This window comes from Achromobacter sp. RW408, assembly GCF_003184165.1.
Taxonomy (GTDB): domain Bacteria; phylum Pseudomonadota; class Gammaproteobacteria; order Burkholderiales; family Burkholderiaceae_B; genus Achromobacter; species Achromobacter xylosoxidans.
On sequence record NZ_QHHO01000049.1, the window covers coordinates 796,497 to 880,927 of the forward strand.

Here is an 84,431-nt window from a genome sequence, read left to right on the forward strand (position 1 = left end):
AGGCGCTGAAGACGGCGAACATCAACAGCGCGATCATGCCGCGCACCTGCAATACCCGTTCGGTCGCCAGCAGCGTGAACAGCGAACGCAGCAGCGCGCCATAGCGCAGGTTGGCCGTCGGCAACGCGCGGCGCGGCAGCCACAGGTTCAGCGCCAGCGCCAGCGCCGCCGCCAGGCCGGCGGACACCAGGTAGACCGCGCGCCAGCCCCACAGGTCGGCCACGGCGCCGGCCAGCGTGCGCGCCAGCAGCAGGCCGATCACCACCCCGCCCTGCGCCGCGCCCACCACGCGCCCGCGTTCGGCCGGGGCCGCCAGCGCCGCCGACAGGGCCAGCAGGCCCTGCGTCATGGCGGTGCCGAGCAGGCCCAGCCCCAGCATGCCGGCCAACAGCCAGGGCGCGGCGGACGCCGCCGCCACCACCACCAGCGCCATGACCAGCAGCCCCAACTGCGCCAGCATCAGGCGGCGGCGGTCCAGCAGGTCGCCCAGCGGCACCACCAGCAACAGCGCCAGCGCGCTGCCGAGCTGGGTGGCGGTGACGATGATGCCCACCGCGGCCTCGTCCAGGCCGAACTCGCGCCCCATGGCGTCGAGCAGGGGCTGCGCGTAGTACACGTTGGCCACGCTCACCGCGCAGGCCACGGCCAGCAGCAGCACCACGGCGGTGGGCAGGGGCGCGGCGGATTCGGTTGGAGCAATGGCGGCGGCAGGCGCCGCGGATGAATCGGATCGGTCAGGCATGACGGCCTCAAATGGTTTTATAACGAAACCAGAATGCTAGGCGCACAGGTTTTATAATGCAACCAAAAATTCGCAATTCCCCCCGCCGCGAACGTCGGCAAAGGTCAGGACGATATGGTCAAACGCACCAGTCTCGAAGGCGCCGCCTGCCCGGTGGCGCGCGCGCTGGACGCCATCGGCGACTGGTGGTCGCTATTGATCGTGCGCGACGCGTTCGACGGCGTGCGCCGCTTCGGTGAATTCCAGAAAAGCCTCGGCGTGGCCAAGAACATCCTCAGCGACCGCCTGCGCACCCTGGTGGCGCACGACATCCTGGCGGCCGTGCCGGCGTCCGACGGCAGCGCCTATCAGGAATACGTGCTGACGCAAAAGGGCCAGGCGCTGTTTCCCGTCATCGTCGGCCTGCGCCAGTGGGGCGAAGACCACTACTACGGCCCCGCCGAGCCGCACTCCACGCTCATCGACCGCAAGCGCGGGCAAGCGGTGCAACGCCTGGAAATCCGGGCGCAGGACGGCCGCGTGCTGGCGCCGGACGACACGGTCGTGCGCCGCGTCGGCGGCGACCGCGCCTAGCCCGGCGCCCTATGGCGCGCCTGGGCGCGGCGTCTTTGAATGCCGCTTCGTCCTAGGAACGCCCCTGCCCCGAAGCGCCCGGCCATTGCCCCGTGGCCAGCGCGGTCGGCGCATAGTTGCCGAAGCGCCAGCGCAGGGCCAGCGCCCCCGGCCGCGACCGCACCCGCCGCACGTGCACCCGCCACAGGCGTTCGGCCCCGGCGAACGTCTCGATCTCCGGGCTGTCCAGCACCACTTCGGCGCGGCCCGACACCTGCAGCACGTCGCCGCGCTCGAAGTCGATGAACAGCAGCCCCGCGCGCGGATTGAGCACCATGTTGCCGAGCGTGTTGAAAAAGCGGTTGCCGGAAAAATCCGGGATCGTCAGCGTGTCGCCGTCGATGCGCACGAACCCCGGCATGCCGCCCCGGTGCGAGACGTCGACGCGACGCCCGGCCACGTCCGTGTCGGCGTACGTCGCCACGAACAGCGTATCGGCGCGCGCGATCAACGCCCTGTCGGCCTCGCCCAGTCCCGTGCGCTCGCGCGGCGGCCCGGGAAAACGCAACGCCGGCGATCGCGAAAAATGGAAGTCGCGCGCCTGGATGTACTGCGGACAGTTGCCGAACGATTCCGCCACCACCACGTCGAAACGCTTGCCATCCCAGGCGGCGATGCGTCCGTTCATGCGGTTGCGCCGGCGCGTGTGCAGTTCGATTCCCAGCAGGCCCAGCGGCCGGTCCGGCCCCAGGCCATCGGCCAGCGGATCGTCGGCGTCCGGCATGGCGGCCACGCGCAGCGTCACGGGGTCCGGCGACAGGGCGAAACCGGGTTCGCCTTCCAGCGCCCCGGCCCAGGGATCGCCGCGCCCGTCGACGGCGCCGACCACCAGGAACGGCAGTTGCGCGAAAAAGAGGCGATGCTGGTCCGGCATGTAGTCGCGGATCACCTTGGCGCCGACCTGCGCCATGCGCTCGGCCATGCCGATGTGCGCCTGCAACTGGCGTTCGCCCGCGTGCCAGGGCGCGGCCGGGGCCGCGGGGGTGTCGAGAGGGGGAAGGCTCATGGCCGGCTCCTTGCGCAGCGTGGCGCCGCGGGCATTCAGGCGGCGCGCAGGCCGACCGGCGACTGGACCATCGGCACGAAGCGCGGCCAGGCCTCGATCCGTGCCAGCCATTCGCGCACTTGCGGATACGCCGCCAGCGACACATTGCCCTCGGGCGCGTGCGCCACGTAGGTGTAGCAGGCCACGTCGGCGATGGTCGGCGCCGCGCCGGCCAGGTAAGCGGTGGCGGCCAGTTCGCGCTCCATCACCGCCAGCAGGGCATGGGCGCGCGCCAGCGTGGCGGGCACGTCGTACGGAGCGCCGAACAGCGTCACCAGCCGCGCCGCGGCCGGGCCGCCGGCCAGCGGACCGGACGCGGCCGACAGCCAGCGCTGCACCGCCGCCGCGCCAACCGCGTCCTCGGGCAGCCAGGCCTGGCCACCGTAACGCTTGCACAGGTACACCAGGATGGCGGTCGAGTCGGCCACCACCACGCCGTTGTCGTCGATGACGGGCACCTGGCCGAAGGCGTTCAGCGCCAGGAATTCAGGCCGCTTCTGCGCGCCGCCGCGCAGGTCGACCTCGACATGGCGGTGCGGCACGTCCAGCAGGGACAGCATCAGGGCCACGCGGTGCGAATGGCCGGACAGGGGAAAACCGTAGAACGTCAGGGGAGCGGCGGACATGGCGGCATCTCGGAAGCGGAAACAGGCCCTCATGTTGGACCCTCGCCGCGCGCCCGTGAACAGCCACGCCGCGCAAGACACCATTGCCGCCGGTGAAAGAATTCACGCCGGCAGCGCGGCCAGGTCGCGGCGCAGCGCCTGGACGCAGAAATCGACGAAGCTGCGCACCTTGGCCGAGCTTTTGCGCCCCTCCGGAAACACCACGTGCACCGGCAGCGGCGGGGTTTCATAGTCGCGCAGCACCACCCGCAGGGCGCCGCTGGCCAGGTCGCGCGCCACCTGGTACGACACCACCTGGGTCAGGCCCCAGCCTTCGCACGCCGCCGCCACCGCGGCCTGGAACGACGTCACGGTCAATTGCGATTCCAGCGGCAGGCGCCGCAACTGGCCGTCCTGCAGGAAACGCCATTGGGAGCCGCGCCCCTCCATCGCCGCGGTGATGGTGCAAAAACGGGCCAGGGCGTCAGGGTTGTCGGGCGTGCCGTGGCGCCGCAGGAACTCGGGCGAGGCGCACACCACGCGCCGCACCTGCCCCACCGGCACCGCCGTCAGCGTGGAATCGGGCAGCGCGCCGATGCGCACCGCCACGTCCACGCCTTCGTCCAGCAGGTTCACCACGCGGTCCACCAGCAAGGCGCGCACCGACACCTCGCGATGCTGGCGCAGGTAGCCCAGCACCGCCGGCATCACATGCAGTTCACCAAAGCGCGCCGGCGCGGTAATGTGCAGCGACCCGCGCGGCGCGGCCATCGCGCCGGCGGCGGCATCATCGGCCTGCTCCACGGCCTCGAGGATGCGGCGGCAATCGGCCGCGTAGCGCTCGCCGGCTTCGGTCAGGCGCAGGCTGCGGGTGGTGCGCACCAGCAGCAGCGTGCCCAGCCGCCGCTCCAGCGCCGCGACGCTGCGCGTCACCGTGGGGGCCGACATCGCCAGCCTGCGGGCGGCGGCGGCAAACCCTTGCGCCTCGGCCACCGCCAGGAAAACGCTCATTTCATGGAACCGGTTCACGATGCGCGTCCCTCCGTGTCGCGTATGCCCGCCACGCTCTTCCACATGTCGATACCCCCTATTTGAATTCCTGCCGCAGCCATGCCAGGAACGCCTTGACCGGAGGATGGCGCTCGCGCCCCGGCGCGCACAGGGCAGTGTAGGCCGCGCCCGCCACGCTGACCTCGGGGCGCAGCGGCACCAGCGTGCCGGCCGCGACGCTGTCGGAGACCATCACGGAGCTGGCCAGCACCAGCCCCTGCCCCGCGATGGCCGCCTGCAAGGCGTAGTGTTCTTCCGCATAGGCGTGCACCGCCGCCGGCTTGCGCCAGGCCGGCAACGCGGCCGCCGCGCACCACTGCTGCCAGCCCTCGTCGTAGAGCGCCGAATCGCGCCAGCGCACGGTCACCAGCGCGGGCCGGGCGCGCCGCGCCTGCGCCACCACGGCGGGCGCCCCGTAGACGCCGAAACGCTCGTGCAGGGTGCAGGCCGCGTGCAGCATGGGATAGCGCTGGCGGCTGTAGCGGATCGCCACGTCGACGCTGGCGTCCTGCAACAGGTCGATCGTCTCGGCCTGCGCCTGCAGGCGCAACTGGTACTGCGGATACGCCTGGTAGAAGCGGCCGAGCCGCGGCACCAGCCACAGCGCCGCGAAGGAATGGGTGGTGGACAGGGTCAGGGCCCCGGCCGCGCTGGCCGGCCGCAACGCGTCCAGCGTCTGGGCGATGTCGAGCAAGGCGCCGTGCGCGCTGGCGAACAGCCGGGCGCCGGCGTCGGTCAGGCGCACGCCCTGCGGCACGCGATCGAACAGCGCCACGCCGGCGTGGCGCTCCAGCGCCTTGATCTGGTGCGAAACGGCGGTCGGCGTCACCGACAGTTCGGCCGCGGCCGCCTTGAAGCTGCGCAAGCGCGCGGCAGCCTCGAAGGCGCGCAAGGCGGTAACCGGCAGGGAGGCGAACATGGCAGGCCATCCAGATGAATTGAACTCATCTTAGCCAAGAAATCATCGTTTGTCCCGATGCCTATGGGTGCGTAAATTTTCCTTTGTTCGTTCCACATATTCCACCCACCGAGGCATCCATACATGAATTCAGATCATCAATCCAAGCGCCTGCTGATCCTGGCCGGCAGCCCCCGCCGCGACGGCAACAGCGCCGCGCTCGGCGCGGCGGCCCAACGCGGCGCGCAGGCCGCCGGCAGCAACGCCACCCTGCTGTTCCTGGACGACTACATCAAGGGATTCCTGCCCGACCTGCGCCATGCGTCCGCGCCGGACGACCGCTACGCCGAGCTGTTCCTGGAACACTTCCTGCCGGCCGACGGCGTGCTGTTCTGCACCCCGCTCTACTGGTACGGCATGTCGGCGCAGACCAAGGCGTTCTTCGATCGCTCGTTCACGCATTACGCCGGCAGCGGCCCCGAGCCCGAGGCGGTCAAGGCCCGCATGGCCGGCAAGCGGCTGGCCCTGGCCGTGGCCTCCGAAGAAACCTATCCCGGCGCGATCCTGGGCGTGGTGCACCAGGTGCAGGAATTCGCCCGCTACACCCACGCCGATTTCGTCGGCGTGGTCCATGGCGCCGGCAACAGCCGCGGCGAAATCGCGGCGGATCCGCGCAACCCGCTGCGGGCGGCCGAGACGCTGGGCGCCGAGTTCTTCACGCGGAAATACTCGGACTATCGGCTAGAGACGCCACGCAGTCACAACGTATGGGCGTCGCCCCCGCCAGACGATGCTCGCCGCGACTGAGCCAGCCCAGCGCGATCGGCCACAGCGTGTCGCGAAAACGCTCGTGGAAAAAAGCGAAGTGGCCGATCCCGTCCAATCCCAGCGCAGCCGGCGCCAGGCGCAGATGGGTGCGGGCGCTGCCGGTGAAGTACGCCAGCAGCCGGCCGACCGCGGCCTCGGTGCCGAATTCGTCATCGGTGACGCTGAGCGCCAGGATCGGCGCCGTCACCGCCGCCATGGCGGCCACGCGGTGATCCGGCCCGCCCCGGCCCTCGAAGCGCGGGCCCATGAAGCTCCAGTCGCGCACCACGCCGCGCGGCGTGTCTTCCAGCCACCCCAGCCGGCGCCCCGGAAAATAACCCAGGCACGCCGCCAGCAGCGGCATCACGACATGCCATTTGGCCAGCATGCGCAGGCGCTGCCCGGCGGCGTAGTCGCGCCAGTAGGCGTATTGGGCGCCCATGGTGAAAATGCGGCGCAGCCCGCGCGCCGAGGGCGCCAGGCCGGTGACGAAACCGCCGATGCTGTGCGCCACCACGTCCACCGGCTGGCCGGGGAAATGGCTGCGCACATAACCCAGCACCGCCTCGAAGTCCTTTTCTCCCCAGTCCATCCACGATGCCTGGAAACCGCGCAGGGACGCGGGACGCGATTCGCCGATGCCACGGTAGTCGTAGGTCAGCACGTCGAAGCCGTGCTGGTGCAGGTAGGCCGCGAAACGCGCGTAGTAGCGGCAGCGCACCGACGTGGCGGCGTTGATGACCACCACGGGCCGCGGCCCGGCCGGATCGGGAGCGGCGTGCCGCCATGCATATCCCCCCAGCGCCACCCCGTCCGCGGCGCGCAGCGCGATGCGTTGCGAATCCATTTCACATTCCTCCCAATCAATCAACATGGCGCGAACAGCCACCGCATGAGTCGATTAAATCCCGCCAAATCGGCCGATTCAACCGATCATTCATCGCCCATTACATGATCCATAGGAATGTCATTGCGCCCGCTTGCGGGCCGCGGACCGGCGCAGCACGCCGGGCGGGCTGCCATACACCTGCTTGAATACCCGCGTCAGGTGGGCCTGGTCGGCAAAGCCCACGGCCAGCGCCGCCTCGGCCAGCGGCAGGCCGCCGCGCAGCAGCGCGCGGGCGCGCGCCACCCGCCAGTTGCGCAGCCACGCCTGCGGCGGCAGGCCATAGCGGCGCGCGAACTGCTTGACCAGCGTGCTGCGATGGCGGCCATCGGCCCGCGCCAGCGCCTCAAGATCAGGCGCGCAGGCCGGATCGGCGCGCATGCGCTGCAGCAACAGCTCGCAGACGTCGGCAACGGCCCGGGCCGGCGGGGCCGCGGGATCGGAGCCGCTCGAGCGGGCCGGCATCGGCCCGGCATCATCGGCTGCTTCGGCCGCCCCGCCCGCCGGCGCGCCATGCGCCGCCAGCAGCCGGAACAGGGCCGCCGACAACTGGGCGCGGCGCACCGCATCATCGGTGTCGTCGGGGGCCAGCGCCGCCAGCCATTGCGCGCACAAGGCCGCGTCGCCGATGACCGGCCCTGGCAGGCCCAGCCCGTCCTCGCGCAGGGCCCGCGCATGCTGCTGGAACCAGGCCGGCTCGATATATGCCATGCGGTAGGCGAGCAGGCCGGCCGAGGTGCCGCCGGTGTGCACCTGACCCGGGGCGATCACCACCAGGTCGCCCTCTCCCGCCTCGAACGGACGGCCGTGCACCGTGAAGGCGCAGCGCCCGCGCGCGATCGCGCCGATCGACCAGGCGTCGTGGAAATGCGCGTCGTACCGGTAGGCGCGCAGGTCGGCGATCAGCACGTCGCCGGGCAGCTCCGCGCCGCAATGCCAGATATGTTGGGAAACCGCCATGGAAAAACCGCCCGTCCGGAACGCTCGGGGTGCCGCCTCGGCACGCCCGGCCAATACGACAGGCTACCCGAAATACTCGCCGTCCGCGGCCAGCGAGCGCGCCAGCAACCAGGCGTTGCGTGGATTTTCGCCCACGCGGCGGACCGCGTAGGGCCACCAGTCGGCCCCGAACGGCAGGTACACCCTGACCGCGTAGCCCAGGCGCCGCAGCGCCAGCTGCCAATCGGGCCGCACGCCGTAAAGCATCTCGAATTCGAACTCATCGGGGGCCCAACCCTGCTCGCGCGCCAGCGCCATCACGGCACCGGCCAGGCGGTCGTCATGGGTGCCGAACACCGGCAGGAAGCCGGCGTCGCGCGCCCGCGGCGTCAGCATGAGGGTGGCCGCGTCCAGGTAGGCCTGGTCGATACGGGCCCGGCCCGCGTGATCCAGCGCGCGTTCCGGGAACGCCCCCTTGACCAGCCGCAACGAGGTGCGCTGGCCGACGACCTGGGCCAGGTCGACCAGGGTGCGGCGGCGGCGCGCCTGTAGCGTCAGGCCGGCCGGCAGCCCGTCCCGCAGCAGTTCGGCGTGCAGCGCGCAGGTGCGCTCGCGCAGGCCCGAATCCTCCATGTCCAGCACCACCCAGTCACGCCCGCCGCCCGCGGCCTGGCGCGCCGCCGCCGCGATGCGCCGGGCGTTCTCGCGCCCCAGCGCATCGTCGCGCATGTAGCCGATGGCGGTAGGGTCGATCGAGACATGCACGTCCAGCCCCGCGCCGCCCAGCGCGGCGCAGGCCTGCATCGCCTGCCGCGTGTTGTGCTCGATGGCCTCGGGGTCCGCCACGTACTCGCCCAGGTAGAACAGCGACGCGCGGATGCCGTGGACCTCGCGCAGCCGGGTGGCGGTGCGCACCGCCTCGGCGATATCCGCGCCGCCGACGAAGCGGCGCGCCAGCGAGCTGCGCGTGGCCAGGGCGCGCATGGCGCGGCCCGCGCCCGGACTGCGCGCCAGCGCAATGGCGGTTTTCTGGAAAAGGCTCATGGGCTCTCCGGTCAAAGAGAGCCACTATGCGGCGCCGCCCCCGCCCCGTCTTGAACGGGAGTGAACCGCGCCGGCGCCCGTCACGCCTTGCCGCAGGCCTGCGCGGCGGCGCGGCCCTGGCCGAACAGCGGCCGCTGCACCGTCTGCGCCAACAGCACGCCCGCCAGTGTCACGGCGCCGCCCAGCAGGTGATACGAACGCAGCTGCTCGCGCAGCAGCACGAACGCGGCCAGCGCGGTGAACAGCGGCAGCAGGTTGATGAAGATGCTGCAGCGGTTCGGCCCCAGGCGATGCACGCCCTCGATCCACAGGAACGACAGCAGCACCGACGAAAAAATGCCGGCGTACAGGATCAGCGGAATCGTCTTCATGTCCAGCGCCGCCTGCGCGGCCGGCACCCGCAGGTACAACGGCAGCATGTACAGCAGCGCGAAGATCGACTGCACGAAGGTCGATTGCCAGGCCGGCACCGGCACCTTCCAGTGGCGCAGCAGCACGCCATAGAGCGCATAGGAGAAGGCTGCCATCAGCATCAGGCCGTCGCCGACGTGGATGCCATGCTGGAAGACGCTCAGCATGTCGCCCTGCCCCACCAGATACAGCAGGCCCAGGAACGACAGCGCGCCGCCGGCCGCCATGCCCAGGGTCAGCGGATCGCGCAGGATGACCACGCTCAGCAGCATGCTGAGCAGCGGGATCAGCGCGGTCAGGATGGCCATGTTGGTGGCGGTGGTGGTTTCGGCGGCGCGGTACGACAGCGCCTGGAACACCGCCGACGACAGGGCGCCATACAGCGCCAGCTTGGGCCAGTGGCGCAGGATGGTCTTGCGGTTGCGCCACACCGGCACGGCCGTGAACAGCCCCATGATCGCCAGCGCCAGGATCAGGCGGTAGAACGTGATGGCGGTGGGCGAGATGGCGCTGGCCGCCATCTTGGAAACGATGACATTGCCCGCCCAGAACAGAATGGCGAACAATGGAAACAGGTAGGACATGATGGGGTCACTCGCGGAAATGGGAATCGGCCACCGCCCGCGCGCGGGGCGCAGGGGCGGATGGCCGATATCCTATTGAGCGGTGAAGCGCCCGTCTGCCGATGAATAGGCAGCAACCATCGCAAAAGGGACAGCCCGCGATCAGGGCCGGAAGGGCAGCGCGTCCAGCGGCGCCTCCAGCCCGTCCATCTGCGCGGTCAGGAGCGCGGCGCTGCCGCAGGCCAGCGTGAATCCCAGCGCGCCCTGGCCGATATTGAGCCACAGGTTGTCGGCCGCCGGGCTGCGCCCGATCAGCGGCTTGCCGGTGGGCGTGGCCGGGCGCAGTCCGGCCCAGGGAATGGCCTGCTCCAGGTCCAGCGCCGGAAAGGCCTCGCGCACCTGGCGCTTGAGCAGCGCGATGCGGGCCGGATCGATCTGCGCGCCTTCGCTGCCGATGTCCACCATGGCGGCAATGCGCAATACGCCGCCGACCCGCGCGTAGACGATGCGGCGTTCGTAGTCGGTGACGCTGATGCGCGGCGCCACGGCATCGTCATCGGCCAGCGGCACGGTCAGGCTGTAGCCCTTGAGCGGATAGAGCGGCACATCGTGTCCCAGCGGCCGCAGCAGCGCGCGCGTGCCGATGCCGGTGGCCAGCACCACGGCGTCGGCGCCGATATCGCCCTCTTGCGTGCGCACGGCGACGATGCGGCGGCCTTCGCGTTGCAGGCCGGCGACGGGGTTGGACATGGCGCACTGCACGTTGGACAGGCCGCGCAGCCGCTCGAACAGCGCCAGCGTGAACTGGCGGCAGTCGCCCGCCTCTTCGCTGGGGGTGTAGATGGCGCCGGCCAGGCTGGCGCCCATGCCGGCCAGCGCCGGCTCGCGCGCCAGCGTCTGGGCGGCGTCCAGCACCTGTTGTTCGGCGCCATGGGCGGCCTGGTACGCCACCAGCGCGCGCGCCTTGTCCAGCAAGGCCGGGCTGCGGTAGGCGATCAGCTTGCCGTTCCTGAGATGGCCGAATTCCAGGCTTTCCTGCTCCAGCAACGCATGCATGGCATCGCGGCTGAGGAACGACAGCGCCTGCAATTGCGCGGTGGACTCGCGCGCCACCGATGCGCGGCAGGCCAGCGCGAAACTCAGGCACCAGCGCCACTGGTGGGGATCGAGCCGCGGCCGGAAGCGCAGCGGCGAATCCTCGCGCAGCAGCCAGCCTGGCACGCTGGGCAGCACGCCCGGCCCGGCCAGCGGCGCGACATAGCTGTAGCTGAGCTGGCCGCCATTGGCGTAGCTGGACACCTCGGCCGGATGGGCGTGGCTGTCGACCAGCACGACGTCATGGCCCTGGCGCGCCAGGAAGTACGCGGAGGTGACGCCCACGACTCCGGCACCGATTACGCAAACGCGCATACCCTGCATCCAAATAAGAAAATGGCAACGGTCTTATTCTGAGGCGGGGGACGGATGATCGCAAATCACCAAAGGCCCAGCACCCATAACCCGCCCTCATGGTCCGGCGTCATGGCCCCGACCCTCGGGGGCTGGCGTCACGGCCGGGCTACGCCGGCCGGCGCCGCAGTCGGCGCGGCCATCAGGCGGCGCGGTGCAGCTTGATGATGGCGGCGGCGGTCGGATCGCGCACCAGGTCGGCCAGGGAATAGCCGTTGAGCGCCTCGTAGAACGCCTGCAGGGTCTGCGCCAGCACCCCCGACAGGCGGCAGGCGCCGTCCAGCGCACAGGGCGGTTCGCGGCAGTCGATCAGCGGCCCCTGCTGCTCCAGTTCACGCACCAGGTCGCCCAGGCGGTAATCAGCGGCCGGGCGCGCCAGCGCCAGCCCGCCGCCCTTGCCGCGCGCCGTGCTGACCCAGCCGCGCTGCGACATGAAGTGCACCACCTTGACCAGGTGGTTGCGCGACAGGTCGAAGCGCGCGGCGATCTCCGGGATGGTGACCGCCGCGGGCCGGTCGCGGCACTGCGTCAGGTACATCAGTACCCGCAGGCCGAAGTCGGTGAATCGGGTCAGTTGCATGGCCGCCAGGATACACCGGTCAGGCCGGCGCGCCGCCGCTGCCGAAGGCCTCGGCGTGGATCCGCTCGGGCGCCACGCCCAGCGCCAGCAGCGTTTCGCGCTGGGCCCGCATGAAGCCCGACGGGCCGCACAGGTAGTAGTCGGCGCCCGGCACGATGGCCTCGTCGCGGATGGCGTTCAGGTCGACGCGGCCGCTGTGGTCGTAATCGTGGCCCTTGCGGTCGCCGCTGCCGACCTCTTCGTAGAACACCGCCTTGCGCACGTTGCCGCGGCTCGCGGCGATGGTGTTGACGTGGTCTTTCATGGCGTGCACCGCGTTGTTGCGACAGCCGTGCACGAAGCGGATCTGGCGGGGATCGTCGGTTGCCACCAGGTGGTTCAGGATGGAAACCATGGGGGTCAGCCCCACTCCGCCGCTGAGCAGCACCACGGGCGCGTCACTGTCCTCGCGCAGGTGGAAATCGCCCTGCGGCGGCGCCACGTCCAGCACCCCGCCTTCCTGCAGATGGTCGTGCAGCGCGTTGGACACGCGCCCGGCCGGGTTCTGCGCGCCGCCCGCCTCGCGCTTGACGGAAATCCGCAGCCGGCCCTGGCCGGGCGCGTCCGACAGGCTGTACTGGCGCGGCTGCATCAGGCCCAGTTCGGGCACGTAGACCCGCACCGACACATATTGGCCGGGGCGATACGCCGGGACCTCGCCGCCGTCGGCGGGCGCCAGGTAGAACGAGGTGATCTCGGCGCTTTCGGGCTGCTTGCCGACCACGCGAAAGGCGCGCCAGCCGGTCCAGCCACCCGGCTTGGTAGCCGAGTCCACATACAGGCGCGCCTCTTCGGCGATCAACATGTCGGCCAGCTGTCCATAAGCGGCGGCCCAGGCGTCGACCAGCTCATCGGTGGCGGCCTCGCCCAGCACCTCGCGGATCGACGCCAGCAGGTGCTTGCCCACGATCGGGTAGTGTTCGGGCCGGATGCCCAGGCTGACATGCTTGTGGACGATGCGCGTCACCACCGGCGCCAGCACCGAGGGATCGTCGATGTGCTCGGCGTAGGCCGCGACCGCGCCGGCCAGCGCCTGCTGCTGCTCGCCGCCCGCCTGGTGGCCCTGGTTGAAGACGTGCTTGAGTTCCGGATTGTGCTGGAACATGCGGGCATAGAAATGGCGGGTCAGCGCCACGCCATGGGTTTTCAGGACCGGGGCCGTGGCTTTGACCAGGGCGCGGATTTGCGGGCTCAACATCGACTGCTCCTTGCGCTGCGGATGGCGCCGAAGCCATCCTTTTTTAAACATGCATTAATAATACATATTTAAGTGCGGCGCACAAAATCCGCCCGTGCGCTCAAGCGCCGCGCCCCGCCCAGCGGCCCAATTCGCGCCGTTCGGGCCATGCGCAGGAGAGCGCCGCGCGCCACTCGATGCGCGTCGCCCCGCCGCTGTCGGCGCGCCACACGGCCGCCGCCATCCAGTCGGCGCCCAACCGCCAGGCCGCCGCGTTCCAGTGGCCGGGCGGGGGCCGCAGCTCCACCTGCCCCGACGCGTCCGGCGCCAGGCCGGCAGCGGCCATGTCCGCCGGAAAATCCAGGCCGGCCGCTTTCACAAAGGCTTCCTTGAGGGTCCACAACAGGTAGAAGCGCTCGAGCCGGACGGCGCCGTCCGCCTGCCGCAACCAGGCCCGTTCGGGCTCGTCGCAGATCCAGTCGGCCAGGGCGGCCGTGGCGCGCGGCCGCATCCGTTCCAGGTCGACCCCCACGGCCCAGTCCGCCGGCGCCCGCGCGCACAGGGCGCGGCCGCCGCTGTGGCTGAGCGACAGCGTATGCGGCGCCGGCATCGCCTCCCGCACGCACTGCAGCAATGCGCGGCTGACCCGCCAGTCGCGGGTTGCCTTGGGCGAGCGTATGGCCGCGGCGCGCGCGGCATCCTCGGGCGACAGGGCCTGGGGCCGATACGCGCCGGCCGCGCCTTCGTCGGCCCACCACAAGGAAAGGGAGAGCCGGCTGGCGTCAATGCGGTCGGGCTGCACGTCGATCAGGAAAAACCAAAATAAGGGACAAATTAAGTTTTTTAGTGACGTTTTTGAATAATTTCAGGGTTTGCGATCGGTGTAAGATCGCGCGCTATGTTGACCTTCTCCATCGCGCAATGGCAGGGTTGGACATCGGGTATGCAAGACGCGGGCAGCTGGCTGCACTGGGCTGAACATCCTTATTGTCCCGTTGGTGAACCCAGCCCGCCGCGCCTCGAATTCCTGCCGCCGATGCAGCGCCGCCGGCTCAGCCCGATGGCGCGCGCGGTATTCGAGTGCGCCTGGCCGGTGGCCGCCGGCCAGCCGCCCATGCCGCTGGTATTCGCATCGCGGCACGGCGAGACCACCCGCAGTTTCGGCCTGCTGCAGGCGCTGGCGGCCGGCGAGCCGTTGTCGCCCACCGCGTTCGGCCTGTCGGTGCACAACGCCATCGCCGGACAGTGGTCCATCATACGCCGCGAAACCGACGAGTCGGTCGCGCTGTCGGCCGAGGAAGACGGGCTGGAACTCGCGTTCCTGGAGGCCGGCCTGCTGCTGGCCGAAGGCCACGACAACGTGCTGGTGGTGCTGGCCGAAGAACGCCCGCCAGCGCCCTATTCGCCATGGATCGATGACGTGCCCTTTTCCTACGCGGCGGCCTTTCGCCTGCGCGCGGGGTGCGACTGGCGGCTCGAAAACAGCGCCGACCCGGCCTCGTGCCCGGGCGGCACGGCCGCGGACAGCGCGGCGCCCGGCTGGCCCAACGCGCTGAACCTGCTGCGCCACCTGGCGCTGCGCACGCCGCGCTGGCTGCACGCCAACCGCGGCCGCCACTGGCTCTGGACCCGCTCGGCATGACGCCCGCCGCCCCCCAAGCGCGCCAGGATTTCTGGCTGTGGCGCCTGTTCGCCACCGGCATGGCCTTTACGTTGTTCGGCGTGGGCGGATTGCTGCTGCGGCTGCTGGTGTTTCCGCCGCAACGGCTGATTCCCGGCAGCGCCGCCGATCGCCAGCGCCGCGCGCGCCGGGCGCTCAACGGCACCTTCCGCTGCTTCATCCGCTTCATGGTGCGGGTCGGCATCCTGACGGTCGAATTCAAGGGCGCCGAGCGCCTGGGCCGTCCCGGCCAGATGATCCTGGCCAACCACCCGTCCCTGCTGGACGTGGTGTTCCTAGTGGGGCACGTCGGCAACGCCAATTGCATCGTCAAGCACGGCCTGGCGCGCAATCCGTTCATGCGCGGCCCCATCCGCAGCGCCGGCTATATCACCAACGACGAGAGCTTCGACATGTTCGACCGCGCCGCCGCCGTGCTGCGCGCTGGCGAGACCCTGATCGTGTTCCCGGAAGGCACCCGCACCCCGCCCGACAGCCTGCCGCGCTTTCATCGCGGCGCCTGCGCCATCGCGCTGCGCGGCGCGCGCGTGGTGACGCCGGTGGTGATCCGCATGAATCCGCGCAGCCTGACCAAGGGCGAACCCTGGTATCGCATCCCGCCCTGCCGCATGCGATACACCATCCAGGTGGGCGAGGACCTCGATCCGGCCACCTGGTCCGATGCGCATCCGCTGCCGATCGCCGGACGCAGGATGAACGATTATCTGCATGCCTATTTCGAAGCCGAGCTGACGCGACCCGCCGCGGCGGCCGGCGCCCCTGGGCCCGCCGCCGGGCCCGACAACGAACACGCGCAACAAGCGCCGCAAGTGGAGCCCGAACGGGATGAATCAACTGGAAACTGAGCTCAAGACGCTCGTCATCGAATCGCTGGGGCTGGAAGATATCGGCCCCGACGACATCGATCGCGAGGCCAACCTGTTCGGCGACGGACTGGGCCTGGACTCGGTGGACGCGCTGGAACTGGGATTGGCGCTGCAAAAGCGCTATGGCATCAGCATCGACCCCGAAACGCGCAATATGCGCGAGCACTTCGCCAGCATCGCCAACCTGGCCGAATTCGTCGCGGCGCAGCGCCGCAACTGAGCCAATGGAATTGACTATGCAGACCCGCGAGGAAATCTACAACACGCTGCGCGATACGCTCAACGAGTTGTTCGAGGTCGAGCTCGAACGCATCACGCCGCAGGCCAACCTGTACACCGACCTCCAGATCGACAGCATCGACGCCATCGACCTGATCGACCAGGTGCGCCGCAAGACCGGCCGCAAGCTCGACGCCAACGATTTTCGCAGCGTCCGTACCGTCGACGACGTGGTGCAGGCCATGTACCAGAAGCAGCAACAGGACGCCGACGCATGAAACGCGGGGTGGCGTGCGTGCTGGCCGTGGCGGGCCTGGCCTATCCCTTCGTCGTGTATGCGACGCTGGGGCGGGTCAGCGCGGCCTGGCTGGCGCTGCCGTTGGCCCTGCTGTGGCTGGCGCGAGGCCTGGCGGCCGGACGCGGCGGCGAACCGGGCGGGCGCCTGCTGCCGCTGGCCGCGGTCGCGTTCTGCGTGGTGCTGGCGGCGACCAATTCGCCGGACTGGCTGCGCTGGTATCCGGTCATGGTCAACGGCATGCTGCTGGTCCTCTTTGGCGCCAGCCTGCATCGCGGGCGCCCCGTGGTCGAACGCCTGGCGCGCCTGCGCCACCCCGACCTGCCCCCCGCCGGGGTGCGCTACACGCGCGCGGTCACCCGGGTCTGGTGCGGCTTTTTCGCCATCAACGGCACGGTCGCGGCGATGCTCGCCGCCTGGGGCCCATGGAGCTGGTGGACCGCCTACAACGGCGCCATCAGCTACGTGCTGATGGGCCTGTTGATGGGCGCGGAATGGCTGCTGCGTCCCGCCGCGGCCAAGGCGGCCTGAACCGTGGCCTGGACCGCGCTCACACACCTGCTGCTGCCGCAGGCCGCGCCCGCCGGCGACGCGCGGGTCGCGGACGAGCCGGCGCTGTCGCGGCGGGAATTCGCCGCGCAATGCCTGGCCGTGGCCGGCGCCTTGCAGGCGCGCGGCGCGCGGCGCGCCGCGCTCTGGTTCGAAGATGCCGTCGCGCTCGCCATCGCCCTGTTCGCCTGCGGGCGGGCCGGCATCACCGCCGTGCTGCCGGCCGACGTACGGCCGGACACCTGCGCCGCGCTCGATGCCGACATCTGGTTGAGCGACGCCGCGGCGCTGCCTCCGGCGTGCCAGGCATGGCGCCTGGAGCAATTGCAGCACGCGCTGGCCCTGCCGCCCGCCGTCCTCGATCCGGCGCAGCGGCTGGTGTTGTGGACGTCCGGCTCCAGCGGCGCGCCCAAGGCCGTCGGCAAGAGCTGGGACCAGCTCATGCGCGAGGTCGAGGCGCTGCGGCAACAGTGGCCCGACGACGGCGGCCCGGTACTCGGCAGCGTGTCGGCGCAGCACATGTACGGCCTGCCCTATCGCGTACTGTGGCCGCTGTGCGCCGGCCGCCTCATCGACCGCCCGCAACGGCTCTATCCCGAAGAACTGCAACAGGCCAGCCTGCGCCATGCCACTTTCACCTGGATCGCCAGCCCGGCGTTGCTGCGCCGGCTGGGCGAGCGGCTCGACGGATCGCGCCTGCGCGGCCGGCTGGTCCGCCTGTACTGCGCGGGCGGGGTGCTGCCGCCGGACGTGGCCGAGCATATCGGCCGCCAGCTGGGCCAGCGCCCCATCGACATCTACGGCAGTTCCGAAACCGGATCGATCGCCTGGCGCTGCGGCGCGGACCCGTGGCAGCCCCTGGCCGGCGTCGAAGTCGGCCTGGACCCGCGCGGCGCATTGCGCGTGGCGTCGCCATGGATCGACGCCGCCGACACCCTGACCGCCGACGCCGCGGAGATGGTCGAAGGCGGTTTCCAACTGCTGGGCCGGCTGGACCGCATCGTCAAGATCGAGGAAAAACGCGTCGCCCTGCCCATGCTCGAACAGGCGCTGGCCCGACATGCCTGGGTGACCGAGGCGCGCGTGGGCCAGGTCGCGGGCAATCCGCGCCTGACGGCGCTGGTGGCGCTGAGCCCGGCGGGCCTGCACATCCTGCGCAACCAGGGCCGGCGCGCGCTGGTGGACGCCCTGCGCCGCCACCTCGCCACGGGTTTCGAATCGCTGGCCATTCCGCGCGGCTGGCGGCTGTTGCGCCAGTTGCCGTACAACAGCCAGGGCAAGCTGACCCAATCCGATTTCGAGGCCGCGGCCGGCCCGCGCCCGCGCCAACCGGCGGCCGCGCCGCTGCCGGCCGACGGGCCCGGCGAATGTCGCTACCGTATCGATGTTCCTTATGACCTGGCGCACTTCAGCGGCCACTTTCCCAGCGCGCCGGTGGTGCCGGGCGTGGCCCAGATCGGCTGGGCCATGGCGCTGGCGCAGCGCGACCTGCAGCCGGCCTTGCGCTTTGCCGGCATGGAGGCGCTCAAGTTCCAGCGCCTGCTGCGGCCTGGCGACACGGCCGAACTCACCCTGCGCTGGGACGCCGGCAAGCAAAAGCTGTACTTCACCTACACATTGGGCGACCAGCCCTGCTCGTCGGGCCGCGTGCTGCACGGAGACCGCCATGGCGCCGCATAGGCTGTGCGCGGTGATCCCGGTCTACGACCATGGCGCCACCGTGGCGGCGGTGCACGCGCAACTGGCGGCGCACGGATTGCCGTGCGTGCTGGTGGACGACGGGTCGGCCCCCGACTGCGCCGCCGTGCTCGATGCGCTGGCGACCCTGCCAGGCACGCACCTGCTGCGGCGCGCGGGCAACGGCGGCAAGGGCGCGGCAGTGCAGGACGGGCTGCGCGCGGCGCGGCGCCTGGGCTATACCCACGCGCTGCAGGTCGACGCCGACGGCCAGCATGCGCTGGACGATGTGCCTGCCTTCGCCGAGGCGGCGCGGGCGCGGCCCGCGGCCGTCATCTGCGGCGCGCCGCGCTATGGCAGCGACGTCCCTCGCAGCCGGTTGTACGGCCGTTGGCTGACCCGCGTCTGGGTCTGGATCAATACCCTGTCGCTCGACATCCCGGACGCCATGTGCGGCTTCCGTATCTACCCGCTCGAATCCGTGCTGCGAGTGATCGACGGCGCGCAGGTGGGCCGCCGCATGGACTTCGACATCGCCATCCTGGTGCGCCTGCACTGGCGCGGCGTGCCCATGACCTGGCTGCCCACGCGCGTCGTCTACCCGGTTGGCGGCGTTTCGCACTTCAAGGCGCTGCGCGACAACCTGCTGATCAGCCGCATGCACGCGCGCCTGTTCTTCGGCATGCTGGCGCGATCGCCGGCGCTGCTGCTGCGCCGCCTGACCGCGGGACCGCGTCCATGACAGCCGCCGATCCGCACTGGGCCGGCCAACGCGAACGGGGCAACCCCGCGCTGCTGCGCCTGACCGCGTGGGCCGCGCGCCGCATCGGCCGGCGCGCGGTGGCGCCGGTGATATGGCTGGTGGTGCTGTATTTCTATGTCTTCGGACCGCGCGCCCGGCGCGCCATCGGCGCCTACCAGCGGCGCCTGGCGCGCGGCGGCGCGCTGGCCGCGCCGCTGCCCACGCCCTTCCCGGTCTATCGCCAGTACCTGGCCTTCGCGCAGGCGCTGCTCGACAAGCTCGACGTGTGGCAAGGCAGAATCACCCTGGCGGACCTGGACATCGACGACCCCGACGGCCTGCAGGCGCAGATGGGCGCCGGCCGCGGCCAGATCCTGGTGGGTTCGCACCTGGGCAACATCGAGGTCTGCCGCGCGCTGGCCGAGCAGTCCGGCCGGCTCCATTTGAACGTGCTGGTGCATACGCGGCACGCGGTGAACTTCGGCCGGCTGCTGGAAGAAGCCGGCGGCGGCCTGCGCATGATCCAGGTCAGCGAACTGGATGCCGGCGTCATGCTCGACCTGGCTCAACGCCTGGAACGCGGCGAATGGCTGGCAATCGCCGGCGACCGCGTGCCGCTCAAGGGCGATCGCAGCGCCCAGGTCGAACTGCTGGGCGATGCCGCCTTGCTGCCGCAGGGCCCCTGGCTGCTGGCCGGGCTGCTGCGTTGCCCCGTGAACCTGCTGTTCTGCACCCGCCATGGCGCGCGCCACCGCATGTCGATGGAGCGCCTGGCGGACGCCGTCGAATGGACCCGCGCCACGCGCCAGGCCGAGATCGCCCGCTGGGCCCAGCGCTATGCCGATCGCCTCGGCGCGCAGTGCCGCCAGGCGCCGTTGCAATGGTTCAATTTCTTTCCCTTCTGGAAAGACGATGCGTGACCACCCCGTCCGCAACGCGCTGGAGTTGCCTGCATGAAACGCCTGCTTATCTGCCTGGCGCTGGCCGTCCTGCCCTGGAGCGCGCGGGCTTTCGATCTCGACGACCTGCAACGGCAATTGCGCGCCACCCCGGTGGTCCGCGGCCATTTCGTGCAGCAGAAATTCCTGCGCTCGCTGCCGCAACCCCTGACCAGCCGCGGCGATTTCACCCTGGCCGCCGGCCGCGGCCTGCTGTGGCTGCTGCGCAGCCCGATCGCCCAGGACCTGCGCATCAGCGCCGACGGCATCGCGCGCCGCGGCCCCGACGGCGCCTGGCAGGCGCTGCCGCAGCATGCCGGCGCCGGCCGTGAAAACCGCCTGTTCCTGGCGGTGCTGGCCGGCGACACCCGCGGCCTGCGCGAGAACTTCGACCTGACGCTGACGGGCGGCGCCGACGCCTGGCAGCTGGTGCTGCTGCCGCGTTCGGCGCTGCTGCGGCAGATCTTCGAGAACATCCAGATCAACGGCGGCAAGCTGGTCGACCGCATCGAACTGCGCGAAGTCCAGGGCGACCGCAGCGTGCTGCAGATGACCGACGCGTCCGCCGCCGACGCCCTGACGCCAGAGGAACAGCGTGCCTTCGCCGATTGAACGCTGGCTGCCACGGCTGTTCAAGCTGGGGCTGCTGCTGGTGCTGGCCCTGGGCGCCTGGCAGTGCCGCCACGGCTGGCCGGTATCGGCCAACCTGATGGAACTGGTGCCGCGGGCCCCGGCCGACGCCACCCGCGATCTGGCCGAAGCCCGCGTCCAGCAGCCGCTCAGCCGTGAATTGATCGCGCTGGTGGCGGCCCGCGACGACGGCGACAGCGCCGCGGCCGCGCGCCAATTGGCGCAACGCTGGCAGGGCAGCGGCCTGTTCGCGACCGTGCAAGTGGACATCGACGTCGACCTGCCCGATCTGCGGGCGCGCCTGCTGGCCAATCGCCTGGCGCTGCTGCCGCCGGCGCAACGCGAACAACTGCTGGCCGACCCGGCCGGTTACGCGCGCCAGCGCGCGCGCGAACTGGTCGACCCGTTCGCCGCCTCCAGCGCGGTATCGGTCGACCAGGATCTGTTCGGCCTGGCGCGGCGCGCCGAACAGGCGCTGCGTCCCGGCGGCGCGGTGCAATACGATGTGGCCACGGGTACGTTGCAGGCCGAAAGCGGCGGCCGCGCCTGGGTCCTGGTGCGCGCCAGCACCCGGGACGACGCCTTCGACGGCGCCGATCCCGGCCGCATCGCAGCGCAGATCGCGCAGGATCGCCAGGCCCTGGCCGGCGCCGACCTGCTGGTGGCCGGCGGCCCGCTCTATGCCGCCGCCGGCCGCGCCCAGGCCGCCGCCGAAAGTGGCTGGATCGGCGCCATCGCCATGGCCGGCATCGTGCTGGTATTGCTGTTGGCGTTGCGCCGCTGGCTGGCCCTGCTGGCGCTGGTCCCGGTGGCGGTCGGCCTGCTGGCCGGCACGGTCGCCTGTGTCGCGGTGTTCGGTTCCATTCACGCGCTGACGCTGGTGATCGGCGCCAGCCTGATCGGCGTTGCCGTCGACTTCCCGATGCACTGGCTGGGCAAGAGCTACGGCATGCCCGACTGGCGCGCCTGGCCGGCCTTGCGGCGGGTGCTGCCGGGCCTGACCATCAGCCTGGCGGCCAGCCTGGTCGGCTATGTCGCGCTGGCCTTCACGCCGTTTCCGGCGCTGACCCAGACCGCGGTGTTCTCCGCCGCCGGCCTGCTCGGCGCCTATGCCTGCACGGTGTGCCAGCTGCCCGCGTGGCTGGCGCGCTTCGAGCCCCGTCCCTGGCCACCGCTGCTGCGTTTCGCGCAGGCCGCGCTGCGCGCGCGGACCCGCCTGGCCGGGCGCCGCGCCGTGCTGTGGAGCGGTGCGCTGCTGCTGGCCACGGTCACCGCCGGCGGCATCGGCCGCCTGGACATCCGCGACGACCTGCGCCAATGGCTGAGCCTGCCCGCGCCGCTGCTGCAACAGGCGCGCCAGATCGGCGAAATCACCGGCTTCGTGCCGACCAGCCAGTTCTTCCTGGTGCGCGCGCCGGACGCCGACGAACTGCTGCGGCGGCAGGCGCGTGTCAGCCAGGCGCTGGATGCGCTGGTCGCCGCCGGCGGGCTGCGGGCCTACACCGCCTTGAGCCAGCGGGTGGCGCCGCAGGCCGACCAGCAGGCTTTCGCCGATGCGCTGGGGAACCTGGCGGACCGGCCCGAGGCCTGGCGCGCGCTGACCGATATCGGCGTGCCGGAAGCGGCCTTGCGACAGGAACTGCGGGCGCTGGCGGCGCTGCCGCCCATCCCGCTCGAAAGCGCGCTGCAAGGCCAGATCGGCGAACGCTGGCGCACGCTCTGGCTGGGCCGGCATGACGGCGAAGTGGCTGGCATGATCACCCTGCTGGGCCTGCGCGATGCCGCCGCGCTCACGGCCATCGCGCAGGCCGCGCCCGGCGTCACGCTGGTGGACCGCAGCGGCGAATTGAACCGCATGTTCAGCGCCACCCGCGTCGAGGCCGCCGAACTCAAATTGCTCTCGTACCTGGTGGCGGCGGCGCTGCTGTGCCTGACGCTTGGACGCGCGGCCGCCTGGCGCATCCTGGCGGTGCCGCTGGCCGCCACCGCCTGCAGCCTGGCGGCGCTGGGTTATCTGGGCCAGCCGCTGACGCTCTTCAGCCTGTTTGGCTTGCTGCTGGTGTCGGCGATCGGGGTGGACTACGCCATTTTCATGTTCGAGCGCGTCGCCGGCGCGGCCGCCAGCCTGGTCGGCATCATGCTGGGCGCCCTCACCACCCTGCTGTCGTTCGGGCTGCTGGCCGTGAGCCGGACGCCGGCGATCGCCAATTTCGGCCTGGCGGTGGCGTTGGGCGTGGGATTCTCGCTGCTGTGGGCGCCCTGGGTGCAGCCGCGGCGCGGATCCGGCGCCGGGGACGCGACGTGAAGCCGGCGCACCGGCTGCCGGCCTGCGCCCCGCGACCCGCGCAGCCTGGTCCGCGGCGGGTACACTGGGCACGCCGACCGCGCCCCCTTTGCCGGCGCCCGCGCTTGCCGGACCACGGCGCCGCGTGCGCGCCGCCCCGCGGTCGGCCAACCCTGCCATGATTCCTGCCCGCCTTTCCCTTCCGCCCGCCTTCGGGATCTCGCGCGCCGCGTTGGCGCTGGCCTTCCTGCTGGCCGGCTGCGCCGGGGCGCCGCCGACGCCCTCGGCGGCGCCCGCGTTCGCGTTGCCGCGCCAGTTGCACGTGGCCCAGTCGCGCCCCGGCCAGCCCGCGCAGGACACACTGCTGGTGGTGCAGCGCGAAGCCGCCGCCACGCGCTGGTCGTTGTTCGACCCCCTGGGCATACCGCAGGCACGGCAGATACTGGAACACGGCCGCTGGCGCAATGATGGCTTCCTGCGCCCCAACGGCCAGGCGCGCGACCTGTTCGCCGCGCTGGTGTTCGCCTGGACGCCCCTGGACGACCTGGACGCGGCCTATGGCGTCGGCGCCTGGCGCGCCACGGCCGCCGCCGACGGCAGCCCGCAACGCGAACTGCTGCGCCAGGGCGAACCGCGGTGGCGCGTCCGCTGGCCGCGAGACGCCGCGGCCGGCACGCTCGAGATCGAGTCCGGTGACGGCACCGTATGGCGGGTGGCGCCGCTCGGAGAGCGGCCATGACGACCACCTGGCTGAGCCCGCCTGGGGTGGTCTGCGCACTCGGGGCCGGCATCGAGGCCGTGGCCCGCGCCGCGTTCGCCGGCGACACCCGCGGCATGCGCCGCCAGGCCGGCTGGCTGGCCGACCGCGCGCTCACGCTGGGTGGCGTGGACGGGCCGCTGCCACGCATCGCCGACACGCTGCCCGCGCATCACCACAGCCGCAACAACCAGCTGCTGCTGGCCGCCGCCCTGCAGATCGAGGCGCGCCTGCGCGACGCGGTCGCGCGGCACGGCGCCCATCGCGTGGCGGTGATCGTGGGCACCAGCACTTCGGGCGTGAACGACAATGCGCCGGCATTCCAGGCCCTGGCGGCCAATGGCGCGTGGCCGCGCGACTACGACTACCGCCGCCAGGCGCTGTCGTCCCCGGCCGCGTTCCTGGCCGACTGGCTGGGCGCGACCGGCCCCGCCTACACCCTGTCCACCGCCTGCACCTCCAGCGCCCGCGCGCTGCTGTCGGCGCGCCGGCTGCTGGCCCTGGGCCTGTGCGACGCGGTGGTCTGCGGCGGCGCCGACACCTTGTGCCGGCTGACCATCAACGGCTTCGCCAGCCTCGACGCGGTGGACGAGGCCCTGTGCCTGCCGTTTTCGGCCAACCGCCGCGGCATCAACATTGGCGAGGCCGGCGCGCTGTTCCTGATGCAGCGCGAAGCCGCCGCCGACGACGCCGTGGCCCTGCTGGGCGGCGGCGCCAGTTCCGACGCCTGGCACATGTCGGCGCCGGAGCCCGGCGGCGCGGGCGCCCTGCGCGCCATGCGCGCCGCCCTGGACGCCGCCGGGGTGGCGCCCGCCGACATCGGCTGGATCAACCTGCACGGCACCGGCACCGCCCACAACGACGCGATGGAAAGCCTGGCCGTGCACACGCTGTTTCCCCAGGGCGTGCCGTGCGCCTCCACCAAGCCGCTGACGGGCCATGCGCTGGGCGCGGCCGGGGCGCTGGAAGCGGCGCTGGCCTGGATCACCCTGTCGCCCGCCAATACCGCGGGCCGGCTGCCGCCGCACGTCTGGGACGGCCAGCCCGACCCGGCGCTGCCGCGGCTGGATTTCAGCACCACCGGACATTGCTACGCGCCAGGCCGCCGGCGCCTGGCGATGAGCAACTCATTCGCCTTCGGCGGCAACAACACCTGCCTGGTCCTGGGAGCGGCGGCATGACGACCTGGCCCATCGCCAGCCTGCTGCCGCACGCCGGCGACATGATCCTGATCGACGAGGTGCTGGCCCACGACGCCGACAGCCTGCGGGCGCGCGCCGTGATCCGCCCGGGCCCCTACTCGCTGCCCGACGGTTCGCTGCCGCCGTGGCTCGGCCTGGAACTGATGGCGCAGGCCATCGGCGCCTGGGCCGGCTGCCAGGCCCGGCTGGCCGGCGCGCCGGTCAAGCTCGGCTTCCTGCTGGGCACGCGCCGCTACGATTGCCAGGTCGACGCCCTGCCGGCCGGCGCCACGCTGACCATCCAGGTGCAGCGCGGGTTCATGGACGCCAGCGGCATGAGCGTCTTCGAATGCGAGCTGCGCGACGACGCCGGCCCGCTGGCCAGCGCCCGGCTCAACGTCTACCAGCCCGACGATCCCAACGTTTTCATCCAGGAACAGCCTCCCCTATGAGCGCCGCCCCGATTCTCGTCACCGGTTCCAGCCGCGGCATCGGCCGCGCCATCGCCCTGGCCCTGGCCGACGCCGGCCACGACCTGGTGCTGCATTGCCGCCAGCAACGCGCCCAGGCCGAGGCGGTCCAGGCCGAAATCGCGGCCCGCGGCCGCCAGGCGCGCGTGTTGCAGTTCGACGTGGCCGACCGGGCGCAATGCGCCGCCGTGCTGCAGGCCGACGTCGACGCCCACGGCGCCTACTATGGCGTCGTGCTCAACGCCGGCCTGACCCGCGACGGCGCCTTCCCCGCCCTCACGGGCGACGACTGGGACCAGGTGCTGCGCACCAACCTGGACGGCTTCTACAACGTCCTCGGCCCGCTGGCGATGCCGATGATCCGCCGCCGCGCGCCCGGCCGCGTGGTCTGCATGGCCTCCGTCTCGGGACTGATCGGCAACCGCGGCCAGGTCAACTACAGCGCGTCCAAGGCCGGCCTGATCGGCGCCGCCAAGGCCCTGGCGGTGGAACTGGCCAAGCGCCAGATCACGGTCAACTGCGTGGCGCCCGGCCTGATCGACACCGACATGATCGACGCCCACGTGCCGGTCGAGGAAATCCTGAAGGCCGTGCCCGCGCAACGCATGGGCCGTCCCGAGGAAGTCGCGGCCACCGTCGCGTTCCTGATGTCGCCGGGGGCCGCCTACATCACGCGCCAGGTCATCGCGGTCAACGGAGGACTGTGCTGATGCATCGCGTCGTCGTCACCGGCATGGCCGGCATCAGTGCGCTGGGATCCGACTGGGCCGGCATCCGGCGCGCCTTCGAGGATGGCCGCAGCGCCATCCGCGCCATGCCTGAATGGTCGCGCTACCAGGAGCTGAACACCCGCCTGGCCGGACCGATCGAGGACTTCCAGGCGCCCGCGCACTGGACCCGCAAGCAATTGCGCAGCATGGGCCGGGTCTCGCAACTGAGCGTGCGCGCGGCGGAACAGGCGCTGGACGACGCCGGCCTGCTGGGCGATCCGTGCATTGCCGACGGCCGCATGGGCGTGGCCTGCGGCTCGTCGATCGGCAGCACCGCCGAAATCCGCGCCTTCGGCAACATGCTGCTCAACGGCGTCACCGACGACCTGAACGCCAACTCCTACGTCCGCATGATGCCGCACACCACCGCGGCCAATATCGGCATTTTCTTCGAACTCAAGGGCCGCATCATTCCGACCTCCAGCGCCTGCACCTCGGGCAGCCAGGGCATCGGCTACGCCTACGAGGCGGTCCGCTACGGCCGCCAGGCGCTGATGCTGGCCGGCGGCGCCGAAGAACTCTGCCCCAGCGAAGCCATGGTGTTCGACGCCCTGTACGCCACCAGCCAGAAGAACGACACGCCCGGCCTCACGCCGCGTCCCTACGACCGCGACCGCGACGGCCTGGTGATCGGCGAAGGCGGCGGCATGCTAGTGCTGGAATCGCTGGAACATGCGCAGGCGCGCGGCGCGCGCATCCACGCCGAAATCGTCGGCTTCGGCAGCAACTCGGACGGCACCCACATCACCCGTCCCGACGCCCGCACCATGCGCATCGCCATGGAACTGGCCCTGGCCGACGCCGGCCTGCCGCCGCAGGCGATCGGCTACGTCAATGGCCACGGCACCGCCACCGAACAGGGCGACATCGCCGAGACCGAGGCCACCCACGGCCTGTTCGGCAACCGCATGCCCATCAGCTCGCAAAAGAGCTATCTGGGCCACACGCTGGGCGCCTGTGGCGCGCTGGAATCGTGGTTCAGCATCGAAATGCTGCGCAGCGACTGGTACGCCCCGACCCTCAACCTGCGGCACGTCGATCCGCGCTGCGGCGAGCTGGACTACCTGGTCGAGGGCCGCCACATGAGCCACGAATACGTCATGAACAACAATTTCGCCTTCGGCGGCATCAACACCTCGCTGGTATTCCGCCGCTGGCCCTGACGGCCGCCCGCCCGACCCGGATGCCATCGCGGGATGGCCCGGCCACGGTTACACTGCCGTTTTGACGCAACAACACAAAGGTTTCCCCATGAGCACCGCTACGCTCAAGACCCGCCTCTCCGACGCCGTCAAGGACGCCATGCGCGCCAAGGCCACCGAGCGTCTCGCCACCCTGCGCTTCCTGCTGGCCGCGGTCAAGCAGAAGGAAGTGGACGAGCGCCGCGACCTGAGCGACGCCGAAATCACCGCCATCATCGAAAAGCAGGTCAAGCAACGCCGCGAGTCCATCGCCGCGTTCGAACAGGCCGGCCGCACCGAAACCGCGGAACAGGAAAAGGCCGAACTGGTGGTGTTGCAGGAGTTCCTGCCGCAGGCCGCCACGCCCGAGGAAGTGGCCACCGCCATCGACGCGGCGCTGGCCGAAGTGGCCGCCCAGGGCGTCACCGGCGCGCCCGCGATGGGCAAGGTCATGGCCTTGCTCAAGCAGTCGCTGGCTGGCCGCGCCGACATGACCGCGCTGTCGCAGCAGGTCAAGGCCAGGCTCGCCTGAAGTCAGAACGCCCCGCCGAACAGGTCCGGCTGGCGTGATTGTTCCTGCGGATCGGCGAAATTGCTCATGCCGACCCCCGCCAGCCGGTACAGCGTCTGCGCCGGCAGGTCGACCCGCTCGCACAACAGCCGGGCCATGGTCGCCAGCTCGGCGGCCGAGGCCGGCGGATTGGGATTGGTCTGGCTGCGCGTCAGGATGCGGAAGCGGTCGGTCTTGAGCTTGAGCACCACCGTGCGGCCCAGCGCGCCCTTCTTCAAGGCCTGGCTCCAGACCTTGTCGGCCATGCGGTCCAGAGCCTCGCCGACCGCCTCCAGCCGCACATCTTCCGAAAACGTGGTTTCCGCCGACACCTGCTGCAACGGCTGGTCGGTCTGCACCTCGCGGTCGTCGATGCCGCGCGCCAGCTCGTACAGGCGCCGGCCGTAACGGCCGAAGTAATGCTCCAGTTCCTGCGCGGCGTGCGTGGCCAGGTCGCCCACCGTATGGATACCCAACTGCTCCAGGCGCGCCTGCATCACCTTGCCCACGCCGGGCACCTTGCGCACGGGCAGCGGCTGCAGGAACTCCAGCACCCGTGACGGGCGGATCACATATTGCCCGTCGGGCTTGTTCCAGTCGGACGCGATCTTGGCCAGAAACTTGTTGGGCGCCACGCCGGCCGACGCGGTCAGGCCGGTTTCGGCGCGGATCTGCTGGCGGATCACCTGCGCCACTTCGGTGGCCGACGGCAGCCCGAGCTTGTTGACGGTCACGTCCAGGTAGGCCTCGTCCAGCGACAGCGGCTCGATCAGGTCCGTATGGCGGCCGAAGATCTGGCGGATCTGGCGCGAAACCTCGCGGTAGCGGTTGAAGTCGGGCGGCACGTAGACCGCCTGCGGACAGAGGCGCTGGGCGCGCACCGCCGACATGGCCGAATGCACGCCGAAGCGGCGCGCCTCGTACGACGCCGCGCACACCACCGAGCGCGGCCCGGTCCACGCCACCACCACCGGCTTGCCGCGCAGCTCGGGGTTGTCGCGCTGTTCCACGGATGCATAGAAGGCATCCATGTCGATGTGTACGATCTTGCGGCTGGCGTCGCTCATGGCGGTGGAAAACGGGTGCCCGGAGGGCGCATCGGCGCGCAAGCGGGCGCGAAATGTACGGTCACCGGAAAAATCGCCCCGGCGCGGGGGCCGGGCCCGGCGAACGGCGTAAAAGTGGATATTATGACCGGCAAATCCCCATCTTTCCCCTTCCCCGCGTGACCGCTTCCATGACTGCAACCGCAACTCCCGCTCCGGGCGAGTATTTCGGCCTGGCGATTCCCTTCATGAGTTTCCTGGGCCTGGTGCCCGAACAGATCGCGCCGGCCTATGCCCGCACGTCGCTGCCGTGGCGCCAGGACCTGACCAACAGCCGCGGCGACGTCCACGGCGGCACCCTGATGAGCGTGCTGGACTTCACCCTGAGCGCCGCGGCGCGCGGCTCGGCCGATGCCACCGAGGGCATGGCCACCATCGACATGAACACCACCTTCCTGTCGCCCGGCACCGGCGACCTGGTGATCGAGGCGCGCTGCCTGCGCCGCGGCGCGTCGATCGCCTTCTGTGAAGGCGACATCCGCCGCGCCGACGGCGAACTGGTGGCCCGCGCCACCGCCACCTTCAAGATCATCCGCCGCCGTCCGGGCGGCGACTGAACGGGCGGCGGGCCTTGCGGCCGCCGTCGCCCGATGCGGCCGCAAGGCCCGCCATTGCCCTTACGCCCTTACTTGGGCAGATCGCGCGACGGCTTGACCGGCGGCCGCGGGTCCAGCGGCATGTAGCTGGAGCACGAACTCATGCCATAGACGATCGCGTCCTGCATGGCGCGCATCGCCGCCGCGTCCCAGGTGCCCTTGCCCCACATCACGATGCGGGTGTCGGTGGCCTTGGGACCGGCCGCCTTCAGGTCGACCCGGGTCATTTCGCTGTCGCTGTACGGCGCCAGCACCCGCACCACGGCGGACTGGGCGCTTTCGTCCAGGCTCGACACCACGCGATAGGCGTCGTCGGTGCTGCGCAGGCAGGCGTTGGCCTGGCGCAGCGTGGTGGCGTAGGCGTCCTTGAACGCGACGGGCGCCTTGAATTCGCTGTGCGGCGACGAGCCGTTCTGCGAAATACCCAGCGAGCAGCCCGCCAGGCCCAGGGCCAGCGCCGAGGCCGCGACCAGATTCCGAACCATGTGTTTCTCCAGATTGATAGCCGCGATTATCCCGCAAACGGACTACCGGCATAAGTGGCCCGGCCGGTTCGACACCCCGGCCGCGGCTATGGCATTATCGACCGGTAGTCCGGCGGCGCCCGCGGCCGGGTGGAATCGTCGGAGGTATGCCTTGCTCTCATTCATGAAACACACCATCCTGGCCGCCGGTATCGTCGGCGCCTCGCTGGGCGCCAGCGCCGCGGCGCAGCCGCCCCGGGCCTACCCCCTGAAGGACTTTTTCCGCAATCCGGAACGCGGTTTCTTCCGCCTGGCCGACGACGGCAAGACCCTCGGCTTCATGCAGCCCACCAGCGTCGACGGCAAGCCGCCGCGCATGAACATCTACGTCCAGCCCCTGGAAGGCAGCAAGCCGGTGGGCGAACCGCGCAAGCTGACCAGCGAGTCGGCCCGCGACATCAGCAATTTCTTCTGGAAGGGCGCCGACGTGGTGCTCTACCAGAAGGACTTCGGCGGCGACGAGAACTTCCACGTGCTGGCGGTGGACGCCAAGACCGGCAAGGTCACCGACCTGACCCCGTACGACGGCGTGCGCGCCAGCATCGAGGACGACCTCGAAGACGACCCCGACCACATCCTCATCAGCCACAACCAGCGCGACCCGCAGGTGTTCGACGTCTACCGCGTCAACGTGCACACCGGCGCCGGCGTGCTGGTGGCGCAGAACCCCGGCAACATCGTCGGCTGGCAGACCGACCACGCCGGCAAGGTGCGCGCCGCCGTCACCAGCGACGGCCTGAACACCACCCTGCTCTACCGCGACGACGAAGCCTCGGAATTCCGTCCGCTCTTCACCACCGACTACCGCACCAGCGTCAGCCCGGCCTTCTTCACCTTCGACGACAAGAAGTTCTACGCCCTGTCCAACCGCGGCCGCGACAAGCTCGCGCTGGTGGTGATCGACCCGGCCAGCCCCGACAAGGAAGACGAGATCTTCACCCCGGACACGGTCGACCTGGACGCCGCCGGCTTCTCGCGCAAGCGCCGCGTGCTGACGGTGGCCTCGTACCAGACCGACAAGCCGCAATACAAGTTCTTCGACGCCGAGACCGAAACCCTGTTCAAGAAACTGTCAGCCCAGCTCGAGGGCTACCAGTTCGCAATCCAGGGCGCCAACCGTGATGAAGACAAGTTCATCGTCGCCGCCTACAACGACCGCACGCCGGGCTCGCGCTACATCTACGACGCGCGCGCCGACACCCTCAGCAAGCTGGCCGACATCAACCCGGCCATTCCCGAGGCCGACATGTCGCGCGTGCAGCCCATCAGCTACCAGAGCCGCGACGGCCTGACCATCCATGGCTACCTGACGCTGCCGGCCGGGCGCGATCCCAAGAACCTGGCGTGCATCGTCAACCCGCACGGCGGCCCGTGGGCGCGCGACGGCTGGGGCTACAACCCCGAGGTGCAGTTCCTGGCCAACCGCGGCTTCTGCGTGCTGCAGATGAATTTCCGCGGCTCCACCGGCTACGGCCGCGCCTTCTGGGAAGCCAGCTTCGGCCAATGGGGCCTGAAAATGCAGGACGACATCACCGACGGCGTCCAGTGGCTGGTCAAGCAGGGCATCGCCGACCCCAAGCGCATCGGCATCTACGGCGCCAGCTACGGCGGCTACGCCACGCTGGCCGGCGTGACCTTCACGCCCGACCTGTACGCGGCCGCGGTCGACTACGTCGGCGTGTCCAACCTGTTCACGTTCATGAAGTCGATTCCGCCCTACTGGAAGCCGATGCTGGACAAGATGCAGGACATGGTCGGCGACCCGGTGCGCGACAAGGACCGTCTGGCGGCGACCTCGCCGGCCCTGCACGCCGACAGGATCAAGACGCCGCTGTTCATCGCCCAGGGCGCCAAGGACCCGCGCGTCAACAAGGACGAGAGCGACCAGATGGTCAAGGCGTTGAAGGCCCGCGGCGTCGAGGTGGAATACATGGTCAAGGACAACGAAGGCCACGGCTTCCACAACGACGAGAACAAATTCGAGTTCTACGCGGCCATGGAAAAGTTCTTCATCGAACATCTCAAGCCGTAAGCTTGGCGGGTTCGGCGGCCTCGGCGGCCGCCTCTTCCTCCCGGGCCGCCTGCGGGCGGCCCGACGCACGCGCGCTCCAGGCCATTTCGACCCGGTCGCGCCCCAGCTCCTTGGCCTTGTAGAGCGCCAGGTCGGCGCGAGCCAGGATGCCATCGGCCGAATCGCCCGGCTGCAGCGTGGCCACGCCGCCGCTGGTGGTCATGCGCAATTCCTGCCCCTGCAGGTACAGCGGCGAATCGCGCAGGGCGTCGCAGACCCGCTGCGCCTGCACCAGCGCGTGCGCGGCATCACAGCCGTACATCAGCAAGACGAACTCTTCGCCCCCCAGGCGGCCAAAGCGATCGCTGGCCCGCACGGCCTTGGGCACCACCTGCGCGAAATGGCGCAAGGCGGCGTCGCCGGCCGCATGGCCGTGGCGGTCGTTGATCGACTTGAAATGGTCGATGTCCAGCACCAGCACCGACAGCCTGCCGCCGCTGCGCGCGCAGCGCTGCAGCTCGTGCTCCAGTTCATCCAGGATGCTGCGGCGCGAATAGGCGCCGGTGAGGCTGTCGAAGGTCAGCGCGGCCTGCATCTGTTCGGACAGCGACGTCTGGATCAGCAACAGCAATGCCAGGAACAGCGCCGGCACCGTCACCGAGCCGCAGACGATGAAGAACAGGCCCCACGGCGCCGGTTCCAGCAACGACGCGGCCTGCGCCCAGCCGCTGCCATAGACGCCGGCGCGCAAGGCATGCAGCACCACCAGGGCGGACAGCGACAACAGCACATACAGGATCACGCCAGGCGTGCGGATACCGCGGCGCTGGCGGAACACCACGGCGCCGGTGGCCGCCATCAGCACACCGGTGTAGCCCGAAAACAGCATCATGCGGCCCACCAGGTCATGCGTGACGTACAGCATCAGCGCCATCGCCGCGATGCCGACCGCGGCCGCGGCGCCCACGCGCAGGACCTGCGGCCGCAAGCCGAAGAACTGCCGCACGCCCACGTACACCAGGCTCACCGCGACCAGCCACGACGTATTCGACACCATCACATAGACGGCCGGCGGCAGGATCTCGGCCGAGGCGTAGGCCAGCAGCGACAGCACCGCCAACGCGTTGGCGATGGTGAACGCGCGCACGCCCGGCACCCGGCGCGCATTGAACGGCAGCAGCAGGGGCAGCGCCAGGGCCGTGGCCAGGCCCCACACCAGGAAAAATAGTGAAGTCGTCATGTTTTTGCCGGCTTGCGCCCTCCTGGGCGGTCGCCGTCGCTTGGAACAACTGTTGCACCGGATGCGGGCCCGAGGACACGTTACAGACCCGCACTTTTGACGTTTTTTGTTACCTGCACGGCGCACCATCGCGCCATTTCCGTCGCGCGCACAACGTTCCGTACCGGGATCCGTCCCAATGCCGGCCATACCGCCACGACGGTTGTGCGGTACGCCCGCAGAGAATACGCCAAGGCCTGCGGCCGCGGTCCCTCCTTTGCACTAATTGACAGTTGATTTCGCCGAAAAGCCATAAAGTTCGGCCTGTTGACGGCGCCATCAGAAGTGCCGCAACCACGCCCCACGGGCGTAGCGCGTACTAGCCATGCACTCCCTCGCGCGAGTGCGAAGGTCCCCGCAGCGGGCGCCGCGCAGTGAATACCCAAACGCTCTCCCCTTCGCCGCCGGCGCCTTCCCGCGTCCGCGCCGCGCCTTCGGCAACGCCCACCCGCGTCCGGCCGGCGGAGCCACGAGCGCCCTCATCGCAACTGCGGAAGTATTTACAGATGCTGAAAAGAACAACGCCCCCCAGGGGCCGGGCAGGCCGCCAGGCGCCGCCCGCCTTGATGACGGACCCGCGACGGCGGATCACCGGGCCGAGACTGCAGGCCCTCACCGCGTGCGCGCTGCTCGCTCCCGTCCTGGCGCTGGCGGCGCCGGGCGCCGACTATGACGCGCTGATCACGCGCGCCCGCGCCGGCGACTACGAACCGGCGCTGGCCATGCTGCGCCAGCAAGGCGCGGCGGCCGGCCGCCAGGCGGTGTACGACCACATCGTGATCGCCGGCTGGGCCGGCCGCCCCGCCGAAGCCGTGGCCGCCTACGAAACGCTGTCGCCCTCCCTCGCCCTGCCCGCCGATATCCAGCTGGCGGTGGCGCGCGCCTATCGCGACCTGCGCCGCTGGCCCGAGGCCCTGTCGGCCTATCGCGCCGGCCTGCGGCGCCATCCCGACCAGTCCGCCTTTGCCGCGGGCGAAATCATGACCCTGGCCGACGCCGGCCAGACCGAAGCCGCCCTGGCCGCCGGCAGGGCCTGGAGCAGGCGCGCGCCGCGCGATGCCGATGCCCGCCTGGCGCTGAGCTACGTCCACGTCCGCCTGCGCCAGCCCTACGAGGCGTTGCACCAGGCCGACCAGGCGCTGGCGATCGCGCCCGGCACGCCCTACGTGCTGCGCGAATACATCGCCGCGCTGAGCCGCGCCCGGCTGGCGCAGCCGGCGCTGGATCTGGCCCGCCAGCATCCGGACCTGTTCGACGCCGCGCAGTTGCGCCGCCTGGAAGGCGACGCGCTGGCCCAGCAGGTGCGGCTGGCGGCCATGCCGACGCGGACCGAGGCCGAACGCTTCGTCATCGCCGACCGCGCGCTGGCGCGCTACGAGGCGCTGATCCCGGCCTGGGAAGCCCTGGGCGATGCCGCCCGCGACGACGTGCTGCGCGCCCGCATCGACCGCCTGCATGCGCTGCACGCCCGCGCCCGCATGGCCGACGTGGTCAGCGAATACGAGGCCTTGCGGGCGCGCGACGTCACGGTGCCGCGCTACGCGCTCAATGACGTCGCCTCCGCCTATCTGTATCTGCGCCAGCCCGAGAAGGCGCGCGACCTGTATCGCCAGGTCGGCGCCGATGGCGCCAACCGCGACGACGACGCGCAAGACCGCCTCAGCACCGAGACCGGCCTGTACTACGCGCTGGCCGAGGCCGAGGAATTCGACCAGACCGGCGCGGTCACCGACGCCATCGACGCCGGCTACAGCCCCTGGCTGTATTTCAAGGGGCAGGCCACCCGCAACCCCAACGACCTGAAGCTGGAAGGCGAGCAGACCGTGGCGGCCGCGCGCCTGCAGGCCGACGACACCGCCGCCGCCGAGCAGCAACTGCGCGGCATGGTCGAAAACGCCCCCAACAATTCCTCCCTGCGCGCCGACCTGGCCTCGGTCTACCGCCGCCGCGACCTGCCGCGCGCCGCGGAACGCGAACTGAAGATGGCCGAAACCCTGGCGCCGCGCGCGCTGCAGGTCGAAAACGGCCAGGGCTTCACCGCCATGGACCTGCAGGAATGGCGCCAGGCCGAGGCGCTGTCGGCCGACACCCTGGCGCGCGCGCCCGAGAACCTCACCAGCCGCCGCCTGGCGCGCGAATGGGAGGTCCACAACAAGGCCGAGCTGCGCATCAGCGGCTACCGCGGCCTGGCCTCGGACAGCCCGGTCAACGGCAACGGCGACTTCGGCATCGACGCGGTGCTGTATTCGCCGCCCATCGACTACAACTGGCGCGCCTTCGGCGGCGGCGGCTACGCCACCGGCGACTTCGAGGAGGGGCGCGGCAACTACCGCTGGCTGCGCACCGGCGTGCAATGGCGCGGCCGCGACCTGACGGTCGAAGGCGAAGTCTCGACCCACAGCTACGGCCACGGCGTCAAGCCCGGCCTGCGGCTGTCGGCCGCCTATGACATCGACGACCACTGGCAGGTGGGCGGTTCGGGCGAAGTGCTGTCGCGCGAAACCCCGCTGCGGGCGCTGACCAACGACATCAAGGCCAACCGCCTGACCGGCTTCGTGCGCTGGCGCGCCAACGAGCGGCGCGAATGGACCCTGTCGCTGTCGCCGTCGCGCTTTTCCGACGGCAACCAGCGCTGGGAACTGGGGCTGGACGGGCGCGAGCGCGTCTACACCGCGCCGCACCTGAAGGCCGACCTGACGCTGGACCTGTCGACCCAGCGCAACAGCCGCGACGACGCGCCCTACTACAACCCGCGCTCGGACCTGATGGTGCTGCCCGGCGCGCGCGTCACGCACACGCTGTACCGCCGCTACGAAACCGCCTGGGAACAGATCGGCACGATCGGCGCCGGCACCTACACCCAGCAGGGCTACGGCACCGGCGGCGTCATCGCCCTGGGCTATGGCCAGCGCTACCGCGCCAACGACGTGCTGGACATGGGCGCGATGGTCACCGGCATCAGCCGCCCGTACGACGGCCAGCGCGAGCGCGAACTGCGCATCGTGTTCGACCTTGCCTACCGCTTCTGAGACCGCCATGTTGCTCAAGCTACCCATCCGACTCCTGCTGGCTGCCCTGCTGCTGCTGGCCATCCTGGCGCTGACCGCCTGCGCCAAGGACATCCCGGTCTACACGCCGCCGTCCGAACGGCCCGTGGCGCCCGCCGAACAACCCTGGGCACAGGGAAATTTCCTGGCCCTGGCTTACCACGACGTCGAAGACGAAGACCCCGACCAGGCCTTTCTGAGCGTGCGCACCGACCGCCTGGTCGACCAACTGGCCTGGCTGCGCGAAAACGGCTACCAGGCCGTCTCGGTCGACCAGATCCTGGCCGCGCGCCAGGGCGGCAAGCCGCTGCCCGAACGCGCCGTGCTGCTGTCCTTCGACGACGGCTACCGCAGCTTCTACACCCGCGTCCTGCCGATCCTGAAGGCCTATCGCTGGCCGGCGCTGCTGGCGCCGGTGGGCACCTGGATGGACACCCCCGCCGACAAGCAGGTGGATTTCGGCGGCAGCCCGCAGCCGCGCCAACGCTTCCTGAACTGGGCTGAAATACGCGCGATTTCGCAGTCCGGCCTGGTCGAGATCGCCGCGCACACCGACGCCTCGCACTACGGCGCGCTGGCCAACCCGCAAGGCAATACCGAACCGGCCGCGGCAATCCGCGCCTACGACGCCAAGACCGGCCGCTACGAAAGCGAAGCGCAGTTCGAAGCCCGCATGGGCGGCGACGTGCGCGCCATCAGCCGCAAGATCGAACAGGTCACCGGTAAAAAGCCGCGCGTCTGGGTCTGGCCCTATGGCGCCGAGGGCGGCAGCACCTTGCGCATCGCCGCCGACAACGGCTACCAGCTGGCGCTCACGCTGGAAGACGGCCCTGGCCGGCTGGCGCGCCTGATGTCCACGCCGCGCATGCTGCTGGCCAGCGATCCGCCGCTCAAGCCGTTCGCCAACAGCGTCGTCGGCATGGAGGCCACGCCCTTCATGCGGATCGCCCACATCGACCTGGACTACGTCTACGACCCCGATCCGGCGCAGACCGACCGCAACCTGGGCGAGCTGGTGCAGCGCATCCTGGACATGCAGATCAACACCGTGTTCCTGCAGGCGTATTCGGATCCCACCGGCGACGGGCTGGTGCGTTCGGTGTACTTCCCCAACCGCTGGCTGCCGGTGCGCGCCGACCTGTTCAACCGCGCCGCCTGGCAGTTGCACAACCGCGCCAACGTCATGGTGTATGCCTGGATGCCGGTGCTGGCCTATGACCTGGACGCCTCGATCCCGCGCGTCACGCGCTGGCAGCCCGGCCAGGCCCAGGCGCGGCCCGATCCGGACCAGTACCGCCGCCTGTCGCCGTTCGACGCCACCGCGCGCGCCCGCATCGGTGACCTGTACGAGGACCTGGCGCGCCATGCCATCTTCGATGGCATCCTGTTCCACGATGACGCCGTGCTGTCCGACTTCGAGGACGCCAGCCCCGGCGCGCTGGCCGCCTACCGCGCCGCCGGCCTGCCCGGCGATATCGGCCAGTTGCGCGCCGACCCGGACACGCTGCAGCGCTGGACGCGCTTGAAGAGCCGCGCCCTGGTCGATTTCACGGCCGAACTGACCGAGCGCGTGCGCGCCGTGCGCGGGCCCCAGATCAAGACCGCCCGCAACATCTTCGCCATGCCGATCCTGGAGCCGCAGTCTGAGACCTGGTTCGCGCAGAACCTGGACGACTTCCTGGCCGCCTACGACTGGACCGCCCCCATGGCCATGCCGCTGATGGAGAACGTGCCCAAGGGCCAGGAAAACGCCTGGCTCGACCGGTTGGTCGACGCCGTGGCGCGGCGCCCCGGCGCGCTCGACCGGACTGTATTCGAACTGCAGGCGCGCGACTGGCGCACCGGCCCCGGCCGCCCCGAGGCTACGCCCGTCGACACCGCGGTACTGGCCGGCTGGATGCAACGCCTGCAACTGCGCGGCGCCCGCAGCTTCGGCTACTACCCCGACGACTTCTCGCAAGACCAGCCCCGGTTGCAAGGCATCCGGCCCGCCATCTCCGAAGCCTGGTATCCCCTCCGATGATCGACCGTCTGATTGCCCTGATTATCCTGCTGGCGGTGCTGGGCGCGCCGTTCGGCTTCACCATGATGCTGACCGGCCAGGCGCTGCTGGGCTTCGTCTTCTTCTACCCGCTGTTCATGTCCGGCATGTGGATGGCCGGCGGCCTGTACTTCTGGTGGCATTGGGAACGGCGCTGGCAGTGGGGCCCCGGATCGGCGCCGCCGGCGCTGGCCGGCGATCCGCTGGTGTCGATCCTGGTGCCCTGCTACAACGAGGCCGACAACGGCGAAGAGACCCTGCTGGCCGCGCTCAACCAGCGCTATCCGAACATCGAGGTCATCGCCATCAACGACGGCTCCAGCGACGGCACCGGGCCGATGCTGGACCGCCTGGCCGAACAGCACCCGCGCCTGCGCGTGGTGCACCTGGCGCAGAACCAGGGCAAGGCGATGGCGCTGCGCATGGGCGCGCTGGCCGCGCGCAGCGAGTACCTGGTCTGCATCGACGGCGACGCGGTGCTCGACCCGGACGCCGCCGCCTACCTGGTGGCGCCGCTGATCGACAACCCGCGCGTGGGCGCCGTCACGGGCAACCCGCGCATCCGCACCCGTTCGACCCTGATCGGCCGCGTCCAGGTGGGCGAGTTCTCGTCCATCATCGGCCTGATCAAGCGCACCCAGCGCGTCTACGGCCAGGTCTTCACCGTGTCGGGCGTGGTCGCCGCCTTCCGCCGCGCCGCGCTCGACCGGGTCGGTTACTGGAGCCTGGACATGATCACGGAAGACATCGACATCAGCTGGAAGCTGCAGCGCGACCACTGGTCGATCTTCTACGAGCCGCGCGGCCTGTGCTGGATCCTGATGCCCGAGACGCTGCGCGGCATCTGGAAGCAGCGCCTGCGCTGGGCGCAGGGCGGCGCCGAGGTGTTCCTGAAGAACCTGCGCTCGATCTGGAGCTGGCGCCATCGCCGCCTGTGGCCGCTGATGCTGGAGTTCTGCCTGTCCACCGCCTGGGCCTTCGCCTTCGGCGTGTCGGTGCTGTTGTGGGTGATCAGCCAGTTCGTCACGCTGCCCAACAACATGCACATCGCCAGCCTGATGCCGCCCGCCTTCACCGGCATGATGCTGGCGATGGTGTGCCTGCTGCAGTTCGCCATCAGCATCCTGATCGACCGCCGCTACGAGCCGGGCCTGTGGCGCGCGCTCTACTGGGTCATCTGGTATCCCCTGGCCTACTGGATGGTGAGCCTGTTCACCACCCTGGTCAGTTTCCCCAAAGTCATGCTGCGCAAGCAGGCCGAGCGCGCGCGCTGGACCAGCCCCGACCGCGGCATCAAATCACCGGACGCATCATGATCATCACGACCAAACGCTCGCGCGCGGGCTATCTGTTCGACCTGCTGCTGACCGCGGTCGGCTGGTTCGCCTTCGTCTACCTGTTCGGCGCCGGCATCGTCGCCATCCTGCGTGGCGCGGCGAGCGGGCCGCAGGCGCCGCTCTGGCCGACCTTCCTGCCGACGCTGCAGACGCTCGGCAGCTACGCCGTGCTGGCCCTGTTGAACGCCGCCTTGCTGGTGCTATGGGCGGCCTACAACCACCTGCGCTTCGGTGGCAAGGACCGGCGCCAGCCCATCGCGCCGCTGGACGATCACCGGCTGGCGCTGAGCTTCGCCGTCACGCCGCGCCAGATTGCCCAGTTGCGCGCCGCGCGCGTCGCCATCATCCATCACGGCGGCGACGGCGAGATCCAGACCATCGAGGCCGCCCGCCCGCGCCTGGCCGCCGTGCCGGCGGCCTGAAGGCGCATAGCGACCAGACCGCGCGGGCGGCCGTCACGGGCCGTCACGCGCCCCCCTCAAGCGCGCTTGCGCTCCACGTCCGGCAGCAGCACCGCCACGACGCCCAGCAGCGGCAGATAGGCGCAGACCTGGTACACGTAGCCGATGCTGGTGGCATCGGCCAGCTTGCCCAGCGCGGCCGCGCCCAGCCCGCCCATGCCGAAGGCGAAACCGAAGAACAGGCCGGCGATCATGCCGACCTTGCCCGGCACCAGTTCCTGCGCATACACCACGATGGCCGAAAACGCGGACGCCAGCACCACGCCGATGACCACCACCAGCACGCCGGTCCAGAACAGGTTGGCGTACGGCAACATCAGCGTGAACGGCGCCACGCCCAGGATCGACACCCAGATCACGATCTTGCGGCCGATGCGGTCGCCCACCGGGCCGCCCACTACCGTGCCCACCGCCACCGCGGCCAGGAACAGGAACAGGTACAACTGCGCCTCGCGCACCGACAGCGCGAACTTGTCGATCAGGTAGAAGGTGAAATAGCTGTTCAGGCTGGCCAGGTAGAAGTACTTGGAGAACACCAGTAGCCCCAGCACGCCCAACGCGCCCAGCACCTGGTTGCGCGTCAGCCCGTTGCCGGCGCCTTCGCGCCGGGCGCGGGGCTTGAGGCGCGCGCGGTTGGCGGCGTACCAGCGGCCGATGCCGGTCAGCACCACCATGCCGAACAGCGCCGCCAGCGAAAACCACGCCACGCTGCGCTGGCCGTGCGGAATGATGAACAGCGCCGCCAGCAGCGGCCCCAGCGCCGAGCCCACGTTGCCGCCCACCTGGAACAGCGACTGCGCCAGCCCATGGCGCCCGCCCGAGGCCATGCGCGCCACCCGCGACGACTCGGGGTGGAACACCGACGATCCCGTGCCCACCAGCACCGCCGCCACCAGCAGCCAGCCGAACGACGGCGCCACCGACAGCAGCAGCAGGCCGGCCAGCGTGAAGCCCATGCCCACCGGCAGTGAATACGGCTTGGGGTTGCGGTCGGTGTAGAAACCGATGAACGGTTGCAGCAGCGAGGCCGCCAACTGGTACACCAGCGTGATCAGGCCGATCTGCGCGAACGACAGGCTGAACGAATCCTTCAGCATGGGATAGATGGCCAACAGGATCGACTGAATCATGTCGTTCATCAGGTGCGCCACGCTGATGGCGCCCAATACCGCGAACGCGGTCGAAGGGTCGGCAACGGCGGGCTGCGGCGCGGCGGCCGGCGCGGCGTCATCGGGCAGCGCGGCAGCGGGGGTCTGGGATGGGTTCATGGCTTGGACGGGACGGGGGAAACAAAGAAAAGCCCGGCGCAGCGCCGGACCTTGCCAGTGTAGGAAGCATGCCCGCCCTCCGACTGACAATTTTCGTCGGGAAAGTGACAAAATAGGGCCATTTCCCCATAAATTCGGCCTCCCCCATTTGTCGGAAGTGACAACATGCCCACCCGGCCCACGCGCCTCGACCCGGCCCGCAGCATCGACGCCCAGGACTATCAACACCGTCCCCGCGGCGTGACCGCGATGGCCAAGGAATTTCCCGCCGGCGCGCGCACCGGCGCCCACTCGCATCCGCGCGCCCAGCTCATCTATGCCATCGAAGGCGTGATGCGCGTCACCACGCCCAGCGGCTTCTGGGCGCTGCCGCCGCTGCGTGCGCTATGGGTCCCGGCGGGCGTGTCGCATGGCGTCGACATGGTCGGCGCGGTCTCGATGCGCTCGCTCTACATCCAGGCCGACGCCGCGCAAGCGTACTGGCCGCAATGCCAGGTGATCGAGGTCAGCGGCCTGTTGCGCGAGCTGATCCTGGCCCTGACCGCCGAGCCCATCGACTATCCGTTGGGCGGCCGCGCCGAACAGGTGGCCGCGCTGATCCTGTCCGAACTGGCCGCCGCGCGGGTCGTGCCCATCCAGATCCCATGGCCGCGCGACCGCCGCCTGCAGATCATCTGCGAGGCGATCCTCGACCGGCCCGGGCTGCAGCGCGGCATCGAGGACTGGGGCAGCGAGGTCGGCGCCAGCGCGCGCACGCTCATCCGTCTGTTCCAGGCTGAATTGGGACTGAATTACCGGCAGTGGGTGCAACAGGTGCGCCTGGCCGACGCCGTCTGCCGCCTGTCGCTGGGCGTGCCGGTGGCGCGCATCGCCGCCGACCTCGGCTACCGCAGCGCCAGCGCCTTCAGCGCCATGTTTCACCGTGCCCTGGGCGCGCCGCCGCAACGGTATCTGCACCGACAGGCCGCATGACACCTGCAACCGGCCTTGCCGTTTGTCACGGCGCGCAATACATTTCAGCGCGCGCTTGCCACGCGGCGCTGCGCGAAACCCGCGTGGCGCGTATCCTCAACCCCGTCCCTAAATCCCCTGCCGCCGATCCGAACCGTCCCTGCGGGCAAGTTTGGTTACTGAAACCTTCCGGCGCGGTGGCCGGTCTATAGCGTTCTGCCCTAGAATCGCCAGCAATGAGCACCCCCCAGCAATCCTCCGCCACCCCGGGCGGCAAATCGGGCTTTCCCTGGAAACGACTCCTGATCAAGGCCGGCGTCGCCGTCGCCGGCCTCGGTGTCTGCGGGGCGCTGTTGGTCGGCCTGGCGCTGGCGATCGCCTGGCCCAGCCTGCCCGACCTGCACGCCATGACCGACTACCGGCCGCGGGTGCCGCTGCGCATCTATACCGCCGACAAGGTCCTGATCGGCGAATACGGCGAAGAACACCGCAACGTGCTGCGCTTCGACGAGATCCCGGCGGTGATGCGCCAGGCGGTGCTGGCGGCCGAGGACGACCGCTTCTACGAGCATGGCGGCGTCGACTGGATGGGCATGGTGCGTGCCGTGCTCGTGAACCTCGTCAAGCAATCCAAGACCCAGGGCGGCAGCACGATCACCATGCAGGTGGCGCGCAACTTCTACCTGTCGTCCGAAAAGACCTATTCGCGCAAGTTCTACGAACTGCTGCTGACCTACAAGATTGAATCCGAGCTCACCAAGGACCAGATCCTCGAGCTCTACATGAACCAGATCTACCTGGGTCACCGCGCCTATGGCTTCGCCGCCGCCTCGCGCACCTACCTGGGCAAGCCGCTGTCCGAAGTCACGCCGGCCGAGGCCGCGATGCTGGCCGGCATTCCCAAGGCGCCTTCGCGCTTCAACCCCATCACCAATTTCCCGCGCGCCGAGATCCGCCAGCACTACGTGCTGGGCCGCATGAAGACGCTGGGCTACCTGACGCCGGAACAGACCGAAGAAGCCCTCAAGCAGCACGTAGTGATCCGCGGCGCCGACGGCGCCAGCCTGCGCGGCTTCGCCATCCACGGCGAATACCCGGCCGAACTGGCGCGCCAGCTGATGTACGGCGTGTTCCAGGAGCAGACCTACTCCAAGGGCATCGACGTCTACACCACGATCGACTCCAAGGACCAGGAAGCGGCCTACCGCGCCGTGCGCGACGGCGTGCTGGACTACACCCGGCGCGCGCCCTACCCCGGCCCGGAAGACCAGATCGACCTGCCCGACGGCGTCGAAAAGGACGCCGCGGCGTTCGACGACATCCTCGACGGCGTGCAGGAAAAGACGCCCGACAGCGAAGACCTGCTGACCGCCGTGGTGCTGGCCGCCAGCCCGCAGGAAGTGACCGTGGCGCGCAGCGCGCGCGAGATCATCACCATCTCCGACAAGAAGGCGCTGGCGGTGGTGGCGCGCGCCCTCAACCCCAAGGCCAGTGACAGCCAGCGCATCCAGCGCGGCTCGGTGGTCTACATCCACAAGAACGGCGACGGCTGGGAAATCATCAACATGCCGGCGCTGCAGGCGGCGCTGGTGTCGATGGTGCCGCAGGACGGCGCCATCCGCGCCATGATCGGCGGCTTCGACTACAACCGCGGCACCTTCAACCGCGTCACGCAGGCCTGGCGCCAGCCGGGCTCGAACATCAAGCCGTTCGTGTACGCCGCGGCCCTCGAACGCGGCCTGACGCCGGCCACCCAGGTGTCCGACCAGCCCTTCATGCTGACCGCCGCGCAGACCGGCTCGAAGGACTGGCAGCCCAAGAACGACGGCAACCGCTATGAACCCATGCTGACCCTGCGGCAGGGCCTGTACAAGTCCAAGAACATGGTCACCATCCGCATCCTGCAGGCCATCGGCCCGCAGTACGCGCAGGACTACCTGACCCGCTTCGGCTTCGACAAGGCCCGCTGGCCGGCGGTGCTGCCGCTGGGCCTGGGCGCCGGCGGCGCCACGCCGCTGCAGGTGGTCAACGGCTACAGCGTGTTCGCCAACGGCGGCTACCGCGTCACGCCCTACCTGATCGACAAGGTCACCGACCGCTCGGGCAACGTGCTGATGCAGGCGCAGCCGGTGGTGGCGGGCGACGCCGCCGCGCGCGCCATCGACCCGCGCACCGCCTGGGTCATGGATGACATCCTGCGCGGCGTCACCACCAGCGGCACCGCGGCGCGCGCGCACCAGGTGCTCAAGCGCAACGACATCGGCGGCAAGACCGGCACCACCAACGAGGCGGTCGACGTCTGGTTCTCCGGCTTCACCCCCAGCCTGGCCACCACGGTCTGGATGGGTTTTGACCAGCCCAAGTCACTGGGCACCAACGAATTCGGCAGCGGCCTGGCCCTGACCACCTGGCTCGACTACATGCAGCCGGCGCTCAAGGGCGTGCCCGAGGCCAAGCCGGCGCCGCGTCCCGACGGCCTGCTGGTGGACAACGGCGAATACTATTTCAACGAATTCCCGCCGGGCCAGGCGGTGGCCTCGCTCGACCTGTCCAGCGGCGACCCGCTGACCGACTTCCTCAACAACAACCGCTCCACCGACGGCGTCGACAACTCGGTGCGGCCCCTGCCCGCGCCCGGCGCGGCGCTGCCGCCAGCCACCCCACCGCAGGCGGGCGCGCCGCAACCGGCCCGGCAGGTGCCGACGCAACAGGTGCCGGCCCAGCAGGCGCCGGTGGCGCAGCCGATTCCCGTGCCGGCCGCCGGCGGCGGCGCGCTGGGAGGCACGCTGGGCGGCGGCGCCGGCAATGCCCCCCCGATCCCACCGATTCCGGTGCCACGCGTCGAGGCCGACCCGGTGGCCGGCCCCCGCGCCAGCGTCGTCAGCGGCGGCGACGGGCCGCTGGCGGCGCGGCCGCTCTAGCGTGCTGTCCGGCCGATACCCCCGCGCGAAATCCACGGAACGGCACTAGCGGCCTGGCACCGCAATGCAGACGGGGCGCCCATGGGCGCCCCGTTTCATTTTCCCGCTCCGGTCCCGGCCAGCCCGGCTAACCCGGCTCGACCACCGGGGGCTCGGTCACCACCGCGCGCGGCCAGGCCTGCAGCGTTTCCAGGTCGAGGAAGGTGAAGTAGCCATCCTTCCAGCCCTCGGTATCGATGTGATAGACGTTGCCCAGCGCCAGCGGCTCGGCCACCGGGGTGTGGCCCGCCACCACCGCGCGCACCCCGCGCACGCCGGTGCGGTCCAGTTGCCGCAGTCGCTCGCGCGACCACTGGCAGGCGGCGCTGGTGCGCTTGTAGCGGTCCTGCAACGCCGATTCCAGGCGCGGCCAGAACAACACCGGGCAATCGGCATGCAGCAATCCCACCGCGCCCGACGAGGTCTCGACCTCGATCGCGATAGGCAATTGCCCGAAGGCCTCGGCGTAGACCTGCTGGCGCTCGGCCGGCAGGTCCAGGAACCAGCCGCCGCCGTAGCCGCGCCAGTTCACCACGTCCACCTGGCCGGTGCGGACATGGCGCACCGCATAGTCCTCGTGGTTGCCCTGCACCGCGTAGAACCAGGGCTGCGCCAGCCACTCCAGCGCGGCCTCGCTCTCCGGCCCCCGGTCGACCAGGTCGCCGACGGAAAACAGCCGGTCGCGGCTGGCGTCGAAGCCCATCCGCGCCAGGCTGTCGCGCAGGCGCGTAAAACAGCCATGCACGTCGCCCACCGCGAAATCGCGGCCCAGCTCGTTGCGCGGCACTTTCAGAAAACGTTGCTGCATGATGATCCAGCCCGCCCAATCGGGCCCAGGCTTCCTTTTAACCCGCTTTCATCTGCCCCCAATTACACCTCGCTTGCAAGACGCAACACAAATCGCGTGACGAGAATAGCTATTATTCGTGATAATGTTCCGTCCTTTCCCGAATCTCCATTGAAGGGGGCCGCGCGAGCCGCCCCGCCGTCGCCATGACCGCCGCCTCCACCATCAAAACCTGGTACCTGGTCCACAAGTGGACCAGCCTGGTCTGTACGATCTTCCTGCTCATCATCTGCCTGACCGGCTTGCCGCTGGTGTTCCACCACGAGATCGAGCACTGGCTGGACGACGCCAAGCCCCTGTCCGACGTGCCCGCCTCGACCCCGCCGGCCAACCTCGACAAGCTGGTCGAAAGCGCCAAGTCCATGTACCCCGGCGAAGTGGTCGACTACCTGTTCTTCGACCCCGACGAGCCCCAGGTCTACGTCGGCATGGCCAAGAAGCCCGGCGACGGCATGGTGTCCGGCCACGCGGTGCGCATGGACGGCCGCACCGGCGACGTGCTGCTCGACGGCCCGCTCTACACCGAAGACAAGTTCTCTTTCATGGGCATCATGCTGGCCCTGCACGTGGACCTGTTCGCCGGCCTGCCGGGCGAGCTGTTCCTGGGCTTCATGGGCCTGCTGTTCTGCGTCGCCATCGTCTCCGGGGTGGTGCTGTACGGGCCCTTCATGAAGAAGCTGGAATTTGGCACCGTGCGCGCCGGCCGCTCCACCCGCCTCAAGTGGTTGGACCTGCACAACCTGCTCGGCATCGTGACGCTGGTGTGGGCCTTCGTGGTGGGCGTGACCGGCGTCATCAACGAGCTGTCCACGCCGCTGTTCCGCCTGTGGCAATCGACCGAGCTGGTGCGCATCCTCGAACCCTACAAGGGCCAGGGCGTGCCCGCCGAACTGTCTTCGGCCCAGTCCGCCGCCGACACCGCGCGCAAGGCCCTGCCGGGCAACGAAGTGTCGTTCATCGCCTTCCCCGGCAACGCCTTCGGCAGCCCCCACCACTACATCACCTGGATGCGCGGCGCCACGCCGTTGACCTCCAAGATGAACACGCCCGTCCTGATCGACGGCCGCAGCGGCGAACTGACCACGATCGCGAAAATGCCGTGGTACCTGACCGCGCTGGAATTGTCGCGTCCGCTGCACTTCGGCGACTACGCCGGCCTGCCCCTGAAGATCATCTGGGCCGTGCTCGATCTGATCACCATCGTGGTGCTGGTCAGCGGCCTCTACCTGTGGCTGGCGCGGCGCCGCGCCACCGAAGCCCGCATCGCCGAACTGGTGCGCAAGCACCAGGCCGCCGCCACCCCGCAACGGAGTCCCGCATGAGCAAGCAGAAATCCTCGCGCGGCTTCCTGTTCGTCTGGGGCGTGCCGACCCTGCTGGGCGTGCTCAGCATCTTCGGCCTGCTGGCGGCGCTGCTGGGCACCGGCGCCTGGCACTGGGCCTCATGGACGGCGCTGACCATCCTGCTGGTGGTCATCGCGCGCTACTGGTTCTTCCCGCCCAGGCAACCCGAGGCCTAGAGCCCGGCTGGCACTGAAAGAAGCCCCGCGCAGGCCCTGGGCACGCCGGCGGCGCCCGCCGCTCGCGGGCGCCCTACTTGCCGAACTTTTCCGGATCGGGTCCCAGGCGGGGCCCTTCCTCGATGGCGTCGATCGCCGCCATCTCCGCGCCCGACAGCTCGAAATCGAACACGTCGATGTTCTCGCGGATGCGCGCCGGCGTCACGGACTTCGGGATCACGATCAGGCCATGCTGCAAGTGCCAGCGCAGCGTCACCTGGGCCGGCGACTTGCCATGCTTGCGCGCCAGTTCCAGGATGGTCTTGTCCTGGGTGATCTTGCCCTGCGCCAGCGGACTCCAAGATTCGGTGGCGATGCCGTGCTTATCGTGAAAAGCGCGCAGTTCGCGCTGCGCGAAGCCCGGATGCAGCTCGATCTGGTTGACCGCCGGCGTGACGCCGGTGGCATCGATCAGGCGCTCCAGGTTGGCCTGGGTGAAATTGGACACACCGATCGAGCGGGCACGGCCGTCTTCCTTCATCTCGATCATGGCGCGCCAGGCGTCGACGAACTTCTCGCTGCCCGCCACCGGCCAGTGGATCAGGTACAGATCCACGTAGGCCAGGCCGAGCTTTTCCAGGCTTTCGTCCATCGCCTGGTGGGCCTGGTCGAAACCGTGCCTGTCATTCCACAGCTTGGTGGTGATGAACAGATCCTTGCGCGCCACCCCTGCCGCGCGCAGCCCGGCGCCCACGCCGGATTCATTGCCGTAGATCGCGGCGGTGTCCACCGAACGGTAGCCGGCCGCCAGCGCTTCCTTGACGCTGGCCGCGGCCTGCTCGTCCGGCACCTGCCACACGCCCAGGCCCAATTGCGGAATCTTGCCGCCGTCGTTCAGTTTCACTGTGGGAACCTTCGCCATAACACCCTCCCAAGCTTGCGACGCGACGCTCGCATGGCGAAATCGCGCCAGGTCGCGCAGCCAGGGATGTTGCCGGGCGGTACCCCCTGGCCTACCGTTGATGACGGGCCCGCCCCGCTGCGCCCGTATGGAAAAACAATGCGAAAACCGGATGGAAAACCCCCGGGAGTGGTGCTTTCATCCCAGGGGTTTTCAACTAGATCATAGCGCTGGTGCCGGATAATGGGCCTTTTCGGGGCCTTTCACCCCCGTGGAACCCTGGGCCGCCCCCCGCCTGAACAACTTCCGTCCCCATGACCGCACCAGATTCCCGCCCCGCCGGACGCGGTGGTTTCGCCACCCTGCGCACCCTCTTTCCCTACCTCTGGCCGCCCGGCCAGGCGGGGTTGAAGGCCCGGGTGGTGGCCGCCCTGCTGTGCCTGTTCGCCGCCAAGGCGGCCACCGTCTACGTGCCGGTGCTGTACAAGCACGCCATCGACGCCCTGGGCGAAGGCGCGCCGGGCGCCGTGACCGTGCCGCTGGGCCTGATCCTGGCCTACGGCGGCGCGCGCGTGCTGTCGCTGCTGTTCTCGGAACTGCGCGACGCCCTCTTCGCCCGCGTCGGCCAGCACGCCATCCGCTCGGTCGGCCTGCGGATCTTCCGCCACCTGCACGGCCTGGCCCTGCGTTTCCACTTGACGCGCCAGACCGGCGGCCTGACCCGCGCCATCGAGCGCGGCACCAAGGGCATCCAGACGCTGCTATCGTTCCTGTTGTTCAACATCCTGCCGACCTTCTTCGAGATCGGCCTGGTCTGCATCGTGCTGTGGCGCATGTTCGACGCCTGGCTGGCGCTGGCCACCGGCGCCACGGTGATCCTGTACATGGCCTACACGCTGGCCGTCACCGAATGGCGCGCCAAGTTCCGCCGGCTCATGAACGAAACCGATTCCGAGGCCAACACCAAGGCCATCGAGAGCCTGCTGAACTACGAAACGGTCAAGTACTTCGGCAACGAAGAACACGAAGCGCGCCGCTACGACGCCTCGCTCACCCGCTACGAACGCGCGGCGGTGCGCAGCCAGGTCAGCCTGTCGATCCTCAACGTCGGCCAGGCCGTCATCATCTCCGCGGGCCTGACGCTGGTGATGTGGATGGCCGCCCGCGGCATCGCCGCGGGCCGCTACACCCTGGGCGACTTCGTGCTGGTCAACACCTACCTGCTGCAGCTGTACTCGCCGCTCAGCTTCTTCGGTTTCATCTACCGCGAGATCAAGCAGGCCATGATCGACATGGAGCGCATGTTCGAGCTGCTCGGCCAGGACCGCGAAGTGGCCGACCGCCCCGAGGCGCTACCGCTGCGCGTGGCCGGCGGCGCGGTCGAGTTCCGCGACGTGCGCTTCGGCTACGACGAACGCCGGCCCATCCTCAAGGGCGTGAACTTCACCCTGCCGGCCGGCAAGACCCTGGCCGTGGTGGGCACCTCGGGCGCGGGCAAGTCCACCATCGCGCGGCTGCTGTTCCGCTTCTACGATGCCGACGCCGGCGCCATCCTGGTCGACGGCCAGGACATCCGCGACGTCACCCAGGCCAGCCTGCGCGCCGCCATCGGCGTAGTGCCGCAGGACACCGTGCTGTTCAACGACACCATCCGCTACAACATCGGCTACGGCCGTCCCGGCGCCTCGGATGCCGAGATCGAGCACGCGGCCCGGCTGGCGCACATCCACGACCTGATCATGGCCATGCCCGACGGCTACCAGACCATGGTGGGCGAGCGCGGGCTCAAGCTGTCCGGCGGCGAAAAGCAGCGCGTGGCCATCGCCCGCACCCTGCTCAAGGACCCGGCCATCTTCCTGTTCGACGAAGCCACCAGCGCGCTCGACACCCGCACCGAACGGGAGATCCAGGCCAACCTGCGCGAAGTCAGCCGCGGCCGCAGCACGCTCATCATCGCCCACCGCCTGTCCACCGTGGCCGATGCCGACGAGATCCTGGTGCTCGAGGACGGCCGCGTGGCCGAGCGCGGGCGCCACGCGCAGCTGCTGGCCGCGGGCGGCCTGTATGCCGCCATGTGGGCGCGGCAGCAGGAAAACACCGCCGCGCCGGCGGATTGACAAGCCCCGCCCCCTGTCCGAAGATCGCACCCTTTGCTTCCAAGGCCATCCATGCAGGATTCCCGCATCGCCCCCGAAGTCCGCGTCTGCGCCGCCACCGACCTGGTCAACGGCGGGCTCGGCGTCAAACTGCCGGTCACCGACAGCGCGGGCCGCACCACCGCCTTCTTCGTGCGCTACCAGGACCGGGTGCACGGCTACCTGAACCGCTGCGCCCACGTCGGCGTCGAACTCGACTGGGAAGGCAGCTTCTTCACCCGCGCGGGCGACCTGATCATGTGCGCCCGCCACGGCGCCACCTACCAGCCCGACACCGGCCTGTGCGTGGGCGGCCCCTGTAAGAACGGCCGTCTCACCGTGCTGGCGGTCGAGGAACGCGACGGCGCCGTCTACTGGCAGCCCAGCGGCAAGATCCAGCCGCTGGCCGCCGAAGGCTGAGGCCTCAGGCGCGGGCCGGCTCGGCCGCCTGCGTCGGCTCGGCCCGGTCGGCGTAGCGGCGCGCCAGCACCGCGCAGACCATCAGCTGCATCTGGTGGAAGATCATCAGCGGCAGCACCACGATGCCCATCTGCGAGGTGCCGAACAGCACCGTGGCCAACGGAATGCCGGATGCCAGCGACTTCTTCGACCCGCAGAACACCAGCGTGATCTCGTTCTCCTTGGACAGCCCGAGCTTGCGGCTGCCCCAGGTCGTGACCAGCAGCACCGACCCCAGCAGCAACGCATTGACCAGCACCATGGTCGCCAGGTCGATCGCCGGGAACGCATGCCAGATGCCCTGCGCCACCGCCTCGCTGAACGCGGTGTAGACCGCCAGCAGGATCGAACTGCGATCCACCTTCGACAGCACCCGGCTGTTGCGCTGCGCCCAGGCGCCGATCCACGGCCGCAACAGGCTGCCCACCGCGAACGGCAGCAGCAGCTGCAGCAGAATGCGGCCGGCGTCGGCCAGGCCGTGGCCGCCGCCCTGGCGATGCAGCAGCACCGCCACCAGCAGCGGCGTCAGCACGGTGCCCAGCAGGTTGGACGCGGTCGCCGCGCAGATCGCGCCCGGCACATTGCCGCGCGCCATCGACGTGAAGGCGATCGACGACTGCACCGTCGACGACAACGTGCACACGAAGATCACGCCCAGCCACAGCGACGGCGTCAGCAGCCCGGGAAACACGGCCCGCAACGCCAGCCCCAGCGCCGGGAACAGGATGAAGGTGCACCCGAGGATCAGCGCATGCAGCCGCACGTCCTTGACCCCCGCCACGATCGCGTCCGTGGACAAACGCGCGCCGTGCAGGAAGAACAACAGCGAAATCGCCACATTGCTGGCCACCATCATGAACGACGCGCCCTTGCCCACGGCCGGGAAAAAGCTGGCGAACGCCACGGTGGCGATCAGGATGAGGGTGAACTGGTCGGGCAGGAAGCGGCGCATGGCGGGGGGTTTCCAGGAAGGTTGCGGAAACTATAGGCGCGCGGCTTGCTATCGTGAAGGCCACTGGTTACTGTAACTGCTATCGAACTTTCCTATAGGCAGGCCGCCATGCTCAACCCGCTCTGGCTCAAGACCTTCGCCACCGCCGCGGGCGCGCCCAGCTTCAGCGAGGCGGCGCGCCGCCTCGGCCTGACCCAGCCCACCGTCAGCGAACACATCCGCCAGCTGGAGCTGGCACTGGAGCGCCGCCTGTTCCTGCGCGACACCCACTCACTGGCCCTGACCAGCGACGGCCGCAGCCTGCTGGTGCACGCCGAAATCATCCTCGACGCGCACGAACGCGCCGAGCGGCTGTTCGACGCCCCGCGCCTGCGCGGGCGCGTGCGGCTCGGCACCTCCGACGACCTGGCGATGGGCCCGCTGCCCGACGTGCTGGCCGCGTTCCGCCAGGCGCATCCCGAAGTCGAGCTGGACATCACCATCGGCGTCACCAGCGACCTCTACCGGCTGCTCGACGACAACGGGCTGGACGTCATGATCGGCAAGCGCCGCCGCGGCGACCGCCGCGGCCAGACCCTGCACAAGGAAGCGCTCCTGTGGCGCGTCCGCGAAGGCCTGCGCCTGGCGCCCGACGCGCCGCTGCCGCTGATCCTGCTGCGCGAGCCCAGCGTCACCCGGACCCTGGCGCTGGATGCGCTGGCGCGCGCCGGCCGCAGCTGGCAGATCGTCTGTACCAGCACCAGCTACGCCGGCTGCCAGGCGGCCGCCCGCGCCGGCCTGGGCATCACGGTGCAGCCCTCGCACCTGTCCACCGCCGGCCTGGCGGCGCCCGCCGGCGCACTGGCCCTGCCGGCGCTGCCGCAGGTGGAATTCATCGTGATTTCGGCGCCCGCGCCCAACCAGCCGACCCGCGCGCTCACCGAAATCCTGATGCGCAGCTCGTTGACCTGAGACTTTCAACCGGACGACCGCGCGGGCGGGGGCCCCGGCCGCTCAGGCCCGTGACCGCGTGTGCCGCACGCTGCCTTCCAGCGGCTGCGGCTGCTTGAGCAGGTTCAGGATCGGGCACCACTGCTCCACCGCCTCATGCACGGCCCGCACCGCGTCCTCGTCGGCCGGCGACACGATGTGCGCGGTGTAGCGGATGTTGTGCGGAAAGAACGGCACCTGCTCGTAGCCCGGCTTGCCGCCGCGCGGATCCAGGTCGCCTTCGATCTCCACCTGCAGCGATTCCAGCGGCAGTTCCAGCTCGGCCGCCTTGATCAGGAAGATGTGCGTCAGGCAGCTGCCCAGCGATCCCAACAGCAGTTCCGGCGAACTCGGCCCAAGGTCATAACCGGCGAAATCCGCCGGGCTGTCGCTCACCACCTGGTGATCGCGGATGCGGATGCGGCGCACGCCGCTGCGACCTTCCGCGCTGACCTGCGCGCGCAGCTTCACCGGCGTCACCGTGCGCGGGTCTCGCGCATTGCGCGCCAGCACCGCCTCGCGCTTCTGGCCCAGGTATTCATTCAACGTGCTCATCTTGCCTGCCTCGCGTATGTGAAAAGTGGAAGGGAAATGTGCCCGGATGGCGAGTCGCCATGCCGCCTGAAGTGCGCTACTGCCTGCGGCGCGTATCCGGAATCCCGATGGGGGCACGATCCATCGCCAGCAGCAGCGCGCCCAAGCCCTGCGCCGTGGTGTTCTCCATGCGGCCGCCCGGCCCGCAGACGTTGTCCGCGCTGGTCCAGGCCGGCGCCGCGCCCGGCAGGCGCCGCGCCCGCAGCCAGCCGCGGCGATCGACCATGAACTGCGCGCCCGCCAGCCCCTGCGGCGCCAGCCCGGCGGCCAGCGCATAGGCATTCCAGGCGTCCTCGTCCACCGCCGCGCAATCGGCATCCCCGGGCAGCGGACCGCCGCGCGTCAACGCCACGGTCAACAGGCGCGGATCCTGCGGTTCCGGCGGCGCGCCCGGCATCGCCGCCACCACGCGTAGCGGCAGGCCGCGCAGGCCGGCCAGCGTGACCGCGCGCCCGTCGCGGCACGACAACGCCACCACCGGCGCGGGAACCGCCGGCATGCCCGCGCCACCGTTGACGCCATAGGCGTGCACGCGCAGGTAGTCCAGCACCTGCCAGATCTCGTCGGCCGTCAAGGCCTGCGGCGGACCGGCAACGCGCGCCGCGGCGGCCGGCCTGTCGCCAGGCAGTCCGCTGCCGGAGCGACCGTCCCCGCCCTGCGCGCCAACGGCATGCCCGTGGCCGCCTTGCGCCAGGCGCCAGTGCAACTCCCCTTCGAGCCGGTTCTCGAACAACGCCGCGCCCAGCACGCTCGGCCAGGTCGGCAGCCCCGGCGCGAGCGGCCCCCGGCCATCCGCCCGCTCGCCATGGCAGGCCGCGCAGTGGCTCTGGTACAGGCGCGCGCCTTGCAGCAGATTGCGATCCGAAAACACCAGGGGCGAACGCTGGTACGACGTGGCCGTCGCTTCCGTCAGCAGCATGCGCGGCGCTGGCCAGCTGGCGCTGGCCAGCAGGCCAGCGGCGGCCGTCAGCCATACCAGCCGGCCCCGCCGCGCAAACAGCGCGGCCACCAGCAGGGCCAGCGCCGCCGCCGTCAATCCCGCCGCCAGTCCCAGGCGCCGCCAGGTATGCGTGCCGACCGGCAGATCCGGGTCGTAGCGCCAGGTGAACGGCCAGTGCGCGATTGCCAGCGCCTCCTCCGGCTGCCAGGCAATCGCCAACGCCAGCAACGTCGCCAGCAGCGCCAACGCTGCCAATACCGTGGCGCCGGCGCGGCGCCACGCCTGCCCCGCCCGTTCCGGCGCGCGGCTGTGCAGCCAGCAAGCCACCAGCGCCGCCAGCAGCAACACAGCGGCGACGGCCAGGGCCAGGTGCCCCAGCCGCGATCCCAGCAGGCCGGGCGCGCCCTGCACCCGTTGCCAGCCCAGCGCGAGCACGCCGCCCACCGCCGCCAACGCCAGGGCCGCCAGCCACGGCAGCGGCAGGCCGGCCGTGATCGCATCGCCCCGCCGGCGCGCGGCGGCCAGGCACGCCAGCATGCCCGCCGGCGCCACCAGGGCCGCCAGCGCCAATGCCGCGTTGCTCACCACGTTGCATCCAGCCCCAGCAAGGCCAGCGCCTGGCGCCGCAACTCGGCCAGGCGCGGGTCGCCGCGATGGCGCGGATACGGCAGGTCGTTGACGATCTCATCCTTGATCCGCGCCGGCCGTTCGCTCAACACGATGATGCGCGAGGCCATGAACAGGGCCTCCTCGACGTCGTGCGTCACCAGCAAGGCGGTGAAGCCGCTGCGCTGCCACAGCTCCACCAGCTCGGACTGCATCGCGATCCGCGTCAGCGAATCGAGCTTGCCGAGCGGCTCGTCCAGGATCAGGATGCGCGGATCGTTCACCAGCGCGCGTGCCAGCGCGGCGCGCTGCGCCATGCCGCCGGACAGCTGGTGCGGATAGGCCTGGCCAAAGGCCGCCAGCCCCACGCGCTGCAACGCGTCGTCGACCCGGGCGCGCTGCGTCTTCAACAGTCCGCGCGCCTGCAGGCCCAGCGCCACGTTGTGCCATACGGTCCGCCACGGATACAGCGTCGGATCCTGGAACACCGCGATGCGCGATGGCGACGGTCCGTCGATCGGTTCGTCGTCGGCCAGCAGGTCGCCCTGGGCCGGCGGCTCCAGCCCCGCCACCAGCCGCAGCAAAGTCGACTTGCCGCAACCGCTCGGGCCCAGCAGCGCCACGAACTCGCCGGGCCGCACCTCCAGGTCGATATCGTCCAGCACCGGCAACGCCGCGCCGTCCAGCTCGAAGCGGTGGTTCACGCCCCGCACCGCCAGCGCCGCGCCGCGCGCCGCCGCTTCCTGTGCCGCCGCTACCATTTCACCACCCCCTTCTGCCAGGCCAGCAAGCGATCACGCCCCGCGAACAGTAGCGTGATCAGCCCCGAGAACACCAGCGCCATCACGATCAGCGCGCCGTACATATTGGCGTACGACGCCCAGCCCTGCGCCCACGACAGATACCAGCCCAGTCCCGATTTCACGCCCATCATCTCGGCCGCCACCAGCACCGAAAACGATGCGCCCAGGCCCATGAACAGGCCCACGAACACCTGCGGCAAGGCCGCCGGTATCGCCACCCGCAGCACCAGGAACCACTCGCTCGCCCCCATCGTCCGCGCCACGTCGTAGTAGGCGCGGTTCACGCCCGCCACGCCCGACCAGGTCAGCACCGTGACCGGGAACCAGGTCGCCAGCGCGATCAGGAACACCGCCGCCGACCAGCTCGACGGGAAAAAGAAGAACGCCATCGGCAGCAGCGCCGTCGACGGCACCGGCCCCAGGAAGCGCAGCACCGGATGCACCCAGTAACCCAGGCCGCGCGACCAGCCGATCGCCACGCCGGTCAGGAAACCCGCCGCCGCGCCCAGGCCGAAGCCATTGGCCAGCAGCCAGAGCGAGTTGGCCAGGCTGTCGGCCAACCGCTTGTAGTCGCTGACGTAGACCTCGATCAGCGACTGCGGCGGCGCGAAGAACGGGCTGGGCAGCAGCGCCAGCTTGGCCGTGGCGACCTCCCACAGGCCCACCGCCACGGCCAATGCCAGCAGCCACGGCCCGGCCCGGTGCAGTGCCCGCACCGGACGGCGGTGGGCGGCGCCGGCCACCGCCGCCAGCAGCAGCAAGGCCGCCAGCACCAACGCCGCCACGCCGAATTCACGCGTGTAGCCCCATGACGTGAAGCCCACCTCCACGTTGGGCCAGCGCAGCGTCACCGCGCCCACCGCCGCCCACAGGGCGGCGGCGGCCACGCCGGTCTTCCACAGGCGCCAGGGTTGCGCCGCGGCCGGCGCGCCGCGCAACGCGCCAACCGCCAGCGTGTCAGCCGAGGACATTGGGCACCACCGCTTGCGCGTACTTGTTGATATCGAGGTTGGCGCTGAGCACCTTGATGGTCTTCAGATCCTTGGCATAGCCCACGATCTCTTCGCGCAGCGCCCCGCCGGTCGACGCGTGGCCATGGCTGTGGCTGCGCAGGATCGCCGCCACGCGCTCGGCCGGCACCTTGCCCGGCACGTAGGGCGCGAAGATGCGGGCGGTCTCGTCGGGATTGGACGCGGTCCAGCGCTGCGCGTCGATCACCGCCCGGGTGATGGCCGCGGCCGACTCGGGATCGTTGCGCACCAAGTCGCCGCGCAGCCCGAGCACGCAGCAGGTGCGGTTCTCGTAATCGCCTTCGATGTTGGTGGCGATCTCGCGCAGCTTGTTGTCCTCGCGCAGCGTGTAGATCAGCGGATCGTCGCCGGCGATGGCATCGACCTCGCCCTTTCTCAGCACTTCGCCGAACAGGTCCTGCGGATACTGGCGCCAGTCCACCGACTCCGGATCGATGCCCAGCTGAGCCACGCGGATCGCGAAGAAGTTCTTCACCGGGCTGGCCTGGTCGGACACCGCCACGCGGCGGCCCTTCAGGTCCTGCACGCTCTTGATCGGCGAGTCTGCCGCGGTCAGCAGGCGCATGCAGCCACCGTGCGTGCCCACCGCCAGCTTCACGTCAAAGCCCTGCTCCAGCGGCTTGAGCCAGCGCAGCGCCATGCCGATGCCGCCATCGGCATGGCCGGTGGCGATGGCTTCGAGCAACTGGTCGGTCGAGCCGCTGAAATTGATGCGCTCGACCTTGAGGTTGTACTTGTCGAAAAAACCGCGCTCCAGCGCCACCGACACCGGCGACTGGCACACCGCGGTCTGGCTCCACGCGATCTTGTAGGTGCGAGGCGCGCCATTGGCCGCCAGCACGCGCGAACCGAGCATGCCCAGCGGCGCCGCAAGGCCCGCCGCGGTTGCCGCGCGCAGCAATGCGCGTCGCGAAATGCCGCGCGCCACATGGGCGCGCGTTTGGACGTTCGTATTCATCAACCTTCCTTTTGAGCAGACTGTGAATGGCGATGCTTGCCATGCGGCATCATCGGCCCGCGCTCAGGCGTTCGACAAATACAAAGTGGGGATAACAATATGTGGGCGGCCGCCGCGCCGCCGGGTCCCGCGGCAGGCGGCGCGCGGCCCTAGTCCGGCAGGTGGTCGGGAACGCCGTGCTCGTCGACGGACTTGACGCGGTCCAGCGCGTTGCGCGCGGCCGACATCGCTTCGACCGTGCCGCGGAAACGACGCGTCACGAAGATCTCGAACGCCATGCTTTCGGCTTCTTCCTCGACATCGGGCGTCTCACAGGGCGGCTGCGCGTCCGGGGCGCCGGGGGCCTTGGCCGCCGCATCCGCTTTCACCGGCAAGCGCCGCGTTTCCAGAAAGGCGCGCGCCGGAATGCGCCCCTCGGGTTGCGTCGCGTACGCCACGACGGAAAAACCATTGATGATCTTCTCGGCCATACCGGTTCCCTGTAGGCCGCGCCAATGATCGACGCAGCACGTTGTTAGCGACAACGGCCGCCCGCCGGGAAACTTAAGCGCAAGCACGACGGCCCCGATTGGCTTGCGTCAACCGGGGCCGCGGGATCGCGACGATGCACGCGCGTCTATTTTGTCGACGATATCGCCGACATGCGCGCGCGCACGTATTGCGCCACCTGCGCCAGCACCTGCGACAGGTCGGCGCGCAGCGATTCGAAGCCCGCGTTGCGCTCGCGGGTCGCCTCGTCCATGTACAGCGGACGCCGGATCTCCACCTGCAGACTGTGCCGGTTCAATGCCGGCTGGCCGATCTGCGCGATCAGTTGCACGCCCTTGTAGGGGTCGTTGCGCGCCACGGTATAGCCGCGGTCGCGCAGCGCCGTCTCGATCAGGGCGATGAACTCCGGCTCACAGGTGGTGCCGTCGCGGTCGCCCAGCACGAAATCGGCCAGCGGATGCGCGCTCTCGCGGCCCAGCCGCTCATAGGCATCGTTCGGCATCGAGTGCAGGTTCAAGTGCCAGACCGCGCCGAAATCGCGTTGCGCGCTTTCGATGGCCTGCGCCAGCGCCGCGTGATACGGCTCGTAGTACGCCTGGATGCGATGGCGCACTTCGGCCAGCGACAGCTTGCGGTCATAGATCGGCGTGGCCTTGTCCATGCGGCGCCAGATCAGGCCCTTGCCCAGCCGGGTCTTCTCGCCGGGATCGAGCGGTTCCGGCCAGGGTTCGGCCAGCAACTCCGGATCCAGATCGCGCAGCGTGCGGTTGGGATCGATGTAGACGCGCGGAAAGTGCGCCGCCACCAGCGTGGCGCCCAATGCCGGCGCCGCCGACCACAAGGCGTCCACGTGCGTGTCCTCGCCCTGGCGCAACTGCGCCAGGCTGGCCGCGGCGCCGAAATCGGCGGGGTATTGCTCGCCACTGTGCGGCGAGTCACACACCAGCGGCAGGGCCGGCGCGGTCGGGGCATGCACGGAAACGGCTTGGAAGTCGGCGTTCGTCATCGTCAGTCAGCCTGGATGTTGGCGGCCTTGGCGACTTTGGCGTAGCGCGCCAGGGCCTGTTCGATCTGCGTCTTGAATTCCTGCGGCGTGGTCGGCATCAGCGTACCACCGACGTCCTCGGCCTTCTTGCGGAACTCCGGATCCTGCATCGCCGCGCGCACCGCCTGGTTCAGGCGCTCGATCACCGCCGGCGGCGTGCCGGCCGGCGCCACCAGGCCGAACCAGCCGCCCGTGCCCATGTCGGGGTAGCCCAGTTCGTTATAGGTCGGCACATCCGGCAGCAGCGGCGAGCGTTCGGCGCCCAGCACCGCCAGCGGCCGCAGCTTGCCGCCCAGCACCTGCGGCAGGGTCGAGGACAGGTTGTCGGTGATGGCGTCCACCTGCCCGCCCATCACGTCATTGAGCGCCGGACCGGCGCCGCGGTACGGCACGTGCAGCAGCTTGATGCCGGCCAGCATCATGAAGTTCTCGATGTTCACGTGGCCCAGCGAGCCCACGCCCGGCGAGGCAAAGCTGTACTTGTCCGCCTGCCCCTTGGCCAGCGCGACGAACTCGGCCATGTTCTTGGCGGGGACCTGCGGATTGATCGCGAAGATACTGGGCACGGCCAGCACGTTGGCCACCGGCTCGAAGTCCTTGAGCGGGTCGTAGTTCATCTTGCGATAGACCGCCGGATTCGACCCGTGCGTGCTCATCGTCGCCATGCCGATGGTGTAGCCGTCGGGGGTCGAGCGCGCCACCTGTTCCATGCCAAGCGAACCGCCCGCGCCGGCCTTGTTCTCGACCACGATGGTCTGCTTCAGGTCGCGGCCGGCGTACTCGGCCACCAGGCGCGCCACGATGTCGGTCGAACCGCCGGCGGCGAACGGCACCACCAGCTTGATGGGGCGGGAGGGATAGTCGGCGGCTTGCGCCGGACCGGCAAAGGACAGCGCGGCGCAGACGCCGGCGAGCGCGATGCGCGCGGAACAGCCGAAAAAGCGGCGGGACATGGAGCGACTCCGGAAAAAGGTGCAGGTCTTGCTGCGAGGCCGCCAGTGTCCGAACTTTACGATCCCCTTTCAAACGACTATATTGCACGCCTTCATTACCAACGCTCATGCTAAGGGGCCTGTCGCCTGGCCCCGGGGACCGCCGCGCCATGCGCCTGCACTCGCCGTCCATGTCCGAGCTGCACGCCTTCATGACGGCCGCGCGGCTGGGCAGTTTCACCCTGGCGGCCGAGACCCTGTGCGTGACCCAGGGCGCCGTCAGCCGCGCCATCGCGCGGCTCGAAGCGCATTTCGGCCAGCCGCTGATGCGCCGCAACGCCCACGGCCTGACCCTGACCGAGACCGGCCGCAAGCTCTATGAAGGCGGCCAGGCGCCGCTACAGGCCATCGAGGCGCTCAGCGCCGAACTGCGCGCCGATGACCGCCGCCTGCGGTTGACCCTGTCCAGCGTGCCGACCCTGGCCAGCGCCTGGCTGGTGCCGCGCCTGCCCGACTTCCACCGGCGCCATCCCGACATCCAGCTGGGCTTCGCGGCCTATCGCCGCAACGAGGATTTTTCCGGTGCCACGCCCGACGCCAGCATCCTTTCCGGAGAAACCGGCCAATGGCCCGGTTGGCAGGCGGACTACGTGATCGGCCGGGAAATGATCGCCATCTGCAGCCCCGCCCGGCTGGCGGCGCGGCGCGCTGCCGGCCTGTGGGACACCCCCGCGGGGCTGCTCGGCGAACCATTGCTGTACCACTCCAACGGCATGGACAACTGGACCCGCTGGTTCGAGGCCGCCGGCGTGCGCCGCGACGGCCTCAAGCTGGCCGGCGGTTTCGACCAGGTCAGCATCCTGGTCCGCGCCGTCATGGCCGACATGGGCATCGCCGTGCTGCAGCGCTGCCTGCTGCAGGACGACCTGCAGAGCGGCCGCGTCGCCGCGCCCTTCCCCGACCTGCGCATCGCCATCTCGCGCGGCTACCATCTGTGCGCGCCGCCCCAGCGTCGCGACCACTACGCACTGGCCTGTTTCCGGCAATGGTTGCTGGACACCGCCCGCCAGGATCCCGACAACACCGCGCCGGCCGCCGGCACAGCCGTGTAACGGCCAGGAAACAAAACGGGCCCCGAAACGGGGCCCGACAGTAACAAGCAATTGCAGCGACCTTGCGGCGCCACCCTATATCGACGCCCTCAAGGCGCCAATTTGAAGCCCAGGTCCACGCCCCACTTGTCCGTTTCGCGCAGCCACTTGGCGCCGCAGTTCAAGCAACGGAAATGGTCTTCGCGGCTTTCCTCGCGGCCTTTCTGTGTCGGGTTGGTGAATCCCTGGTGCCCCAGATGCGAATGCGGCGCGACGCCTGCAAGCCCGGGGTTGATGCGTTGGCAAGCCAAGCACATAACGCTCATTGATGCTTCCCCACAAACATAGTTACTAAATTGTAAGGGATTTCACCAATGTTTTTCTATTAAAACCTATCCTCGATTAAACAAAAATTGTTAACGGCGCAATTAAACAACGCCAAGCAGCGCCGCCAGGCAGGTCGCCAGGTGGTACGGCGAAGTCGACGGCATGTCCGGACGCACCACCGCCCCGGCGGCGTCCAGGCATTCATACCAACCGCCGGGATGCAGGAAACGGGCACGGAACGCCGCCAACGCCTGGTTCAGGGCCGCCTGCTCGCCCAACACCGCCAGCACCCGCAGATGCTCCGTCTGCGCCCATATGCGGCGGGTATCGTCCAGCACCGCGCCCTGCTCGTCCAGCGCCGCCGCCACGCCGCCCGCATCGACGCCATGGCCTCGGGCCCAATGCACGCCGCGTGGCAGGGACTCGGCCAGGTCCAGCCCATCGAACACCTCGGCCGACTCGCGCACCAGAGACAACCACTCGAATTGATGGCCCGGTTCGATACGATTGCCCGGCGTGCCCTGCGGCAGCTCCGCAATGCACTGCGTCGACGCGCTCAGGAACGATTGGGTCATGACCTGCGCCAACCCGCGCAACCGCTTGGCGAACAACGCCGGTTCCGCCACCTGGGCGGCGGCCAGATAGGCCTCGGTCAGATGCATCATGGGGTTCTGCGCGGGGCCGCGCAGCACCTGCTTCCAGTCCGCGCTCAAGGCGGCGTGATAAAGGCCGTCGGCCGATTTGAAGCGCGACTCGATGACCTCCGCCGTGGCCAGCATCAGTTTGCGCGCTTGCGCGTTGCGCGAGCGCCGGAAATGCGCGGCGCAGGCAAACACGATGAAAGCGTGGGTGTACAGATCCTGCGTCAGGTCCAGCGGGCGTCCCTGAGCGTCGACGCTGTAGTGCCAGCCGCCATGCGCCTCGGCGCGAAACACGCGCACCAGCGAATCGAACAGGCGATCGGCGTGCGCGCCCGCCGCGGCGCCCGGCGCGGCGGCATAGACGTACAGCTGGCGCGCGCACGCCATGGCGCGATAACGCTCGGCCGGCAACGGCGCGCCGCTGGCGGCATCCAGGGATTCAAAGGGCAGACCCAGGGTGTCATTGAAGCCCGGCCCCATCCACAGGGGCAGGATGACGGAGTCGAAATGCTCGCGAAATGCGGTGATGTGCTCCGCCAGCGCGGAGTTGGTCTGTGCGGCAGTCATCTTGGAACGACGCAAACCCGATAAGGGCCGCTTGTTATGGAGCAGCGACGATAACCGAAATTTTCGTCGCCATCTCCGGAACGCCATTCTGAGCGTCATGCGCACACAGACCCGTACAGCCGTTCAGCTTCCGTACAGCGCGCGAGCGCCTAGCGGAAGATGTTTTCCTCGACCCAGTTCTGCGCGAATATCTCCGCGCGATCGCGTGCCTCGTCCAACGAAGCGCAGTTGCCCAAGTGGGAAAACGCGGCATCCACTTCGGTGCCGCCCTCGGCCGTTACCGTCAGCAATACGCCATATCCGCCGGTATCCATGGCCGCTGTGGAAACGTCGATCAGTACTTCCTGGTCACGATGCTGCATGTGCTACCTCCCAGTCGGTTACCTAAACGCGTGAACCACGCGTGACGCATGCGGGTGCAGAATTCCCGCGCTATGAATAGACCTGAATCCGTCACGCAAGTTCATCTTACCGGCGGCGCGCGCGCCGCGATACGTCCGGACGCAGCCAAATCGAACAAACCGTCTCAGGAGATTCCCGTAGCCCGCCCGGACAAGCGCGGACATCGTGAAATATCACATGAACATTCGCAAGAAATGGACGGAATCCCCCCGCGTCGACGCGTACGTCATGAACCTGTAGCGGAATCGGGGGGGACGAATCATGAGGACGGCCGGGATCGGCCTGGAGATGAACAGCGGCGCCGGCCGGCGCCGCTCCATCCGCCCTAGCGCAAATGGATGGCGCCGGGTTCTTCCATGCGCAGCGCCAGCTTGCCTTTTTCGGTGATCACCCAGGCGCCCCCGGGGCCGGCATCGATGCAACGCAAAGTCTGCAACGCTTCGGCCACGTGCGCGGGCACGCTGGTCTGCACGGCGCCCGGTTCCGAATTGTCGGCAACGATGCGCAGCCAATGTCCCAGTTCGCCTTTCTCGAAACGATGCAATGCCATGCGTGACTCTCAGTTCAATACTGCAACGATAGCATGCCGGCCCTACGACGGCCGCAGCGCCAGGGGACGGCGCGACGCCAGCGCCGACCCCGCCACGCTCAATGCGATCAGCCCCAGCCCCAGGGCCAGGTCTGGCGAAATGCGCTCATGGAACACCAGCGACGATACGATCAGGCCGATGACGGGCACGCACAGCATCGCGATCGAGGTCGCCACCGGCGGCAGTTTCTGCGTCATGCCCAGCACCACGATGAAAGTCAGCGCGGTGGCCAGCGGTCCGGTATACAGGATCACCGGCCAGGCATCGGGCACGGCCAGGAACAGCGGGGCGCCATCGCGCAGCCATGCCAGGGCCGCCAGCGGCACGGTGGCGATCGCCGTCTGCCACGGGATCATGTCGGCCCCCAGCCGCACATGGCGGTTGCCACGCAACTGGATGATGTTGCAGGCCCAGGCGAAAGACGCGCCAAGCAGCATCACCAGGCCGATCACGGTATGCGCCTGCCAGGGGCTGAACGCCGGCGCCACGATCACGCCGATGCCGGCATAACTGAGCGCGGTGGCCAGCCATTGCGCCGCCGACAATCGCTCCTTGAGGACCAGCGAGGACAGCGGAATGACCCAGATCGAGGTGGCGTATGCGATCACCGATGCGCGTCCCGGCGCCACGTATTGCAATGCCCACAGCGCCAGCGCCGTGAACGCGCCCATCTGCAGCAGCGCCACGCCGGCCACCAGCGGCCACTCCTGGCGCGTCGGCCATCGCAGCCGCCGCAGCGCCGCCAGCACCACCACGCTGATCAGCGCCGCCGAGCCAAAGCGGCTGGCCGCCAGCCAGAGCGGACTCATGTGCGCCAGCCCCAGTTTCATGACGGGCCAATTGCCGCCCCAGATCATGACCGCCCCCGCCAGGGGCCAGAACTTGCGCAACGTGCTCTGCTGAATCATTACCGCCACATCTACCGCTTGAATATTCCGTACCTTGGCCAATTCGCCAAAGAAAGGAATAGTCTATAGGGTAAACCCCAGCATATTTCACCTCAATTCACCGCAGGAACGGGCATACTCGGCACAAATGCATTGCCCATCCACGAACGACAGGTCTGTTATGCCGGATATCAACCTGGATGCCACCGACATCCGCATTCTCAACGAACTCCAGCGCGACGCGCGCCTGACCAACGTCGAGCTGGCCGCGCGCGTCAATCTCTCGGCATCGCCTTGCCTGGCGCGCGTGCGCCGCCTGGAAACCGAAGGCCTGATCGACCGCCGCGTCACGCTGCTCAACGCGCGCAAGCTCGGCCTGAAGGTCAATGTGTTCATCCAGATCTCGCTGGACAAGCAGCGCAAGGCGGCGCTCGATGTGTTCGAACGCGAGATCGCCGTGCTGCCGGAAATCATGGAGTGTTACCTGATGTCCGGCGACGCCGACTACCTGATCCGCGCCCTGGTGCCCGACGTCGACGCGCTCGAGCGCCTGATCGTCGAACACATCACGCGCATTCCCGGGGTGGCCAGCATCCGTTCCAGCTTCGCGCTCAAGCAGGTGCTCTACACCACCGCCGTCCCGCTGGGCTAGGCTCCGCACAAGGCCCGCGCGCTTGCGGGATCGGGCTGCCAGCCCCACAATGAAAAGCGTCCGGCCCCGGAGCGAGGCCGGCGCCCCTTCATCGCTTAGCAAGGAGTCCACCATGCCTGAAACCGACTGGTACCCCGGCAGCACGCTACCCGATCGTCAGGGCTACTTCGAAGTGGCATTCGACACCGGAGAAACCGAAATCACGCGCTACGGCATCCTGGGCTGGGAACCCGCCGAGGAACGCGGCCGCATCCTGCGCTGGCGCGGCCTGGATCCGAAGATCGAAGCCGCCGAAATCGAACGTGAAAGCGCGGTGCGCAACCACGGCGACGACATCCTGCGCTGACGCGCGCCTTCTCAACGCAAAACGCCGCGGCCTGCGCCGCGGCGTTCTTGTTTGCGTCGTCGGCCGCAGGGCCGGCCGCGACGGTCTTTACATATCGATCTTCGCGATCTTGGTGCCTTCCAGCGACACGCCCGCCATCAGGCCGCCGTTGTTGAGCACGAAACCCACCACCGGTTGCTGCGCCGTATTGGTATCGATACGGCCGTTGGCGCCGATGTTGACCACCGCCACGGTGGCATCGGCGCCCACCGTCCAACCGTTGCTGTTGCGGAATTTGTTCAGGGCTTCATCCGTCATGAACAGCACGAACATCGCCTTGGACTGCGCGCCGGCCTGGAAGCCGATCGAACCCGCCGTGGTGCTGTAGTAACCGGCGTTGGCGCCGCCGACACGCAGCACGCCCTTGCCGTGTTGCGCACCGATGAAGAAGCTGCCGCTCAACACGTCAGGGAAGATCAGCACGCCCTTGGCGCGCGCGACCAGGTCCTTCGATTGCGGCGCGGCTTCGTACAGCTTGCCCAGAGACGCGTTGGCCGCGCTGTTGATCGACTGCCGCTGCTCCGTGGCGGAAGCATTCGATTGCGGCGAAGTCGTGGTGCAACCGGCAAACAACAGGCCGGCCACGCTGATGGTCGCGGCGGCCAGACCGACGCGGCGCAGGACAGGAAAAGTGTCGAACATGGAACTCTCCTTTTTTGTTGTCATCCGTTATCCACTCTACCGGCCTCGAGCATGGGCGCAAGGCACATGATGTGATAAACGAAACAAAACCTACCGGGCCGGCGTTCCATGGAACCCATGCCGGACCACGGGTGGCGCAAGGCGCCACGCCCGCTTGCGCGGCCCGCCGGCGCAACATTTGGTAGGGCAATCCGCGTCTCGATACCAGCCTGCAAGCCGACCGAAACCCGGCCGAAAATGGCATTTTCAGAGAATGCCGTAGCGCGGTTCACCAGTAGCCAGATCCACCGAGACGATGCCGGACAACACCAGTTCGGCATGCCGCCGCGCCACGCCCTCATCGGCGAAGGTCACGAAACGCGGCAGCGACCAACGCCGCCGGAAGGCCGCATCGCCCGCCCGCGCCACGCTGATCTCTATCGCCAACACACCGGCGTCGAGACTGACGACTTCGCACTGCACCTCGAAGCCATCGATGCGACGCTGTGGCCACACATCCATATCCTCCTCTCCTGAAATCCGCTTGATCCGCCCGCAATATGCCAACAAAAAGCGGGCTTGAAAAGCAATGTTTTCAGGGGGTTATGGAGTACTAGGACGCATGGTGCCGACGCATCTGGACAAGCGCGATAAAGCCCTGAATCCAGGCCGTTTCCGCGGCACCGGCGCGCACACGCGGGGGCGCGCCGGACACGCCTGCGCGCCCTGCTCCGCCGCCACTCAACGCGCCGGCGGATGGATCCATTGCGCGTCCCACAAGGCCTCGCCGCGTTCGAGCGTCGCGGCCAGTTCCTTCTTGCGGCGCAGCGCCACCGCCGCCAGCAAGGCATTGCAGATCGACAATGCCGCCACGTGCGAATCGAATGGCGACGCGCTGGAGGTGCGCGCCAACAGCACATGGTGTGCCTGGGCCGCGGCCGGCGCCGCGGCCGAGTCGGTCACCAGCACCACCTTGCCGCCACGTTCCCTGAAGACCTTGACCGCATTGGCCGCGGCCACCGAGTAGCGCCGGAACGTGAACGCCAGCAGCACATCCTGCTCGTCCAGCCACAACAGCTGGTCTTCCAGGAACAACGGCCCCGATGCCGTCATGGCGCGCACGCCCGGCAGGCACAGGTTCAGGTACAGCGCCATGTGGCTGGCCAGCGGCGCGGCCTGGCGCAGCCCCAGCACGTGCACGCGCGCGCGGCGCTGTGTCAACAACCGCACCGAGGCCTCGAACGCCGCCACGTCGATGGCGGCAAAGGTCGTTTCCAGGTTGTGCTGGTCGTGCAGCAAGGCGTTGCGCAGGCAGGCCTGCGCCGATGGATTGTCGACGCTGACCGCGTCGGCCCGCTCGCCCGGCGAGGCCAGCCGCGCCGTGAGTTCGGCGCGCGCCTGCATCTGCGCCTGGGCGTAGCTGTCATAGCCAAGCTTGGCCAGCAGCCGCACCACGGTTGACGCGCTGGTGCCCACGTTGCGCGCCAGCGCCGTGGCGGACTCGAGCAGGCCCTGGGGATAGCGCGCCTGCATGTCCTCGACCAGGCGCCGTTCGGTCTTGGTCAGTTTCTTGTCGTAGGCGGCGATGCGCTGGTGCAGATTCACGATGCGGGCGGACTCCAAGGTGCCGGGCTCCGGCCGGATCACGGCCTAGGTGATAACCCCAAATTCAACAACGTTCATTGCAGACTATATTTCGTTTTGCAATGCATATTGCAGAATAGATCGAACCGTTATTCCCCACAAGAGAGCTTCATGAAGCACCCGTCCGAGGCCTTGTCGCCCGCCCGCCGCCAACTGCTGATCGCGGGCCTGGCCGCCGCCTTGCTGCCCCTGTCGGCCCGCGCCGACGCCGCCTATCCCTCGCGTCCCATCACCCTGGTGGTGCCCTTTCCCGCCGGCGGTTCCGTCGACCTGGCCGGCCGGCTCTATGCCGAAGTGCTGGGCAAGATCCTCGGCGTCACCATCGTGGTCGAGAACCGCGATGGCGCCGGCGGCGCCATCGGCAGCCAGCGCGTGGCGCGCGCCAAGCCCGACGGCTACACGCTGGTGGCCTCGTCGCAAAGCTCGCACCTGGCCAACCCGCTGATGCATCCCAACCTGGGCTATGACCCGATCAAGGATTTCGCCTCGATCTCGCAGCTGGCGCGTTCGCCCAACGTGCTGGTGACCAGCGCCGCCCTGCCCGTCAAGGATTTCGCCGGATTCATCGCCCACCTGAAGGCGCACCCGGACGATGTCCACTTCGCCACCGCCGGCGTCGGCAGCATGGGGCAGCTCAACGCCGAACTGCTCAAGCACACCCTGCAGGTCGGCGCGGTGCACGTGCCTTATCGCGGCGGCGCGCCGCTGCTCAACGCGTTGCTGTCCAACGAGGCCCAGTTCGCGCTGGATAACCTGGCGCCCTTCCTGCCCCACATCCAGGCGGGCAAGATGCGCGCGCTGGCCGTGGCCGCGCCCAATCGCCTTCCCTCGCTGCCCGACGTGCCCACCTTCGCCGAGCTGGGCTACCCCGTGCTCAATTCAATGTCGTGGATCGGACTCGCCGCGCCCGCCGGCACGCCGCCCGTCGTCCTGCAGAAACTGCTGGAGGCGGTGCAGACCGCCGCCCGCCAGGAAGCCACGGCGCAGTCGCTGGAAAAGAGCGGCGCCCTGCCGCCCGAATTGCAGTCCCCCCAACAATTCACCGACATGATGTCGCAGCGCCTGGCCTTGTACAAAGACCTGATCGACCGCGCCGGCATCCGTCCGGAATAGGTTCCCGCCATGTCCAATCCCGCTTTCGCTCCCGACACCGCGCCGCTCGAGGTCCTGCCGCGCGACCTGTCCGCCTATCGCCAGGGCAACACCGGCATCGACTACGTGCACCGCTTTGAATCGGGCAAGCCCGGCCCGCACGTGCTGATCAACGCCCTGACCCACGGCAATGAAATCTGCGGCATGGTGGCCGCCACCCACCTGCTCGATACGGGCGTGCGCCCCAAGGTCGGCACGCTTACCGTCAGCTTCGCCAACATGGAGGCGTACAACGCCTTCGACATCGACAACCCTTACGAAAACCGCCAGCTGGTCCACAACCTGAACCGTATCTGGTCGCCCGAATGGCTCGACGGCAACGAACAGAGCCCGGAACTGCGGCGCGCGCGCGAACTGCGCCCGGTGCTGGATGCCGCCGATTACGTGCTGGACATCCATTCGACGCGGGCGCCGGTGCAGCCGTTCTGGGTCTATCCCGAAATGGCGCGCAACGCCGCGCTGGCCGCCGCCGTCGGCGCCCCCGCGGTGCAACTGGTGATGCCGGCCGGCCGCTTCCCCGGCACCGGCGTGCTGAACTACGGCCGTCATGGCGACCCCGCTTCGGACAGCGGCGGCGCGCTGGTGGTCGAATGCGGCCAGCATTTCGCGCAATCGGCCGCCACGCTCGCCACCGACGTCACGCTGCGCTTCCTGGCGCACCTGGGCCTGGTCGACACGCCGGCCGGCAACGCGCCGTCCACGCCAGCCCAGCCCTTCCGGCTGCTCGAAGTACATATGGTCAAGTCGGAAGACTTCACCTTCACCCGGCCGGTGCTCGGCTTCGAGGTCTTCGACAAGGGCGACCTCATCGCCATCAACGCCGGCGAGGAAATCCGCTCGCCGTGCGACAACTGCACGATCTTCATGCCCACCCGCATGCCCATCGTCGGCCGCGAGGCGGTATACCTGACCGAGCCGATGTGAAGGCCAGGCTTGCGCAATCCGCAAGCCCGGCCGGCGCGTCGCCTGGCGGTCAGTCCGGGCGCGAGGCGGCCGCGCCCCCCCTCCCCGCATCACAGGTCTGGAATCAGGCGCTTGCCCAGGCTGATGACCTCGTCCTGCTGGAACCCCAAGCTGGCGTAGAAGTCCTTCACCGCCAGATTGCCCGAACGGATCAACAGGTTGATCTTGGGGCAGCCCATCTCCAGGAACTTGCGTTCCAGCGCCCGCATCAGCGCCGACGCGTAGCCACGGCGCTGATGGGCCGGCGACACCGCCAGGTAGTTGACCCAGCCGCGGTGGCCGTCATAGCCGCCCATCAACGTGCCGACGATGGCGCCGTCCGCCTCGCCGACCAGGAACAGGTCGGATTGCACGGTCAACTTGCGCGCCACGTCCTTGCGCGGATCGTTCCAGGGCCGCGTCAATCCGCAGTCGGTCCACAGCTGGATGATGGCGGCTTCGTCCGCCGGATGGAAAGACCGGATGGCCAGTTCGGGATGCTTCATGCTTCGTTCCTCTCGATGGGAAAAACGAAGGCCGGGCGCTACGCCTCGATGGCAGGAAAGCAAAGCGCGCATGCCGCGCAAACAAAAAGGCCACGAGGGGTATCGTGGCCTTCTGGATGGAACGCCGGGAGAATCCGGCGCTCGAACACGGCTTGCCACTCAACGCAGGCGTCGAGTGATTCGTCGGTTGTCCGCCCGGGCCGGCACGGCCGGCGGGGCATGATGGGTGCGGTGCATGGCGGCCAGCATACACGACCGCGATGCGCCGCGACAAGCTCGCGCCGGCGCATTCAGGCCGCGGCGGGCGCGGGCAGCGTGCCCTCCATCACCACCACCGCCTGGCCGGCCACGCCAGCCCACACGCCGTCCGGGCGCACCTCGGCGTGCGCCAGCAACAGGCTGGCGCGTCCCATGTCCACCCCCTGGCCCACCCGCAGACGCAGCGCGCCCGCGCCCCGCAGCGCCGCCCGCAATGCCGTCGCCGCGCCCGTCGCGCTGCCCGTGGCAGGGTCTTCGGTCATGCGGCCGGTGAACATGCGCGCCTGGATATCCGTGGGTCCCAGCGCCGTATCGGCGCCGCAATCGGTGGTGTAGGCATAGATGGAGCGGGCGCCATCCAGCGGCAGCAAGGCCGCATAGCCCGCCGGATCCGGCCGGGCGCGACGCAGTGCGTCGCGGCTGGCCAGTTGCACCACCAGGAAGACCAGCCCCACCGACACCACCTGCGGCGCATGTTCGGCCAGCAGGATATCGGCGGGCGCAAGGCCCAATGCGCGCGCCGCGGCCTCGGCCGTCACCTGGCTGGCGCGGGTCAAAGGCTGCGGCGCGGCCAGTTCGGCGCCCAGCAGGCCGCCGTCCTCGCCATACCGCAGATCGATGCGCACCAGGCCCGCCTCCTCCTCGAACACAAAGCGCGCCGGCGCCGGCTGGCCGGCCGCGATCATCTCGCGCGCCAGCACTACCGCCGTCCCCACATTCGGATGGCCCGCGAACGGCACCTCGCGGTCGGGCGTGAAGATGCGCACCCAGGCCGTGTGCCCGGCATCGCGCGGCGGCAGCACGAAGCTGGTTTCGGAATAATTGAATTCGCGGGCGATGCGCTGCATCTGCGCGGTGTCGAGGCCGTCGGCCTCCAGCACCACCGCCAGCGGGTTGCCCTGATAGGCGTGCTCGGTGAAGACATCGGCGGTGACGTAGCGGTAGCGCATGCTGGTTCCTTCAAAGGGATGGCGGATGCGGAAAATTATCCGCACCGCCCGCGCCGCGCGACAGACACAGAGCCGCCGAAATCCGGGCATAACAGGCGCGCGGTCGGATCAGGCCCGCCCCGCGCCGCGCGATGCTCAGTCGAACACGGGGCGGAAGAAGCTGCGCTCGTAGCTCAGGATGCAGCGCGTGTCCTCGGCGTACTTGAACGCCGCCTGGCATTGCGCGTCCTGCATCGACTGCTGGCGATAGCGCTCGTACTCGGCCAGGCTCGGGAACGTGAACAAGGCCAGCGCGATGTTGTTGGCGCCTTCGGACGGCAGGAAATAGCCATGGTGCGTGCCGCCGAACTTCTCCACCAGCGGAATCCACATCTTGCCGTAGGCTTCGAATTCCTTGAGGCGGCTGGGGTCGATGACGTAACGCAGATAGCAGGTAACCATGAAGACTCCATGAGGGTAGAAGGGAAAGCGGATGCCGATCCGGCGCCGGCGCCTGCATGGCTTCCCAAAGGGCACGCGCAGGCCCTAGGCAGTGCAGCGACGGCCTGGGACAATCCCACAACCCGCCCCGCGCGTCAACGCGGCCCGCCCCTCGCATCCCACCGTCCGCCCCATGAACCTGATCTCGCACGTGGAAATCCCCGCCGCCGACCTCGAACGCGCCATGCATTTCTATGGCGAAGTCTTCGGCATCGCGTTCGACGGCATCGTCGACCTGCACGACAGCAGGATGGCCTATTTCCCGTTCCAGGAAGGCCGCGACGGCGCCAGCGGCGCCCTGGCCGAAGGCCCCGTCTACCTGCCGACCGAGGCCGGCGCCGTGGTCTACTTCGCCGTTCCCGACATCGACGCGGCGCTGCGCCGCGCCGCCGCCCTCGGCGGCGCCGTGCTGTTCCCCAAGACCCCGGCGGGCGAGTGGCTGGTGGCCGAGATCCGCGATAGTGAAGGCAACCGCATCGCGCTGCAGGCCAGGATCGCCCCCGCCCCGCCCAAAACGGCCGGATTGGGTTAAAACTACCGCTTTGTGCCCGGCCCCGTCGCGACAAATCCCGTCCATCCGGAGACGCCTCGTTGGCTTACTTTCTCACCCAGGTCCTGGAACCGCGCCTGTGGATCCTGACCCTCGCCGTGCTGCTAGCGCTGCGCTGCGTGCCGCTGCGCGGCTGGCGCGGCATCGCCGCCACCGGCTTCACCGCCGGCATGGTGTTCGACACCATCCAGTTCCGCGTCGGCCCGCCGCGGCTGTGGGACAACATGGTGCTGGACTCGATGCTGGCGGCACTGTGCATCGCCGTGGTCCTGCAGCTCGCCCTGTCGGCGGCCGCCAGGCTGCGAACGCGCGGCTGATCCCGGCCCGGACGTTCCCCCCTCAATCGAAGCGCGGATCTCCCACCCCGACAAGGAGCGCGACATGGAACCCCTGGACAGCGATGACGGCGCGACGCGACCGCCCGCCATCCTCGCGCCCCGTCAAGCCATCCTCGACACGATCCTGGACGGCGTGCGGGCCCAGCGGATTCCCGCCGCCATCGATTGGCCCGCCGCCCGACTGCACTTTCCCGACAACGACGGGCAATGGAAATTCTCCGCCGTGCTGGTTGCGATCGTGCCGCGCAGCGATCCCACGATCCTGCTCACGCGGCGCGCCTCGAGCCTGAAGGAATACTCGTCCCACGTCAGCTTTCCCGGCGGACGGCCCGAAGACGGCGATGCCAGCGTCGGCGCCACCGCCCTGCGCGAAGCCTGCGAAGAGATCCTGCTCGATCCCGGCGCCGTCGAGCTGGCGGGCTGCCTGCCGCTGCACAAGACGCGCAAGCGCAATCACGCCATCTTCCCCGTCATCGGCCTGGCCTCGCCCGCCGCCGCGTGGCAGGCGGCGCCCGCCGAGGTCGACGAGATTTTCGAGTTCCCCTTCTCGGCGCTGCTGGACCCGGACCTGCCAAGACAGTACGCGGACGGCGAACGCGCCGGCGCCTGGTACTGGGCCGGACAAGAGCACGACATCTGGGGCGTCACCGCCCTCATCCTGAAATCGCTGGCGGCCCTGGCATCCTGTCCGGCCGGCGCGCCCGCCTCACCCTCACGCTAGGTCCACCGCCACCGACATGACCCATGACGCCGATGATGCAGGCTTCGAGCTCCCCAGGCGCTATTTCGCCGCGGCCGCCATCCTGATCGGCGTATTCATGTCGGCGCTGGACAGCTCCATCGTCAACATCGCCCTGCCGACCATCGCCAACGATCTCGACGTCAGCGCGGCCGCCGTCATCTGGGTGGCGAACGGCTACCAGGTGGCCAGCGCGGCCACCATGCTCATCTGCGCATCGCTCGGTTCCAGGATCGGCGAACGGCGCTTCTACACGCTCGGACTGGTGCTGTTCACGCTCGCGTCGCTCGGCTGCGCACTGGCGTCCAGCTTTCACGCGCTGGTGGCGCTGCGCGTGCTCCAGGGCATCAGCTACGCCGTGCTCATCAGCGTCGGCTACGGCCTGTACCGGGTCATCTTCCCGGCCAGCTCACTGGGCACCGTGTTTGGCCTGAACGCCCTGGTATTCGCCGTCGGCACGGCGCTCGGCCCGACACTGGGCGGGCTCATCGTCTCCTATGCCTCCTGGCCCTGGCTGTTCTACATCAACCTGCCGCTCGGCCTGGCCGCGATCGCCTGCTGCTACCACGCGCTGGGCCGGGACACGCACCGGGAAGGCGGCTTCGACCTGCCCGGCGCGATCACCTCCGCCGCCGGCTTCGGCCTGCTGGCGCTGGCCGTCGACCAGATCGGCCGCTGGGGCAACCGCACCGTGCTGCTGCTCGCCGGCGCCGCGCTGGCGCTGATCGCCCTGTTCGCCTTCGGCCAGACCCGCGCGCGGCATCCGCTGCTGCCCCTGGACATCTTCAAGTCGCGCCGTTACTCCTTCGCGGTGCTGACGTCCCTGACCATGTTCATCTCGCAAGGCATCGCGCTGGTCGCGCTGCCGTTCGTGCTGCAGGACGCCTACGGCTACACCGCCCTGGAATCCGCGCTGGTCTTCACCCCGTGGCCCATCGCGGTCGCCGTCTGCGCGCCGTTCGCCGGGAGGCTCGCGAACCGCTTCAACGCCACCCAGGTCTCCAGCATCGGCGTCGTCACCTTCTGCCTGGGACTCGGCTCACTCGTGCTGCTGCCCGCCGATCCGGGCACCGGCGATTTCCTGTGGCGCGTGGCGCTGTGCGGCATGGGCTACGGCTTCTTCCTGCCGCCCAACAACAAGGAAATGTTCGCCAACGCCGCCAGGAACCGCACCGCCACCGCCTCCGGCGTCCTGTCTACCGCGCGCACCACGGGCCAATCGCTGGGCGCGGCGCTGGTGGCCGTGGTGATCGCCCTGGTCGGCAAGGAAACCGGCGCCGCCTCGGGGCATTTCTCGCGCTACGTCTTCGCCCTGGCCTGCTGCATCGCCGCGCTGTCGTTCTTCGCCAGCCTGGCACGCGTGTACCGCCAGCGCGGCCAGGCGCCGCTGTGAGCGGCGTCGCCGATGGCGGATGCAAGCTGAAAAGGCTGAACGCTGAAAAGGCGGAACGCTCGATAGGCTGAACGTTCACGGCGGGTTGAGCATGATGGGGATGGCGTGACCAGCACCTTCACTCGTATTGCCCTGCCACGTTACATCCTGAGCGCCCTCGCGCAAACGTCATTACATTCGCCGCTCAATTCCCCACTATTCATGACCGGCCCGCGGCGCAGAATCCAGGCATTGCGCCACGGCCACGCCCGCGGCGCCCATCCCTCGCCGACGAATCCCATGAAGTGGTTGCTGATTTCCCTGCTCTGCCTGTCCTGTACGGGCTGCGGCCTCGCCGCCGCGCCCTGCCGCGTCACCTCCGCGGTCATCAAGATCGTGCCGGTGGTGGGCGGCGTCGCCGCCGCGCCGACCGATGCCTGCGCGGAAGTCATCGACTGACCGCGACCCGCGTCAACCGGGTTGGAAAAACGCGCGGCGCTTGCCCGCGCGATGCGGACAAACGCAAAAGAATATCCGCCTCCAGCTGACGGCCTTCGACTATTGGAACGAAACTTTACCGATGCGCTCATCTGGTTTTTTTTGCCTTCTCAAAGGCAAAAGGCGCTGACTATACTCGCGCACCCAACGTGTTCGACCGGAGGCTTCCAAATGCTAAAAAGCATCTGCCGCATTGCTCCCGCCGTCATCCTGCCGCTCACGCTATCCGCCTGCATGGGCCTGTCCGTCTACTCGCCCACGCGCAACAAGCTCGATGCGCAGGTCGGCAAGAACATCAATGAAATGCTGCCCGCCTGGCCGCCCGAGACCGGCGCCAAGCCGTTCGTGAACAAAGTCGATGACCAGACCACGAGCTACACGTATGTCTATGGCTACCATCCGGGCCACTACGAAGGCCGCGGCTATTCCACCAACGGCCCGATGGGCACGACGTATGGGTCCTACAGCGCCTACGTGCCCGAATACACCGACTGCGCGGTGATCTTCTACACCGACAAGGCCGGCACCGTGCTGCGCTACGACATGAAGACGAATGGGAAGATCAGCTACAACTCGTGCGGGGAGTACATCAGCGGGTTCAGGTTCTGAGCTGAAGACGCCATCGGCACATCGCATGCGATGTGCGCCCGGAAATGAGAAAGGGGGTTAGTGATTTTCATCACTAACCCCCTAGGGTATTGCTGGTCGGGACGGCGGGATTCGAACTCGCGACCCCTTGCACCCCATGCAAGTGCGCTACCAGGCTGCGCTACGCCCCGAAAGAAAAAGAGTATAGCAGACCTAAAAAATGTTTGCACGCATTGGTGCAAAAAAAGTGCCGAATACTCAAAAAAAATTTGCGTGCCCTACGCAATGCCCGCAACACTCACAGGCAAGGCTCGCGCATGGCACGCAAGGTACTGAATGGCGGACTGAACCACAGGATGAGCTGCACTATGCGACAGAGTGAACTACAGGTCTCAGCGCTCTACGCACACCGCGTTCAACGACAACGCGCATGGCGCGGGATCATCAACTCGGATAGACGGCGGTGCAATGCACCGCCATGCTCATGCCGTGGCGTTGGCGCTCACCGCACTGCCGCTCGAAGCCGGCGCGGCCGAGCCGAGCGCCTCGCCCAGCATCGTCGACACATTGCCCAGCTCGTTGCGCAGGGCCTGCATCTCCGCGCCGCTCAGGCGCACCGCGGCATCCTGGTCGTGTGGCGTGTCGCGCGCATCGCCCAGACGGTTGCGCGCGCCGCTGATGGTGAAGCCTTGCTCGTACAGCAGGGAACGGATGCGGCGGATCAGCAGCACTTCATGGTGCTGGTAATAACGACGGTTACCGCGCCGCTTCACCGGCTTGAGCTGCGTGAATTCCTGTTCCCAGTACCGCAGGACATGGGGCTTGACGCCACACAGGTCGCTGACTTCACCGATGGTGAAGTAACGCTTGGCGGGAATGGGCGGTAAGGTAACGGTGGATTCGGTACGTGTCATAAGAGAATTCTATGCCGCGATGCGTCGAGAGCCGATAACAATTACCGACAAAGCGTATCACTCCTCGGCGTCCGGCGCCGCGGGGGTGGCCTGTTCGACGACGCTCTTGAGTTTCTGACTCGCGTGGAACGTGACCACGCGGCGCGCGGCGATGGGGATGGTTTCGCCGGTCTTGGGGTTGCGCCCCGGGCGCGGCGGCTTGTCGCGCACCTGGAAATTCCCGAAGCCCGAAAGCTTGACGGAGTCTCCGCGCGCCAGGGCGTCGCGGATTTCCTCGAAGAACGTATCGACGATGTCCTTGGCTTCGCGTTTGTTCAGGCCGACCCGCTCGAAGAGCAGTTCGGCCAGCTCGGCCTTGGTCAGGGTGCGCGGCTCGGCAAGCATACTGTTCCCCATGGTTCAAGCGCGCTGGCGCGCGCCGTGGGCACTGACCAAAGCGTCTTTGATGCGTGCCAGGCAGGCGGCCACCCGGGCTTCGTCCAGTGTGACCTCAGTGTCCTGTAGCCAGAAACGGAACGCAAGGCTTTTCTCGGCCACGGGCTGGTCGCCCTGGGGCTTTTCGCGCCACACGTCGAACAGGCGCACGTCCTGCACCACGGCCAGCTGCGGGTCGGCCTTGACGGTCGCCGCCACCGTGTCCAGCATGGACTGGACGGTCACGGGCGCATCGACCCACAGGGCCAGGTCGCGCACCACCACGGGCTGGCGCGACAGCTCGCGCACCTGCGGCAGCTCGCCTTCGGAGAGCGCCTGCACGTCCAGCTCGAACACCACCGGCGCGTGCGCCAGATTGGCCTGCTGCGCCCAGCGCGGATGCAGCTCACCGAGCCAGCCAACCTGCTTGCCATCCAGCGTGATGCGGGCGCTGCGGCCGGGATGCAGCGCGGGGTGGGCGGCGGCCTCGAAACGCAGGCGGGCGCCACGCGCGCCGAACAGCGCCTCGACATCCATCTTCACGTCGTAGAAATCGACCTGGCGCGCCGGCACGCCCCACTGCTCTTCCACCGACGGTCCCCATGCGGCGCCCGCCAGCTTGAGCGGCTGGCGCACGCCGGCCACTTCCAGCGGACCGTCCTTGGCGGCATCGTCGCGCGCGAACACACGACCCAGTTCGAACAGGCGCACGCGGGTCTGCTTGCGGTTGGCGTTGTGGCGGATGTTGGCCACCAGGCCGGCGATCAGGCTCGAACGCATCACCGACAGATGGCTCGCGATCGGGTTGACCAGCTTGACCGGCGTGTCGTTGCCGGCGTAGTCGCGCTCCCACTCGGTTTCGACGAAGCTGTAGTTGACGACTTCCTGGTAGTCCTGCGCGGCGGCCAGGCGGCGCAGCGCATGCGGGCCACGGCGCACTTCGGGCTGCGAGAACATCTTGGCGCGCGCCAGCGGCGGCACGGTGGGGATGTTCTCGAAACCGTAGATGCGGGCCACTTCCTCGATCAGGTCTTCCTCAATCTCGAGGTCGAAGCGGTACGACGGCGGGGTGACGATGAAATCGTCGCCATCGAGCGTGAATTCCAGGCCCAGGCTGCCGAAGATCTTTGCGACTTCGGCCTGCGTGACCGGCACGCCCAGCACGCGATGGCAGCGTGCCAGGCGCATGCGCACCGGCTCGCGCTTGGGCAGGTTAACGATCTGGTCGTCCAGCGGACCGGCCTGGCCGCCGCAGATGTCGACGATCAGGCGCGTGATGAATTCGATGTGTTGCGGAATCGTGGCGAAGTCCACGCCGCGCTCGCCGCGGTGGCTGGCCTCGGAGCTGAACTTGTAGCGGCGCGCGCGGCCGGCCAGCGACTGCGGCCACCAGAACGCGGCTTCCAGATAGATGTTCTGCGTGTCGAGGGTGACCGCCGTGGCCTCGCCCCCCATGATGCCGGCCAGGCTTTCGACCTGGTCGCCAGCCACCACCACGCCGACCTTCGAATCCAGCGTGACGGTCTGCCCGTTCAGCAGTTCGAGCGTCTCGCCTTCGCGGGCCCAGCGCACCGACAGGTCGCCGTGGATCTTGTCCAGGTCGAACACGTGCGAGGGTCGGCCCAGTTCCAGCATGACGTAGTTGGAGATGTCCACCAGCGCCGACACCGAACGCTGGCCGGCGCGCTCCAGGCGCGTCTTCATCCAGGCGGGGGTCTGCGCGCGCGCATTCACGCCGCGGATCACGCGGCCGCCGAAGCGGCCGCACAGGTCCGGCGCCTCGATCCTGACAGGACGCAGCTCGTCCAAAGTCACGGGCACGGCCTTGGCGGTCGGCACCGACAGCGGCGCGCCGGTCAGCGCGGCCACTTCGCGCGCCACGCCCAGGATCGACAGGCAGTCGGCGCGGTTGGGCGTCATCTTCAGCGTGAAGAGCGTGTCGTCCAGGTCCAACGCTTCGCGGATCGACTGGCCCGGCGCCATATCGGCCGGCAGCTCCAGCAGGCCGGCATGGTCCTGCGACAGGCCCAGTTCGCGCGCCGAGCACAGCATGCCCGACGATTGCACGCCGCGCATCTTGGCCACGCCGATCTTCATGCCGCCGGGCAGTTCCGCGCCGACGCGGGCCAGCGGCACCTTCAGGCCGGCGGCCGCGTTGGGCGCGCCGCAGACGATCTGCAGCAGCGCGCCGGAGCCGTCATCGACTTGGCAGACGCGCAGCTTGTCGGCGTCCGGGTGCGGGGCGATCTCGACGATGTGCGCGACCACCACGCCCGTGAACGCGGGCGCAGCCGGCACGGTGTCTTCGACTTCCAGGCCGGCCATGGTGAGCCGGTGCGCGAGTTCATCGGTTGCGATCGGAGGATTGACCAGCGTACGCAGCCAGGATTCGGGAAATTGCATGATCAGCCGTCTGTTATTCGTTGAACTGGCGCAGGAAGCGCAAATCGCCTTCGTAGAACTGGCGCAGGTCGTTGACGCCGTAGCGCAGCATCGTCAAGCGCTCCAGGCCGGAACCGAAGGCGAAGCCGATGTAACGCTCGGGGTCCAGGCCGAAGTTGCGCACCACCTGCGGGTGCACCTGCCCCGAACCGGAGATCTCCAGCCAGCGGCCGCGATTGGGACCCGACGTGAACATCATGTCGATTTCGGCCGACGGTTCGGTGAACGGGAAGAACGACGGGCGGAAACGCACGACGAGATCGTCGCTTTCGAAGAAGCAACGCAGGAAATCGGTATACACGCCCTTCAGGTCGGCGAACGAGATGTCCTCGGCGATCCAGAGCCCTTCCACCTGGTGGAACATGGGCGAGTGCGTGGCGTCGCTGTCGACGCGATAGGTGCGCCCCGGCGCGATGACCTTGATGGGCGGCTTGTGCATGCGGGCGTAACGCACCTGCATGGGGCTGGTGTGCGTGCGCAGCAGCAGCGGCAGGCCGTCGGCATCTTTCATGTCGACGTAGAACGTGTCCTGCATGGAACGCGCCGGATGGTCCAGCGGGTTGTTGAGGGCGGTGAAATTGGTCCAGTCGTTCTCGACTTCGGGGCCGTCGGCCACGTCGAAGCCGATGGAGCGGAAGATTTCTTCGACCCGCTCCCAGGTCCGGATGACCGGATGAATGCCACCCGGCACGCGACCGCGGCCCGGCAACGATACGTCAATGGTTTCGGAGGCCAGGCGGGCATCCAGCTCCGCTTGCGCCAAGGCGGCGCGGCGCAGATTCAAAAGCTCTTCGACCTTCTGCTTGGCCTGATTGATCCGGGCGCCCATGTCGCGCTTCTGCTCGGGATCGAGCTTGCCCAGCCCCTTGAGCAGGACCGTCAGCGCGCCGTCCTTGCCCAGGAAACGGGCCTTTGCGTTTTCGAGCGCGGCGGCGTCGGTGGCCGCGGCGAACCGTTCTTGCGCCTGGGAAACCAGGTCGTCAACCGATTGAGTCATGAAATCCAGCCTTCAAAACGCAAACGGGGCCATTACAGCCCCGTTTGCAGCGATGCGCGATGAGTTAAAGCGCGCGATCAGGCAGCCAAGGCAGCCTTGGCTTGCTGCACGATGGCGGCAAAGCCGGCCTTGTCGCGCACGGCCAGATCGGCCAGGACCTTGCGGTCGAGTTCGATCGCAGCCTTCTTCAGGCCGGCGATGAACACGCTGTAGCTGACGCCATGTTCGCGGACGGCGGCGTTGATACGCGTGATCCACAGCGCGCGGAACGTGCGCTTCTTGTTGCGGCGGTCGCGGTAGGCGTATTGGCCAGCGCGCATGACCGCTTGCTTGGCGATACGGAACACATTACCGCGGCGGCCACGATAACCCTTGGCGGCGGCGATGACTTTCTTGTGACGTGCGCGGGCGGTAACGCCGCGTTTGACGCGAGGCATAGTAGATCTCCCTTATATCAAGCGAAAGGCATCATGGCTTTCACGGAAGCCACGTTGGTCTCGTGAACCGCCGCCGAACCGCGCAGCTGGCGCTTGTTCTTGGTGGTCTTCTTGGTCAGGATGTGACGCTTGAACGCCTGACCACGCTTGATGGATCCGCTGCCGCGAACCTGAAAGCGCTTTGCGGCGCTTTTCTTGGTTTTCATCTTGGGCATGATGATTCCCTAAACTGAACGCATTGTTGATTTACATGACGCGAGGTGCTTGTCGCAAGGCGGTTGGCGACGCCCCAAGCCACGAAGGCGGAAACGTTCGACCTACACCATTGCGGCAAAACTTGAGGACCTCTTGCCACTTCTTGGGGGTACTGCTGGGGTACTTCTGAGGTACTTCGGGGGTATTACTCGAATACCCCCAGGGCCATGAATCCCGGCTTGCGCCATTCGGCTGCCGCCAGGGCATTTGGCCCGGCCTTCCCCGCACCGCCGGCAAAAAAGTAGCCTGGATCCGGGAAAGCCTTTGATTATATGGTGATTTCCCTGGTTTTGTCGAGCCGGGACACGGCGCCGGACAACATGGCAGCACAACCAGGGACGGAACAAGGGGAAACAGAACCGCGCACCGAGGCCGACGCCCCAGCCCCGGGGCAGACGATCCGCCATCATACCCCCGGCCGTCGATACTGCACCGCCTGGGCCACATGGCTGGCCTGCAGCGTATCCGCCCCGTCCAGGTCGGCGATGGTCCGCGCCACCCGCAGGGCGCGATGCAGCGCCCGCCCGGATCCCGCCAATCGCCGCATCGCCTGCAACAACAGCGCCTGGGCGGACGGGTCCATGGGGCAATGACGCTCCAGTTCGGCGCCGGCCAGGCCGGCATTGGACTTGCCCTGCCGTGCCAGCTGGCGCTCGCGGCAACGCGCCACTCGCGCCCGCACTGGCGCCGACGCCTCGCCGGGCGGTCCCTGCAGGCTTTCCAGATCGGGCGGCGGCAGGGTCACATACAGGTCGATCCGGTCGAGCAGCGGCCCCGAAACCTTGCCGGCATAACGCGCCACCTGGTCCGGCGTGCACTGGCAGGCCCGGCGCGGGTGGCCGCGCCAGCCGCAGGGGCACGGATTCATCGCCGCCACCAGCTGGAAGCGGGCGGGGAACTGGGCGGTGTGCAGGGCGCGGGCGATCACCACCCTGCCCGTTTCCAGCGGCTCGCGCAGCGCCTCGAGCGTGCGCCGGCTGAACTCGGGCAGCTCGTCCAGGAACAGCACGCCGTGATGGGCCAGGCTGATCTCCCCGGGACGCGGGCGGCCGCCGCCGCCCACCAGCGCGAACGGGGACGCGGAATGATGCGGGGCGCGGAACGGCGGCGTGCCCATGCGCGCGTCCGGCGCGCCGGCCAGCGCGGCAATGGCCGCGACCTCGAGCGCCTGCGTGCGCGCCAGCGGCGGCAGCAGGCCGGGCAGGCGCGCGGCCAGCATGCTCTTGCCGGCCCCGGGCGGCCCCACCATCAAGAGACTGTGGCCGCCCGCGGCCGCCACTTCAAGGGCGCGCCGCGCACCGGGCTGGCCGCGCACGTCCGACAGGCACGGCGCCGGCGGCGAGGCCGGCCAGCTCGCCGCAATGGCGTCCGGCAAGCGGCAGACGCCCGCCACATGAGCCGCCACATCCGCCAGGCTGCGGGCCGACAGCACCCGCAGGCCCTCGACCCAGGCCGCCTGTTCGGCGCTGCCGGCGGGCAGGATGAGCGTGGCGCCGGGCGACTCCCGCGCCACGCTCAGCGCGATCACCAGAGCTGCCGAGACGGGCACCAGCGCGCCCGTCAACGACAATTCGCCCGCCAGCACCAGGCCGGCCAACAGCGGATCGGGCGCGGCGGCATCCGCCGCGCCCGCGCCCCCTTCCCGCGCCCCCTCCTCCCGAGGCGCCAATTGTCCGGCGGCCAGCAGCAGGCCCAGCGCGATGGGCAGGTCGAAGCGGCCAGACTCCTTCGGAATGTCGGCCGGCGACAGATTGACCGTGATGCGGCCGGCGGGAAAATTGAAGCCGCTGTTGAGGATCGCCGCGCGCACGCGTTCACGGCTTTCGCGGACTTCGGTGTCGGGCAGGCCGACCACGTTGAAACTCGGCAGGCCCGGCCCCAGGTGCGTCTCGACGCGCACCGCATGGGCGTGCAGGCCACTGAGCGTGCGGCTGGCGATTACGGCAAGGGTCAAGGCGGTCTCCGAGGGCGATCGAAGGCCAGTATGCCGAAAACGAAAACGGCCGCGGATGCGGCCGTGGCAGAAATGTCCGCGCGGATTACTTGTCCAGGGCCGCCAGGCGCGACTCCAGCTGTTCAACCGTGGCGGACAACTGATCGACGCGCGCCCGCGTGCGCGCCAGCAGATCGGCCTGCACGTCGAACTCTTCGCGGGTGACCAGATCGAGCTTGGAGAACGCCTGCGTCATCATGGCGCGCACGTTGCGCTCGACATCCGCCGCCGGGCTGCGGGCGATCAGGTCGGAGATGTTCTTCTGGATGTCTTCCATCCACTGGGTGCGATTGTTCATAGCGGCCTCACGATATTCTTGGTGCCTCAAGTGTAGTGCTTTCCGGCCCCACGCTCCGCCGCTGCGCGGGTCGCTGCCCCCCGAGGGGGCGTTTTTGCCTTGGGGCGGCCCGGCGGCAAAAAAA

89 protein-coding genes and 1 tRNA gene are annotated in these 84,431 nt (G+C 69.1%); 42 read left to right on the forward strand and 48 right to left on the reverse strand.

Going from position 1 to position 84,431, the window contains the following annotated elements:
• Positions 1 to 742 (reverse strand): MFS transporter (locus tag DK459_RS23135; protein ID WP_146221925.1); only part of this gene is annotated, 742 nt, incomplete at its 3' end.
• 114 nt (positions 743 to 856) lie between these two features.
• Here DK459_RS23135 and DK459_RS23140 point away from each other — a divergent pair.
• Positions 857 to 1,315, forward strand: a complete 459-nt coding sequence (locus tag DK459_RS23140) for a helix-turn-helix domain-containing protein (RefSeq protein ID WP_006384392.1) — start codon at positions 857 to 859, stop codon at positions 1,313 to 1,315.
• Positions 1,316 to 1,367: 52 nt separating this feature from the next.
• Here the strand turns inward: DK459_RS23140 and DK459_RS23145 are convergent, their stop codons facing one another.
• From DK459_RS23145 to DK459_RS23160, 4 genes are all read right to left on the reverse strand, one after another.
• Positions 1,368 to 2,360: a pyridoxamine 5'-phosphate oxidase family protein gene (locus DK459_RS23145; RefSeq protein WP_110135092.1), complete on the reverse strand. Its 993-nt coding sequence runs from the start codon at positions 2,358 to 2,360 to the stop codon at positions 1,368 to 1,370.
• Between the two features lie 35 nt (positions 2,361 to 2,395).
• Positions 2,396 to 3,025, reverse strand: a complete 630-nt coding sequence (locus DK459_RS23150; RefSeq protein WP_049052271.1) for a glutathione S-transferase family protein — start codon at positions 3,023 to 3,025, stop codon at positions 2,396 to 2,398.
• Between the two features lie 102 nt (positions 3,026 to 3,127).
• Positions 3,128 to 4,015, reverse strand: coding sequence for a LysR family transcriptional regulator (locus tag DK459_RS23155; RefSeq protein ID WP_081398524.1), 888 nt, complete (start codon positions 4,013 to 4,015; stop codon positions 3,128 to 3,130).
• 76 nt (positions 4,016 to 4,091) lie between these two features.
• Positions 4,092 to 4,973: a LysR substrate-binding domain-containing protein gene (locus DK459_RS23160; protein ID WP_024068458.1), complete on the reverse strand. Its 882-nt coding sequence runs from the start codon at positions 4,971 to 4,973 to the stop codon at positions 4,092 to 4,094.
• A gap of 123 nt (positions 4,974 to 5,096) precedes the next feature.
• On the opposite strand from DK459_RS23160, the gene DK459_RS23165 reads away from it, so the two are divergent.
• The gene (locus DK459_RS23165) at positions 5,097 to 5,759 is read left to right on the forward strand and encodes a flavodoxin family protein (RefSeq protein ID WP_006384388.1); all 663 of its coding nucleotides are present in this window, start codon (positions 5,097 to 5,099) and stop codon (positions 5,757 to 5,759) included.
• Here DK459_RS23165 and DK459_RS23170 read toward each other — a convergent pair.
• From DK459_RS23170 to DK459_RS23205, 8 genes are all read right to left on the reverse strand, one after another.
• Positions 5,668 to 6,606, reverse strand: coding sequence for an alpha/beta fold hydrolase (locus DK459_RS23170; RefSeq protein ID WP_024068457.1), 939 nt, complete (start codon positions 6,604 to 6,606; stop codon positions 5,668 to 5,670). The genes DK459_RS23165 and DK459_RS23170 overlap by 92 nt on opposite strands.
• A 120-nt stretch (positions 6,607 to 6,726) precedes the next feature.
• Positions 6,727 to 7,605, reverse strand: coding sequence for an AraC family transcriptional regulator (locus tag DK459_RS23175; protein ID WP_110135093.1), 879 nt, complete (start codon positions 7,603 to 7,605; stop codon positions 6,727 to 6,729).
• 63 nt (positions 7,606 to 7,668) lie between these two features.
• Positions 7,669 to 8,628, reverse strand: coding sequence for a proline dehydrogenase family protein (locus DK459_RS23180; RefSeq protein ID WP_024068455.1), 960 nt, complete (start codon positions 8,626 to 8,628; stop codon positions 7,669 to 7,671).
• A gap of 80 nt (positions 8,629 to 8,708) precedes the next feature.
• Positions 8,709 to 9,623: a DMT family transporter gene (locus tag DK459_RS23185; protein ID WP_053498960.1), complete on the reverse strand. Its 915-nt coding sequence runs from the start codon at positions 9,621 to 9,623 to the stop codon at positions 8,709 to 8,711.
• Between the two features lie 141 nt (positions 9,624 to 9,764).
• A complete protein-coding gene (locus DK459_RS23190) occupies positions 9,765 to 11,012 on the reverse strand; it encodes a D-amino acid dehydrogenase (RefSeq protein WP_053498962.1) in 1,248 nt (415 codons plus the stop codon).
• 181 nt (positions 11,013 to 11,193) lie between these two features.
• Positions 11,194 to 11,631 (reverse strand): Rrf2 family transcriptional regulator, encoded by a 438-nt coding sequence (locus DK459_RS23195; RefSeq protein ID WP_006384382.1) that lies wholly within the window; start codon positions 11,629 to 11,631, stop codon positions 11,194 to 11,196.
• Positions 11,632 to 11,650: 19 nt separating this feature from the next.
• Positions 11,651 to 12,868, reverse strand: a complete 1,218-nt coding sequence (hmpA, locus tag DK459_RS23200; RefSeq protein ID WP_035181312.1) for an NO-inducible flavohemoprotein — start codon at positions 12,866 to 12,868, stop codon at positions 11,651 to 11,653.
• A 100-nt stretch (positions 12,869 to 12,968) separates the two neighbouring features.
• On the reverse strand, positions 12,969 to 13,649 hold the full coding sequence (locus DK459_RS23205) for a 4'-phosphopantetheinyl transferase superfamily protein (protein ID WP_020927099.1): 681 nt from the start codon (positions 13,647 to 13,649) through the stop codon (positions 12,969 to 12,971).
• 96 nt (positions 13,650 to 13,745) lie between these two features.
• On the opposite strand from DK459_RS23205, the gene DK459_RS23210 reads away from it, so the two are divergent.
• The 16 genes from DK459_RS23210 to DK459_RS23285 all read left to right on the forward strand — a co-directional run bounded on the left by DK459_RS23210 (position 13,746) and on the right by DK459_RS23285 (position 27,619).
• Positions 13,746 to 14,489, forward strand: coding sequence for a beta-ketoacyl synthase chain length factor (locus DK459_RS23210; RefSeq protein ID WP_054515858.1), 744 nt, complete (start codon positions 13,746 to 13,748; stop codon positions 14,487 to 14,489).
• Entirely contained in the window at positions 14,486 to 15,373 is an 888-nt protein-coding gene (locus tag DK459_RS23215; RefSeq protein ID WP_006384539.1) for a 1-acyl-sn-glycerol-3-phosphate acyltransferase, read from the forward strand. Before DK459_RS23210 ends, DK459_RS23215 begins: the two co-directional genes overlap by 4 nt.
• On the forward strand, positions 15,354 to 15,614 hold the full coding sequence (locus tag DK459_RS23220) for a phosphopantetheine-binding protein (RefSeq protein WP_006384538.1): 261 nt from the start codon (positions 15,354 to 15,356) through the stop codon (positions 15,612 to 15,614). The genes DK459_RS23215 and DK459_RS23220 overlap by 20 nt, the downstream gene beginning before the upstream one ends.
• A 16-nt stretch (positions 15,615 to 15,630) precedes the next feature.
• Complete coding sequence (locus DK459_RS23225) at positions 15,631 to 15,891, forward strand: acyl carrier protein (protein ID WP_006384537.1); 261 nt, start codon at positions 15,631 to 15,633, stop codon at positions 15,889 to 15,891.
• Complete coding sequence (locus tag DK459_RS23230; protein WP_024068450.1) at positions 15,888 to 16,439, forward strand: hypothetical protein; 552 nt, start codon at positions 15,888 to 15,890, stop codon at positions 16,437 to 16,439. Before DK459_RS23225 ends, DK459_RS23230 begins: the two co-directional genes overlap by 4 nt.
• Before the next feature lie 3 nt (positions 16,440 to 16,442).
• Positions 16,443 to 18,137, forward strand: coding sequence for an AMP-binding protein (locus DK459_RS23235; protein WP_233256852.1), 1,695 nt, complete (start codon positions 16,443 to 16,445; stop codon positions 18,135 to 18,137).
• Complete coding sequence (locus DK459_RS23240) at positions 18,124 to 18,876, forward strand: glycosyltransferase family 2 protein (RefSeq protein WP_038503202.1); 753 nt, start codon at positions 18,124 to 18,126, stop codon at positions 18,874 to 18,876. Before DK459_RS23235 ends, DK459_RS23240 begins: the two co-directional genes overlap by 14 nt.
• Positions 18,873 to 19,796 (forward strand): glycosyl transferase, encoded by a 924-nt coding sequence (locus tag DK459_RS23245; protein WP_053498970.1) that lies wholly within the window; start codon positions 18,873 to 18,875, stop codon positions 19,794 to 19,796. Before DK459_RS23240 ends, DK459_RS23245 begins: the two co-directional genes overlap by 4 nt.
• A 33-nt stretch (positions 19,797 to 19,829) precedes the next feature.
• On the forward strand, positions 19,830 to 20,426 hold the full coding sequence (locus DK459_RS23250) for an outer membrane lipoprotein carrier protein LolA (protein WP_024068446.1): 597 nt from the start codon (positions 19,830 to 19,832) through the stop codon (positions 20,424 to 20,426).
• A complete protein-coding gene (locus DK459_RS23255; RefSeq protein WP_110135094.1) occupies positions 20,410 to 22,749 on the forward strand; it encodes an MMPL family transporter in 2,340 nt (779 codons plus the stop codon). Before DK459_RS23250 ends, DK459_RS23255 begins: the two co-directional genes overlap by 17 nt.
• Before the next feature lie 157 nt (positions 22,750 to 22,906).
• Entirely contained in the window at positions 22,907 to 23,467 is a 561-nt protein-coding gene (locus DK459_RS23260) for a hypothetical protein (RefSeq protein WP_081322331.1), read from the forward strand.
• The gene (locus DK459_RS23265; protein WP_102964850.1) at positions 23,464 to 24,666 is read left to right on the forward strand and encodes a beta-ketoacyl-ACP synthase; all 1,203 of its coding nucleotides are present in this window, start codon (positions 23,464 to 23,466) and stop codon (positions 24,664 to 24,666) included. Before DK459_RS23260 ends, DK459_RS23265 begins: the two co-directional genes overlap by 4 nt.
• Positions 24,663 to 25,118: a hotdog family protein gene (locus DK459_RS23270; RefSeq protein WP_026383852.1), complete on the forward strand. Its 456-nt coding sequence runs from the start codon at positions 24,663 to 24,665 to the stop codon at positions 25,116 to 25,118. The genes DK459_RS23265 and DK459_RS23270 overlap by 4 nt, the downstream gene beginning before the upstream one ends.
• Positions 25,115 to 25,846, forward strand: a complete 732-nt coding sequence (gene fabG, locus DK459_RS23275) for a 3-oxoacyl-ACP reductase FabG (RefSeq protein WP_006386621.1) — start codon at positions 25,115 to 25,117, stop codon at positions 25,844 to 25,846. Before DK459_RS23270 ends, fabG begins: the two co-directional genes overlap by 4 nt.
• Positions 25,846 to 27,069: a beta-ketoacyl-ACP synthase gene (locus DK459_RS23280; protein ID WP_026383853.1), complete on the forward strand. Its 1,224-nt coding sequence runs from the start codon at positions 25,846 to 25,848 to the stop codon at positions 27,067 to 27,069. The genes fabG and DK459_RS23280 overlap by 1 nt, the downstream gene beginning before the upstream one ends.
• An 88-nt stretch (positions 27,070 to 27,157) precedes the next feature.
• Positions 27,158 to 27,619, forward strand: coding sequence for a GatB/YqeY domain-containing protein (locus DK459_RS23285; protein ID WP_054444164.1), 462 nt, complete (start codon positions 27,158 to 27,160; stop codon positions 27,617 to 27,619).
• A gap of 2 nt (positions 27,620 to 27,621) precedes the next feature.
• On the opposite strand, the gene dinB is transcribed toward DK459_RS23285, so the two are convergent.
• On the reverse strand, positions 27,622 to 28,704 hold the full coding sequence (gene dinB / locus DK459_RS23290) for a DNA polymerase IV (protein WP_006386618.1): 1,083 nt from the start codon (positions 28,702 to 28,704) through the stop codon (positions 27,622 to 27,624).
• Between the two features lie 170 nt (positions 28,705 to 28,874).
• Between dinB and DK459_RS23295 the strand changes: the two genes are divergently transcribed.
• Positions 28,875 to 29,300, forward strand: a complete 426-nt coding sequence (locus DK459_RS23295) for a PaaI family thioesterase (protein WP_006386617.1) — start codon at positions 28,875 to 28,877, stop codon at positions 29,298 to 29,300.
• Between the two features lie 68 nt (positions 29,301 to 29,368).
• Here the strand turns inward: DK459_RS23295 and DK459_RS23300 are convergent, their stop codons facing one another.
• Positions 29,369 to 29,824 carry a BPTD_2524 family lipoprotein gene (locus DK459_RS23300; protein ID WP_006386616.1) on the reverse strand — a complete coding sequence of 152 codons (456 nt, stop codon included), beginning with the start codon at positions 29,822 to 29,824 and terminating at the stop codon, positions 29,369 to 29,371.
• 163 nt (positions 29,825 to 29,987) lie between these two features.
• Here DK459_RS23300 and DK459_RS23305 point away from each other — a divergent pair, with 163 nt between their 5' ends.
• Positions 29,988 to 31,895: a prolyl oligopeptidase family serine peptidase gene (locus tag DK459_RS23305; RefSeq protein WP_370445616.1), complete on the forward strand. Its 1,908-nt coding sequence runs from the start codon at positions 29,988 to 29,990 to the stop codon at positions 31,893 to 31,895.
• Here DK459_RS23305 and DK459_RS23310 read toward each other — a convergent pair.
• Positions 31,885 to 33,114 (reverse strand): GGDEF domain-containing protein, encoded by a 1,230-nt coding sequence (locus DK459_RS23310; protein WP_110135095.1) that lies wholly within the window; start codon positions 33,112 to 33,114, stop codon positions 31,885 to 31,887. The two genes, DK459_RS23305 and DK459_RS23310, sit on opposite strands and share 11 nt — an antisense overlap.
• 605 nt (positions 33,115 to 33,719) lie before the next feature.
• Here DK459_RS23310 and pgaA point away from each other — a divergent pair.
• The 4 genes from pgaA to pgaD are packed head-to-tail and all read left to right on the forward strand — an operon-like array spanning position 33,720 to position 40,000.
• A complete protein-coding gene (pgaA, locus tag DK459_RS23315) occupies positions 33,720 to 36,182 on the forward strand; it encodes a poly-beta-1,6 N-acetyl-D-glucosamine export porin PgaA (RefSeq protein WP_110135096.1) in 2,463 nt (820 codons plus the stop codon).
• Positions 36,183 to 36,189: 7 nt separating this feature from the next.
• Positions 36,190 to 38,223 carry a poly-beta-1,6-N-acetyl-D-glucosamine N-deacetylase PgaB gene (gene pgaB / locus DK459_RS23320; RefSeq protein ID WP_054444166.1) on the forward strand — a complete coding sequence of 678 codons (2,034 nt, stop codon included), beginning with the start codon at positions 36,190 to 36,192 and terminating at the stop codon, positions 38,221 to 38,223.
• Positions 38,220 to 39,557, forward strand: a complete 1,338-nt coding sequence (gene pgaC, locus DK459_RS23325; protein WP_020927081.1) for a poly-beta-1,6-N-acetyl-D-glucosamine synthase — start codon at positions 38,220 to 38,222, stop codon at positions 39,555 to 39,557. Before pgaB ends, pgaC begins: the two co-directional genes overlap by 4 nt.
• Entirely contained in the window at positions 39,554 to 40,000 is a 447-nt protein-coding gene (gene pgaD, locus DK459_RS23330) for a poly-beta-1,6-N-acetyl-D-glucosamine biosynthesis protein PgaD (RefSeq protein WP_054441547.1), read from the forward strand. The genes pgaC and pgaD overlap by 4 nt, the downstream gene beginning before the upstream one ends.
• 56 nt (positions 40,001 to 40,056) lie before the next feature.
• On the opposite strand, the gene DK459_RS23335 is transcribed toward pgaD, so the two are convergent.
• The gene (locus tag DK459_RS23335) at positions 40,057 to 41,307 is read right to left on the reverse strand and encodes an MFS transporter (RefSeq protein WP_054441548.1); all 1,251 of its coding nucleotides are present in this window, start codon (positions 41,305 to 41,307) and stop codon (positions 40,057 to 40,059) included.
• A gap of 165 nt (positions 41,308 to 41,472) precedes the next feature.
• Between DK459_RS23335 and DK459_RS23340 the strand changes: the two genes are divergently transcribed.
• A complete protein-coding gene (locus tag DK459_RS23340) occupies positions 41,473 to 42,279 on the forward strand; it encodes a helix-turn-helix domain-containing protein (RefSeq protein WP_047992936.1) in 807 nt (268 codons plus the stop codon).
• A 215-nt stretch (positions 42,280 to 42,494) separates the two neighbouring features.
• Positions 42,495 to 45,179 carry a penicillin-binding protein 1A gene (locus DK459_RS23345; protein WP_060721664.1) on the forward strand — a complete coding sequence of 895 codons (2,685 nt, stop codon included), beginning with the start codon at positions 42,495 to 42,497 and terminating at the stop codon, positions 45,177 to 45,179.
• Positions 45,180 to 45,306: 127 nt separating this feature from the next.
• On the opposite strand, the gene DK459_RS23350 is transcribed toward DK459_RS23345, so the two are convergent.
• Entirely contained in the window at positions 45,307 to 46,026 is a 720-nt protein-coding gene (locus DK459_RS23350) for a metallophosphoesterase (RefSeq protein ID WP_006386606.1), read from the reverse strand.
• A gap of 185 nt (positions 46,027 to 46,211) precedes the next feature.
• Here DK459_RS23350 and DK459_RS23355 point away from each other — a divergent pair, with 185 nt between their 5' ends.
• On the forward strand, positions 46,212 to 47,387 hold the full coding sequence (locus DK459_RS23355; protein ID WP_020927075.1) for a PepSY domain-containing protein: 1,176 nt from the start codon (positions 46,212 to 46,214) through the stop codon (positions 47,385 to 47,387).
• Positions 47,384 to 47,584 carry a hypothetical protein gene (locus DK459_RS23360; protein ID WP_006386604.1) on the forward strand — a complete coding sequence of 67 codons (201 nt, stop codon included), beginning with the start codon at positions 47,384 to 47,386 and terminating at the stop codon, positions 47,582 to 47,584. The genes DK459_RS23355 and DK459_RS23360 overlap by 4 nt, the downstream gene beginning before the upstream one ends.
• 73 nt (positions 47,585 to 47,657) lie before the next feature.
• Here the strand turns inward: DK459_RS23360 and DK459_RS23365 are convergent, their stop codons facing one another.
• The gene (locus tag DK459_RS23365) at positions 47,658 to 48,485 is read right to left on the reverse strand and encodes an aldo/keto reductase (RefSeq protein WP_045953102.1); all 828 of its coding nucleotides are present in this window, start codon (positions 48,483 to 48,485) and stop codon (positions 47,658 to 47,660) included.
• A 293-nt stretch (positions 48,486 to 48,778) separates the two neighbouring features.
• Here DK459_RS23365 and DK459_RS23370 point away from each other — a divergent pair, with 293 nt between their 5' ends.
• Together DK459_RS23370 and DK459_RS23375 are read left to right on the forward strand one after the other, a co-directional pair.
• The gene (locus DK459_RS23370; RefSeq protein WP_049050946.1) at positions 48,779 to 50,581 is read left to right on the forward strand and encodes an ABC transporter ATP-binding protein/permease; all 1,803 of its coding nucleotides are present in this window, start codon (positions 48,779 to 48,781) and stop codon (positions 50,579 to 50,581) included.
• 51 nt (positions 50,582 to 50,632) lie between these two features.
• Positions 50,633 to 51,019 (forward strand): Rieske (2Fe-2S) protein, encoded by a 387-nt coding sequence (locus DK459_RS23375; RefSeq protein ID WP_006386601.1) that lies wholly within the window; start codon positions 50,633 to 50,635, stop codon positions 51,017 to 51,019.
• Positions 51,020 to 51,023: 4 nt separating this feature from the next.
• Here DK459_RS23375 and DK459_RS23380 read toward each other — a convergent pair whose 3' ends face one another.
• Positions 51,024 to 52,010, reverse strand: coding sequence for a bile acid:sodium symporter family protein (locus DK459_RS23380; protein ID WP_024068429.1), 987 nt, complete (start codon positions 52,008 to 52,010; stop codon positions 51,024 to 51,026).
• Positions 52,011 to 52,118: 108 nt separating this feature from the next.
• Between DK459_RS23380 and DK459_RS23385 the strand changes: the two genes are divergently transcribed.
• Positions 52,119 to 52,961: a LysR family transcriptional regulator gene (locus tag DK459_RS23385; RefSeq protein ID WP_024068428.1), complete on the forward strand. Its 843-nt coding sequence runs from the start codon at positions 52,119 to 52,121 to the stop codon at positions 52,959 to 52,961.
• A 42-nt stretch (positions 52,962 to 53,003) separates the two neighbouring features.
• On the opposite strand, the gene DK459_RS23390 is transcribed toward DK459_RS23385, so the two are convergent.
• From DK459_RS23390 to DK459_RS23425, 8 genes are all read right to left on the reverse strand, one after another.
• Positions 53,004 to 53,534 carry an OsmC family protein gene (locus DK459_RS23390; protein WP_006384667.1) on the reverse strand — a complete coding sequence of 177 codons (531 nt, stop codon included), beginning with the start codon at positions 53,532 to 53,534 and terminating at the stop codon, positions 53,004 to 53,006.
• Positions 53,535 to 53,610: 76 nt separating this feature from the next.
• Positions 53,611 to 55,101 carry a cytochrome c gene (locus tag DK459_RS23395; protein ID WP_233256853.1) on the reverse strand — a complete coding sequence of 497 codons (1,491 nt, stop codon included), beginning with the start codon at positions 55,099 to 55,101 and terminating at the stop codon, positions 53,611 to 53,613.
• On the reverse strand, positions 55,095 to 55,880 hold the full coding sequence (locus DK459_RS23400; RefSeq protein ID WP_054499865.1) for an ABC transporter ATP-binding protein: 786 nt from the start codon (positions 55,878 to 55,880) through the stop codon (positions 55,095 to 55,097). The genes DK459_RS23395 and DK459_RS23400 overlap by 7 nt, the downstream gene beginning before the upstream one ends.
• A complete protein-coding gene (locus DK459_RS23405) occupies positions 55,874 to 56,893 on the reverse strand; it encodes an ABC transporter permease (RefSeq protein ID WP_006388028.1) in 1,020 nt (339 codons plus the stop codon). The genes DK459_RS23400 and DK459_RS23405 overlap by 7 nt, the downstream gene beginning before the upstream one ends.
• Positions 56,880 to 57,911 carry an ABC transporter substrate-binding protein gene (locus DK459_RS23410; protein WP_006388027.1) on the reverse strand — a complete coding sequence of 344 codons (1,032 nt, stop codon included), beginning with the start codon at positions 57,909 to 57,911 and terminating at the stop codon, positions 56,880 to 56,882. The genes DK459_RS23405 and DK459_RS23410 overlap by 14 nt, the downstream gene beginning before the upstream one ends.
• A 149-nt stretch (positions 57,912 to 58,060) precedes the next feature.
• Positions 58,061 to 58,381: a hypothetical protein gene (locus DK459_RS23415; protein WP_054441551.1), complete on the reverse strand. Its 321-nt coding sequence runs from the start codon at positions 58,379 to 58,381 to the stop codon at positions 58,061 to 58,063.
• Positions 58,382 to 58,527: 146 nt separating this feature from the next.
• Entirely contained in the window at positions 58,528 to 59,406 is an 879-nt protein-coding gene (locus DK459_RS23420) for an N-formylglutamate amidohydrolase (RefSeq protein WP_054441553.1), read from the reverse strand.
• Between the two features lie 2 nt (positions 59,407 to 59,408).
• Positions 59,409 to 60,398, reverse strand: coding sequence for a tripartite tricarboxylate transporter substrate binding protein (locus tag DK459_RS23425; protein WP_110135097.1), 990 nt, complete (start codon positions 60,396 to 60,398; stop codon positions 59,409 to 59,411).
• Positions 60,399 to 60,547: 149 nt separating this feature from the next.
• Between DK459_RS23425 and DK459_RS23430 the strand changes: the two genes are divergently transcribed.
• Entirely contained in the window at positions 60,548 to 61,489 is a 942-nt protein-coding gene (locus tag DK459_RS23430; RefSeq protein WP_006388023.1) for a LysR substrate-binding domain-containing protein, read from the forward strand.
• Between the two features lie 89 nt (positions 61,490 to 61,578).
• Here DK459_RS23430 and DK459_RS31215 read toward each other — a convergent pair whose 3' ends face one another.
• From DK459_RS31215 to DK459_RS23455, 5 genes are all read right to left on the reverse strand, one after another.
• Positions 61,579 to 61,794 carry a hypothetical protein gene (locus DK459_RS31215; protein ID WP_006388022.1) on the reverse strand — a complete coding sequence of 72 codons (216 nt, stop codon included), beginning with the start codon at positions 61,792 to 61,794 and terminating at the stop codon, positions 61,579 to 61,581.
• A 102-nt stretch (positions 61,795 to 61,896) separates the two neighbouring features.
• The gene (locus DK459_RS23440) at positions 61,897 to 63,003 is read right to left on the reverse strand and encodes an AGE family epimerase/isomerase (protein ID WP_110135098.1); all 1,107 of its coding nucleotides are present in this window, start codon (positions 63,001 to 63,003) and stop codon (positions 61,897 to 61,899) included.
• Positions 63,004 to 63,152: 149 nt separating this feature from the next.
• A complete protein-coding gene (locus DK459_RS23445) occupies positions 63,153 to 63,365 on the reverse strand; it encodes a hypothetical protein (protein WP_006218759.1) in 213 nt (70 codons plus the stop codon).
• Between the two features lie 365 nt (positions 63,366 to 63,730).
• Positions 63,731 to 63,955 (reverse strand): hypothetical protein, encoded by a 225-nt coding sequence (locus DK459_RS23450; RefSeq protein WP_006388020.1) that lies wholly within the window; start codon positions 63,953 to 63,955, stop codon positions 63,731 to 63,733.
• A gap of 42 nt (positions 63,956 to 63,997) precedes the next feature.
• Positions 63,998 to 64,903 carry a DMT family transporter gene (locus DK459_RS23455; RefSeq protein ID WP_026385316.1) on the reverse strand — a complete coding sequence of 302 codons (906 nt, stop codon included), beginning with the start codon at positions 64,901 to 64,903 and terminating at the stop codon, positions 63,998 to 64,000.
• Positions 64,904 to 65,063: 160 nt separating this feature from the next.
• Between DK459_RS23455 and DK459_RS23460 the strand changes: the two genes are divergently transcribed.
• Together DK459_RS23460 and DK459_RS23465 are read left to right on the forward strand one after the other, a co-directional pair.
• The gene (locus DK459_RS23460; protein ID WP_006388018.1) at positions 65,064 to 65,534 is read left to right on the forward strand and encodes an Lrp/AsnC family transcriptional regulator; all 471 of its coding nucleotides are present in this window, start codon (positions 65,064 to 65,066) and stop codon (positions 65,532 to 65,534) included.
• A 112-nt stretch (positions 65,535 to 65,646) separates the two neighbouring features.
• Complete coding sequence (locus tag DK459_RS23465) at positions 65,647 to 65,880, forward strand: hypothetical protein (protein WP_020927062.1); 234 nt, start codon at positions 65,647 to 65,649, stop codon at positions 65,878 to 65,880.
• Positions 65,881 to 65,967: 87 nt separating this feature from the next.
• Here DK459_RS23465 and DK459_RS23470 read toward each other — a convergent pair whose 3' ends face one another.
• The 3 genes from DK459_RS23470 to DK459_RS23480 form a co-directional block, all read right to left on the reverse strand.
• Positions 65,968 to 66,561 (reverse strand): YSC84-related protein, encoded by a 594-nt coding sequence (locus DK459_RS23470; RefSeq protein WP_006388016.1) that lies wholly within the window; start codon positions 66,559 to 66,561, stop codon positions 65,968 to 65,970.
• Between the two features lie 246 nt (positions 66,562 to 66,807).
• On the reverse strand, positions 66,808 to 67,062 hold the full coding sequence (locus DK459_RS23475; RefSeq protein ID WP_006388015.1) for a hypothetical protein: 255 nt from the start codon (positions 67,060 to 67,062) through the stop codon (positions 66,808 to 66,810).
• A gap of 219 nt (positions 67,063 to 67,281) precedes the next feature.
• Positions 67,282 to 68,145, reverse strand: a complete 864-nt coding sequence (locus DK459_RS23480; RefSeq protein ID WP_054441568.1) for a MurR/RpiR family transcriptional regulator — start codon at positions 68,143 to 68,145, stop codon at positions 67,282 to 67,284.
• A 150-nt stretch (positions 68,146 to 68,295) separates the two neighbouring features.
• On the opposite strand from DK459_RS23480, the gene DK459_RS23485 reads away from it, so the two are divergent.
• Both DK459_RS23485 and DK459_RS23490 read left to right on the forward strand, forming a co-directional pair.
• The gene (locus DK459_RS23485; RefSeq protein WP_024068419.1) at positions 68,296 to 69,297 is read left to right on the forward strand and encodes a tripartite tricarboxylate transporter substrate binding protein; all 1,002 of its coding nucleotides are present in this window, start codon (positions 68,296 to 68,298) and stop codon (positions 69,295 to 69,297) included.
• 9 nt (positions 69,298 to 69,306) lie between these two features.
• The gene (locus tag DK459_RS23490) at positions 69,307 to 70,260 is read left to right on the forward strand and encodes a succinylglutamate desuccinylase/aspartoacylase family protein (protein WP_006388012.1); all 954 of its coding nucleotides are present in this window, start codon (positions 69,307 to 69,309) and stop codon (positions 70,258 to 70,260) included.
• Between the two features lie 89 nt (positions 70,261 to 70,349).
• Here the strand turns inward: DK459_RS23490 and DK459_RS23495 are convergent, their stop codons facing one another.
• From DK459_RS23495 to DK459_RS23505, 3 genes are all read right to left on the reverse strand, one after another.
• The gene (locus DK459_RS23495) at positions 70,350 to 70,784 is read right to left on the reverse strand and encodes a GNAT family acetyltransferase (RefSeq protein ID WP_006388011.1); all 435 of its coding nucleotides are present in this window, start codon (positions 70,782 to 70,784) and stop codon (positions 70,350 to 70,352) included.
• A gap of 290 nt (positions 70,785 to 71,074) precedes the next feature.
• Positions 71,075 to 71,992, reverse strand: coding sequence for a PhzF family phenazine biosynthesis protein (locus DK459_RS23500; protein WP_110059677.1), 918 nt, complete (start codon positions 71,990 to 71,992; stop codon positions 71,075 to 71,077).
• Between the two features lie 135 nt (positions 71,993 to 72,127).
• Complete coding sequence (locus tag DK459_RS23505; RefSeq protein WP_006388009.1) at positions 72,128 to 72,433, reverse strand: NIPSNAP family protein; 306 nt, start codon at positions 72,431 to 72,433, stop codon at positions 72,128 to 72,130.
• 172 nt (positions 72,434 to 72,605) lie between these two features.
• Here DK459_RS23505 and DK459_RS23510 point away from each other — a divergent pair, with 172 nt between their 5' ends.
• The 6 genes from DK459_RS23510 (at position 72,606) to DK459_RS23535 (ending at position 76,578) form a co-directional block, all read left to right on the forward strand.
• Entirely contained in the window at positions 72,606 to 73,004 is a 399-nt protein-coding gene (locus tag DK459_RS23510; protein WP_024068417.1) for a VOC family protein, read from the forward strand.
• A gap of 59 nt (positions 73,005 to 73,063) precedes the next feature.
• Positions 73,064 to 73,339 carry a hypothetical protein gene (locus DK459_RS23515; RefSeq protein WP_024068416.1) on the forward strand — a complete coding sequence of 92 codons (276 nt, stop codon included), beginning with the start codon at positions 73,064 to 73,066 and terminating at the stop codon, positions 73,337 to 73,339.
• Positions 73,340 to 73,403: 64 nt separating this feature from the next.
• Entirely contained in the window at positions 73,404 to 74,081 is a 678-nt protein-coding gene (locus tag DK459_RS23520) for a CoA pyrophosphatase (RefSeq protein ID WP_006388006.1), read from the forward strand.
• 16 nt (positions 74,082 to 74,097) lie between these two features.
• Positions 74,098 to 75,492: an MFS transporter gene (locus tag DK459_RS23525; RefSeq protein ID WP_110135099.1), complete on the forward strand. Its 1,395-nt coding sequence runs from the start codon at positions 74,098 to 74,100 to the stop codon at positions 75,490 to 75,492.
• 279 nt (positions 75,493 to 75,771) lie between these two features.
• Complete coding sequence (locus DK459_RS23530) at positions 75,772 to 75,930, forward strand: DUF6726 family protein (protein WP_006388004.1); 159 nt, start codon at positions 75,772 to 75,774, stop codon at positions 75,928 to 75,930.
• Between the two features lie 210 nt (positions 75,931 to 76,140).
• Positions 76,141 to 76,578: a hypothetical protein gene (locus DK459_RS23535; protein ID WP_049051322.1), complete on the forward strand. Its 438-nt coding sequence runs from the start codon at positions 76,141 to 76,143 to the stop codon at positions 76,576 to 76,578.
• Between the two features lie 93 nt (positions 76,579 to 76,671).
• Here the strand turns inward: DK459_RS23535 and DK459_RS23540 are convergent.
• From DK459_RS23540 to DK459_RS23580, 9 genes are all read right to left on the reverse strand, one after another.
• Positions 76,672 to 76,748, reverse strand: a tRNA-Pro gene (locus DK459_RS23540).
• A 291-nt stretch (positions 76,749 to 77,039) separates the two neighbouring features.
• Entirely contained in the window at positions 77,040 to 77,471 is a 432-nt protein-coding gene (locus tag DK459_RS23545) for a MerR family transcriptional regulator (RefSeq protein ID WP_054444174.1), read from the reverse strand.
• A gap of 57 nt (positions 77,472 to 77,528) precedes the next feature.
• Positions 77,529 to 77,867: an integration host factor subunit alpha gene (locus tag DK459_RS23550; RefSeq protein ID WP_006388001.1), complete on the reverse strand. Its 339-nt coding sequence runs from the start codon at positions 77,865 to 77,867 to the stop codon at positions 77,529 to 77,531.
• 3 nt (positions 77,868 to 77,870) lie between these two features.
• Complete coding sequence (gene pheT / locus DK459_RS23555) at positions 77,871 to 80,288, reverse strand: phenylalanine--tRNA ligase subunit beta (protein ID WP_110135100.1); 2,418 nt, start codon at positions 80,286 to 80,288, stop codon at positions 77,871 to 77,873.
• Between the two features lie 13 nt (positions 80,289 to 80,301).
• Positions 80,302 to 81,324 carry a phenylalanine--tRNA ligase subunit alpha gene (gene pheS, locus DK459_RS23560; RefSeq protein ID WP_006387999.1) on the reverse strand — a complete coding sequence of 341 codons (1,023 nt, stop codon included), beginning with the start codon at positions 81,322 to 81,324 and terminating at the stop codon, positions 80,302 to 80,304.
• Between the two features lie 77 nt (positions 81,325 to 81,401).
• On the reverse strand, positions 81,402 to 81,761 hold the full coding sequence (rplT, locus tag DK459_RS23565; RefSeq protein ID WP_024068411.1) for a 50S ribosomal protein L20: 360 nt from the start codon (positions 81,759 to 81,761) through the stop codon (positions 81,402 to 81,404).
• A 17-nt stretch (positions 81,762 to 81,778) separates the two neighbouring features.
• Positions 81,779 to 81,976, reverse strand: a complete 198-nt coding sequence (gene rpmI / locus DK459_RS23570; protein WP_006387997.1) for a 50S ribosomal protein L35 — start codon at positions 81,974 to 81,976, stop codon at positions 81,779 to 81,781.
• 446 nt (positions 81,977 to 82,422) lie between these two features.
• Complete coding sequence (locus DK459_RS23575; RefSeq protein WP_110135101.1) at positions 82,423 to 83,970, reverse strand: YifB family Mg chelatase-like AAA ATPase; 1,548 nt, start codon at positions 83,968 to 83,970, stop codon at positions 82,423 to 82,425.
• A gap of 85 nt (positions 83,971 to 84,055) precedes the next feature.
• Positions 84,056 to 84,307: an accessory factor UbiK family protein gene (locus DK459_RS23580; RefSeq protein ID WP_006384618.1), complete on the reverse strand. Its 252-nt coding sequence runs from the start codon at positions 84,305 to 84,307 to the stop codon at positions 84,056 to 84,058.
• Positions 84,308 to 84,431 lie beyond the last annotated feature (124 nt).

Bases quoted from the DNA above. Each gene is read 5' to 3' on its own strand.
- DK459_RS23580 (WP_006384618.1), bottom strand. From the start codon at position 84,307: ATGAACAATCGCACCCAGTGGATGGAAGACATCCAGAAGAACATCTCC.
- DK459_RS23310 (WP_110135095.1), bottom strand. From the start codon at position 33,114: ATGACGACTTCACTATTTTTCCTGGTGTGGGGCCTGGCCACGGCCCTG.
- DK459_RS23365 (WP_045953102.1), bottom strand. From the start codon at position 48,485: ATGGCGAAGGTTCCCACAGTGAAACTGAACGACGGCGGCAAGATTCCG.
- pheS (WP_006387999.1), bottom strand. From the start codon at position 81,324: ATGACTCAATCGGTTGACGACCTGGTTTCCCAGGCGCAAGAACGGTTC.
- DK459_RS23425 (WP_110135097.1), bottom strand. From the start codon at position 60,398: ATGTCCCGCCGCTTTTTCGGCTGTTCCGCGCGCATCGCGCTCGCCGGC.
- DK459_RS23225 (WP_006384537.1), top strand. From the start codon at position 15,631: ATGCAGACCCGCGAGGAAATCTACAACACGCTGCGCGATACGCTCAAC.
- DK459_RS23380 (WP_024068429.1), bottom strand. From the start codon at position 52,010: ATGCGCCGCTTCCTGCCCGACCAGTTCACCCTCATCCTGATCGCCACC.
- DK459_RS23455 (WP_026385316.1), bottom strand. From the start codon at position 64,903: ATGATTCAGCAGAGCACGTTGCGCAAGTTCTGGCCCCTGGCGGGGGCG.
- DK459_RS23445 (WP_006218759.1), bottom strand. From the start codon at position 63,365: ATGCAGCATCGTGACCAGGAAGTACTGATCGACGTTTCCACAGCGGCC.
- DK459_RS23265 (WP_102964850.1), top strand. From the start codon at position 23,464: ATGACGACCACCTGGCTGAGCCCGCCTGGGGTGGTCTGCGCACTCGGG.
- DK459_RS23220 (WP_006384538.1), top strand. From the start codon at position 15,354: ATGAATCAACTGGAAACTGAGCTCAAGACGCTCGTCATCGAATCGCTG.
- DK459_RS23370 (WP_049050946.1), top strand. From the start codon at position 48,779: ATGACCGCACCAGATTCCCGCCCCGCCGGACGCGGTGGTTTCGCCACC.
- DK459_RS23185 (WP_053498960.1), bottom strand. From the start codon at position 9,623: ATGTCCTACCTGTTTCCATTGTTCGCCATTCTGTTCTGGGCGGGCAAT.
- DK459_RS23305 (WP_370445616.1), top strand. From the start codon at position 29,988: ATGAAACACACCATCCTGGCCGCCGGTATCGTCGGCGCCTCGCTGGGC.
- DK459_RS23405 (WP_006388028.1), bottom strand. From the start codon at position 56,893: ATGTCCTCGGCTGACACGCTGGCGGTTGGCGCGTTGCGCGGCGCGCCG.
- DK459_RS23345 (WP_060721664.1), top strand. From the start codon at position 42,495: ATGAGCACCCCCCAGCAATCCTCCGCCACCCCGGGCGGCAAATCGGGC.
- DK459_RS23355 (WP_020927075.1), top strand. From the start codon at position 46,212: ATGACCGCCGCCTCCACCATCAAAACCTGGTACCTGGTCCACAAGTGG.
- DK459_RS23440 (WP_110135098.1), bottom strand. From the start codon at position 63,003: ATGACTGCCGCACAGACCAACTCCGCGCTGGCGGAGCACATCACCGCA.
- DK459_RS23530 (WP_006388004.1), top strand. From the start codon at position 75,772: ATGAAGTGGTTGCTGATTTCCCTGCTCTGCCTGTCCTGTACGGGCTGC.
- pheT (WP_110135100.1), bottom strand. From the start codon at position 80,288: ATGCAATTTCCCGAATCCTGGCTGCGTACGCTGGTCAATCCTCCGATC.
- DK459_RS23165 (WP_006384388.1), top strand. From the start codon at position 5,097: ATGAATTCAGATCATCAATCCAAGCGCCTGCTGATCCTGGCCGGCAGC.
- DK459_RS23145 (WP_110135092.1), bottom strand. From the start codon at position 2,360: ATGAGCCTTCCCCCTCTCGACACCCCCGCGGCCCCGGCCGCGCCCTGG.
- DK459_RS23420 (WP_054441553.1), bottom strand. From the start codon at position 59,406: ATGACGAACGCCGACTTCCAAGCCGTTTCCGTGCATGCCCCGACCGCG.
- DK459_RS23210 (WP_054515858.1), top strand. From the start codon at position 13,746: ATGTTGACCTTCTCCATCGCGCAATGGCAGGGTTGGACATCGGGTATG.
- DK459_RS23245 (WP_053498970.1), top strand. From the start codon at position 18,873: ATGACAGCCGCCGATCCGCACTGGGCCGGCCAACGCGAACGGGGCAAC.
- DK459_RS23360 (WP_006386604.1), top strand. From the start codon at position 47,384: ATGAGCAAGCAGAAATCCTCGCGCGGCTTCCTGTTCGTCTGGGGCGTG.
- DK459_RS23430 (WP_006388023.1), top strand. From the start codon at position 60,548: ATGCGCCTGCACTCGCCGTCCATGTCCGAGCTGCACGCCTTCATGACG.
- DK459_RS23280 (WP_026383853.1), top strand. From the start codon at position 25,846: ATGCATCGCGTCGTCGTCACCGGCATGGCCGGCATCAGTGCGCTGGGA.
- DK459_RS23180 (WP_024068455.1), bottom strand. From the start codon at position 8,628: ATGAGCCTTTTCCAGAAAACCGCCATTGCGCTGGCGCGCAGTCCGGGC.
- DK459_RS23415 (WP_054441551.1), bottom strand. From the start codon at position 58,381: ATGGCCGAGAAGATCATCAATGGTTTTTCCGTCGTGGCGTACGCGACG.
- DK459_RS23510 (WP_024068417.1), top strand. From the start codon at position 72,606: ATGAACCTGATCTCGCACGTGGAAATCCCCGCCGCCGACCTCGAACGC.
- DK459_RS23260 (WP_081322331.1), top strand. From the start codon at position 22,907: ATGATTCCTGCCCGCCTTTCCCTTCCGCCCGCCTTCGGGATCTCGCGC.
- DK459_RS23300 (WP_006386616.1), bottom strand. From the start codon at position 29,824: ATGGTTCGGAATCTGGTCGCGGCCTCGGCGCTGGCCCTGGGCCTGGCG.
- DK459_RS23400 (WP_054499865.1), bottom strand. From the start codon at position 55,880: ATGGTAGCGGCGGCACAGGAAGCGGCGGCGCGCGGCGCGGCGCTGGCG.
- DK459_RS23160 (WP_024068458.1), bottom strand. From the start codon at position 4,973: ATGTTCGCCTCCCTGCCGGTTACCGCCTTGCGCGCCTTCGAGGCTGCC.
- pgaB (WP_054444166.1), top strand. From the start codon at position 36,190: ATGTTGCTCAAGCTACCCATCCGACTCCTGCTGGCTGCCCTGCTGCTG.
- DK459_RS23340 (WP_047992936.1), top strand. From the start codon at position 41,473: ATGCCCACCCGGCCCACGCGCCTCGACCCGGCCCGCAGCATCGACGCC.
- DK459_RS23410 (WP_006388027.1), bottom strand. From the start codon at position 57,911: ATGAATACGAACGTCCAAACGCGCGCCCATGTGGCGCGCGGCATTTCG.
- DK459_RS23155 (WP_081398524.1), bottom strand. From the start codon at position 4,015: ATGAGCGTTTTCCTGGCGGTGGCCGAGGCGCAAGGGTTTGCCGCCGCC.
- DK459_RS23495 (WP_006388011.1), bottom strand. From the start codon at position 70,784: ATGAAGCATCCCGAACTGGCCATCCGGTCTTTCCATCCGGCGGACGAA.
- hmpA (WP_035181312.1), bottom strand. From the start codon at position 12,868: ATGTTGAGCCCGCAAATCCGCGCCCTGGTCAAAGCCACGGCCCCGGTC.
- DK459_RS23450 (WP_006388020.1), bottom strand. From the start codon at position 63,955: ATGGCATTGCATCGTTTCGAGAAAGGCGAACTGGGACATTGGCTGCGC.
- DK459_RS23215 (WP_006384539.1), top strand. From the start codon at position 14,486: ATGACGCCCGCCGCCCCCCAAGCGCGCCAGGATTTCTGGCTGTGGCGC.
- DK459_RS23140 (WP_006384392.1), top strand. From the start codon at position 857: ATGGTCAAACGCACCAGTCTCGAAGGCGCCGCCTGCCCGGTGGCGCGC.
- DK459_RS23375 (WP_006386601.1), top strand. From the start codon at position 50,633: ATGCAGGATTCCCGCATCGCCCCCGAAGTCCGCGTCTGCGCCGCCACC.
- DK459_RS23550 (WP_006388001.1), bottom strand. From the start codon at position 77,867: ATGGGGAACAGTATGCTTGCCGAGCCGCGCACCCTGACCAAGGCCGAG.
- fabG (WP_006386621.1), top strand. From the start codon at position 25,115: ATGAGCGCCGCCCCGATTCTCGTCACCGGTTCCAGCCGCGGCATCGGC.
- DK459_RS23545 (WP_054444174.1), bottom strand. From the start codon at position 77,471: ATGACACGTACCGAATCCACCGTTACCTTACCGCCCATTCCCGCCAAG.
- DK459_RS23230 (WP_024068450.1), top strand. From the start codon at position 15,888: ATGAAACGCGGGGTGGCGTGCGTGCTGGCCGTGGCGGGCCTGGCCTAT.
- DK459_RS23285 (WP_054444164.1), top strand. From the start codon at position 27,158: ATGAGCACCGCTACGCTCAAGACCCGCCTCTCCGACGCCGTCAAGGAC.
- DK459_RS23350 (WP_006386606.1), bottom strand. From the start codon at position 46,026: ATGCAGCAACGTTTTCTGAAAGTGCCGCGCAACGAGCTGGGCCGCGAT.
- DK459_RS23170 (WP_024068457.1), bottom strand. From the start codon at position 6,606: ATGGATTCGCAACGCATCGCGCTGCGCGCCGCGGACGGGGTGGCGCTG.
- DK459_RS23475 (WP_006388015.1), bottom strand. From the start codon at position 67,062: ATGGATGTGTGGCCACAGCGTCGCATCGATGGCTTCGAGGTGCAGTGC.
- DK459_RS23175 (WP_110135093.1), bottom strand. From the start codon at position 7,605: ATGGCGGTTTCCCAACATATCTGGCATTGCGGCGCGGAGCTGCCCGGC.
- DK459_RS23190 (WP_053498962.1), bottom strand. From the start codon at position 11,012: ATGCGCGTTTGCGTAATCGGTGCCGGAGTCGTGGGCGTCACCTCCGCG.
- DK459_RS23335 (WP_054441548.1), bottom strand. From the start codon at position 41,307: ATGAACCCATCCCAGACCCCCGCTGCCGCGCTGCCCGATGACGCCGCG.
- DK459_RS23195 (WP_006384382.1), bottom strand. From the start codon at position 11,631: ATGCAACTGACCCGATTCACCGACTTCGGCCTGCGGGTACTGATGTAC.
- DK459_RS23295 (WP_006386617.1), top strand. From the start codon at position 28,875: ATGACTGCAACCGCAACTCCCGCTCCGGGCGAGTATTTCGGCCTGGCG.
- DK459_RS23390 (WP_006384667.1), bottom strand. From the start codon at position 53,534: ATGAGCACGTTGAATGAATACCTGGGCCAGAAGCGCGAGGCGGTGCTG.
- DK459_RS23250 (WP_024068446.1), top strand. From the start codon at position 19,830: ATGAAACGCCTGCTTATCTGCCTGGCGCTGGCCGTCCTGCCCTGGAGC.
- DK459_RS23150 (WP_049052271.1), bottom strand. From the start codon at position 3,025: ATGTCCGCCGCTCCCCTGACGTTCTACGGTTTTCCCCTGTCCGGCCAT.
- rplT (WP_024068411.1), bottom strand. From the start codon at position 81,761: ATGCCTCGCGTCAAACGCGGCGTTACCGCCCGCGCACGTCACAAGAAA.
- DK459_RS23520 (WP_006388006.1), top strand. From the start codon at position 73,404: ATGGAACCCCTGGACAGCGATGACGGCGCGACGCGACCGCCCGCCATC.
- pgaA (WP_110135096.1), top strand. From the start codon at position 33,720: ATGACGGACCCGCGACGGCGGATCACCGGGCCGAGACTGCAGGCCCTC.
- DK459_RS23270 (WP_026383852.1), top strand. From the start codon at position 24,663: ATGACGACCTGGCCCATCGCCAGCCTGCTGCCGCACGCCGGCGACATG.
- DK459_RS23240 (WP_038503202.1), top strand. From the start codon at position 18,124: ATGGCGCCGCATAGGCTGTGCGCGGTGATCCCGGTCTACGACCATGGC.
- DK459_RS23470 (WP_006388016.1), bottom strand. From the start codon at position 66,561: ATGTTCGACACTTTTCCTGTCCTGCGCCGCGTCGGTCTGGCCGCCGCG.
- DK459_RS23465 (WP_020927062.1), top strand. From the start codon at position 65,647: ATGCCTGAAACCGACTGGTACCCCGGCAGCACGCTACCCGATCGTCAG.
- pgaD (WP_054441547.1), top strand. From the start codon at position 39,554: ATGATCATCACGACCAAACGCTCGCGCGCGGGCTATCTGTTCGACCTG.
- DK459_RS23500 (WP_110059677.1), bottom strand. From the start codon at position 71,992: ATGCGCTACCGCTACGTCACCGCCGATGTCTTCACCGAGCACGCCTAT.
- pgaC (WP_020927081.1), top strand. From the start codon at position 38,220: ATGATCGACCGTCTGATTGCCCTGATTATCCTGCTGGCGGTGCTGGGC.
- dinB (WP_006386618.1), bottom strand. From the start codon at position 28,704: ATGAGCGACGCCAGCCGCAAGATCGTACACATCGACATGGATGCCTTC.
- DK459_RS23535 (WP_049051322.1), top strand. From the start codon at position 76,141: ATGCTAAAAAGCATCTGCCGCATTGCTCCCGCCGTCATCCTGCCGCTC.
- DK459_RS23485 (WP_024068419.1), top strand. From the start codon at position 68,296: ATGAAGCACCCGTCCGAGGCCTTGTCGCCCGCCCGCCGCCAACTGCTG.
- DK459_RS23505 (WP_006388009.1), bottom strand. From the start codon at position 72,433: ATGGTTACCTGCTATCTGCGTTACGTCATCGACCCCAGCCGCCTCAAG.
- DK459_RS23525 (WP_110135099.1), top strand. From the start codon at position 74,098: ATGACCCATGACGCCGATGATGCAGGCTTCGAGCTCCCCAGGCGCTAT.
- DK459_RS23490 (WP_006388012.1), top strand. From the start codon at position 69,307: ATGTCCAATCCCGCTTTCGCTCCCGACACCGCGCCGCTCGAGGTCCTG.
- DK459_RS23460 (WP_006388018.1), top strand. From the start codon at position 65,064: ATGCCGGATATCAACCTGGATGCCACCGACATCCGCATTCTCAACGAA.
- rpmI (WP_006387997.1), bottom strand. From the start codon at position 81,976: ATGCCCAAGATGAAAACCAAGAAAAGCGCCGCAAAGCGCTTTCAGGTT.
- DK459_RS31215 (WP_006388022.1), bottom strand. From the start codon at position 61,794: ATGAGCGTTATGTGCTTGGCTTGCCAACGCATCAACCCCGGGCTTGCA.
- DK459_RS23385 (WP_024068428.1), top strand. From the start codon at position 52,119: ATGCTCAACCCGCTCTGGCTCAAGACCTTCGCCACCGCCGCGGGCGCG.